The sequence below is a fragment of the Mesorhizobium sp. P2_H9 genome (assembly GCF_056403215.1).
In genome coordinates this window covers 1-109,668 of sequence record NZ_JBFUFX010000020.1, presented here as the reverse complement: position 1 = coordinate 109,668, position 109,668 = coordinate 1, and the positions used below count along the sequence as shown (strand labels likewise).

Genomic DNA, 109,668 nt, shown 5'->3' with positions numbered 1-109,668 from the left:
AGGCCGTGCGCCGCGCCATCCGCTCGGCCGGCGCCAGGCTGTTCTTGCTGCCCAAATACTCGCCTGACCTGAACCCCATCGAGAAGCTCTTTGCAAAGCTAAAGCATTGGCTCCGTAAGGCTGCCAAGCGTACCGTCGAAACCGTCTGTGACGCCATCGGCCAAATCCTCGGCACCGTCTCTTCAACCGAATGCAGAAATTACKTCACAGAGGCAGGCTATGCGCCAACCTAGATTCATCCCGCTCTAGCGCCACAAGAATGCGTGTGAAGGCCTGAACAGCAACGCCTGCCTCGACTCAACTACCCGAGAGTTTGACTGGCAAGCGCATAGGTCACCGGTCCAGCTGAGCCGCCGACGGCAAAATCGTTGAGGGGCTTACCCATCGACATGGTGAGCACCGTGTCGAAAACCGGCATTCCGCTGTGCGACAGAAAGGCGGCGAACTCGCCATTGTCCATGTGAGTGTCGATGCGCAGGAAAGACCCCGAATGGTCGGCTACGTGCGGCCGCACGATCGCAACGGCGTCGGCGTCGCTTTCCGCCACGACCGGCCCCACGACATGGCCCCGCCCGAAGGGCCGACAGAGCGCGAACGCGTTCAGCTTGTCATCCTTGAAAAGACCATATCCGGCCGAGTGCGCGAAAAGCCTTTCGATGAGCGCCGCCCGCCTCACGCCAAACCCTGCCGCGTCGAGCGCGATTGCCGCGGGAATATCTCTTGCGTCCAAAGTCCGGACATCGCCTCGAATATCGGCGGGCCTGGCCATCGTCGGCATCCGGGCGATGCCCTGGCATTGATAGACGGTCTTCTCGGGCTGGAAGTCGAGCGAGAGATAGAGCCGCCTTGCCGCGCGCGTTGCATTAAGGCGCAAGTCGCGGCCGACGACCTTGTCGAAGACCCGCTTCATCAGCCATTGCCCCGCTCCCAGCGTCTGGAGTCGTGGCGATGTGATGACCATCCCCACGGTGGCGAAATCGGTGCCATGCACGAACCACATGGCGGAACCCAGAACCCGGCCGATATCGTCGAGCGCTACGAACCCCTCTCCCGATTCACGCAGGAATTGCCAATCCTCGGCGCGATGCGGCCATCCCACGGAGAGCGAGAGTGCGTGCAGCCGGTCCAGCTCGACGCCTTCGATGTCGCCTATACGCATCGAGAAGGCGTCGATTTTCAAGTTTCCTGGCGGCTTCAAGTCCATGCCTTTGAAATATCCCCGCAAATTGACCGGCGACACGCCGCAGCCGCCCTTTGTCCACCAACGCTAAACAAACAGGCCCGTACGATTTGCTCGAAAGCCCCCTGCCAACGCAAGATTCAACTGAAACATTTCCGCTTTCGGCACGCAATCGCGGGAGAACGCAGACATTCTCGGCGGAAATGTAGCAGCACACAATCGTCGGCATCGATACTGGCGATCCCGATATGCCTTGAGGGCTGGAATGGACGTCTTCGATATCCTCGACCGTCTCGTCGCCTTCCCGTCGGTGGCCGGCAAGCCGAATGGTGATATCACCGGCTGGATCGAGGCCTATCTCGCGGGGTACGGCGCGCAGGTCACGGTGCTGCCGGGGCCGGAAGGCGACCGTTCCAATCTTTTCGCGACGATCGGCCCCGCCGATGTCCCGGGCTACATCCTGTCCGGCCACATGGACGTCGTCCCCGCCGGCGAACCGCAGTGGAGCTCGGCCCCTTTTGCGCTGCGCCAGGAGGGCGAGCGGCTCTATGGACGCGGCACCACGGACATGAAGGGGTTTCTGGCCGCGGTGCTCGCGGCCGTGCCCACTCTGGCGAAGCTGCGCCTTGCCAGGCCAATCCACTTCGCCTTCTCCTATGACGAGGAGGTGGGATGCCGTGGCGTGCCGCATTTGATCGCCCGCCTTGCCGAACTTTGCGCCAAGCCGCTCGGCGTGATCGTCGGCGAGCCAAGCGGCATGCGCGCCGTACGCGGCCACAAGGGCAAGGCGGCTGCCCGCGTGACGATCAGCGGGCGCTCCGGCCATTCCTCGCGACCCGACCTCGGCCTCAACGCCGTCCACGCCATGGCCGAAACGCTGGTTGCGGTCGTGAGCGAAGCCGAGCGGCTGACGCATGGCCCGTTCGACCCAGCCTTCGAGCCGCCCTATTCCTCACTGCAGGCTGGCGTGATCAAGGGCGGACAGTCGGTCAACATCATTCCCGACAGCTGCACGCTGGAGCTGGAGGCGCGCGCCATTCCGGGCGTCGACCCGGCCAGCCTGCTTGCACCGGTAAGGGCGAAGGCAGAGGCCTGTGAGGCCGACGGCTTTCGGGTCGAATGGATGCCGCTCAGCGCCTATCCGGCGCTGTCGCTGCCACAGGACGCGCCGGTGGCGGCGCTGCTACAAGAGCTGACCGGCGAAACGCCGATCGCCGCCGTCAGCTACGGTACCGAGGCCGGACTCTATCAGGCCGCCGGCTTCGACGCGATCATCTGCGGCCCCGGCGACATCGGCCGCGCCCACAAGCCGGATGAGTACATTCTCACCGACGAACTCATCGCCTGCCAGCGATTGACCGAGGCGCTGGGCGCCCGCTGCGCGGCTTAGGGGGAACCGGAATGACATTCCTGTTCAATTCCGATGCGCGGCGCGGGGCGATCTTCGCCGAAGCCTTCGCTAGAGAATTGCCGGACGTCCCCTTCACGATGGATGCCGCAACGGTCGATCCCGACGCCGTACGCTACCTCATCACCTGGACCGCGCCAGAAGACCTCGCGCGCTACCGGAACCTGGAGATCCTGTTCTCCCTTGGCGCGGGTGTGGACCAGTTCCGCCTCGCCACCGTACCGGAACAGGTGAAGATCGTGCGTACTGTCGAGGAAGGCATCATGCGCATGATGCAGGAGTATGTGACGCTTGCCGTGCTCGCCTTGCATCGCAACCTGCCGGAATATCTGGCACAGCAACGCGCCGGCGATTGGCACGATATCGCGCAGCTCCAGGCCGGGTCGCGCCGGATCGGCATGCTTGGTCTTGGACAGCTCGGCCAGGCCGCTCTCGATCGCCTGAAGCCTTTCGGCTTTAAGCTCGCCGGATGGAGCCGCACGCCGCGGCAGATCGAAGGTGTGACCTGTCATCATGGCGAGCTTGGGCTGAAGGAAATGCTCGCCGACAGCGACATACTGGTGTGCCTGCTGCCGCTGACCGAGGATACGCGCGGTTTCCTGAATGCCGACCTGTTTGCGAAGCTGCCCAAGGGCGCTGCGCTCGTCCATACGGGCCGGGGGCCGCAGCTCGACCATGAAGCCCTTCTCGCCGCACTCGACCGCGGCCACCTTTCGGCGGCGATGATCGACGTCACCGATCCCGAACCGCTGCCCGCGGGCCATCCGTTCTGGTCGCATCCGAAGATCATGCTGACCCCGCATATCGCCAGCGTCACCCAGCCGGCGACCGCTGCGCGGGCCGTCATCGAAAATATCAGGCGCTACCACGCCGGGCTCGACCCCATCGGGCTCGTCGACCGTTCGCGCGGCTATTGAAACCCAACCTGAAAGGCCATCCCTTGTCCCTGCTCAAGACCGTCGACACCAGCCCTGCCTTCCCGCCGCGCGAATCCCGGGCGCTGCCCGAACGGCTGATTGCCGGTAACCCCGCTTTCAAGACCTGGGCGCAGGACGCCGCCAAGGGCGATCTCGTCCACACCGGCATCTGGGAAGCGACGCCCGGCGAGACGCGCTCGATCAAGGGGGAGACTTTCGAGTTCTGCCATATCCTCACGGGCGTGATCGAGATCACGCCCGATGGCAGCGAGGCGGTGACCTACCGCGCCGGCGACAGTTTCGTGATGAAGCCTGGCTTCACCGGTGTCTGGAAGACCATTGAAACGGTGCGCAAGATCTACGTCACGGTAGGGTAATGGCGCCCGAGCGAGGTGCTGGCCCCGCAACAGATTTTGCCGTCCCTCATCGCCAGCACGCAACAATCATCCGCGACTGATCGTCGAACGGTGCATGCTGCGCTCCTGCCCGCGCTAGGCTCCCACAGAATGCTGCAAGGTGGTCGCCTATGACGTTGAGCTTCGATCCGGATACTGTCTCCCTTCCCGTCGGCCATTTCATTGGCGGAGAGCTGATCGCGGCCCAGAGTGCGATCGAGATGCGCCGACCGTCGGATGGCAAGGCATACACCGCCAGCCCCGTAGCCGACGTCGATATGGTCGACCGTGCGGTGGCGAACGCCAAGGCGGCGTTGAAGGCCAGCAACTGGGGCGGCGTCCGTCCACGCGAGCGCACCAGGACACTCCAGGCCTGGGCCGACCTGATCGAGGCGGAAGCCGAAACGCTGGCAAAAATCGAGGCGCTGTGCTCGACGCGGCCCGTCGGCCAGCTCATCGCTGGCGACATTGCCATAACCGCCGAGCAGATCCGCTTCTTTGCCGAATTCGCCGACAAGGAAGGCAGCGAACTGGTGCCGACCGACGACGCCAGTCTCGGCATGATCATGAGCGAGCCCTATGGCGTGGTCGGCGCGATCACGCCCTGGAATTTTCCTATCTCGATGGCCGGATGGAAGCTCGGTCCGGCGCTGGCCGCGGGCAATGCGGTGGTGCTGAAGCCGTCGGAAATGACACCCTTCTCGGCCGTCTATATGGCAGGGCTCGCGATCAGGGCGGGCCTGCCGGCCGGGCTAATCAACGTGGTGCTCGGCGACGGTCCGACGACCGGCACGGCGCTGACCGGTCATCCCGAGATCGCCAAGGTCAGCTTCACCGGCTCGACCCGCGCCGGCTCGGCCATCATGGAGAACGTCGCCCGCACCGGCGTCAAACCGATGACGCTGGAACTCGGCGGCAAGAGCCCGCAGATCGTCTTTGCCGATGCCGATCTCGACAAGGCAGCGATGGCGATCGCCGGCAGCGTCACCTTCAACGCCGGTCAGGCCTGTGTGGCCGGTACACGCCTGATCGTCGAGAAGAGTGTCGCCGACAGGCTGACGGCCGCCATCCTGGAGAAGATGAAGGCGGCCCGACCCGGCCCGACCTGGGACGAGGCAACGCAGTATTCGCCCATCATCTCGGAACGGCAGCGGGCGCGTGTCGATAGCATCGTGCGGACCGCAATCCAGGCCGGCGGCGAATGCCTGACCGGCGGCGCCGCCATGGACAGCCCCGGCTATTTCTACGAGCCGACACTGATCGCCAATGTCGACCAGGCCAACCCGGCGATCGTCGAGGAAATCTTCGGCCCGGTCCTGACCATCCAGACCTTCAAGACCGAGGAAGAGGCGCTGGCGCTGTCCAGCCATCCGACCTATGGGCTGGCTTCCGGCCTGTTCACCTCCGATCTGTCCCGTACCATCCGCCTGGCACGCAGGCTCGAAGCGGGCACCGTCTGGGTCAACCGCTACAGCCGCTCGCGCGACCATATCCTGCCGACCGGTGGCTACAAGCGCTCCGGCATCGGCAAGGATCTCGGCCGCGAAGCCTATCTCGCCAACCGCAGGACCAAGAGCGTCCTGATCAGCCTCTAGAGAGATGCCGATGAAGTCCTATTCGATCGCTTTGATCCCCGGTGACGGCATCGGCCGCGATGTGACCGCCGCCGCCTGGACGGTGCTGGAAACCACGGCCAAGACCTTCGGCTTTGCCCTGACGGGGACCGAGCTCCCCTGGTCCTGCCGCTTCTTCAAGGAGACCGGCCGCATGATGCCGGAGGACGGCATCGACACCTTGCGCAGCTTCGACGCCATCCTTCTCGGCGCCGTCGGCTGGCCGGCGGAGGTGCCGGATTCGGTCTCGCTGCACGGCCTGCTGCTGCCGATCCGCAAGGCGTTCGTGCAATATGCCAACATAAGACCGCACCGCCTGCTGCCGGGGGTCACCGGCCCGTTGCGTGCGGAAAACTTCGACATCCTCTGCATCCGCGAGAACACCGAAGGCGAATATTCGGGCGCCGGCGGGCGCGTGCATCAAGGCACACTGGACGAGGTCGCAGTGGAGACCTCGATCTTCACCCGTGCCGGCGTCGAGCGCATCCTGCGCTTCGGCTTCGAGCAGGCGCGGTCGCGTCGACGCAAGCTGGCCTCGGTCACCAAGTCAAACGCGCAGAAATATTCGATGGTGTTCTGGGACGACATCACGCGAAAGCTGGCCGCGGAGTATCCGGACGTCGAAGTGACGAGCTATCATGTTGATGCGCTCGCCGCGCGCATGATCATGGCACCGGAGAGCCTCGACGTGGTCGTCGCCTCCAACCTGTTCGGCGACATACTGACCGACATCGGCGCGGCGATCCAGGGTGGGCTCGGTTACGCTGCCTCCGCCAATATCAATCCCGACCGCTCGGCGCCGTCCATGTTCGAGCCTGTGCACGGCTCCGCGCCCGACATCGCCCATCTCGGCATCGCCAATCCGATCGCCACCATATGGTCCGGCGCCATGATGCTCGACCATCTCGGCGAAGCGGCCGCCGCCGGCCGGGTCATGCAAGCGGTCGAAGCGACAACCGCGCGCGGCATTGGAACCACTCCGGGCAAAGACAGAACGGAGGCCATCACGGCCGCCGTCGTCGCAGCCCTCTCCTGATTGCAAGGTCGTTTTCGATGAAAAACCTGAAAGACAAAAACCTCTTCCGCGAAGCCGGCCTGATCGGCGGCAAATGGGTCGCGGCCGCTTCCGGAAAGACGGTCGATGTCGTCGATCCGGCGACCCAGACGACGATCGGCACGGTGCCCGATATGGCCGGTCCGGAGACCCAGGCGGCCATCGAGGCAGCGGCGTCCGCTTATGCTGGCTGGAAGAAGAAGACCAACGCCGAGCGCGCTGGCCTGCTGGAGGCCTGGCATGGTCTGATGCTCGCGCATCTGGACGATCTCGCCCTGATCCTGACGACCGAACAGGGCAAGCCGCTGGACGAGGCCAAAGGCGAAATCCGCTACGGCGCGTCCTTCGTCAAATGGTTCGCCGAGGAAGCGCGCCGGATCAATGGCCACACAATCCCCTCGCCGACGCCGGACCGACGCATCATCGTGCTGAAGGAGCCGGTCGGGGTGTGCGGCATCATCACGCCGTGGAACTTTCCCAACGCGATGATCACCCGCAAGGTCGCGCCGGCGCTGGCCGCCGGCTGCACGGTGGTGATCAAGCCATCCGAGTTCACGCCCTATTCGGCGCTGGCACTCGGCGTGCTTGCCGAACGGGCGGGCATCCCCGCCGGCGTCATCAACATCGTCACCGGCATGCCGGCCGAGATCGGCAACGAGATCATGGCGAACGAGACCGTTCGCAAGATCTCCTTCACCGGCTCGACGCGGGTCGGTTCGCTGCTGATGCGCGGCGCGGCCGACAGCGTGAAGCGGCTCAGCCTCGAACTCGGCGGCAACGCGCCCCTCATCGTCTTCGACGACGCCGATCTCGATCTCGCCGTCGAGGGCGCGCTTGTCTCGAAATTCCGTAACGGCGGCCAGACCTGCGTCTGCGCCAACCGAATTCTTGTCCAGGCTGGGGTCTATGACGCATTCGCTGCGAAGCTCAATGCTCGAGTCAACGCCATGACGGTGGGGCCAGGCACCCAGCCCGGCGTCGCCATCGGGCCGATGATCAACATGGCGGCGGTCGAAAAGATCAACCGCCACGTCGAGGACGCGCTCGCCAAGGGTGCTTCGATCATCACAACCAGGCCGGCATTGCCCGACGGTCCTCAGTATGTCGCGCCGCTGGTGCTGACCGGCGCCACAAAGGACATGCAGCTCGCCGCCGAGGAAACCTTCGGCCCGGTCGCGCCGCTTTTCCGGTTCGAGACGGAAGAGGAGGCGATCACGCTCGCCAACTGTACGCCCTACGGGCTTGCTTCCTACTTCTACACCGAGAACCTGAAACGCGCCTGGCGCGTCGGCGAGGCGCTGGAGTTCGGCATGGTGGGGCTCAACACCGGCTCGGTCTCGATGGAAGTGGCCCCCTTCGGCGGCGTCAAGCAGTCCGGCCTCGGCCGTGAGGGCGCGCAGGCAGGCATAGAGGAATATCTCGAGATGAAGAGCTTCCACATGGGCGGGCTTAGCTGAGGCAATTTGGCTGACAGCCCGAGCGGGCCGGATCGAAGCTCACTGGATCCGGTCGAGCGCCTTGTAATAGAGGCCGACCACCGGCAGGAACCAGGGCTTGCCGGAATAGCCGGGAATGGAAGGCCACTCGAGCCCCTTCATTGGATTGCGGTCTTCGCGGCCGAGCATCGCATCGGCCAGGATCATGCCGAGATGGGTGGAAAGCTGCGCGCCGTGGCCGGAATAGCCCATCGCGTACCAGACACCGTCTTGGTAGCCGGCCCGCGGAAAACGGTCCTTGGTCATGTCGACCAACCCACCCCAGCAATAGTCGATCTCGACCTTGGCGAGCTGCGGGAAGATAGCCGCGAGGCCCGCCTGCAATATCTGTCCGCTCCTGGCATCGGAGCGCTGGTCCGATGTCGCCGAGAAGCGTGCGCGGCCGCCGAAGATCAGGCGCCTGTCCGGCGAAAGCCGGAAGTAGTTGCCGATATTCATCGAGGTCACGCATGTCCGGTTGCCAGGCATGGTCGCCGCGATCTCGGCGTCACTCAACGGCCGCGTGGCAATGATGAAGCTGCCGACGGAAATGATCCTGCGACGGAAGTAACTGAAATTCGGCGTGGTGTAGGCGCCGGTCGCCACCAGCACATTGTCGGCGCTGATGCGGCCGCGAGAGGTGGTCAGCTCATGCCTGCCGCCGGCCTGCTTGCGGTCCGTCACCGCCGTGTTCTCGTGGATCACCGCACCGTGGCGAGCGGCGGCCGTGGCCAGGCCTGCCACATAGCGGCCCATATGCATCATGGCGCTCTTCTTCGACAGCATCGCGCCGTGGAAGGGCGAACCGATCTCGGATTTGAGGTCGGCCGCCGACAGCAGCGCTGTATCCGGATCCACTTCCGCATGGAGGGCTTCGAAGTTGCGGGCGATCGCTTCGAAATGCTGCGGCTTGGAGGCGAGCTTCAGCTTGCCGGCGCGGCGGAAATTGCAGTCGATGCCCTCTTCGGCAACCAGCGCCTCGATGGTGTCGACGGAGTCGTCGAGCGCCCGATAGAGCGCGATCGCGCGTTCCTTGCCGAGCTCCGCCTTGGCCGAGAGGTAGCTGTGGGCGAGGCCGTTGTTCAGGTGCCCGCCATTGCGACCGGATGCGCCCCAGCCCACCCGCTCCGCCTCCAGCACCGCCACCTTCGCGCCGGCCTTCGCCAGTTGGCGCGCCGCGGCGAGACCGGTGAAGCCGCCACCGACGATGACGGCGTCATAGTGCCCCTCGACCGGGCCTTGCGCTCCGCCGGAAAAGACAGGGGCGGTATCGTGCCAGTAGGAGATCAGTTTCATCGACGATCCGCCTGTTTCAAAGCCCGACCACTCCCGGAAGACCGGAAATGTCTGATATCTCGACATAGCCATAGTAAGGGTTTGCCGGTTCGTGGCCGCGATTGACCCAGACCTTGTTCTTAATGCCGAGATCATGTGCCGACATCAGGTCGTAGCGGAACGAGGACGAGCAGTGAAGAATATCTTCCGGCCCGCAACCCAGCATGTCGAGCATGTACTCGAACCCCTTGAACCGGGGCTTGTAGGCCTGCGCCTGCTCGGCCGTATAAACGGCATGGAACGGCGCGCCGAGCTTCTCGACATTGGACATGATCTGCGCGTTCATGGCGTTGGACAGGATGACCAGCGGAATTTCCTTGGCCACCTTCGCCAGGCCGGCCGGAACATCTGCATGCGGGCCCCAAGTCGGGACACGTTCATAAACCAACCTGGCGTCGTCAGGGCTGAAGGCAACACCATTGCGCTTGCAGGCCCGTTCGAGCGCGTTGTGGACAACGTCGGCATAAGGCTTCCAGTCACCCATGATCTCGTCGAGCCGATAGGCGGCGAAGTTCTTGATGAACTCCTTCATACGCGGTTCGTCGAGCCGGCTGCCGTAAAGGTCTCGCGCCGCTTCCGCCATCTGGAAATTGGTCAACGTGCCATAGCAGTCGAAGGTGATGTATTTGGGCCTGAAAGAAGCCATGTCCGTCGATCTCCAGTGGAACCACATTCGCGTTGGGATGTATTTCATCATAGGACGGGTGACGGCGACCCACCTGACCGAAATCGCCCTCCCGAAAGCAGAAAGTTCCGTATCCACCATCCGGTTTGGCACGCTGTAGCATCTGGTGTGTCGAACGCGACGCCGCGCGTGACGTGACGCGCGTCCGTCGTGGCGGGCGCCAGCACAAGATGCGGCGTACCCCTCGCGCTACGGCGAAAGATACCGCCGAAGCCGAAGCCTTCAGACGATTTGCGACGCGCCAATCGTCGAGACTTGAGGGCAGACGGAAGGATGCCTCATGCACCAGGGCGAGATCGAGATTCAGGACTTCGGGCCGGACCATATCGAGGGAGCAGTGGCGCTTTCTCGCCAGGAGAATTGGCCGCATCGCGCGCAGGACTGGCAGATGGCGCTGCGGCTCTCAAGGGGCGTGGTCGCGCTCGACGACCAGGGTCGTGTCACCGGAACCATCCTGGTGACGCCCTACGGCACGGATTGCGCCATGATCAACATGGTGATCGTCGACAGGAACGTGCGTGGCAAGGGGCTCGGGCGCCGGCTCATGGATCAGGCCCTCGCCCTTGCCGGCGACCGTCCGCTGCGGCTCGTCGCGACGACTGACGGCATGCCTCTCTATGAGAAGCTCGGGTTTGTGTCCTCCGGCACGATCCGGCAGCATCAAGGTACGGTTGCAGCGCTCGGCGCACCCGATGGCGTGGAAGCAGCAGGCGCCGGCGATCTGCCTGACATCAAGACGCTGGACCGCGACGCCTATGGCGCCGACCGGGAAGCCCTGATCGATGCGCTGGCCGAACGCGGCCAATTCGCCGTTATCCGCCGCAACGGCACCATCGAGGCCTATGCCGCGATCCGCCCGTTTGGACGCGGTGAGGTGATCGGACCGGTCATCGCGGAAAGCGCTGACAGCGCGAAGGCCCTGATTGGCTTCTTCGCCGCGAGCCGCCCCGGCGCCTTTCTGCGCGTGGATACCGACAGCAGGACCGGCCTTGCCGGCTGGCTCGAAGACATCGGCCTTGCCCATGTCGGCGGCGGCGTGGCCATGGACCGTCCACCCAAGAACGGCGCGGAACAGGCCAGGCCAAAAGTTTACGCCCTCGCCAACCAGGCGCTCGGCTAGGAGGACAACAATGCTCGCCAATTCCCTGATCGAACTCGACCGCGCCCATCTCATCCATCCTGTCTCATCATACCGCGGCCATGAGGCGCTCGGCGTGCGCGTCTTGAAATCGGCGAAGGGCGCGACCGTGACCGATGCGTCCGGCAAGCAACTCGTTGACGGTTTTGCGGGGCTGTGGTGCGTCAATGCCGGCTACGGCCATGACAGCATCGTCGAGGCTGCGGCCCGGCAGATGCGCGAGCTCCCCTACGCCACTGCCTATTTCGACCTCGGCTCGGAGCCGGCCATCCGCCTCGCCTCGGAATTGGCTGAGCGCGCGCCCGGGAATCTCAATCACGTCTATTTCACGCTCGGCGGGTCGGACGCGGTCGACAGCACGATCCGTTTCGTCCGCTACTACTGGAATGCCAGGGGCGAGTCGAAGCGCGACCAGTTCATTTCCATCGAGCTGGGTTATCACGGGTCATCGGTGGTCGGCGCTGGCCTGACCGCATTGCCCGCCTTTCACGCCGGTTTCGGCATTCCTTTCGAATGGCAGCACAAGATCCCCTCCCCCTATCCCTATCGCAACCCGGTGGGCGAGGACGCCAACGCGATCATCGCCGCATCGCTCGCCGCGCTGAAGGCCAAGATCGAGGAGATTGGACCGGAGCGGGTCGCTGCCTTCTATGCCGAGCCGATCCAGGGCTCGGGCGGCGTCATTGTCCCGCCGAAGGGCTGGGTCAAGGCGATACGCGAACTCTGCCGGAAGTACGGCATCCTGTTCATCGCCGACGAGGTGATCACCGGCTTCGGCCGCACGGGACCTCTGTTCGCCTGCACGGAGGAGGACATCGTTCCCGACTTCATGACGACCGCGAAGGGGCTGACCTCGGGCTATGTTCCTATGGGCGCCGTATTCATGTCTGATCATGTCTACAACGTCATCGCCGATGGCGCTGGCGCTTCGGCGGTCGGCCACGGCTACACCTATTCCGCCCATCCCGTCAGCGCCGCCGTCGCGCTCGAGGTGTTGAAGCTCTATGAAGGCGGCCTGCTGGAGAATGGTATCAAGGCCGGAGCGCGCCTTATGGCAGGATTGGCAGGCCTGAGCGATCACCCGCTCGTCGGCGATGTTCGCGGTCGCGGGATGCTTGCCGCGATCGAACTGGTGGTCGACAAAAAGAAGAAGACACCGCTTCCCGCATCGGCCATGCCGGCGCGGCGCGTCTTCGACAGGGCGTGGGACAATGGCCTGATCATTCGAGCCTTTGCCAACGGGGTTATCGGTTACGCTCCCCCGCTCTGCTGCACCGACGACGACATCGATGCGATCATCGAGCGCACGCGCCGGACGCTCGACCAGACGCTGGACGATGCCGACGTCCGCCAGGCCCTGGCATGACGGGCGACAAATACCACGCGTTTCGAAATAGCGCCCGGGCAGACGATTTCGCAATTTTGTGCCGCAGCCCAGCGCCTTTTCGGCGAATCCAGCGCGGGGGAAGTGCCAGACTGCTCATAAGACAAGGCCAGAAGCCCCGAACTTCCGGGTGAAAAGGCCGATGCCCCGGACAGCACGGAATTTTGTTCTGTTCAGCACCATGCAATTCGGCCGCGCGCAGAGGAGAGCCAGTCTTGGCCAGGGGCTTTAGCGAATTCAAATACATGACCTTCGACGTCGTCGGCACGCTGATTGACTTCGAAGGTGGCATCACGACCTGCCTGGCCGGGATTGCCGCCAACGCTGGCGTTTCCGTCGATGGCGAAGCCGCGCTGGCCCTGTATCGGCAGGCCCGCTACATGCCCGATGCGGGCCTGTTCCCCGACGATCTCGTACGTGTCTACATGGTCATCGCGCCGCAACTCGGCCTGCCGGTCGAGGAGAAATATGGCGTGCGCCTACGCGACTCCGCCAACGCCTGGCAAGGTTTCGCCGACAGCGCTGCGGCATTGGCCGAGCTTGCGAAATCGCACAAGCTGATTGCCATGACCAATGCCCGGCGTTGGGCGCTCGACCATTTCGAGAAGCGGCTCGGATCGCCCTTCTTCGCCACCTTCACCGCCGACGATACCGGAACGGAGAAACCGGATCCGGCGTTCTTCCAGAAGGTCTTCGATTTCGTCGTCTCCCGTGGTGACAGCAAGGACGACATCCTGCACGTCGCGCAGAGCCAGTATCACGATATCGGCATATCGCGGGCGCTTGGCTTGACCAACTGCTGGATCGAACGCCGGCACGCCCAGAAGGGCTATGGCGGCACGATCGAGCCCGAGCGCTTCACCGCGCCGGACTACCACTTCACCTCAATGGCCGCATTGGCGGCGGCCGTGCGGGAAAGCCTGAAGGAACGAATCTGAGCCCAAGCCCGGAAAGCCGCGACAAGACGAGCATCCCGACCAAACAACCAGAAAGGGGAATACCATGACCGACAAGATCACGAACTGGACCAGCGCAGACGATGCCATGGTCGAAAACGCCATCCGCCGGGGCGCAAGCCGCCGCGAACTTCTCAAGATGCTGTTGGCCGGCGGCGCCGCGGTTGCCGCGGGCAGCCTGGTGCTCGGCCGCGCCACCAATGCCGTCGCCGCCGAGCCGGTTTCCGGCGGAACGTTCAAGGCCGCCGGCTGGTCGTCATCGACCGCCGACACGCTCGATCCGGCAAAGGCGTCGCTCTCCACCGACTATGTCCGCTGCTGCTCGCTCTACAACCGCCTGACTTTCCTCGACAAGGGTGGCGTCACGCAGATGGAGCTCGCCGAGAGTTTCGACAGCAAGGACGCCAAGACCTGGACCGTGAAGCTGCGCAAGGGCGTCACCTTCCACGACGGCAAGGATCTCACCGCCGACGACGTCGTCTTCTCGCTGAAGCGTCATCTTGATCCGGCGGTCGGCTCCAAGGTCGCCAAGATCGCCGCACAGATGACCGGCTTCAAGGCGGTCGACAAGTCGACCGTGGAAATCACGCTCGCCGACCCGAATGCCGACCTGCCGACCATCCTTGCGCTGCACCATTTCATGATCGTCCAGGACGGCACCACGGACTTCTCCAAGGGCAAAGGCACCGGCGCCTTTGTGCTGCAAACCTTCGAACCGGGCGTACGTTCGGTGGTCACCAAGAACAAGAACTACTGGAAGTCGGGCAAGCCCTATCTCGACTCCTTCGAGTTCATCGCCATCAGCGACGACAGCGCCCGCGTCAACGCCCTGCTTTCCGGCGACATCAATTTTGCGGCCTCGATCAATCCGCGTGCGATGAAGCTCATCGGCGGCCAGCAGGGTTTCGAATTGTCGAAGACGACTTCGGGCAACTACACCGACCTCAACATCCGGCTCGACATGGATCCGGGCAGCAAGGCCGACTTCGTGGCGGGCATGAAGTATCTCGTCAACCGCGAGCAGATCGTCAAATCGGCCTTGCGCGGCCTCGGCGAAATCGGCAACGACCAGCCTGTCTCGCCGGCAAATATCTTCCACAATCCCGACGTCAAGCCGAAGGCTTTCGACCCGGACAAGGCGAAGTTCCACTTCCAGAAGGCCGGCCTGCTCGGCCAGTCCATCCCGGTGATCGCCTCCGACGCCGCCACCTCGTCGATCGACATGGCGGTGATCATCCAGGCCGCCGGCGCGGATATCGGCATGAAGCTCGACGTCCAGCGCGTCCCGGCCGACGGCTACTGGGACAATTACTGGCTCAAGGCGCCGATCCATTTCGGCAACATCAATCCGCGCCCGACGCCGGACATCCTGTTCTCGCTCCTCTACGCTTCCAACGCGCCGTGGAACGAAAGCCAGTACAAGTCCGAGAAGTTCGACAAGATGCTCATCGAGGCGCGCGGCTCGCTCGACCAGGCCAAGCGCAAGGAGATCTACGGCCAGATGCAGGCTATGGTCTCCGAGGAGGCCGGCACCATCATCCCGGCCTACATTTCCAACGTCGACGCCCTCTCCAGCAAGGTGAAGGGTTTGGAAGCGAACCCGCTCGGTGGCATGATGGGCTATGCAATGGCGGAATATCTCTGGCTCGAAGCCTGAGAGAAGCCAGCCGGGGGCCGGTCAGCCGGCCCCCGGCACTTCATTGCGCAAGATTGCTTGGCCGAACAACCGCAGGGAGCGCTTCCATGACGTCTGGGGTTCTCAACCTCGTGCTGATGCGGCTGGGGATCGCGGCCGTCACGCTTTTAATCGTGCTGTTCGCTGTGTTCTTCGCCACCAGCATGCTGCCAGGCGACACCGCATCGATCCTGCTCGGCCAGGCGGCTACTCCGGAAGCGGTCGCCGGCCTGCGCGAGGCCATGCATCTCAACGATCCGGCGATCCTGCGCTTTCTGCTCTGGCTTGTGGGACTGCTCCACGGCGACCTCGGCACGTCCTATGCCAATGAGATGCCGGTCGCGACACTGATCGGCGGACGCCTGGTCCACACCATGAAACTCGCGGGCATCACTACGCTGCTCTCGGTGCCCTTGGCGCTGACGCTCGGCATCACCGCCGCCATGCTACGAGGCTCCGTCTATGACCGCACCGTCACCATCCTGTCGATCGGCATCATCTCGGTGCCGGAATTCATGGTCGCGACACTCGCGGTCCTGCTCTTCGCCGTTTATCTCAAATGGCTGCCGGCGCTGTCCTCGGTCAACGAGGCGCATTCGCTGACCGACCTCGTGCGCATCTATGCAATGCCCGTGATCACGCTGACCTTCGTCATCTCCGCCCAGATGATCCGCATGACGCGCGCCGCGGTGATCGAAACGCTTTCCACGCCTTATGTGGAGATGGCGCTTCTGAAAGGTGCTTCGCGCGGCCGCATGGTGCTGAGGCACGCGCTTCCGAACGCTCTCGGCCCGATAGTCAACGCGGTCGCGCTCTCGCTGTCCTATCTGGTCGGCGGCGTCATCATCGTCGAGACGATCTTCAACTATCCCGGCGTCGCCAAGCTGATGGTCGATGCCGTCGCCACCCGCGACCTGCCGCTTATCCAGAGCTGCGCGATGATCTTCTGCCTCGGCTACCTCTTCCTCATCACCGCTGCCGACATCGTCGCCATCATGTCCAACCCGAGGCTCAGATGACGATGGCGCGCGCGACAACCCTCCGACGGTCCTTCCTGGGTCACAGCTACAGCCTCGTTGGCGTCGTGGCCGCGCTGGTCATCCTGGCCTGGACGCTCATCGCGATCCTGGCGCCTTACCTCATTCCCCATTCGATCGGCGACATTGTCGACGACGACTATTTCGGCCCGATGCGCCAGGGACTGTGGCTCGGCTCGGACTATCTTGGGCGCGATATGCTCTCGCGGGTTCTGATGGGCGCCCGCTACACGGTCGGCATATCGCTCGCCGCCGTCTCCATAGCGTGTTTCTCAGGTGTCGTGCTGGGGATGATGGCGGCCGTCACCGGTGGCTGGCTCGACACCTGCCTCAGCCGCTTCCTGGACGCCATGAACTCCATCCCCAGCAAGCTGTTCGGCCTTGTGGTCGTCGCCGCGGTCGGCTCGTCGATCCCGGTGCTGATCCTGACGCTCGCCGTCATCTACATCCCCGGCGCCTACCGCTTCGCGCGCGCGCTCGCCGTCAACATCAATACCATGGACTTCATCACCGTCGCCCGCGTCCGTGGCGAAAGCACCGCCTACCTCATCGGCTCCGAGATCCTGCCCAACATCATCCGCCCGGTGCTTGCCGACTTCGGCCTGCGCTTCGTCTTCATCGTGCTGTTGCTCTCCGGCCTGTCTTTCCTCGGGCTCGGCCTCCAGCCGCCGCTCGCCGACTGGGGCGCGCTGGTGCGCGAGAACATCGGCGCCCTGCCCTTCGCGGCCCCCGCCGTCATCGTGCCGTCGCTGGCAATCGCCAGCCTCACCATCAGCGTCAACCTGCTGATCGACAACCTGCCGCAGAAGATCAGGGACCGGGACGCATGAGCAATCTCGTCGAGGTCAGAAACCTGAGGATCGAGGCGAAGACCGACTCCGGACGGCTTGTCGAAATCATCAAGGGCGTCAGCTTCGACATCGCCGACGGCGAGATCGTTGCCCTGATCGGCGAGAGCGGCTCCGGCAAGACGACGGTAGCGCTCTCGCTCATGGGCTATGCACGGCCCGGCTGCCGGATCGTCGGCGGCGAGATCAATGTCAACGGCAAGAACATGGTTGCCCTTTCCGAAAAGGAACGCGCCAGGCTGCGGGGCACCGACATTGCCTATGTTCCGCAAAGTGCCGCCGCCTCTTTCAACCCCTCCTCCACGATCATGGAGCAGGTCATCGAGGTCACGCGCATCCACAAGCTGATGCCACCCGAGCAGGCGCGCCAGCGCGCGGTCGAGCTGTTCCGGGCCTTGTCGTTACCAGATCCCGAAGGGATCGGCGCGCGTTATCCGCACCAGGTTTCGGGCGGGCAATTGCAGCGGCTTGCCGCGGCCATGGCGCTCATCGGCGACCCCAAGCTGATGATCTTCGACGAGCCGACGACAGCACTCGACGTGACGACGCAGATCGACGTGCTGAAGGCATTCAAGTCGGTCATGCGGGCGGGCGGGATAGCGGGTGTCTATGTTTCCCACGACCTCGCGGTCGTCGCCCAGATCGCCGACCGCATCGTCGTGCTGAAAGGCGGCGAAGTGCAGGAGACCGGCACCACGGCGGCAATCCTTTCGGCCGCCCAGCACCCCTACACGCGCGAACTGCTGGCCGCCTTCGAACCGAAGCCGCGACAAGCACATGCAGACGCGGATGCCGGGACGAAACAGCTGCTGCGTATCGACAATGTGACGGCCGGCTATGGCGCGGTGCGGGATGACGGACTGCCGCTAATCCGCGCGGTCGATTCTGTCAGCCTCGTTGTCGAGAAAGGGCGCAATCTCGGCATCATCGGCGAATCCGGCTGCGGAAAGTCGACGCTGGCGCGCGTCATCGCCGGCATCCATCCGGCGGCCGCCGGTGATATCGTCTTCAACGGTGAGGAACTGCAGCGTGCCGCCAGGAAGCGCAGCCAGAACCAACTGCGCGAGATGCAGATTGTTTTCCAATATGCCGATACCGCGCTCAATCCGGCCAAGCCGGTAGAGGACATCATCTCCCGCCCGCTGGCCTTCTATCACCGGCTCGACAGGCAGGCGCGCTCGAAGCGCGTCGACGAACTGCTCGACATGGTGCGCCTGCCCAAGACGCTGCGCTACCGTCACCCATCGGAGCTCTCGGGCGGCCAGAAGCAGCGCGTGAACTTCGCGCGTGCGCTGGCGGCCGACCCCAAGCTCATCATCTGCGACGAAATCACCTCGGCGCTCGACACGGTGGTGGCAGCGGCCGTGATCGAGCTGCTCAAGGAGCTGCAGCGCGAGTTGGGACTCTCCTATATCTTTATCAGCCACGACCTCTCCGTCGTCGAGGCCATCTGCGACGAGATCATGGTCATGTACAATGGCGAGCGGGTGGAGCAGATCACGCCAGACAAGCTGACGGCGCCCACCCACCCCTATTCCAAGCTTCTGTTCTCTTCGGTGCCGAAGCTTGACCCGACCTGGCTCGACGGCCTCGTCCGCGACCCCGAACTCGTCAGCCAGTACGGCCACCGATAGAGCGGTTCGCCATTTCACGGAAACCGCGAAACGCTCTATCTGTTTCCTTTCTGGCGCAATTCCAAAGGGAAAGCGATGCGCGCTTTTCCCAGGAAAACCGCTTCACACTTTTCCTGGAATTGCTCTGATTTCCTGGAATTGCTCTGACTACATCGGAAACAGGCTGGGTAGCGGCATGTGCGCCTTGACGATGGGGGATTTCAGCACCACGAAGCTGAAATACTTGTCGATGCCGATATCCATGTCGGTCAGCCGCTCCATGATCGTCTGATACTCACTAATGCCGGAGGTCACGAATTTCATCAGATAGTCGTAGCCGCCCGACACAAGATGGCATTCGATGACCTGCTCGATCTTCTCCACGACAGCGAGAAAGCGGGCGAAGTCAATCTGACGATGGTTCTTCAAGGTGATTTCGGTGAACACGGTCAGCGTCTGGCCAAGCTTGCCGATATTGATCTGCGCGGAATAGCCTTCGATGTAGCCTTCCGACTGCAGTTTCTTGACCCGCATCAGGCACGGGCTCGGCGACAGATGCACCAGATCGGCCAGTTCCACATTGGTGATGCGGCCGTTCTTCTGCAACTCGTGAAGAATTCTGATGTCGATCCGATCCAGTTTCACGGCCGTCTCCGAAGAACGCATGCCGCAGCACAAAATGCTGCCCTGCCAACAACCATTGACACTACCACAGCCCGCTGCCCTGTCCATCCGAGCGGATACCCGCTGAATGGCAGGGACTCCCGATTCCGATGGCGCTTCCAGAATAAAATACTGCTTCGGCCTCAACTGCAGCAGCGGCTGCCTGCGCAAAGCACTAGATTGTAGCGTCAATGTAGAGAAGACCATGCCCGCGCCACTGCAGCAAATCGAGACATCCGGCGAACTGCCACGGTCCGCTGACGCGGTGGTGATCGGCGGTGGCATCGTGGGGGCCTTCGCAGCTTACTATCTGGCGAGGCGCGGCATGCAGGTTGCGCTTGTCGAAAAGGGACGCATCGGCGCCGAGCAATCCAGCAGGAACTGGGGATGGTGCCGCCAGCAGAACCGCGATGCCCGCGAGCTGCCGATGGCGACGCGAAGCCTCGATCTTTGGGAGCGTTTTGCCGCGGACGCCGGCGAGGATACCGGCTTCCGACGCTGCGGCTTGCTCTATCTTAGCAATGACGAGGCGGAACTGGCCGGCTGGGCGCGCTGGCGTGACTTCGCCCGCACGGCCGGTGTCACCACACATATGCTCGACAGCGCCGCGGCCAGTGAGCGAGGCCACGCCACGGGCCGGACCTGGAAGGGCGGCGTCTTCTCTCCAGCCGACGGCATCGCCGATCCATCGCAGGCTGCGCCCGCCGTCGCCCGCGCTATCCTCAAGCTCGGGAGCAGCGTGCACCAGAATTGCGCCGCGCGCGGCATTGAGACCGAGGGCGGGCGCGTGAGCGCCGTGGTTACGGAGAGCGGAACGATCCGAACCAAGGCGGTCGTGCTGGCTGGCGGCGCCTGGGCCTCCTCGTTTTGCCATCAGTTCGGTTTCCGCTTTCCGCAGGTGTCGGTCCGCTCCTCCATCCTGTCGGTTTCGCCGGGCGCAGAGGGCCTGCCGGATGCGCTTCACACGGCAACGATCTCGGCCACGCGTCGCAGCGGCGGCGGCTACACGCTCGCCATAAGCGGACGCGGCCGCGTGGACTTGACGCCGCAGCAGCTGCGTTTCTCGTCGCAATTCCTGCCGATGTTCCTGAAGCGGTGGCGAAGCATCGCACCCGGCGGGCTGGAAGGCATGCGTTCGGGCCACGAAACGCTACGGCGCTGGCGGCTCGACCGGCCGACGCCGATGGAGCGGATGCGCATCCTCGACCCGGCTCCGGACCAGGCGACGATCCGCTTGACCCACGCCCGCGCGCTTGAGCTGCTGCCGGCACTGCGCCAGACCAGGATCAGCGCGGCCTGGGCCGGCTACGTCGACAGCACACCGGACGGCGTGCCTGCCATTGGCGAAATCCAGACCATTCCGGGTTTCTTCCTGGCTGCCGGATTTTCGGGACACGGCTTCGGCATCGGGCCCGGCGCCGGGCATCTCGTCGCCGATCTGGTGACGGGAGCGGAGCCGATCGTCGATCCGACATCCTATGATCCCAGGCGCTTCGACGCTTCGGCCTGGGGCAAGGTCGCCGATTTCTAGGACGTGATCCATGCCATCCGTGCACGGCCTCCGGAACTGCATCAGCCGTTCCGGAGAAAAGCGCCGATAGGCGACGGCCGGACAGGCGCCTGCCCGCGAAACCGGCCGACGGCGTCGGGCATGCAGCCGGCTTGCGCCGCAACGAGCTCGACGGCAGCCAACTGGCAATAGCGCCCCTGGCAGCGCCCCATGCCGACTCGCGACAGCGACTTCACCCTGTTGGCTTCGCCGCCACCGAAAATCACGCTCTCTCGTATGTCTCCGGCACTCACGTTCTCGCAGCGGCAGACGATCGTGTCGTCGGGGAGTGCCCGCGCCATCGCTGCCGGCCAGGGAAAGGCCCGAGCCAGGCCGCGGGCAAAGCGCTCGAGCCGCGCGAGCTTGCGCAGATCGGCGCCGGCGGAGGGCGACGGATGTCCGAGATCGGCAAGGCATGCCGCCGCAGCGAGACGCCCAGCGATCTCAGCGCCGTCCGCGCCAAGAAGACGTACCCCATCGCCCGCAAGATGGACGCCGTTGCCGGCACGACCCATCTGGTCGGTCTTTGGCAGCCATTGCCGCCACTGTTCGTCATAGGTGAAGGCGCATCCCGCGAGGTCGGCCAGATGCGTCTCCGCCCGCAGGTGCCAGCCCATGCCAATCATGTCGCACAGGGTGAGACGCTGCCTTCCGCCCGCGTCGCGCCAGCGCATCGCGGTGACACCTTGTTCGTCGGCCTCGATCCGTTCGAGCGTCACGCCCGCGTGGTAGCGGCTGCCGAGCCTCGCCCGCAGGGCCAGACCACGCAGTGCGACGAACGGGCGGGCGGCAAGCTGCCAGAGCCCCCGCATCTGCTGATCCCAGGGAGAAGTGTCCAGCACCGCCGCCACATCCGCTCCAGCCTTGACGAGTTGGGCGCCGACCAGCGTCAGCAAAGGCCCCGATCCGAACAGCACGATGCGCCGCCCAAGCGCCACGCCCTGCGCCTTCAGCGCGATCTGCGCTGCGCCAAGGCTGTAGACGCCGGCGCTCTGCCAGCCCGGCACCGGAGCGACGCGGTCGGACGCGCCGGTGGCAAGGATCAGGCGGTCATAGAAGATCATCTGCACGCCGTCCTCCCCCAGCACGTGCAGCCGCCCCTCCTGCATTGCGATGACCGAGCTCGCCGCGCAATGGGTGAGGCGACCCTCTGCCGCCAGCCGGTCGAAGAGCGCATGCAGCGCATCCGCCTTCGCCGCCTCCGACCCGTAGAGCTGCTTCGCGGTGCGGCTGAACCCGGTGGGCGGGCGGCGATAGATCTGTCCGCCTGCGCGCTGCCCTTCGTCGATCACCACCGGGTGGAGCCCGGCCTCCACCAGCGTCGCGGCGGCCCTAATGCCAGCCGGGCCGGCGCCCACGATCACGATCCGCGGCGGCATGGTCCCGCTCACGGCCAGCTCTCCGGTGGCATCGTGCGCAACCGCATGCCTTCGCTGACAAGTGTCGAGCACGCCCGCAGGCGCGGTCCCTCGTCCTGCCATACCCAGCAATCCTGGCAGGCTCCCATCAGGCAGAAGCCGGCGCGCGGCTCGGGTCCGAACTCGGACTTTCGCAACGCGTGCCCAGACGCCAGCATCGCGGTCAGCACGGTGTCGCCCGCCAGTGCACTACGCATCTGCCCGTCGAGAAAGAAATGCAACTGCGCCCGGTCGCGCTCGGCCAGCCGGACGATGCGGCCGGCCGTGATCATTCCGCTGCCTCTCGCACGGTGCGAGGACGGGGCAATTCGGGGAACCGTTCGCAGACCGCATCGAACGCCGCCTGGACGCCTTCCGGTCCCGAGCGCCCCTTCATGCGACGGAAGATCTCCGTCTTGGCGAAAAACCGCCAGTGGATCGGCAAGTCCCGCAGTATGGCGGTCAGCAGGTCATAGGCGGCCGGCGTCCACTGCGCTTCGTAGCCATCGCGCTCCGGACCGAAATGAAAATGGCCGGCGGCTGGCCCCTGCCGCGCGCGCAGTCTCTCCGTCGCCTGCACGTCGACCTCGCCGTCGCGGATGACGACCCCATAGTCGCGCTCGGCAGCCGTTGGCGAGGCATAGCCACGCCGCACGTCCTGCGCGACGCGCCAGGGCTCGCGCTTATGCGGATCGCCGCGCCCGCCGCCTCCGGCGGAGCGGATATCGAGCACGTCCCCAGGCTGCAGCACCGCCGTGTCGATGTTGCCCAGCCGCCGCTCGTGCTCGGTTCCTGGATTGACGACCATGTCCGATAGGCCGGCCGCCTTGCCGCCCAGCACGCCCCACGGACGAAAGAAGCTGCGATCGCGGTTGCGCGCCGTGATCCTGGAGTCGGGGGCGAAGACACGGAAGGCCATCTCGGTCGCCAGGCCGCCGCGCCAGCGCCCTGCACCGCCGCTGTCCCTGGCGAGCCCGTATTTCACGAACTCGACCGGGGTCTCGGTCTCGGTGATCTCGATCGGCGTGTTCTTGAGATAGGCGGCATCGGCGCCCGACCCGTTGGTTCCGTCGCGATGCGGCATCGCGCCACCGCCGCCCACCACGGGATTCACCGCCGTGATGACAGTTTTGCTGGTTCGCTCGTCCGTGGTCATGACGTTGACGATGCAGTTGTTGCCGGCAGGTGCTGCGGGCAGGCGCTCCGGCACGGCTTGCGAGAAGGCCCCGAAGATGACCGACCGCAGCCGGGCGCAGGTGAGCGAGCGCATGCCCACCGCGGCGGGATGGACCGGATTGAGCACCGAACCTTCGGGCGTAATGCAGGTGAACGGCCTGGTGAGGCCCGTATTGAGCAGGAGCTTCGGGTTGAGTGTGTAAAGCACGTAATAGACGCCCACCAGCAGCATGGTGTGTCGCGGGTCGCCGCCTGAAGGTACGTTGAGCGAGGAGCCGAGCTGCGGATCGGAGCCGGTGAAGTCGAGCACCGCCTCGTCGCCTTTGATCGTCAGCGTCAGCTTCAGCCTGCAGGGATTGGCCTCGACCGAATCCTCGTCGGCATAATCGGCGAACTGCCATGTGCCGTCGGGCATGGCGCGCAGCACGTCGCGCGCCTGCGCCTCGGCATGGTCGAGAAGCGCGGAAACGCCCTCGATGAAGCCGGCCTTGCCGAACTTCCGCACCATCGCCTGGATCTTACGTTCACCGGTGTTGAGCGCGCCGACCAGCGCCTTGATGTCGCCGATGTTGAGGTCGGGCTTGCGCACATTGGTGCTCATGATCCGCAGGATCGTTTCATCGAAGACGCCCTCGTTCACCAGCTTCATGGGCGGAAAGCGGATGCCTTCCTGATGGATTTCGGTCAGCGCCCGGCTGAGCGAAGCTGGCACCGCGCCACCCATGTCGGTGTTATGGATGTGCCCTCCGGTCCAGGCGACGGTCTCGCCGTCGACGAAGACCGGCTTCCACAGATGCGTGTCGGGCGCGTGCGTGGCGACGTGGCCGGAATAGGGATCGTTGGTGAACGCAACGTCCCCCGGCCTGTAGTCGTCGACCATCGCGATCGCGCGGTGATATGAAAGCCCCGGATACCAGGTGGCGCCGAGTTCCATCGGCACGGCGAAGGTCGCGCCTGAACGGTCCATCAGCATCACCGTAAAATCCTGCGTCTCCTTGACGAAGGCGGAGTGCGCGGTGCGGTGCAGCGTATGGGCCATGTTCTCGGCGGCCGCGCGGGCGTGGTTCGCCAGAACCTGAAGGTTTGTCCGGTCAAACATGGCTTTACTCCGGGAAGGTCAGCAAAAGGTTGAGGTGACGGTCGACCCTTGCCTGTGCTCCCGCGGGAATGGCGAAGGTGGTGTCTTCCTGCACGACCACGGCAGGACCGTGGAACGTGCTGCCGGACACGAGGGCCTGCCGCTCGTAGAGGTCGACGGTCTGGACGCTCAGGCCGGTGTAGACCGGGAGCCGACGCGCCGGGATGGCCGAGCCGCCGATCTCGTCGATCTCCGGGAAGGAGAGCTTCGGCCCCGCGCCTACGGCGGATAGCCGGACATTCACAAGTTCTATCTCGCCGTTCGGATCGTGGAAATCGTAGAGCTGCTGATGGGTGAGGTGGAAGGCCTGTGCGATGGCGGCCGCATTCCCGTCGGTCAGCCATTCCGGCTGAAGGGCGACCTCGATTTCATAACTTTGTCCGACATAGCGCATGTCGCAGGAGAGGTTGAGCTCCGCCTCCCCGTCATGACCTTGCTCCGCAAGCCAGTCGCGCCCCTCTTGCGCGAGAGCCTCGAAAGTCTCGCGAATTCCGGGGAGCGACGTGCCCGACAGGGGGCTGAAGATGGTGCGAATGAAGTCTCCGCGCAGATCAGCCACCAGCCCGCCCAGCGCTGACACCACGCCAGGGCGGCGGGGCGCAATGACGCGCCTCATCCCGAGTTCGCGGGCAAGGAAGGCGCCGAGCATGGGGCCGCCGCCGCCGAAGGGCATCAGCGTGAAATCGCGCAAGTCGACGCCGGTGCGCGAGGCGAGTTTCTCGACCTCGACGAACATTTCCGACACCGCGATGTCGAGGATCGCCTGCGCGGTCTGCTCGATCGGGCGGCCGAGCCGGGCGGCAAGATCGCCGACCGCGCGATGCGCCAGTCCGGTATCGATCCTGAGCTGGCCGTAGGCCATCTCGCTGTGGCCAAGCCATCCGCATGCCACCATGGCGTCCGTCACCGTCGCCCGCTCGCCACCCCGGCCGTAGCATGCCGGTCCTGGCGTCGAACCTGCCGACTCCGGTCCGACGCGCAGCACCCCTTGCGCGTCGACACTGGCGATCGAGCCGCCGCCGACGCCGATCGAGCTCACCGACACGGAAGGGATATGCAGTGGAAATTCGCCGATCAGTTCACCGGTTCCGAATTGCGCCTCGCCGCCGATGATGAGCGCGAAGTCGGCCGAGGTGCCGCCAATGTCGAGAGTAAGAATCTTGTCTTCGCCTGCCTGACGCGCCAGCCACGAGGCGCCGATGACGCCGGAGGCCGTTCCCGACAAGAGCATGTTCACGCAGGCACGCTTGCCTTCGGCAGCGTTCATCAGCCCACCGTTCGACTTCGTCAGCATCGGGCGGGCCGGCACGCCGCGGTCCTTCAGCCGCTCTTCCAGCGCCGTCAGGTAGCCCGAGACGCGCGGATGGACATAGCCGTTGAGAATGGCGGTCGAGCTGCGCTCGTATTCGCGGATGACCGGCCACACCTCAGCCGAGGAGAAGACGAAGAGGTCTGGCGCGAGACGCGCGATCGTCGCCTTGACGGCGGCCTCCTGCGCGGCATTGCGCCATGAATGGAGGAAGGAGACGATGATCCCCAGCGCCCCATTCGCTTTCGCTGCCGCCACCGCCCTGGCCACCGCCGCCATGTCCGGTGCCTTGGATTCGCTTCCATCGGCACGCATGCGAACCGGAATGCCGAACACCATGTCGCGAGAGATCAGCGGGTCCGGGCGCGAGCAGAACAGCGAATACATGTCCGGCATGCGCAGCCGTGCGAGTTCGATCACGTCCTCGAAGCCCGCATTGGTGAACAGCGCCAGCGGCGCGCCCTTGCGCTGGATGATCGTGTTGATGCCGACGGTGGTGCCGTGCACGAAGCGCGTCATGAGCGTAGGATCAAAACCTTCGCGTTCGGCCAGAAGGGTGAGGCCGGTCATCAGTTCGGCACCCGGATCTTCCGGCGTCGTCAGCACTTTCAGCGAGGCGACCCGTCCGGAACGGGCTTCAAGCGCGCAGAAATCGATGAATGTCCCGCCAATATCGACGCCGACCTTCCAGTCGGCCCCGCTTTTCGCCGCATCCGCCGCGATGGCACTGTCCATGATGCGTCCCTTCCTGTCTGCCAAAGGCAAAACTGGCATGACTGGATGGTGCGGGTCCAAGACGTATGATGAGCAAGGATATAAGTCTTGCTTATGCGTTCGCGCGATGCTCATCCAGGACGGCGGAACAGGCGGCGCGGATTTCGTCGCGCATCATCTCATCGGCCCGCGAAAGAGGCCGTGTGCGCGAGGTCAGCAGCGCGATCGGAAATTCCGGCCCCGCGGCGAGCGGCCTGACGGCAAGCCCGGCAAACTGGTGCCACGGCAACAGCGCATCGACCAGCGCGATGCCCAAGCCAGCCTGGACGAAGCCGACGGCGGAGATGGATACGTCGATCTCGAGCGACGGCGAAAGCACCACGCCCTGTGCGCGGGCCGCATGGGCCAGTTCGTCGGCGGGACGGGTGTTGCCACGATAGGATATCAACTCCTCGCCGGCGAGATCGGCGAGCGTCAGCGCGGTTTTCCCGACCAAAGCATGCCCTGCGGGCAGCAGGCATGAGAAGCCGACGCTGCCGATCACTTCCGCCTCGACATCGGGAGGCAGGCGGTCGTCCATGGCCACGCCGAGGCTGGCATCACCGGCGCGCAGCATGTCGATGATGGCGGAGATCGGCGCGCTATGAGCACGCAACATTATGTTGGGATGCTGGACCCGGAATTCGGTGAACGCACGCGGCAAGATAGCCATGGCCGGCGGCGGTGAAGCCGCGACCCGCACCAGCCCGGTCCGGCCCAGACGCAGGTCGGTGGTCTTGCGGCGCAGGCCCTCCAGCCCCGCCGACAACCTCTCGGCATCAGGGAAGATCTCGAGCGCCTCCGGGGTCGGTCGTAACCGACCCTTCACCCGCTCGAACAGGGTGAAGCCGAGTTCGTCCTCGGCGTGGAGCAGTATCTGGCTCAAAGCGGGCTGGGAGATGTTCAGCATCCGCGCCGCAGCGGTCACGGTGCCCGCGCGCATGACGGCGATGAACACTTCGAGCTGCCGGGCCCGCATGGCCACTCCATAGGTAAAGCTTATGGCTTCTGTCCAAACCCATCTTTGACGCAATGCCGGGGCACCGACAAGATGGATACATCCAAGGATCAGCTGCTCTACGCTAAGGAACGACTATGGATGTGATCGTGCTGGGCGGCGGCCTGATGGGGACGGCTTCGGCCTATTTCCTCGCCAGGCGCGGCGCGCGCGTGACGCTTATCGAGCGCAACCGGATCGGCACCGGAGCAACCGTCGCTTCCTTTGGCAACATCCGGCGCACCGGACGCCATCTCTCCCAGCTTCCGCTGGCCCACCGCTCGCTCAGGCTGTGGGGCGAGGCCGAGAAGATGCTTGGCCGCGACGTGGAATTCCGCGCTACCGGCCATATCCGGCTGATCTTCGATGAAGATAGCCTCGCCGACATGCGGGCCTACGCCAAGGCGGCGCGCCCCGAGGGGCTTGAACTGGAGGAACTCGGTCCACGCGAGATTCGTGCCCGCTTTCCCGGCCTCGGCCCCGAAGCGATCGCGGCGTCGTTCTCTCCGCAAGATGGCAGCGGCAATCCGCGGCTGATCGCGCCTGCCTTTGCCGAGGCAGCCCGCAAGCTGGGCGCGGAGATCATCGAAAGAGCGGAGGTCGAGACGATCACTCACACGGGCTCCGGTTTCCTTGTCGCCAGCTCGAAAGGTAAATTCGCCGCCGGCTGTCTGCTCAACACCGCCGGAGCCTGGGGCGCGCGCATCGCAGCGCAGTTCGGCGAAGAGGTCCCGCTCGACGCCTATGGCCCGCAGATGGGCGTGACCGAGCCGCTGCCGCATCGGATCCTGCCAGTGGTCGGCATCTGGACGCGCGACAAGGACTATGGCGCCTATCTGCGCCAGGTCGAGCGCGGCAACATCGTCTTCGGCGGCGCGGCCGAAAGGGTGCCGGTGGACCTCGATCCAGGCCACGCGGCCGCCGACCCAATGCGCCTGCCGACGCAGCTGCGCGCCGTAGCGCGACTGCTGCCGGCGATCGCCCAGGCTACGGTCATCCGCACCTGGTCCGGTTGCGAGGGATATGTCAGGGACATGCTGCCGGTCATGGGGCGCTCGGCGACGACGCCTGGCCTGTTCTACGCCTTCGGCTTCAGCGGACACGGCTTCCAGCTTGGTCCGGGCGTGGGCGACGCCATGGCCGAACTCATCACGACCGACCGTTGCGAAACGCCGCTCGACGACTTCAGGGTCGATCGCTTCGCCAGCGCAGCCTGAACGAGCAGAAAAAACGGAGGCGTAGCGAGATTTGGGCGTGGCGTCGGAGCTCGGTCCTAGCCACTCTCACACACTCGCTGCGAGTGCCTTCCAACGGGAGGCAGGAACTCTTCCCGACTGAGCCGCCTCATCGTGACAAAGAGAGTACTGTCAGGTGCACACGGTTGGCCATCAAGGCGTCAAATACCGCCGCCCGCAACGCGGAAGTGCTCTCGCCGTAGTTCGCGTCTCCCGTTCGGTCCTTTCTGACCCGCCGATTTGCACCATTGGCGCGACGTTCCAACTGCGCATATTTCAAGCCACGCCATCGACCTTGTTCAGGAACACGCGAAGCTGCTGCGGGTCCATATGCACGACGTGCCTGTCTTCGGGATAGGCGAGGCTGTTGACGTCTGCGACATATTCGGAGAACGCGGCGATGCGCTCCGCCTGCAAGCGATCATATTCGGCGGCGAAATTGCGATAGACCTTGGAGTGACGAGGCATGTGACCACGGTTCTGGCCAAGAATGTCGTCGGCGAACAGATATTGCGCGTCGCAGCCGCTGCCCGCCCCCATCGACAGCATGATCAGCGACGTCCGCTCCGAGATCGCTTTCGCCACCTCGACCGGAACCACCTCGATCTCGGCGCCGATGGCGCCGGCGGCCTCATACTGCTTCACCGCCTCGAAGATCTGCATAGCGGTATCGGCGGTCTTGCCGACCGCCTTGAAGCCGCCCGTCCAGGTCGCGCGCGAAGGAATGAGGCCGACATGGCCGATTACCGGTATGGCGTCATCGGCCAGCCGCTTGACGGTGGCAAAGCCGGCGCTGCAATAGACCGCGTCGGCACTCGCCTTGTAGACCCGGAACGCCCAGCGGATGAAATCGTCAGCGGTGCCGATCTCATAGAAATTTTCGCCCGGCATGGTGAACAGGCTGGGCGCCGCATCGCGATACTGCGGATTAAGCACCAGTTCCGGCGGCACCGAAACGATGTCGACCCCTGCCCGCTCGGCGGCCTCGGCCTCGTCCATCGTCATCACGCGCAGCATGGTCAACTGGCGCTTGCCCTTCATGGCGCGCAAATCCGCCACAGTCGGTCTTTTCCGGCTCATCGATTTTGCTTCCTCGTGTTGCGGCTACGGCAGGCCGGTCAGCTGATGTCGATCATCACTTTGCCAGCCTCGACCTTGACTGCATAGGTCCTGAGATTGACGCAGACAGGCGCGCCCTTGGCGGCGCCTGTCTTGTAGTTGAAGCGGCCGTTGTGCTTGGGGCATTCGATGATGTCGTCCATGACCAGCCCGTCGGCAAGATGCGTGTTCTCATGCGTGCAAAATCCGTCGGTGGCAAAGAATTCGTCATCGGGCGAGCGATAGATCGCGAAGCTGCGCCCGCCATGGTCGAAGCGGATGACATCCTCTTCGTCGACAGCGTCGACGGCGCACGCTTCAACCCAGTCAGCCATTTTTGTCTCCTGCTGAGGCCGCAAGCCTATTCCGCCGCTGCCGACATATTCAACTCGTGGAATTCGCCCCGATAGGGTCGCGCCGTCGCCGGCAATTCGCGCTTGAGGAAATAGTCCTCGTATTTGAGCTGCTTGAGCATCACCGGCCAGACCTCGCGATAGGCATGCCACATCGACGGGTTGGGCTCCGGCAGATCGTGCTTGATCAACTCATGCAGCCGGGGCAGCGCATGATAGGGCACCATCGGGAACATGTGATGCTCCACATGGTAGTTCATGTTCCAGTAGATGAAGCGGCTGATCGGGTTCATGTAGACGGTGCGGGTGTTGAGCCGATGGTCGACGACATTGTCGGCGAGGCCGATATGCTGCAGCAGGCCGGTCAGCACCATGTGCCAGCTGCCGTAGAGGCGCGGCAGGCCGATGATCATCAGCGGCAGGAACGACCACATATAGAGCGCCAGCGCGATGGTCGCGACGTAGATGGCAACATGCCAGCGTGCGGCGGTGATGACCTTGGGCTGCTCCATCTCGGGGATGTAGCTCTTCTCGTCGGGCGAGATGTTGCCGAGGGCGTTTCGCACCAGGGTCGGCAGCGAATAGCGGAAATCGAGAATGCCGGTGAAGGCAAGGGCGGCGCGCAGCAGGTCCGGCGGCCGCATCACCGCGATCTCGGCATCGCGGCCGACGATGATCGTGTCGGTGTGGTGGCGGGCATGGCTCCAGCGCCAGGTCACCGGATTGCGCACCACCATGAAGCTGGCGATCTGATAGATCGCATCGTTCATCCAGCGCGTCCTGAACGCGGTGCCATGACCGCATTCGTGCCAGCGCGAGTCGCTGGAGGAGCCGTAGAGCAGGCCATAGACGAAGAAGAAGGGTACGCACCACCAGCTGCCCCAGAACCAGATGCCACCGGCGGCGGAACCCAAGATGGCAACGATCCAGATGATGGTGTCGCGGATCGCCGGGCCGTCCGAGCGCTGCATCAGCTCCTTCATCGCCTTGCGCGAGACATCGGTGTGATACCATTCGGCCGAAGCCAGCCCGGTCTCGATCGCCCGCCGTGTGCTTTCGCCGACCAGGCTGTAATCGCGCTTGTTCTCCGTCACATCGACCTCCGATTTCCGGCCCGCCAGCCGACGTTTTGCAACCCGGTCATGCCCGGCCCGCCAATTTTGGGAAATTGCCCGACGGCCTCGGGTATTCCTCGCGCGGCTGCTGCGCGATGCCAGCGATCCGGCGCTCGGCAGCGATGATCTCATCAGTGCCGTCGAGCACGCGAAACACCGCATCGTAGGAGCGGCTTTCGCCATGCTCCAGCCAGATCATCTCGCCGCGTTCGCGCGCCGCCAGATTGCCGAGCACATGATGCGTCGAGGGTTCGATGCCCAGTGCATACTGGCCGGCCTGGAAATTCTGCCATTGATAGACGCACGGCAACTGGTCCTTGCGCGTCACCACTTCGAAGCCGAGGCCGAGCCGGTCGTTGACCACCGCCACCGGCACCTCCCCGGCGGCATTGGCCGCCATTTCATGCTGCCAGACCTGCTCGCTGAACCCCAGCTGCGGCGCCGGCATCGTGCGGTAGCCGACTTTCTGCGCCTCATAGCGCTCGCCGGCATGTCCGGCCCAGACGACATCCTTGATCGGCGCCAGATAGCGCGACCCCTCGTCGAGCAAGGGATGGCTGACATTGATGTGATAGAAATACATATGCGGCGTGCGGTTGAAGCCGTGATTGACGACGCGGTCTGAAAGCCGGATCTCGTTGCCGCCGACATCGGCCTCGATGCGGCGCAACAGGTGCAGATCCTCGCCGAACACCGTCGACTGCTGGACCATCGCCTCGGCCCACAGCACGCAACGGTCGCCGTCCCAGGCCTCGCCATAGCCGGTCAGCCGCGCCGGGATGGTGCCGATGCGGCCATGCAGCGAATGGATCACGCTCTTCTTGCCGGGGTAGTTGTAGGTGTCGGCCGGCACTTCATCGCGGCCGAGAATATGGTCGAGACCGCAGGTCAAAAGCAGACCGGAAAACGAACGCGCCCAGGCAAGGCCTTGCTCGCCTTCATAGTCGTGCAGGCCGGGATGGCGGAAGCCGCTCGGCGAATGCCAGCCGATCGCCTGGCCCCTGAAGTCGCAGTCGGCGATATCGAGCGCCCGGTCGACCAGCGCGGTGAAGCGCAGGCCGGAGCCGGTGCGGAATTCGAGCATGCGGATGCCGCGCTCGACGCCGTCGCCGAGCGTCATCAGCCGCACGCCGGCAAATTGCGAAAGCATGCCCGAACGTTCGCTGACTTGTCGGCGCGAAAGTGTCTTGCCGTAAAGCTCTACCATCTGCCGGCCGCTTCTCTCACTTCCCTGTGGCGATGCGCCGCCGCAAAGCGGCGACGCAAGGAGTTGGTGTCAAAGGCCGTTGGCGCGGAACTTGTCGTCGAGGAATTTCTTGGCGCGCGGCACATCGTCTTCCGAGAGATGCTCGATGATGACAGGAATGTTCGGGTTCTTCTGCGCCAGGCGCTGSAGRTAGAGATCGTAGTTGAGCGAACCGGTGCCCGGTGCGTTCAGCACCATCTCGCCGACCCCGCGGAACGTATGCGAGGCGAGCGCGTCATCATCGCCGATATCGGCGTGCTTCTCGCTTTTGTCGTCGCCGGCGCGCGCGACATCCTTGGCGTGCGCAATCTTGACCTTGTCGGCCAGCGTGTCGAACACCTGGTTCAGCACCTTGTCCATCTGGTCGATGTTGTGGCTTTCGAAATAGTTGGTCGGGTCCATCAGCAGGCCGAGACCGGGATGGTCGACCTGCGCGAACATGCGCACCGTTTCCTCGACCGAGCCGACGACATTGTTGACGTAGGTTTCGAGCAGGAACATCGAGCCGTGATCGTAGGCCTCCTGCGCCAGCTCGGCGATCACCTTGCGGCACATCTCGAAGCCCTCTTCGGACTTGTTCTTGGGATCGCTCATCCACTCGCTCTCGGTGTTGTAGGTGCCGGTCTCCGAGATCACGTAAGCACTGCCGAGCTGGCGGGCGTTGCGGATGATTTCCTTCAGCCGATCCACATTCGCCTTGCGGTGCGCGAGGTCGGGATGAATGACATTGGTGTAGCCCGAGATGCAGCAGATCGGCAGGTCGTAGCCACGAAACGTATCGCGCACCTTCTTGGCCTTGTCCTTGGTGATCTGGCCGGCCGACAGGTCGATATCCTTGAAATGCAGGTCGAGCTGTACGGTGTTGAAGCCGTGGCCGCGAATTTTCTTCGCCGTCTCTTCGAGCCCGTAGGGGAAATACCCTGTGAAAATTCCAGATTGCATCATGGCGTGAAGTCCTCCCTGTAAGCGATTCAGTTGATTCAGTTTGTCGAGATTTCCGAAAGCTTGACCGTGCGACCCTTGTCGATCGAGCGGTAGCCGGCTTCGACCAGCGCCATGGTCTTGACGTTGTCGGCGACCGAGAGCGCCGGCGGCGTGCCGGTCTTCACCGCGTGCTGCAGCTGTTCCATGACGCCGATAAAGGCGTGCGGGAACCACATCGTGTCCCAGCTCGGCGTCACCCATTTGCCGTCGGTGGTCTCGGTCGAGGCGTAGGTCAGCGTCGAGGCCGAGCCCGTCGGCCAGCCAATCGTGCCCTTGGCGACACCCTTGGTGCCGTCGACGCGCCAGTTGATGTGCTGGTCGTCCTTGTAGCCGTCCTGGCGAGGGCCGGACCAGACATCCTCCAGCGACACGGCGAGCACGCCGGACGGGAAGCGCAGCGTCGACACGGTGATGCCGTCGGAATGGTCGAATTTCGTGCGCGGGTCCTTGCGCGTCAGCGTCGTGATCTCGTCGGGATCGCCGAACAGAAAACGCAAAACGTCGAGATGGTGCACGCTCATATTGGCGAGCGTCAGCCGGTCATAATCCTCGAGAAAAGTCTGCCAGTGCGGGATGGCGTGCATGTCCATCTGCGCGAAGACGATGTCGCCCAGCGCGCCGCTGTCCATGATCTGCTTCAGCACACGCATCGACTGGTCGTAGCGCATGTTCTGGTTGACCGAGAGGATTTTGCCGGCCTTGGCGGCCGCGTCGCGCAGCTCGATCGCATCCTCGAGCGAAAGCGCCAGTGGTTTCTGCGCCAGGATCGCCTTGATGTGCTTCTGCTTCAGCGCATGGCGGATCAGTGCCGGCTGCTGGTCCGGCGGAAAGGCAAGGTCGATGATCTCGACGTTTTGATCCTCGATCAGCTGTTCAGGCGTGTCGTGGACGGTCGGGATGCTCCATCGCTTTGCGACCTTTTCGGCACTGGCTTTGGTGCGCGAGGCAATCGCCACCACGGGAAAACCCGCTTCGTGATAGGCAGCCAGATGGCATTCGGCCATGATCATGCCGGCGCCGACGCAGCCGATCCTGTATTCCTTCGTGCGGACCTTCACGTCCGGCTCAAAGCCCTTGTTTGCCATCTGGTCCTCCCGAAATCCTTCTCTGAGCGTCGCCGTCATCGTGCCAGCGCTCCCCCGCTCTGTCCGAAATAATGCACGCGGGCCGGCTCGCAGGATATCGCCACCATCGCGTCCGGCCTGATGTCGGGCTGGCCGCGCAGCAATGCCCGCAGCCGCGCCTGCCCGGCGGCCAGCGTCACCACCGTATAGCCGCCGAGCGGCTCGACCTCGAACACCCGCGCCGGACGGCTTGACGTCCCATCCACCCATGGCCCGACCTTGATGTCTTCCGGCCTGAGCCCGATCTCGACGGCATCGCTGGGAGCCTTTGCATCCGCAACGCGGATCGTGCCTTCCGCCGCCTCGACGCCGCCGGCGCCGCGCACCGATTTCAGGATATTCATCATCGGCGAACCGAGCAGCCGCGCCACATAGGTGCTGGCCGGCCGGTCGTAGATCTCGGACGGCGCGCCGATCTGCCGGATCTTTCCATTCTCCAGGATGGCGATGCGGTCGGCGACCGACATCGCCTCTTCCTGGTCGTGCGTGACATAGATCAGCGTCTTGCCGAGTTCGCGCTGGATGCGCTTCAACTCGACGCGCGTCTCCTCGCGCAGCCGGGCGTCGAGCGCCGAGATCGGATCATCCATCAGATAGGCATTTGGGTCGCGCACGAGCGCACGCGCGATTGCCACCCGCTGCCGCTCGCCACCCGAAAGCTGCGCCGGCGGCTTGTGCAGGATATGGCCGATATGCAGTTTCGCGGCGACATCGGCGACCCGCTTTTTGATCTGCAACTCGGCAACCCCGCGTTCGACCAGCGGGAAGCGCACATTGTCGAGCGCGCTCATATGCGGAAACAGCGCCAGGTTCTGGAACACCATGGCGACGTTGCGCTCAGCCGGCGACACCGCATTGACCGGCTTGCCGCCGATCAGGATCTCGCCCGTATCAGGCGCTTCGAGGCCGAGCACCAGCCGCAGGATCGTCGACTTGCCGGATAGCGGCGGACCAAAAAAACAAAAAAACTCGTTGTCGTTGACCGTGAACGAGGCGTCGTCGACGGCGAGTGTCTTGCCGTAGCGCTTGGTCACATTGCGGAAGACGATGTCGGCCATGGTTTCAGTCCGCTTTCATGGCGACGCCAGTGGCAGCGTCGAAGATGCGCACCGAATGAGCGGCCGGCGCGAGGGTGGCGGTCTGCCCGATCGCCAGGCCGACATCATTGTCGAACACCGCCTTCACCGCGCTCTCACCCTCGCCGAGATGAACGATGGTGCGCGCGCCGATCCGCTCGACGAACGTCACCGGCATCGACAGGCCCGGGCCGTGCTGCACCAGTGTCACCTGCTCCGGGCGAAAGCCGTAAAAAACTTCGCCGCGCGCACGGCGCACGGAAGCGGCGATATCGTCGGGCAGCGGTGGTGTCGCGCCAAGCGGGCCGAGGTCGACGACCAGGCCGCGATCGCTTTCCGCCAGCCAGCCCTTGAGCAGGTTCATGCCGGGCGCGCCGATGAAGCGGGCGACGAACAGGTTGACCGGATTGTTGTAGACCTCGAGCGGCGTGCCGACTTGCTGCAGCACGCCATGGTCCATGACAGCGATGCGGTCGGCCATGGTCATGGCTTCGAGCTGGTCGTGGGTGACATAGACCATGGTCTGCTTGAACTGGCGCTGCAACTGCTTCAGCTCGGTGCGCATGACGGCCCGGAAGGCGGCGTCGACATTGGACAACGGCTCGTCGAGCAGGAAAATCGCCGGCTCCATGATCGCCGAGCGGCCGATGGCCACCCGCTGCAGGATGTTGACCGACAGCCGGTCGGCCTTGCGGTCGAGCAGCGGCGTCAGCTGCAACATCTCGGCAATGGCGCCGACGCGGCGGTCGATCTCGGCCCGCGCCGCGCCGCGCATCTTCGGCCCGTAGGCAAGGTTCTGGCGCACCGTCATATGGGTGAAGATGGCGTAGTTCTGGAAGACGAAGCCGACGCCGCGCCGCCCCATCGACACGCCAGCCATGTCGCGCTCGCCAAACAGGATCTTGCCGCCGGTCGGCTCTTCCATGCCGGCGATCATGTTCATCGTCGTCGACTTGCCGCAGCCGGAGGGGCCGAGCAGCGCCATGAATTCGCCGTCCGATATCTCGAGGTCCATCGTCTTCAACGCGGTGAAGTCGCCGAATTTCTTGACCAGGTTCTGCAAATGGATGGCGCTCATGCCGGCACCGCCCGCGCCATGCGCTTCATGGCAAACACCGCAGCGATCGACAGCACGATCAGTATGGCCAGCGCGATCGCCGCGACATAGCCCCAGATCAGGTCCTGCGTGGTGAGCTTGTAGATGTAGACGGAGATGGTTTCGGTGGCGACGCCGGGACCGCCGCCGGTCATGATGTAGAGCGTGTCGAAGATCTTGAAATTCTCGATCACCCGGATCGCCAGCGCGATGATGATGATCGTCTTCATCTTCGGCAGCACGATGGTGACGAAGCGCTGCCACGGATTGGCGCCGAGCAGCGTCGCCGCCTTGATCTGGTCCTCGGGCACGCCGACCAGGCCGGCCAACAGGATGAGGAACATCAGCGGCGTCCACTGCCAGATGTCGGCGACCATGACGGCAAACAGCGCCAGTGTCGGATCCGACAGCCAGGCGATGGTCACAGGCGAACCGGTGAGCGACGACAGGATGTCGTTCACCGGGCCGCCCGACTGGAACAGCATGAAGAACATGTAGCCGGCCACCGCCGGCACCACCATCATCGGCATCAGCAGGATCGAATAGAAGATGCGCTTGCCCGGAAACTCGTCGGCAAACAACGTCGCCAGTGCCAAGCCGAGCAGGAATTCGACCGGCACGCAGACGATCATGACGATGGCCGTGCGCTTCAGCGCGCTCCAGAAGCGCGCATCGGCGGCAAGGTCGGTGTAGTTGGCAAAACTGTTCCACATCGACCAGGCGTTCCACCAGCCGAGGCCGGACAGCGGCGACCAGTCGGTCAGGCTGATGTAGAACTGCATCAGCAGCGGGAAGACGGCGATGAACAGCACCAGGATCTGCGCCGGCAGCGTCAGCCGGAAGCCGAGTTTTGCGCCGTCGTCCCGCGGGGCCGGCTTTGCCTGGACGGCGTTCATGTCGTCCTCCGAAATCGTCGCAGTCACCGCGCTCATTGTTTGAGCGCTCCGAAGGTCAGGCCGCGCACCAGATGGCGCTGGATGGCGATGCCCATGATCACGGGCGGCACCGCGGCGATCAGGCCAAGTGCTGCCTTGGCGCCGTAGAGCTGACCGGTCATCGAGGACGACAGCGAGGCCATATAGACGGGGATCGTCACCCATTCGCGCGTCGTCAAAAGCAGCGCGATCAGATAGTCGGACCAGTTGAGAATGAAGACGAAGAGTGCGGCACTCGCCAGCGGCGCGCGCATCATCGGCAGCGTGATGCGGGTAAAGACGCGCCACCGCGAACAGCCCTCGACCAGCGCCGCCTCCTCGATCTCGCGCGGCATGTCGTCAAAGAAGGTCTTCATCAGCCAGAAGGCGAAAGGCAGCGTGACGATGCCGTAGATCAGCGACAGGCCCCACCAGCTGTCGGTGAAGTTGAGAAAGGCCCACATGATCATGACAGGTGTCATCACCGCCATCGGCGGAAACAGCCTGAGCTGGATCAGCGCCAGCGGCAGGTTCTGCCCCGAGCCGAAGCGCGACAGCCCGTAGGCGGCGGCGGTGCCGGCGGACATGGCGATCATTGTTCCGAACGTGGCCGACAGCAGCGACGACAGGATCGGCTTCAGCGCATTGCGGTCGAGCGCGACGATAAGATTGTTGGTGGACTCGCCGAAGACGAAGCGGAAATTGCTCAGCGTCGGGTTTTTCGGCCACCATGTCAGCTCGGCGCCGGTCGCCGACCATTCGGCGATCGGCTTGAACGCCATCGACACCATCCACAGGATCGGGATCAACGTCACCGCCATCGCCGCGGCAATCGCGGCATAGCGGAATATCTCGAAGGGAACGGAACGCTTCATCTGGCTGCCTTGCTGGTGGCGTCGTTTGCGGAGGGAGGAGCGACAAGCCCCTCCCCTCCCTTTTGATCCCGGATCAGCTGATCGGATCGAGAACGGTCGGCCAGGCCTCCTTGTTGGTCTTGATGGCTTCGAGAAGCTTGTCCTCGCCGATGCGGCGGGCGATCTTCTTCCACTCGCTCTCGGTGTCGGCCATTGCCTGCTCTGCAGTCTTGGCCTTGGTCAGCGATGCCATCAGGTTTTCGTCCAGCGCATTGTGGAAGGCGGTGGCACCGGGATAGTTGATGGTCGGCACGGTCCGGGCGACCGTCTCGCGCACCACATCCATGTGGTAGGCGTGATAGGTCTGGCGGACCAGCGGATCGGAGAAGTCCGACAGCCGGAACGGATCGAAATAGCCGCCCGGATTGGCCGTCATCCAGGCGTAGATGCGCGCGGAGCCCAACCATTGCATCAGGAGATAGGCGACCTCCTGGTTCTTCGACTGCGATGAGACCATGCCGGTCAGCGAGAACCAGAGCACGGAACGGCTGATCAGCTTGCCGCCGATCTCGCGACCGGGCGGCAGCATGGAGCCGATCTTGCCGGTAACCTGGGAATCCTTGTTGCCGGCATTGTCGAGGAATTTCGGCAGGTTGGAGAAGGCGCAGGTCATGGCCGCACCGCCCTTGGCGAAATTGCCGTACTGCTCCGGCCAGCCCCACGAGATCGCATCTGGCGAATGATGCGCCAGCGAGGCGATGTATTCGTTGGTGGCGGCAATGCCCTGTTCCGAGTTGATCAGCGGCTTGCCGTCTTCGCCGAACAGGAACTGGTTGGGCGACGCCATCGAGACATAGCGCTGGTACCAGTTGGTGTAGCCCCAGCCCTGGTTGCGCAGGTCTGTCGAGCCGAACAAGCCCTTGTCCGGACGCTGGAAGAACGCCGCGATGTCGCCATGCTGCTTCCAGGTTTTCGGCGGCGCCAGGTCGTAACCGTATTTGTCCTTGAACGCCTTCTTCTCGGCTTCGTCGCCGAGCAGGTCGGTGCGATAGACCCAGGTCTGGAAGTCGCCGTCCAGCGACACGCCATAGGTCGAGCCGCGATATTTGTTGAGCAGCGACACGCCCTTGGCGCCGTCGACATAGCCGGTCTTGGGGTCGTCCCACTCCGGCTTGTACTGGGCGACGAAGTCGTCGAGCTTGGCGATGCCGCCGGTCTCGGCGAGATCACCGAGGCGGTTCCATTCCGTAGAGTAGATGTCGTAGGCCCCACCCTTGGTGGAGATGTCCTGCATCGTCTTGGTGAATTCCTGGCCGTTCGGCAGGCCGACGATTTCGATCGGAATTCCGGTTTCCTTTTCCCACAGATCCTTGATCGATGGCGCGCCGGCCGGGAACGGCTGCGTCAGCTGGCCGATCGAGCCATCCGACAGGCCGAGCACGATCTTGGCCGGCGCCTTGCCGGCGCCCTTGAGCGCCTTGGCCGCCTCGATGGCGCGGCCTTCAGGGGTGTCGGCGCCATATTGATAGCGCTCGGCGCCATCGAAGCCGGTCGGGCCACCGATCATGCCCGGCGCCAGCGCGTCGGCCGCAAAGGCGCGGCCGGGACGAATGAACTGCGGTGCGATACCTGCCGCGGCCACGAAGACGGCCGCCTTTCCACCGGACGCCAGCAAACGGCGCCGCGACATGCGGATCAAATCAGACATTGAAAACTCCTCCCTCAAGGCCTTGTTCCTCCATGGCCTCGATGATTGATATTGACGGCACTATGCAAAGGCTGTCAACATCATAAATAATCAAAAAACATCATAACATCGCAGAAGGGGAGAGAATATGCCTTACACCGACCGCCATCCACCGCTCCCGATGCCTATATTTGATGGGAAAATGCAGTGCGCCCCAAATTTGCGGCGGGGCCGCTTGATTTGGTTTAGCGCGATGGCTTGCGCATCGGCCAAGGCCGGTTACATCATTTCCCATCAGAATCGCCGACGGGGATGAACCGTCAATGCTATCCGGTTGCGTGATTTTGATGCTCTAGATGAGGTGATCGACAGTGCGGTCCACGCTGACAGACATAGCCCGGGAAGCCGGTGTTTCCCCGGCCACGGTCGACCGTGTGCTCAACAACCGTGCCGGTGTTCGGGCGCGCACCCGCGAAGTCGTGCTCGAAACCGCACAGCGGCTTGGCTACATCGCGGAGAATTCGAACAGCCCGGTGCCGCGTAGCGTCTTTTCCGGCGACGTCATCCGGCTCGACTTCGCGCTGCCCGCCGGCACCAACTCCTTCATCAAGATGCTGCATCGCCACATCGAGGCGCAGGCGCAGGCGCGGCCCGATCTCGACGTCCATGTCTCCACCATCGAAGGCTTCAATCCGGACCGGCTCGCCCGCCTGCTGCAGGACTTGCGCGGCCAGACGCAAGGTGTCGGCGTCATCGCGCTCGACCATCCGACGGTGCGCGAGGCGATCCGCTCTTTGTCGGCCAACGACATCAAGGTCGTCACCATCGCCTCAGACATCCAGCATGTGCCCAGGGTCGCCTATATAGGCATCGACAACCGCGCCGCCGGCCGGCTGGCCGGCTATCTGCTCAACCGCTTCATGGGATCAGGGCGTCCGGGCAAGGTGGCGTTGTTCGCCGGCTCGCTGTCCTATCGCGGCCATGAGGAACGCGAGATGGGTTTCCGCCACATACTGACGGAAGAATCGCCGAACCTGCAGATCGTCGAAATGCGCGAAATGCTCGACGACCGCGAGAAAGCCTATTCGGAGGCGTCGGCCCTTTTGGAGCGGCACCCGGATCTCGCCGCGATCTACAATGTCGGCGCCGGCAACACCGGCATTGCCCGCGCGCTGAAGGAGCGCGGGCGCGAACATTCGACCGTCTTTCTCGGCCACGAGGTAACGGACGGCACCAAGGACCTGCTGCTCGACGGCACGCTCGACGCGGTCATCGACCAGAACCCGCGCGTCGAGGCGCGCGAGGCGCTCAATACGCTGACCCATGCGGTGAAAGGCCTGCCCTATGAACTGCACCAGCCCAGGCTGCAGGTAATCTTCCGGGAAAACATCCCGGAGATTTGAGTTTTGGGCGGCTCGACCGATCCCACCTGCGGAGATCTAACCCTTGAACGTGTGGCGTTGGCAGTATGCGGGATCCCCGCATCGGTGATTTTTTTCGGCCTCCGATGGGTGCCGGCGCTTGCCAGGTGACAGGCGGTGACGCCGCGAGCGCCGGGTCGATCCGACAGTCAGTGATAACAGTCCCGCTATGCAATCAGGCGACCGGAAGGCATGAAACGGCGGCGAAGGGGCTCTGGTCAAACCATCGCAATGTGGTAGAGTGATCATACCAGTTAATCACTTGACGATCGGCGCGGCCATCGTTGGAAGATCAGGAGCAAGATTAGATGACAACGATTGCGCTGTTCGGTGCCGGCGGGAAAATGGGCTACCGCCTATCGACCAATTTTCGCGGATCGCCCTACACTATACGCCATGTCGAGGTCAGCGAGGCCGGCCGCGAGCGGCTGAAGTCGGGGCTGGGCTTCGATGCCCTCAGCGCCGATGAAGCGCTCGACGGGGCCGATGTGGTGATCCTGGCGGTTCCCGATACGCATATCGGCAAGGTGGCGGCCAGCATCGAGAGCAAGCTTGCATCAGGCACGATGGTGGTGGTGCTCGACGCAGCCGCACCGTTCGCCGGCCATTTGCCGAAGCGGCCGGACCTGACCTATTTCGTCACCCATCCCTGCCATCCGCCGATCTTCAACGACGAGACCGACATGGCGGCCAAGAAGGACTATTTCGGCGGTGTCAAGGCCAAGCAGCATATGGTCAGCGCACTGATGCAAGGACCGGAAGAGGATTTTGCCAAGGGCGAGGCGATCGCCAAGATTATCTGGGCGCCGGTGATGCGCTCACACCGTGTCACTGTCGATCAGATGGCGTTGCTGGAGCCCGGCCTTTCGGAAACCGTATGCGCCTCGCTGCTCGTCGTCATGAAGGAAGCCGTCGACGAGGTCGTCGCGCGCGGCGTCGACAAGCAAGCCGCGCTCGACTTCCTGCTCGGCCATATGAATGTGCTCGGCGCCGTCATCTTCGGCGAAACCAAAGGGGTGTTCTCCGACGCCTGCAACAAGGCGATCGAGTTCGGCAAGCCGGTGCTGATGCGCGACGACTGGAAGCGGGTGTTCGAGCCGGAAGAGATCGCCGCGAGCATTCAGCGCATCACCTGAGTAGCGGGCGATGTTCGGCCGCTCATCAGGTACATGTCATCTGAATTTGTGGTTGACTCATCATACCAGTTGGCTTAGCTGTTGATGGCTCGGATCGACAAGGTTTCGCAGGGCCTGGACGAGTGGAGGGACGGCGGGGGAGCAACGATCGTCAGGGGAAGCCGGCAAACGGCTTTCGAGCCTGAACCGATCAGCGGCCCGCGCCGCGCGACGAATTCGAATGCAGACAGTGGCCTTGGTTGACCAAGGCATTTTTCAAACGGGAGGACATCATGAGACTCACACGCAGAATGACACTTGCGGCTTTCGCCGGCATGCTGGCGCTTGGTACGGCGGCGCCCGCCTATGCGGCGGACCTCATCGCCATCATCACGCCGTCGCATGACAATCCGTTCTTCAAGGCGGAAGCCGTCGGCGCCGAAGCCAAGGCCAAGGAGCTCGGCTACGAAGCGCTGGTGCTCGTGCATGACGACGATGCCAACAAGCAGTCCGAGCTGATCGACACGGCAATCGGTCGCGGCGCCAAGGCGATCATCCTCGACAATGCCGGCGCCGACGCCACCGTCGCCGCCGTGCAGAAGGCCAAGGACGCGGGCGTGCCTTCGTTCCTGATCGATCGCGAGATCAATGCCACCGGCGTTGCCGTGGCGCAGATCGTTTCGAACAACTACCAGGGCGCCCAGCTCGGCGCGCAGGAATTCGTTAAGCTGATGGGCGAGAAGGGCAATTTCGTCGAGCTGGTCGGCAAGGAATCCGACACCAATGCCGGCATCCGCTCGAAGGGTTATCACGATGTCATCGACGACTATCCGGACCTGAAGATGGTCGCCCAGCAGTCGGCCAACTGGAGCCAGACCGAGGCCTACGCCAAGATGGAATCGATCCTGCAGGCCAACCCCGACATCAAGGGCGTCATCTCCGGCAACGACACGATGGCGATGGGCGCCTATGCGGCGCTGGTAGCGGCGAACCGCAAGCACGTCATCGTCGTCGGCTTCGACGGATCGAACGACGTGCGTGACTCGATCACCGCGGGCGGCATCAAGGCAACCGTCCTGCAGCCGGCTTACGCGCAGGCGCAGATGGCGGTCGAACAGGCCAACGACTTCATCAAGAACAAGAAGTCGCCCGAGAAGGAGAAGCAGCTGATGGACTGCCTTCTGGTCAATGGCGACAATGCTGCCAAGCTGGAAACGTTTGCGCTGACCAACTGAGCCGGCGTGACATGACTAGCGAGGGGCGACTCAAGGGTCGTCCCTCGCCGCCATTTTCCGTGGGTGCCGACAACCATGCTGAACAACAGGCCGCCATGCTGAACAACAAGCCGACCTGGCCGATCCTTGCCGTGACGATCGGCATCAGCCTGACCGCCTGCAAGATTCTGCCGACTCCCTCGGGGGATAGCGGCAATGCCGCAGCGTTCAATCCGGACAAGATGGTCGAGGAGATCTGGGCCGCCAAGGTCGTACCCTACCTCCAGCGGAAGGCCGGACCGTTTGCCGAGGTTCACGCGCTGGCGAAAACCAATCCCGCTTCCGCCGGCGCCAAATATGGCAATCCGAACAAGCAGGCGAACTCGCCCTGGACCTTCGCGGTTCGCGTAGAGGGCAAGATCATCGCCGCCAACACGGCGTCGCGCGCGGCGACCATGGATATCGATGTCGATGGTGACGGCAAGGCCGATGCGCGGGTGCAGATCGGACCGGCAATGCGGGGAACCGCGCTGCGCGACAGCCTCGATTTCATCCAGTTCAACGATTTTACCAACCAGATCGATTTTGCCCAATTCGGCAAGGCGTTCAATGCCTATGCCGACAAGACAGTGCTTTCCAAACTGCCGCGCGACGCGCTGGATGGCCGGACCGCCAGGGTTCTCGGCGCCTACACGCTCGAAAGCGGCCAGGACTTGCCGCTGGTGACGCCGGCGGAGGCAGAAATCGGGCCGAAGCCATGAGTGCTGGCGTCGCTCACGATGTCATCCTGAAGCTGGAGGACGTCTCGAAAGTCTATTCCGGCACCGTTGCGGTCAAGCGCGCGAATTTCGAGGTGCGCAAGGGCGCGGTCAATGTGCTGGTCGGCGAAAACGGGGCCGGCAAATCGACGCTGATGAAGATCATCGCCGGCGTCGAACAGCCGACTCTCGGCCGGATTCTTCTGGAAGGGGAGGAGGTCTCCTTCTCTTCGTCCGGCGACGCGGTGAACCGCGGCATCGGCATGGTGTTCCAGGAACTGAACCTGTTCGGCAATATGACCGTGGCCGAGAACATTTTCGCTACGCGCGAAATCACCAACCGGTTCCGCAAGATCGACCGCAAGGAGCAGGAGCGCCGCGCGGCGCAATTTCTCGAACGCCTGCAGGCCGGGATCCGTCCGGACATGCTGGTTGAGGATCTGCGCATCGGCCAGCAGCAGCTGGTCGAGATCGCCAAGGCGGTTTCGCTGGATGCGCGCATCCTGATCATGGACGAGCCGACCTCGGCGCTGAGTGCGGCGGAGGTCGAGATCCTGTTCAAGGTGATTGCCGATCTCAAGGCGCGCGGCGTCGCCATCGTCTACATCTCGCACCGGTTGGAAGAGCTGATCCGGATCGGCGATTACATCACCGTGCTGCGCGACGGGCACATCACCGGCCAGGAAGAAATGAAAAACGTCGACACGCGGTGGATCGTGCGACAGATGATCGGCTCCGACGCCAAGGATTTTGCCAAGGCTGACGGCCATGTTCCCGGCGAAGAAATATTCCGCGCCGAGGACATCTGCCTGCCGCGCGCGACCGGCGGGCTGGCGGTCGACCATGTGTCGCTGTCGCTGCGCGCCGGCGAGATTCTGGGCATCTACGGCCTGATGGGCGCCGGGCGTAGCGAGCTGTTCGACTGCATCATGGGCCGCCATGGCCAGGCCACCGGAACGATCTTCATCGCCGGCAAAAAGGTCAAGGAGCGCGACACGACGCGGCGCATCCGGCGCGGACTGGCGCTGATCCCCGAAGACCGCCAGCGCGAAGGGCTGGTGTCGATCCTGTCGGTCGCCAGCAATCTGACGCTGGCCAGCCTGTCGCGGTTTGTCCGCCTGTTCCACATCCGTGGCGGCCCCGAAAAGCAGGCGGTGACGCAGATGGTGCGGGAACTGGCGATCAAGGTCGCCGACCCGGCGCAGGAGGTGTCGTCGTTGTCCGGCGGCAACCAGCAGAAGGTGGTGATCGGCAAGGCGCTGCTCACCGGACCGAAGGTACTGCTGATGGATGAGCCGAGCCGCGGCATCGATGTCGGCGCCAAGGCCGACGTCTTCCGCACCATGCGCAAACTGTCGCGCGATGGGCTGGGCATTCTCTTCGCCACCTCCGATCTCGACGAGGTGATGGCGCTGTCCGACCGCATCGCGGTGATGAGCAATGGAAAACTGACCGGCATGTTCGATCGCACCGAGGCGACGGAGGCAGCCCTGGTCGCCGCTTCCGCACTTGGCCACGGACCGGCCCCGCACACGGAGAACCCATGACTGACATCCCGGCCAAGGCGGCTGTCTCCTCCGTCCCGAGTGGCTCCCTGCTGCTGACGCTGATGAAGGCGAGGACGTTCATCGCGCTGATCGCCGTCTTGATCTTCTTCTCGATCGCGGCGCCGAATTTCCTGTCGACCGCCAATCTGATCCTGATGTCGAAACACGTGGCGCTGAATGCATTCCTGGCCATGGGCATGACCTTCGTCATCATCACCGGCGGCATCGACCTTTCGGTCGGCTCGATCGTCGGCCTGTGCGGCATGGTCGCCGGCTACCTCGTGCTCAACGGCATCGATCTGCAGATTGGCTACACCATCTATTTCAACGTCGTCGAGATCGCGCTGATCACGCTGGCGGTAGGCATCCTGATCGGCGCCGTCAACGGGTTGCTGATCACCAGGCTGAATGTCGCTCCGTTCATCGCCACGCTTGGCGTGCTCTATGTCGCGCGCGGCCTGGCGCTGCTGTCGTCGGATGGCCGCACCTTCCCCAACCTGGCCGGCAAACCGGAGCTCGGCACCACCGGGTTTGGCTTCCTCGGCGCCGGCCGGCTGCTCGGCCTGCCGGTGGCGATCTGGATCCTGATCGTCGTTGCGCTGGCGGCGGCCTATCTCGCCAAATACACGCCGCTCGGCCGCCATATCTTCGCCGTTGGCGGCAATGAACGGGCGTCGCGAATTTCCGGCGTCCGTGTCAACATGGTGAAAATGTTCGTCTACATGTTCTCCGGTTTCTGCGCAGCGATCGTCGGCCTGATCATCTCGTCCGAGCTGATGGCCTCGCATCCGGCAACAGGTGAAAGTTTTGAGCTCAACGCCATTGCGGCGGCGGTGCTCGGCGGCACCTCGATGTCGGGCGGGCGCGGCACGATCGGCGGCACCATTGTCGGCGCCTTCGTTATCGGCATTCTTTCGGACGGGTTGGTGATGATGGGGGTGAGTTCGTTCTGGCAGATGGTGATCAAGGGCCTCGTCATCATCGTCGCGGTCGTCGTCGACCAGGCGCAGCGCCGGCTGCAGAGCCGGGTGACGCTGATGCAGATGGCAAAGGCAGGCTGAGCATGGCGGAGTTGCGGGGAGCGCTGATCGGTTGCGGCTTCTTTGCCGTCAACCAGATGCATGCCTGGCGCGACATTGAAGGCGCCTCGATTGTCGCCATCTGCGACCGCGATCCGGACCGGCTGCGGATCGTAGGCGACCAGTTCGGCGTTGCCAAGCGCTACACCGACGCGGCTGCTTTGTTCGAAAGCGAAAGCTTGGATTTCGTCGATATCGCCACCACGGCGCCGAGCCATCGTCCGCTGGTCGAGATGGCGGCACAGCACCGCGTTCCGACAATCTGCCAAAAACCGTTCGCGCCGACGCTTGCCGACGCCAAGGCAATGGTGAAGGCCTGCGTCGATGCCGCCGTACCGCTGATGGTGCATGAGAACTTTCGCTGGCAGTCGCCGATCCAGGCGGTGCGCGCGGTGCTCGACAGCGGTGAGATCGGCACGCCCTTCTTTGGACGCATCTCCTTCCGCTCCGCCTATGACGTGTTTTCCGGCCAGCCCTATCTCGCCAAGGGCAAGCGTTTCATCATCGAGGACCTCGGCATCCATAGTCTCGACATCGCCCGCTTCCTGCTCGGCGACGTCTCGACGATCACGACGCGAACGGCGCGCATCAACCCTGCCATCGCCGGCGAGGACGTCGCGACGATGCTGATGGATCACAAGAGCGGCGCGATGTCTGTCGTTGATTGCAGCTACGCGACGAAGCTTGCCATGGAGCCGTTTCCGGAAACGCTGATCGAGATCGACGGCAGCGACGGCACCATCCGGCTGGCGCAAGGATACCGGCTCACGGTCACTGGCAGAAGCGGCACGAAGATCACCGACATCTCGCCGCCGTTGCTGCCCTGGGCATCGCGGCCCTGGCACAACATCCAGGAGAGCGTCGTTGCCATCCAACAGCACTGGGTCGACTGCCTCGCAAAGGCAACCGAGCCGGCGACTTCGGGGGCGGACAATCTCAAGACCTTCGCGCTGGTCGAGGCCGCCTATCTGGGCGCGGCGAGCCACGAACCTGTCCACCTCGATGCCTTGCTGAAATGACAGCCGACGCCTTCCTCCTCTACGGTACCCATACCGTCGAAGCCGAGCCAGTCAGGCTGAGTGCGGGCCTGCTCAGCGCCGACTTCGTCAACGGCAATCTGCGCACCATCCGCCATAGCGGCACCGAGGTGCTGCGCGCCATCGCCTATATCGTGCGCGACCGCGACTGGGGCACTTACGAGCCTGAACTGACCGACCTTGTCATCAACCAGGGCGCCGACACTTTCTCGGTCGGCTACACGGCGAGCTGCGTCGGGCCGGATGCAAGCCGGCTCAGCTTCCGCGCCACCATCAAGGGCTCCGCCAGCGGCGAACTGTTGTTCGATGTCAGCGCTCTAACTGATAGGGACTTCGAGACCAATCGCTGCGGCTTCTGCATCCTGCATCCGATCGCTGGCCTGGCCGGCAGCCCGGTCACTGTCGAGCATACCGACGGCAGTGTGGTGGCGACGAAACTGCCGCTTTTGATCGATCCCTGGCAGCCTTTCAGGGATTTGCGCGCCATCACCCATGAGGTGAGGCCCGGTGTCAGTGCCGAGTGCCGGATGGAAGGCGATACCTTTGAGATGGAGGACCAGCGCAACTGGTCGGACGCCTCCTACAAGACCTATGTGCGGCCGTTGGCGCTGCCATGGCCCTATTTGCTGCCGGCCGGGCAAACCGTCAGACAAACGGTCAGCCTGCGCATCACCGGCGACGGGACGCTGCCGGTTGTCGCGGCAAGCAGCGAACCGGTCCGTGTCGAGCTTGGTGAGGCCGGGCAGAGGCTGCCGGATATCGGCGTGATTATCTACCCGGATGAGGTCGAAGCAGCACTTGTGAACCTGCCGGTGCTCTCTACGCTTGGCCCGCAACAGCTGATCTTCCACTACGATCCCACGCGCGGCCATGGGCTCGACGCTCTGCACTCCTTTGCCCGGCTCGCAGCAGCCTATCCAGCCGACACGACGCTGGAATGCGTCGTCGCCTGTGCCGGCGATCTCGATGCTGAACTTTCAGCCGTCGCCGACATGGTGCGCCAGGCTGGGCTAAAACTCTCGGCCATCGCCGTCTCGCCTTCGGTCGACCGGCAGTCGACGCCGCCGGGCAGTGCGTGGCCGGATTGTCCGCCGCTCGAAGACGTCTATGCCGCGGCACGGCACGCCTTTCCCGATATCCGCCTTGGCGGCGGAATGTTCAGCTATTTCACCGAACTCAACCGCAAGCGCGTGCCGGCAGACCAGCTCGATTTCGTCACCCACTGCACCTGCCCGATCGTGCACGCCGCCGACGATCTCAGCGTCATGCAATCGCTGGAGGCGCTGCCCTTGATCACCGCATCAGTGCGGGCGATCTTCGGGGCAAAGCCCTACCGGATCGGCCCGTCGACGATTGCCATGCGCCAGAACCCCTATGGTGGCGCGACCAAGGCCAATCCCGGGGGACAGCGCATCGCCATGGCCGATCGCGACCCTCGTCATGCCGGCCTGTTCTCCGCCGCGTGGACGATCGGCTATGCCGCGCGCGTCGCGCCGGCAGGGCTGGAGGTGCTCACGCTCTCCGGCTTCACCGGACCATTCGGCGTGCTGGCCGCCTCCGGGGAACCCGTCGCGGAAGGATCTCCCCGGCCGATCTTCCAAGCCATCAGGGGGCTTTGTGAAATGGCCGGCCTTGCGCATGTGGCGGCAGGGACAAGCGACGAGACCAGGGTGCTGGCGCTGGCCGGCCGCTCCGCTTCGGGCAAGACCGTCACGTGGCTGGCGAACCTGACGGCGGACGATGTACCGGTCGACATCTCAGCGCTTGGCCGAGGCCAGTTCGTGATGGCGCCCTACGCGATTGCCCGGTTCGGCTGAGCTATTTTTCGGAATTCATCACATAGAGCGCGCGCGAGCGCTCGAGATGCTTGATCATCGCCTTCTCGGCGCCGTCGGCATCTTTCTTCTCGATGCGGCCGATGATCTCTTCATGCTCGGTCAACGTGAACTTTTCCTTGCCGGTCCAGATCAGCATTTCGGTGTGATATTCCTTCAGCCAACCCAGCATCGCCTCGCTGACGGCGACATAGATCGGGTTGCCTGAAATGGCCGCGATCTGGGTGTGAAACTTCATGTCGGCGGAAATGAAGGCTTCGGAAACGCCGCGAAAGCCGCGCTGTTCGGCAACGGTGGCCCGCAGGCGCTCGACGTCCTCGGCGGTGGCGTTTTCGGCCGCTTCCCTGACCATGCCGCGCTCGAAGAAGATGCGCGCGGTTTTAAGGTGCTCCAGCGTGTCCTTCGACGACGACAGGATGATCTTGGCGGCGCCGTCGACCTGTTTGATGATCGACTTGGCAGTCAGCTGCAGCACCTTGGCGCGCTCGCCATGCGAGATGGCGACGAGGCCCATATTGCTCAGTGCCTGCATCGCCTCGCGGATGGCGGGCCGGCCGACCTCGAAGCGCTCCATCAGCTCGCGCTCCGACGGCATGTCGTCGCCCGGCGTCAATTCTCCGCTGGTGATCAGGCGCTTCAGCCGCAAAAATACTTCGTCGGAAAGTTTGCGCCGGACGATCGGCTCCGAACGGTTCATCGTCGCGAATCACTCCCTTGACCGGTGTCTATCTAGCACTGCCGCCACGATTTCCAGAATGCCTGCCGGCCAATCTGCTCATATCGTGCGAGCAGGATATTGCTTGCAAAGCTTATGTACTCATTATACCAGATTTCGACGATCAAGGAACTCTTTTCGAACCTCCTTAGGCCTCAGACGACGAACCATGATCACGCTCACCTACCGCATCGAAACATCAGGCAGCATCGAGGCGCTGGCAGCCAAGATCGCCAGCGACCAGTCGACCGGAACCTTCGTTGCGCTGCCCGGCGAAACCGAGGAACTGAAGGCCCGGGTGGCGGCGCATGTTCTGGCGATACGGCATTTGCCTGACGCCCTTCGGCCCTCCATTCCCGAAGCCGGTGATGGGCCCTTCAAGCGCGCGGATGTTGACATCGCCTTTCCGTTCGATGCCATCGGCACCGACCTCTCGGCGCTGATGACCATTGCCATCGGCGGCGCCTATTCGATCAAGGGCCTATCCGGCATTCGCGTCGTCGACATGAAACTGCCGGAGGACTATCGCGGCGCGCATCCAGGTCCTCAGTTTGGCGTCGCCGGCAGCCGCCGGCTGACCGGAGTCGAGGGCCGCCCGATCATCGGCACTATAGTCAAGCCGGCGCTGGGGCTCAGGCCGCACGAGACGGCCGCAATGGTGGGCGAGCTGATCGCCGCCGGCGTCGATTTCATCAAGGACGACGAGAAGCTGATGAGCCCGGCCTATTCGCCCTTGGCGGAACGGGTGAAGGCAATCATGCCGCTGATCCTCGACCATGAGCAGAGGACCGGCAAGAAGGTGATGTACGCCTTCGGCATCTCGCATGCCGACCCCGACGAGATGATGCGCAACCACGACCTTGTCGCCAAGGCCGGCGGCAATTGCGCGGTGGTCAACATCAATTCCATCGGCTTTGGCGGCATGGCTTTCCTCAGGAAGCGCTCCAGCCTGGTGCTGCACGCCCACCGCAACGGCTGGGACATTCTCACCCGCCATCCCGGCCTCGGCATGGACTTCAAGGTCTGGCAAAAATTCTGGCGGTTGCTCGGCGTCGACCAGTTCCAGATCAATGGCATTCAATCGAAATACTGGGAGCCGGACGCGTCCTTCGTCGAGTCCTTCAAGGCGGTGACGACGCCGATCTTTGCGCCTGAGGATTGTGCCTTGCCGGTGGCGGGCTCCGGCCAATGGGGCGGGCAAGCGCCCGAGACGTACGAGCGAACCGGCCGTACGGTCGATCTGCTCTATCTCTGCGGCGGCGGCATCGTCAGCCACCCGGACGGGCCGGGCGCCGGCGTGCGTGCCGTGCAGCAGGCCTGGCAAGCGGCGGTCGACGGCATTCCGCTGGCGGAGTTCGCCTTGAGCCATCCTGAGCTGGTGCGGTCGATCGAAAAATTCGGCAACGGCAAGGCAGCCTGAAGCGATGCAAGACCTGCTGCTCAGCTATTATGGCGATGACCTCACCGGTTCGACCGACGTGATGGAGGCGCTTGAACTCGGCGGCGTGCCGACGGTGCTGTTCATGCGCCAGCCGGACGCGGCGCAGCTGGCGCAGTTCAACCATTGCCGCGCGATCGGATTAGCCGGCACCAGCCGCAGCGAGACGCCGCACTGGATGGACACGAACCTGCGCGATGCGTTCGCCTGGCTGAAGACGCTGAACGCAGCGATCTGCCACTACAAGGTCTGCTCGACCTTCGATTCCAGTCCGACGATCGGCAGCATCGGCCGGGCGATCGAGATCGGCCGCTCGGTCTTTACGCAGGACAGCGTGCCGCTGCTGGTCGGCGCGCCGCAGCTCAAGCGCTACACCGCCTTTGGCCACCTGTTCGCCGCCTATCGGGAAAAGTATTTCCGCATCGACCGCCATCCGGTGATGAGCCGCCACCCGACCACGCCGATGGATGAGTCCGATCTGCTGATCCATCTGTCACGACAAACGGAGCTGACGTCAGGGCTGGTCGATCTCGCGACGCTGCAGTCGGCGGGCCGGTCGGAAGCCTTCGACCGTGTGGTCGCCGAGGGCACCGCTATCGTGCTTGTCGATGTTGACAGCCTGGAAACGCAGGCGCTTGCTGGCAAGGAGATTTGGCGTAGCCGCAAGCCCGGTGGCACCTTCGTCGTCGGCTCGTCCGGCGTCGAGTACGCGTTGCTCGCCGAATGGGCGGAGACTGCCGTCGTTCGGGCCGCGTCCCGCTTTTCTCCGCCAGGTGCCGCCAACCGGATCGCCGTCGTGTCGGGCAGTTGCTCGCCGACCACGGAAAGGCAGATCCGGCACGCTTTGACCGACGGCTTCGACGGCATCGAGGTCGATCCCGTCGAACTGGTCTCGGAGACGTCCGAACAGGCGATAGCGCGCGCGGCGGCAAGCGGCCGCGCCAGCCTGGAAGCCGGGCGCAGCGTCATCCTCTACACCGCGCTCGGACCTGCGGCCGATCGCGGCGCCGAGATCGACCGCCAGGAAGGCGCCCGCCACAAGCTTGGCCGCGGCCTTGGTGCGCTGCTGCGGCAACTGACCGAAGATCAGGACCTAAAGCGCGTCATCCTCGCCGGCGGCGACACGTCGAGCCATGCGCTGGGGCAGATGGGCGTCGATGCGCTGACGGTCAGGATGCCGCTGCCGGCGTCACCAGGCTCGCCGCTCTGCGTCGCCCATTCGCGCGTCAAGGCGATCGACGGGCTGGAGGTTGCGTTGAAGGGCGGGCAGGTAGGAACCGACCGCTATTTCTCGTCCATCCGTGACGGCCTTCGCGGTTGATGTGGCGTTAGGCTGGTAAACCGCCAGACCTGGTGAGGAACAGGCGCTGTCCAATAGCGCTTCAACTTGCGCCGCCGAAGCACTAAGCAAAAACATGTATGCTCGAAATTAACCAGCAGAGCCCCTCCCGACCAGGCCTTTGGGGCAAGTTGAGCGATGACCGCTTCCGGGAAGGCTGCGCTTCGCCCGGAATGATGAACATGCGGCGCGAAGCAGACCCGCCTTTGTGCACGTCCTGCGCGACGTCGGCGCCAGCCGCATCCTGGACAAAACGACTGAGGCTGATCTTGAGGCGACTGGCGTCGCCGTCGGCGACGGAGTTGACCTCGAAACCAAGATTGCCAAGAAGCTGGGCTACAGCGCGCGCATCATTGGCCGGATTGCTCAAACCTGGCAGTTCCAGATAGTGCGACTCGCCGATGACCAGAGCCACACCGTGCAGCGGCTTCGCTGACTGCGCTTGCCCGTATTCAGGCCAAGCCAGACAACTAACAAGTTGCAGCAGGAATAGCGTTACAAGAGCGGCTAGCCGATCCGAACCGATCAAATGTCACCCCAGCGACCTCTGATGCCCACCTCATATTAGACGTTACCAGATTAGACGTTGCCAGATGGCTGCTCAATGGTCGGTAGATTGAATAGATCTCAAGGTCGGCGGCTTTTACGCGTAACTCGCAATCTTTAGAGCGGGTCGAGCATTTCTCTCGAAATTGAAGCTTGAGTGGAGAACGTTGGATTTCGGTTACTCTCCCTCCAGGGCAGCGTCCTTAAAAGTGCGCCCTATAGAATTGAACTGTTGGATATCGTCTCAATGTGAAAATCGTATTTCAGATGTCTGCCTCGACAACGGCGGCACTGGCGGACGTTCGACCAATAAGTGCTTGGGTAGAAATAGGGGGTTCGAGTCCACGTCGAGGGCCCCTTCAGAAAATGGCATAAAAATCAGTAACTTACGCGGTCGTTTTGGTGGGCCCGGAGGCGTATTAAAATCGTTGATTTTGTTGAGTTTTTCGTGGGCCAAAATCAGAAATCTTCCCGTATCGTTCCGCATGGTCCCGTGACGCCATACAGCCGACTTTAGCTAACCTCATTTGCGAACGGTCGGAGCCATGCTCCAGAATGGCCGCAGTGGGCCGAGAGCGGACGATCCGGTTTCAACCGACGTCTGCGGTAAGCTGTCGTTCCGAAACCAACCCACAATCGGTCGTCGCACTTGTCAAAGCCGCCTCCCGTACGAGGGTCGACCTCATCGTTGGCGAATAGCTCAGTGTTAGATCTTCAAAAATCGATAGACGAAGCGATCGGTCTGGCCCTTAATCGAGGGATCGAACACCTTGATCGAGTGCGGATCGTCCTTGTTCGCGAGCATGGTGCTTTCCGCGTCCAGTACGAAGCCAGCCGCCTCCACCTCCTCCCGAACGGATGCAGGCTCAATCCGATGCAGCGACTCGGCGGCAGCGAGTTGGCTGCGAAAGCGCCGCGCAATGAGACGGAACTCCGTATATTCCGGGTCGGCGAGTACGCCGATTAGGATCGCCGATCCACTCACCGCAAAGTTGAGGGACTATGGAATGCCTAAAAGGTTCATCGCCGAGAAGGCGGCGGAGATGATCCTGTTGGACACGCGCCAATGATGTTCCGGCGACGTGCGGCATCTTGCGGATGCCGGAGGCCGCCTGATGGTGAGCCCGAATTTCGATTTGTCGGGGTTCACTGCAGCCTTGAAGGCTGGAATGGTCCTGCATGGACAAAGGAGATTGCTCGCTCCACCCCATGAATGTTTCCAGCCGTGGGGTGGAGCGGAGCATTCGCCTCCGCGGTCAAATGTTGGCGAGCAATTCGTTGACGCGGCTTTCCATGTCGGCAAGCGCGGCATCGACGTCTTTCTGGCCGGTGATTGCAGCGCTCATCTCTTCGCCGACAATGTCCTGGATCGCAAACTGACGTTGTACCGCTGACGGCAGTGGCCTGCCGAGATCGGCGACGGCGGAGATCGTGTTGCGATGTGGCAGCGCCTTGAAGGCATCGGAGGTGATGATGGCCTTGTAAGCCGGCAGATGGCCGGTGCGCGACCATTCGAAGTCGTTGTCGGCGAAGAACTTCAGGAACTTGCCGATGGCCGCGGTCTGCTCAGGCGTGCGGTCCTTTTGCGACACGGCCCAGGTGTGGCCGTCGGCATATTGCGCATGGGCACCACCAAACAGCTGCGGATATGGGTAGACCGCATAGCCACCCTTGTTGAGCGCAGTGCCCTTGGTTTCGGACTGGGCGTTGTTGTCACCGACAACCCACGTGCCGTTGAGCTGGACGCCACCTTCGCCAGCGAGGAAAGCGTTGATCGCGCCGCCATAGTCGAGGTCCTTGGTGGTGTAGCCCTTGTCGAAGATCGCCTTGTACATCTCCACGACCTTCTTGGCTTCCGGCGTGTTCAATTTCACATGCTTCGGGTCGGCAAAGAAGTCGGAATCCTGCTGGAAGAGATAGGTGTAGAGATTGCGGGTGTAGAGCGCCGTCTCATTCGCCAGGTTCTGGACGAAATAGGGCTTGCCTGTCTTCTGCTTGAATTGTTCGGCCTGGGCGAGCAATTCCTCTGGTGACTTCGGAAGCATCGGCGTGCCGTCGGCGTTGACGAGGCCGGCTTGCTTAAAGAGATCCATGTTGATGTGATAGAGCATCGTCCAGCTGTCGATCGGCAGGCCGTAGATCTTGCCGTCCTTGGTGGCGCCGTTGCGCGCCGCATCGGTAAAGGCGTCAGGCGTCACGCCAACGGACTTCAAGAGATCGTCGAGCGGCATCAACAGGCCCTTGGACTGGTAGTCGGAAAGCGCCGATTCATGGATCGTGACGATGTCGGGAGCATCGCCCGAAGCGAACTGCGCCGTCAGTTGGTCATAGCCCGGCCATTCCACGGTGGAGACCGTGACGTGCACATCGGGATTGTCGGCATTGAACTTGTTGATCAGCGAAGTGATGATGCCACATTCGCCGACGGCCTTGGTGACATCGGTGTTGGTGCCGAAATCGGCATCGCAAGCACCGAAAAAGCGCTGCACGGTCAGCTCGGTTGCCGCAAGGCTCGGGCTGGCCAGCATCATTACCCCCGCGGAGACCGCGGCAAGCAGCATTCTCTTCATTTTCATGTCAGTTCCTCCTCCTGAGTTTTCCGCCACTCCACCCTGGATTGGCGTCATGCGTTCCATCACCGCGGCGCGCTCCTGCGCCGTCAGGCAATCTCGTCATCGCACCGCAGCGCCGGATACGGCCGTGACGATGTATTTCTGGAAAAACAGATAGACGACGAGGATCGGCGCGCCGGCGAACACCGCCTGCGCCATCAGGAAGCCGATGCCTTCGGATTGGGCGAAATTGGTCTGCGTCGAGGCCATGCCGACGGTCAGCGTGTACATGTCCTGCTTGGTCGCCGAGATCAGCGGCCACAGATAGTCGTTCCATGCGCCGAGGAAGGTGAAGATGCCGAGGGTTGCCTGCGCGGGCACCGTGAGCGGCAGAAGCACCTTCCAGAAAATCCTGAACTGGCTGGCATTGTCGAGCATGGCGGCTTCGTCCAGCTCCTTCGGGATGGCCTTGAAATATTGGGTCATCAGGAAGACGCCGAACGAAGCCGACAGGCCCGGGAGGATGAGCCCGTGATAGGTGTTGTGGAACTTCAATACGCTGAAGATCTGGTGGCGGGCGACAAGCACGGCCTGTTCGGGAACCGCCAGGCCGAAGAGCACGACGACGAACAGGATGTTTCGGCCAGGGAAGTTCAGCCGTGCAAAACCGTAGCCGGCGAGCGACGACAGGATCAGCGTGCCAAGCGTCAATCCGCCCGAGACGATGATGCTGTTGAACACCCAGACGAACACCGACGAGGTGCCGATGGTGTTGATGTAGTTCTTGAGCGTGTAGGGCCCGTGGAAGACCGAATTCGGATCGGCCATCAGCTCGACATTGTCCTTCAGCGACAGGCCGATGACCCACAGCACCGGCGCGATCATGACCATCGAAAGCAGGATGACGAGAGCCAGCAACACGCGGTCGCCAAATGCGCGTCCGCTGATGGAAATGGCTGGCGCTCTCATGGCTGATCCGCCTTGTTGCGCGTGACGAGATATTGGGCCATGGCCGCGATCAGGATGAGGATGAACAGGATCTCCGATGCCGCGGCACCCAGGCCCAGATCCCAGCGACGGAATGCGGTGTCGTAGATGTAGAGAACGATCGGCTTGGTCAGGTTGTTCGGGCCGCCACGCGTCATCAGCCAGGCCTGGCCGAACAGCTGAAATTGCAGCACGATCTGGACAATGATCACCAGGATGAAGGTGCGCTTGATCGACGGCAGGGTGATCGAGCGCAGCGTCTGCCAGCGGTTGGCATTGTCGAGCGCTGCTGCCTCGTAAATATCCTGCGGGATCTGCTGCAGGGCCGAGAGAAAGAGCATCATCGGCAGGCCGATGCACCACCAGATAGTGGCAATGGCGATGCCGATCATCGCAAGGCCGGGATCGGAAATGAACGCCGGCGCAGTGGCGCCGAACCATCCGTAGATCGTCGACAGCAGACCGACATTCGGAATGAAGACGATGCGCCAGATCAGTGTGACGATGGTGACCGACAGCACCGAGGAAGAAAAGAACAAGGTCCGCAGCACGGCGGCGGTGCGGGTGCGGCGGTTGAGGCAAAGCGCGAGAAAGAGGCCGATCAGCGCCAGTGTCGGCACCGTCAGAAGCACGAAGTAGAAGGTGTTCCAGACCGATTGCAAAAACACCTTGTCGTGGAACAGCCTGACATAGTTGCCGAAACCGACAAAATTTCCGGACGAGAAGGTGTCGGCCTTGTGGAAGCTCAGCCACATTCCCCACAGCAGCGGGAAGACGAGCAGCGTCGTGAAGAAGAACAGGAATGGCGCGACGAACATGAAGTTTCGCCATTGCGGCGCGTAGATGTCGACGCTTGGGGCCCTGACGCTCGCGGCCGGCGTCGCGGTCTGCGGCATCGTCAGCCGGTCAGCCATATCAGGCCTCCCTCGCGTGCCAGGCGCGGCCGGTCTCGTTGAACAGATGTGATTTCTGGCCGTCGAAGGCGAGCCCGACCTTGTGGCCGACCGCGACGCGGCTGTTGCCGGCATCGGAGGCGACGATCTGCTGGCCGTCGCCCAGCCGCGCGTAGACCAAGGTGCGTTCGCCGAGCCGCTCGAGCACATCGACCACGCCGTCGGCATTGCCCTGTCCCGCGGCAACGATGCGGACATCTTCCGAACGGATGCCGAAGCTGTACCTGCCGTCGCTCAACTGGCTGGAGGCGATCCCGGTCTGGACCGATATGCCGTCCGCAAAGCTGGCGGCGGCATTGTCTCCCGATCTGTCGAGCGTCGCCTCGACAAAATTCATCGCCGGGGCGCCGACGAAGCCGGCGACAAATCTGGTCGCCGGGCGTTCGTAGATTTCCATCGGCGAGCCGATCTGCTCGATCCTGCGATTGTTCATGACGACGATGCGGTTGGCGAGCGTCATCGCCTCGACCTGATCATGAGTGACGAAGATCATCGTCGATTGCAGGCGCTGGTGAAGCTGGGCAAGTTCGAGGCGGGTGCGGGTGCGCAACGCCGCATCGAGATTGGAGAGCGGCTCGTCGAACAGGAAGGCCTTGGGCTCCTTGACGATCGCCCGGCCGATGGCGACACGTTGGCGCTGGCCGCCGGAGAGCTGGCCCGGCTTGCGCTCGAGCAGATGCGGCATTTCGAGGATGCGGGCGGCCTCGTTGATCCGCGCATCGATGACCTCGCGCGACATGCCGATGTTCTCAAGCCCGAAGGCCATGTTGTCGCGCACGCTCATATGCGGATAGAGCGCATAGGACTGGAACACCATGGCAATGCCGCGCTTGCCCGGCGGCAGGTGGTCGATGCGTTCGTTGTTGATGGCGATCTCGCCGCTGTCGACGGTTTCGAGGCCGGCGATCATGCGCAGCAGCGTCGATTTTCCGCAGCCGGACGGTCCAAGGAACACGATGAATTCACGTGCCTTGATGGAAAGCGACAGGTCCTCAAGCACCGACATGGTACCGTACCGCTTGCTCACATTCCTGATCTCGATATCGGCCGTCACGTCGACGCTCCTCCTCAGCGCATGCACTTTCCGACAATCCGCCTGAAGTCAGAGCTTCAGGCGGATCATCTGGTAGGAATAGGCCGGCAACGACAGGCGAAGCGTGCCGCCAGCCAGCGAGGCGCCCTCCCCCTTCCTGGGGCCGACATTGCCGGGGTTCCCGGCCGAGTTGACGGCTTTCAGATCCGCGTGCGTGATCGCCTGGTGATCGACGATGTCGCCCGTGCCGAAACCGCTAATGTCGATGACGGTTTCGATTGCCTCGTCCGGATGGCGGTTGACGGCGAAGAAGGTGACATGCCCGGCTTGCGTATCGTGCACGCCGGCGACGTCGACATAGGCAACGTCGCCGGCGACGCTGGACTTGTAGGTCGGGCTTTCGACCTTGAGATCCAGCGCGTTGCCGCGGCCGTAGATCGAGGCATAGAGATAGGGATAGAAGATCGTCTGGCGCCATGCCGGGCCATTGGGAACGGTCATGATCGGTGCGATGACGTTGACCAGTTGCGCCATGCACGCGATCTTGACCACGTCGGAACGGCGGATGAAGGTGTTAATGATCAGTCCGACCTGCAGCACGTCCTCGAAATTGTAGATGTCTTCGAGCAGCGGCGGGGCAAAGGGCCAGCCGTCATTGCCGCCGAGGATTTTCTTGTCCTGCTCCTTGGAATGGTACCAGACGTTCCATTCGTCGAACGAGATGTAGACCTGCTTGCTGGAGCGCTTCTTGGCCTTGATGTAGTCGATGACGCCTGAGACCGAGACGATGTAGTCGTCGAGCTTCTCGCTCATGGCGAGGTAGTTCGGCGCATCATTGGCTTCGTTGTCGAAATACATATGCAGCGAGATGTAGTCGACCTCGTTGTAGGTGTGGTCAAGAACGACCGCTTCCCATTCGGGATAGGTCGGCATCCTGGCATTCGAAGAACCGCAGACCACGAGTTCGAGAGACTTGGAGAAGGCGCGCATCGCCTTGGCGGTCTCGTGGGCCAGGCGGCCATACTCGTCGGCGGTCTTGTGGCCGATCTGCCAGGGGCCGTCCATTTCGTTGCCGAGACACCAGAGCTTGACGTCGAAGGGCTGCTTGCGGCCATTGGCGATGCGCTTGTCGCTCCATTCGCTGCCGCCGGGATGATTGGCGTATTCCAGAAGGTTGCGGGCTTCATCAAGGCCACGCGAGCCGAGATTGACGGCCAGCATCATCTCGGTGTTGGCGGAGGCGCACCAGTCGGCAAATTCATGCAGGCCGACTTCGTTGCTTTCCGACGTATGCCAGGCAAGGTCGAGGCGCACCGGCCGCTCTTCCCTGGGGCCGACGCCGTCTTCCCAATTGTAGGCGGAGACAAAATTGCCGCCGGGATAGCGCACGATCGGAACATTGAGTTCCCTGACCAGATCGATGACGTCCTGACGCATGCCATTGGCATCTGCCGTCGGATGGCCCGGCTCATAGATGCCGGTGTAAACCGCACGCCCGAGATGCTCGATAAAGGACCCATAGAGCCTCGGATCGATTTTCGAGACGACATAGTGCGGATGCGCCGTGACGGCTGCCTTCATGCGTTTTCCTCCCACAATATCACAAATGATGATTTAAATCACCTTGTCCGATATCAAAGGGAAGCAGCACCCATCCGTCAAGTCAAAAACAGCCAAATGTCTGACAATTTAACTGCAGCCTCGGTCATCAATGTGAGCAAAAGACTGAAATTGCTGCGTTATCTTTGAAACCCGATTTGATGATATCAACCGGTTTTGATCCTGAGCAGAATGTCCTGGTCGTAGTTTCCAAATCCCTTGCCGAAAATATTGATCCCGCCAGGGCGCTTGGCGTCGTCCTTGACGCCGATGCGGATGCGGATTGAATGATGGCCCTTGAGGTCGAGCGCCGCGAGGCTGGTTTCGGAAATCCTGACCCCGTCGACGTAAGTGCCGTCAGCGGAAATTCGCCAGTTCTTCAGCTTGCCATATTGCGAGCCCTTGAGCTTCCACCAGGCGGGCGTGAAGACGCCGCGCTTGTCGCCGAAATCGCCGGGCGACGTCCAGGTGCCGACATCGACGCCATTGATCGTCAGCGTGATGTCGGAGGGCCAGTCGGCGCTGGTGCCCGGCACCTCCGAGGACAGTTCAATCACCACTTCGAGCTCGGTAATCTCGGCATTGGCGAGCTTGGCATTGTTGGGAAACTGATACTCGACAAAGCCGCGCGTGAACCATAGCAGCCCAGCCTTCATACGGTCCGGATCGAGGAAAGTATTCGGTACGTCGAGCAGACCGATAATGCCATCTGGAGAGCACAGGCCGCAGGGCGCCGTCACCTCGAAACCAGTGTAGAGCCCGATCGGCATCGACACTTCGATGGCGTTGTTCTTGACCGCGCGATACTCGCTCTTGAACACCACGAGCACTTCCTCGGCGGTCGGGTAACAAATCTTCTGGCTGCCTTTCTTCGCCTTCTGGTTCTCGGTCCGGATCAGGCCCGCATCCTCGAGCACCTGGATATTGGTCGAGACCGTCGATTGCGGCAGCGACAGCACGGCAGCTATGTCGTTGACATTCATCGGCCCTTTTTCATGCAGCAGTTTCAGCATGGAAATGCGCGCCAAGGAGGCCAGCCCCTTGAGGACGGCGATGCCTTCCTCAGGTTCGATCACCAGAAAATTGCTGCTCATGGAATTCCCAGCCCACGCCAAAATCTGTACCCGAAACCGTCTTGTATATCGGGATATCTGATTTAATCAATGCGTTGGCAGAACCTCAGGTCACTTTGGTTGATCCGCGGCTGCGTGCGCAACTATTGCCTGACGAACGTGCCCGTGTAGGTCTGGCCCGCAAGCGCAACGGTTGCGGCTAGGGTTCCGTCGGGCAGCATCGCAAAGCTGAGGTCGGCGCCATTCGGGAGGCGTCCAAGCTTCAACGTGGTGCCTGTAATTCTACCTGCGCCGGCTGCCTCTCCCGGATAGTTGTCGGCCAGATTTCCCCACGCATAGGTGGCCGTCACCTTTCCATTGGAAGCAATCGTCTGGACAGCAAGTTTGGCTTCGTAGGTCCCTTCCAATCGTCCGGCCCACAGGCCCGAAAAAGCAGCGTATTTTGCTGGAATGCCCTTGCCAGGAGGCGTGATCGCCACGGATTGATCCATGCTTGCCGAACTGGAAGAAACGACGGCGGGACCCAAGGCAGGTTGGGATGGAGTAGGACCAGATTCTGTCCCAGGTTCGAGAGCGGCGGGTTGCCGCGTTTCAGGGGCGGCTTGGCACGCGACCAGGGCAAGGGCCGAGAAGCCAAGCATTGCGGTGCCCATTCGGTGTGCCATTTTCCGTACTCCCGGCCCATCTTTGACTCTGGGCGCAGGCCGACCTTATCACTCGTTTTCGCAGTCCGTCTCCAGGCAAAGCAAGGGCGTAGGACAGCTGCTTGCAGGAACAGGCAACGGCACGAGCGAACGCGGCCAGCTCGCCCAGGCTGGCACAATCAGTCGAAGAAGCCCGCGTCTTCTTCGCCAAGATACTTTTTCGCGCCTACGGCGTCGATGTCGACGCCCAATCCTGGAGCCTCGAGCACGTCGATCATCGAATCCGTCACCACCTGCTTCGGCAGCCCAATGACGATGTCCTCCCACCAGGGGTCGGAGGCGCTCGGATATTCGAAAGCGATGTAGTTGGCGGGCAAGGTGGCGCAGACATTGATCAGCGCGCCAAGGCCGAGCAGGCCGTTGGCAGTACCGTGCGGCGCCATCAGGATCGAGTGCATGTAGGCGTGTTCGGCGATCCATTTCAGCTCGGCAATGCCGCCGACATCGGCGGGATCGGGGCCGATGATGCGCACCGCCTGCGTCTCGATCAGTTCCTTGAAATTGTGCCTGAGGTAGATTTGCTCGCCGGTATGGATTGGCGTCGAGGTGGAGGTGGTCAGCTCCCGATAGGCCTGCGGATTGACCCACGGCACATAATCGCCGGTCAGCATGTCCTCGAGCCACATCAAATTGTACTTCTCGACCGCGCGAGCGAACTTGATCGCATCGGGCAGCATCCAACCCGGGCCGCAGTCGAGCGCCAGGCTGACATTGTCGCCCAGCACTTCCTTCATCGCGATCACGCAGTCGAGCATGTGGTTGAAACCGCGCTCGCTGATCATGCCCTGATCCATGGCGCCGTGATAGCCGGCCTTCTTCTGCGTCACGCCGTAGTGAAAGCCCTCGATGCTGTCCTTCATGTTGGAATGGAATGAGATACCTTGCTTGACCATGAAGAAGTTCTGCGGCTGCTCCACCATCCATTTGACGTCAGCGGCGTAATCCTCCGGCCGGTCGCCGGTGCGCTTCCGGCGGATCGAGCCGTTATAGACCCGCACCTGGTCGCGGACCTTCCCGCCGAGCAGTTTGTAGACCGGAACGGCGGCCGCCTTGCCGGCGATGTCCCACAGAGCATGCTCTATGGCACTGACGGCGGCGCCATAGGGCTTGAACGAACCCCTCTGGCGGATCTTCAGCATGACGCGCTCGACGTCGGTCGGGTCCTCGCCGATCAGTGCCTCGCGGAAATGCAGCACAAAGGGTTTGAGATAAGGCTTGGTGTACTCGACCTCGCCAAGGCCGTAGAGACCTTCGTCGGTGACGACGCGGACGATCGGATGCTTGCCGATGACGGCACAGCGCAGGTCGGTGATCTTCATGGCGCAGTCCTATTTCACAGACGAGAACGCTGTCGGCGTGAGCAGCTGGCTGCTGATATTGGCAACGATCTGCCCGTCGCGCTCAGACTCGTCCCGGGCCTTGTGCCATGCCGGATCGGTGACGAAAGCCGCCCATTTCGCCTCACGCTCGGCCAGCGATTCCCAGGCGAGGAAATAGGTGAGGCGATTGCTGTTTTCGCCGATCGCCGTGGTGAAAAACCCGGCTTGGCGGATGCCATGCCGCTCCCAGATGGCCAGCGTTTGGTCGGAAAAGCGCTTGAGCAAACCCGGCAGCCTGCCCGGCAGGCAGTCATAGATACGCAGTTCGTAGATCATGGTTTCGTCCGTTTCTTTCTTTGCACCCTTGGGAGAGGTCGACACGAATGGTCGGTCGTTGGCCCTGTGAGCCTGGGGAATGATGGCAGGAGGTCTGGGCTAACTCCAAGTCCGGTCCCAGCTATATTCATTGTCCCAATGCTCGGTGGATTGCCATATCCCCGTGACACCGGGCTGCAGATGCCGGCTGATCACCTCGTCGACCACGTCGTCGATGCCCAGTCCCGGCTTGTCCGGCACTGTGATGAACCCGTCCTTGACCAGCGGCTTGGGCAAGCCGGTGACGATGTCGTCCCACCACTCCACTTCGACGCTGTGATATTCGAGCGCCATGAAGTTTTCCGTGGCCACCGCGACATGCGCGGCCGCCATCGCGGCGATCGGGCTTTCCGCCATGTGAATGGCCATGGCAACGCCATGGTCCTGCGCCGCGTCGCCGATCTTCTTGGTCTCGAGAATGCCGCCTGACGTAAGCAAGTCCGGGTGGATGACCGAGATGCCTGCGTTGAGCAGCGGCTCGAATGCTTCCTTGAGGTAGATGTCTTCCCCAGTGCAGATCGGCACGGAGGTGGCCTGCTGCAGCTGCCGATACTGCTCGGTGTATTGCCAGGGAATCACGTCCTCGAGCCAGGCTGGTGCGTATTTCTCGATGCGCCGGGCGAGGCGAATGCCGTCCTGCAGCGAGATGTGGCCGACATGGTCGATGGCGAGCGGGATCTCGTAGCCGATCACTTCGCGGACTTCGTGGATATATTGGTCGAGCAGGTCGATGCCCTTTTCGGTGAAGTGGAGGCCGGTAAAGGGATGCGGGACGTTCTGCGCGTCATAGGCGGCGTTGCGCGCGCGGCGCTCGTCCAGCGTGCGTGCCGGGCCGCGAGCGGCATGCGCGCGGAAACCGTCGAGCACGCCGGCCGGCGCCACCACCGCGCCCGGGATGTGCGAGACCTGCGCCAGGCCGAGGTCCATCTTGAGGAAGGTGAAGCCGAGATCCATCCGCGCCTTGAGCCGCTTGCCGGTCTCGGTGCCGCTGGGCTTGTCCGCGTCGGTGTCGCAATAGACGCGCACCTTGTCGCGGAACCGTCCGCCGAGCATCTGGTAGATGGGCACGCCATAGGCCTTGCCGGCGAGATCCCACAGCGCGATCTCGACTGCCGACACGCCGCCGCCCTGCCGGCCGTGCGCACCGAATTGCTTGATGCGGCGGAACAGCCGGTCGATGTCGCAAGGGTTCTCGCCAAGCAGCCGGCTTTTGAGCATCAGCGCATAGGTGGCGCTGGCGCCGTCGCGCACCTCGCCAAGCCCGACGATCCCCTGGTTGGTATAGATCTTGAGCAACGCCGAGGTGAATGGCGCGCCGACGATTTCAGCCACCCTTATGTCGGTGATGCGAAGGTCGGACGGCCGGGAGTTCGTGTTCACCCGATTGAGAGCATCGCCGGCTACACTCGTCTTTGGCATGCTTGTCCTCGTACTGGTCGGCGGGGCTTGTAGTCCGCACGCTGCGCCGGCTTGGAGCGTTGCTAGCCCAGCTCTATCTCGTGCGCCTGCAGGTAGTCGCGGTCCATCTCGACACCGAGACCAGGCTTCGACGTCAGCTTGAGGCTGCCGTTCGAAACGTCGAGCGGTGTGTCGATGAGGTGATCGTATTTGCCCAGGTTCCACTCCGACGTCTCGAGCTTGTAGAAGTTGGGAACGGTCATCATCACCTGCGCGCCGGCAACCACATTGATCGGCCCCGCGGCATCATGCGGCGAGACCGGGATGTAGTAGGCTTCGCAGAGGGCGGAAATCTTCTTGAGCTCGGTAATGCCGCCGGTCCAGGTGACGTCCGGCATGATGTAGTCGGCGAGCTTGTTCTCCAGCACCGGGACGAAATCCCACTTGGTGTGGCCGCGCTCGCCCCATGAGATAGCGGCACTGACCTTCTCGCGCACCTGCTTGAGGGCGTTGAGGCTCTCGGGCGGACAGGGCTCCTCGAACCAGTCGATCTGGCCGGCCTCCTCGAGGCTGCGACAGAGGCGAATGGCAGTGGGAACGTCGAAGCGGCCATGCGCATCGATGAGGATGTCGACATCGGGGCCTGCCGTTTCGCGGATCAGCGCGGTCAGTTCGGCCGCCTCGCGCTCGTCCTTGCGCGTCATGCCGCCATCGAGGTAGCCGTCCCGCTGTTCGCGCGACTGCCCGTCGGCGCTGCGGCCCTGGTGCGGGAAAGGGTCGAACTTGAGCGCCGTGTGCCCGGACTCGACGATGTCAAGAATCTCGCGGACCACAGCGTCCTTGCTGGTAAATTTGGCTTGGTTGGGATGGGTGTAGAGCGAAATTTCATCGCGCACCGGTCCGCCCAGCAGCTCGTAGATCGGCTTGCCAAGGACTTTGCCCCGGATGTCCCAGAGGGCGATGTCGATGGCGCTCACGCATTCGACGGCGGCGCCGCGGCTGCCCATGTAGGTGAAGCTACGGAAAACCTTGTGCCAGAGGTGCTCGATGCGCGCTGGATCCTCGCCAGTCAGGGCGATGCCGATCTGCTGCAGGATCGTGCAGAGAGCGCGGTTGGCGAGCCTGGTCGTGGTGGTGATCTCTCCCCAACCGCTCACCCCCTCGTCGGTCGTCACTTCGACGAACAGATACTCTCCCCAGTAGGAAGCATCGGACTTGATCAGCCACGGCCGGATGCTCGTGATCTTCATCTCAATTACCTCTTCTGGAATGGGTCAGGCTGGCGCTGTCCAGACCGGATCTTCTATCCTGCCCGGGCAGCGTTGCGTGCTCGCATGTGTTCGAGGACATGCCGGCCAGAGCCTTCGACATGGCGTGCTATCAGTTCGGCTGCCTCGTCGGCATTTCCCGCTTTTACATGCGCGATGAGTTCGCGATGCTCGCGAATGATCGCGGCACGCCGGGCAAGCGTGAAATTGAAACGCCGGCTCACGGCTCGCAGCACTTCGCGATGCTTCCACCAAAGCTCGGCGGCATGGCGATTGTAGTGCCGCTGGTACATCACGGTGTGGAAGGCGGTATCTAGCTCACTGTGCTGGAACGTGTCGGCAAAGTTGTTCTCTTCAATCAGGCCCTGGATGCGTTCGAGTTCGGCAATGTCCTCTCCAGTCGCCATATTCACAAACCATCGCGTCAGAGCCGGCTCGATCAGGACCCCGATCTCGTAGATATCCCGGACAAAATCCTGATCTATCGGCCGGACGCGCGCGCCGCGATTGGGGAGGAAGGTGACAAACCCCTCCCCGCGCAAGAGCTGCAGGGCCTCGCGCACGGGGTTGGTCGACGTGCCGTGACGGCGGGCAAGATCGGTCACCACAAGCCGCTCGTTGGCGGCGAGCCGCCCCTCAATAATGTCTTCCCTGATCAGCTGATAGAGCGAGGCTCCCTCGCTGGAGGCCCCGATGGGGTCAATCCCCTCGGGCGGTTCTGCTTTGAAATCGCTTGTTTCGGCCAAGGCCGGCTCCCCAAATTAATACACGCCTTGCTCGATATCACGCACGGTTTCCACAAACAATGTACGATTTAGCGCGTTGACACGCAATCCACTATCTGAAAACGTACGAAGTGACCGAAGGGATACATAAAACAGCAAGACGTCCCGCGATCGAACGAATGAGACCGCCTGCCTCGACGCAGAGCGGCATGGGAGAGAACCTGGAGGATACCTATGACGAGGATTTCACTCGGCGGTGCCGTCCTGCGCGGCACTGTCTCCACTGCATTAATGGTGTCGTTGATGTCCGCGTCGGCGCTGGGCGCGCCGCCGGTCGATTTGAGCAAATGGTCGCCGGAGTATGTGCGCTCGATTGCCGGCACACAGGAGTTTGATACGGCGGCCGATTGCGGCAAAGTCACCCCGCTCGACTACAAGGGGCGACTGACCTTCTGGTACCAGGGTGTGTTCGAGGGCGACCCCGACCTCCTGCGCCAGTACTACAAGGAGTTCTTCGAGACCTTCCGCAAGACCTATCCAAACATCCAGCTCGAGGAACAGGCCCTCACCTATAACGACCTGCTCGACAAGTTCCGTACCGCGCTGCTGGGCAATGCCGCGCCGATGGCGGTCCGCCTGCAAATCCTGGGTGGCACCGAGTTCGCTTCAAAGGGCTATCTGGAGCCGCTCAAGCCCGAGGATGTGGGGTATTCGACCGAGGATTTCTGGCCCGGCGCCATGAAGGCCGTGACCTGGGATGGCGTGACCTACGGCATCCCGACCAACAACGAGACGATGGCGTTCATCTGGAACGCCGATATCTTCAAGCGAGCAGGCCTCGATCCGGACAAGGCTCCGGCAACCTGGGACGACGTCGTCAAGTATTCCAAGCAGATTCACGACAAGCTCGGCATTGCCGGTTACGGTCTCGTGGCCCGCAAGAACGCCGGCAACACGCCGTACCGTTTCATGCCGCAGCTGTGGGGCTATGGCGGCGGCGTCTTCGACGAAGCCTCGGCCAGCCCGACCTACAAGGAGGTCGAACTCAATACCCCGCAAAGCAAGGCAGCGCTGCAAGCCTCGTACGACATGTATGTTCGCGACAAGTCGGTTCCGGTCTCGGCACTCACCAACCAGCAGGCCGATAACCAGCCCCTGTTCGTCGCCGGCCAGCTCGGCATGATGATCTCGCACCCGTCCGACTACAACGTCATGCTCGACCTGCAGAAGAAGGCGACGGGCACCGACAAGGACAAGGCGCAGACCGTCATCGACAACATGCGCTACGGTCTTATCCCCACCGGTCCCGACGGCAAGCGCGCCGTCGTGTTCGGCGGCTCGAACATCCACATCCTGAAGCCCGAATATGTCGAGGGCGGCAAGGTGGACGAGCCGGCTGCAAAGGCGATCATCTGCATGTGGACCAGCCCCGAATGGTCGCTGAAGATGGCCTATGCCGGCTCGAACCCGGGCAACCTCAACGGCTTCAAGACCAAATGGATGAAGGAACGCCTGGAGAAGATCAAGTTCCTCGATGTCACCACCTCGATGCTGCCATACGGCATCCCGTTTCCAGCACTGCCGCAGGCCCCGGAGATCATGAACATCATCGTTCCGGATATGCTGCAGAATGCCCTGACCGGAGCGATGACCGTCGACCAGGCAGCGGACGACGCGGCCGAGAAGGTAAAGAACCTGATGGAAGGCAAACTCTAGCCTGAGCCTGACACACGATCTGGCCGGCTGCGCCGACGGTGCAGCCGGCTAGCTCCGAGAAAACAAGGGCGCGCCACAGTGACGATCATGACCGGCAAGGCCGAGGCTCGCCGAACATTGCAAACCGGCTGGTCCGGCGTGCTGCGGAATGTGTGGGGGCACCGCGCCGACTACGCATACGTGCTGCCGGCGATCGCCGTGATGCTCATCGTCATCGCCTATCCGATCTATTACACGATCGAGCTGTCGTTTTTTAAGACGCCGCCTGGCCTGCAGCTCCGCGACAAGACCTTCATCGGCTTCGACAACTACACGGCCATCCTCACCAGCCGGGTGTTCTGGAAAGTCACCTGGAACACTTTGATCTGGACGTTGGCGTCGACGTTCATCTCCTTCGTCCTGGGGTTTGGCGCAGCGCTGGCGCTCCACCGCGACTTTGTCGGCCGTGGTGTCATGCGCGCCATCCTGATCATTCCATGGGTCATCAGCGCGGTCGCCGCCTCCTACATCTGGAAGTGGATCTATCATTCGGACTTCGGGATCATCGGCGCGGTGCTGGTCGGCCTCGGATTGGCCGACCGTCCGCCGAATTTCATCGACAACGTCAGCACGGTGCTGCCCTCCCTGATTGTCGTCAATATCTGGCGCGAGTTTCCGTTTGCCATGATCATGATGATGGCCGGCCTGCAGACAGTTCCCGAACAGCTGCTGAGCGCCGCAAAAGTCGACGGGGCCAGTGCCTGGCAGCGCTTCTGGCACGTAACGTTCCCGCATCTGAGCAGCGTCTCGACGGTGACGATCCTGCTGCTCGCAGTTGCCAATTTCAATTCCTTCATCATCCCGTGGATCATGACCGGCGGCGGGCCGTCCAATGCATCGCATATCTGGATCACACACATTTACGAGCTTGCCTTCGGACGGCAGCTTTGGGGGGTGGCTTCGGCCTATTCGGTGCTGCTGTTCCTCATGCTGATGACGCTTGGCTACTTCTACGTCCGGGCGCTCAGCGGCAACGATCGCAAGGAGGGGGGCGCATGAGCACGATCACCGAGACAGTCCCTCGAGGTCAGACAGGTCGGCGCATGCGCGTCGACGGATGGCGGTGGGCGGGGCGCATCTTCCTCGTGTTCATGCTGCTCTACACCGCGCTGCCGATGGTCTGGATGCTGCTTACGTCGATCAAGTCCGGGTTCGCGGCGATGCAATTCCCGCCGCAATGGTGGCCGGACGAGCCGACCCTCGCCAGCTATCAGAAGCTGCTCGATCCGCAGAACAGTGTCGGCCAGGACTTCCTCCGCTTCTTCTGGAACAGCCTTTTCGTGTCGACCGCCACGACGATCCTTTCCGTGATCGTGGCTGTCCCTGCGGCCTACGCGTTTTCGCGCTTCCGTTTCCCCGGCCGGAACTTCCTGTTCTTCGCCGTGCTGCTGCGCAACATGTTCCCGGCGGTGATCTTTCTCGTGCCGCTTTTCATCCTGATGCGCATGCTCGGGCTGGTGAACACGCATGGCTCGCTGATCCTCACCTATCTCACTTTCGGCCTGCCGCTGGCGATCTGGCTGCTCAAGGGTTTCTACGACAACATCCCGGTGCAGCTCGAGCAGGCGGCGCGCATCGATGGGGCAACGCGGTTCCAGGCCTTCATCCTGATCGTGATGCCGCTCTCGACGCCGGGCATCATCGCCACCGCGATCTATTCCTTCATCGGCGCGTGGAACGAATACATCTACGCCTACACCTTTCTCTCCAAGAACGAGCAGCTGACGCTGCCGGTCGGCATCCAGCGTTTCTTCTCGGAAAATACAACGGACTTTCCGGGCCTGATGGCGGCCAGCTTCATGATGAGCGTGCCCGTCGTGGTGCTGTTCCTCGTCCTGCAACGATACTTCGTACGCGCCCTTACAGAAGGCGCGGTCAAGCACTAGAGCCGGATGATTTCAGGTCGAATCGACCTGAAATCTGAATCCGCCTCTAAATCAAAGAGATAGAGCATGATGTCGTCCGAAAACCGCTTCACACTTTTCGGCATCATGCTCTAGGGAGTTTTGCCGATGGCCCACGTGGTCCTGAGAGATCTCGTCAAGACCTATGGCGGCTTCAAAGCCGTCAACGAGGTTTCGCTGACCGTCAATGACGGCGAGTTCGTTGCACTGGTCGGCCCTTCAGGCTGCGGCAAGACAACGACGCTCAATCTCGTCGCGGGGCTGATCCCGATCACATCGGGCGACATCGTCATCGGCGACCGGGTGGTCAACGACCTCGACCCCAAGGACCGGGACATCGCAATGGTGTTCCAGAACTACGCGCTCTACCCGCAGAAATCGGTCTACAAGAACCTGGCGTTCCCGCTGCAGATGCGCAAACTGCCCAGGGACGAGATCGACAAAAAGGTCAGGGAAGCGGCGCGGGTGCTCGATATGACGCACCTGCTCGAGCGCAAGCCGCGCGAACTTTCGGGCGGGCAGCAGCAGCGTGTGGCGCTCGGCCGTGCCCTCGTGCGCGACCCCGCAGTGTTCCTGATGGACGAGCCGCTCTCCAACCTCGATGCCAAACTGCGCGTGCAGATGCGCTCGGAAATCAAGCGCTTCCACCAGGACCTCAAGGCGACGATCATCTATGTGACGCACGACCAGCTCGAAGCCGTGACCATGGCCGACAAGATGGCGGTGATGAATGGCGGCTTCCTACAGCAATATGATTCACCGGCGCAGGTCTTTGCCCATCCGGTGAACATGTTCGTCGCCAGCTTCATCGGCAGCCCGGCAATGAGCCTTATCGCGCTGGAGGCATCGACGGCAAACGGCAACACCGTGTTGACCGGCGCGGAGGGCTGGCGTCTCGAGCTCTCGCAGCCCAACGCCCGGAAGGTTGCCAAGGCAACGACCCGGAAAGTCGTGCTCGGCGCACGTCACTCGACGATCAAGCTCCACAAGAGCGCGGTGCCGGGCAGCGTCCCGGCCAAGGCCTACACGGTGGAGCCGACCGGAGACGTCACCTTCGTGCAGGCGTTCCTGTCTGGCGCCATCGTCAACGTCAGCGTGCCGCCAACCATTGCAGTCGCGCCCGACGAGCAGATCTGGCTCGAGTTCGACCAGGAGCGGATGCACCTGTTCGACGGCGAAACCGAAATGGCCCTCAAGGCCGATTGAGACAGGGACGGATGCATGTCGAGCGTGGGCGTGAATGACTGCGAAGCTTAAGATCACCGCGATCAAGCCCTATCCGGTGTGGGTGGGAACGCGCAACCAGATGCTCGTCAAGGTCGAGACAGACCAGGGCATCTTCGGCTGGGGCGAAAGCGGCCTGAGCGGTCGCGAGAAGGCCGTGGCCGGCGCGGTCGAGCACTATCGCGAGTTTCTCGTCGGCCGCGACCCGATGCAGATTGGCCGGATCTGGCAGGAGGTTTATCGCAGCCAGTACTTCGAAGGCGGGCGCGTTCTGCAGGCGGCGATTTCCGCCATCGACATCGCCCTGCACGACATCAAGGGCAAGGCGCTGGAGGTGCCGGTCTACGAGCTGCTCGGCGGCAAGCAGCGCGACCGCGTCCCCACCTTCGCCTCGACCGGAGACGAGGCCGAGGGCGATGTTGCCATCGAGCGCGCCCGCGAACTGCGCGCGCAGGGGTGGCAGGCGATCCGCTTCTTCCCCGTCGGACAAAGCAGCAGGGATATCTTCGAGCCGCGCGAGTCGATCGGCGCTACCGCAAGGATGCTGAACAAGGCACGCGAGGCGCTGGGCGACGAGGTCGTCCTCGGCATCGACTATCATCACCGGCTATCGGTGGCCGAGGCGGCAAGCTTCTGCAACAAGCTCGGCCGCGGCGTGCTTGATTTCCTCGAGGAGCCGATACGCGACGAGACGCCGGAGGCCTACGAATCGCTGCGCACGATGACCGACATCCCGTTTGCCATCGGCGAGGAATTTGCCAGCAAATGGCAGTTCCTGCCCTATATCGAGCGCGGCATCCATCAGTTCAACCGGCTCGATATCTGCAATGTCGGCGGGTTCACCGAGGCGATGAAAGTCGCTGGCTGGAGCGAGGCGCACTATGTCGACCTGATGCCGCATAATCCCCTGGGTCCAGTGTGCACGGCGGCGACCGTGCATCTTGCCGCCGCGGTACCCAACTTCGCGTGGCTCGAGACCAGGGAGCCCGAAAAAAAGCTGGGCTTCGACAGTTCAGACTTCTTCCCCGTGCAACCGCGGCTCGACGGCGCCTGCTATCCGGTCAGCGATCTGCCGGGGCTCGGCGTCGAGGTCAACGAAGCGGCGGTGCAGTCGCAGAGTCTGCGTTTCTGGGAAGCGCCACACCTCAGGCGCCGCGACGGTTCCGTTACCAACTGGTAGTTCCAATTCAACCGGAGTCCACGATGACACACACTCCCGACATCACGCGGCCGCCCAAAGAGCTGATCGACGCGCTGAGGGAGATCGGCGCCGCGACGGTTGCCGGCACGCTTGGCCACATGGGCTTTCGCAATCCACACATGGTCGGTCCGGTGGCGCAGAACCACGGCAAGTCGATCGTCGGGCCGGCGCTGACGCTGCAGTTCCTGCCGCAGCGCCCGGACCTGTTCAACGAGGGCGAATATGCCGATCCGGAGACGCAACTGCACCGGCACGTGCTCTATCACGCGCAGGCGGGCGATGTGGTCGTCGTCGACGCGCGCGGCGACATGAGCTCGGGCGTCTTCGGCGATATGATGTCGACGTATTTCAAGGGGCGAGGTGGCGCGGGCATCGTCATCGACGGGTGCATGCGTGACCGGCCCAATGTCGAAAAGCTCGATCTGCCCCTGTGGCTGCGCGGCTGGACGCCCAACTACCATGTGCAGACCAGCATCTATCCCAACGCCGTCAACGTTCCGATTGCCTGCGGCGGTGTCACGGTGATCCCCGGCGACATCATCATCGCCGACGACGACGGGGTGGTGGTGCTTCCCGTCGCAATGGCCGCAAGCGTAATCGAAGAAGCCAGGAAGCATCACGATTGGGAAGAGTTCTCGCGCGAGAAGCTCATGCAGGGCGGGTCGTTGCAACGCTATTATCCGCTGCACCCAGATGCCAGCGATGAATATGAGGCATGGCGGAAAGCCAATCCCAAACCCTGATAGACGGGACGAGATCGAGAGGCCGACAGCTCGCCGATCGCAATGCTGCTAATACCTATTTCACTGGCTCTGGCATCACGGCACGACCTTCGGCGGCAGCAAGCCTGCTCCGCATCACTTCGCGGCGCTTTCGGAATTCTGTGTATTCCTGGTCGGCCAGTACCCCGATCAGGATTACCGATCCACTCACGGCAAAGTTGAGCGAGGAGGGAATTCCCAGAAGATTGACAAGGTTCTGCAGCACCTGCAGCAGGATCGTTCCGAGCACCACACCAATGATTGAGCCCTCCCCGCCGCGCAGCGAGAACCCGCCAAGGACGGCGGCAGCGATCGCGTAGAGTTCATAGAAATTGCCGTGCGAGCTCGGCAGGATCGAGCGTGTGTACATGGCAAGAAAGATGGAAGACAGCGCAGTCAGCCCGGCGCAGATCACGTAAGCTGAGATGATGACCCGGCCGGTGCGGATTCCGGAGAACCGCGCGGCCTCTTCGTTTTTGCCGACAGCGTAGAGATACCGTCCGAAGGCGGTGCGATGCAGAACCACCCACATCACCGCGGCCAGCGCGAGTAGGAAGACGAAGGAATGTGGAATGGGAATGGACGTGTAGGCGTTGTTGGTAAGAACCGCGACCAGGTCGGTGCGCCCGGTGGTTAGATATTCCAGTTCCTCGAACCGGGTTTCGTAGGGAAACCCGGCCGTCGCATCCTGGGTATAGAAGCGGGCGATCCCACGATAGATCAGAAGCCCGCACAGCGTCACGATAAAGGGCTGCAGGTGCTTCTTGGTGATGAGCAAACCGTTGATCAGACCCAACAGGAGGCCAATGCACACCACGATGAGCACGGCCAGCGGCCAAGGCACACCGCGATTGGCTATGAGGTCGACGAAAATGACGCCAAGCAGCGCAATGACCGAGCCTGCGGACAAATCGATGCCGCCGGTAATGATCACCAACCCCTCGGCAATCGAGAACACGCCAAAGAGGCCGACAAGATTGGCTGTGTTGGCGATGTTGATGGGCGAAAGAAAGCGTGGGTTTATGACGGCCACGACTGTACCCACCACCATGATGAGGACAAATAGCCCTGCGTCTTTTTTGAGATTCAGCATTGATCGTCCCCCACGGATTGTCCCGGATGCGCTGTTCGAGAGCGCCCATGTTTCTGGCTGTTGGCGAGATCTTCCGTTGAAGGCTGCAACGAAAGCCAGATTGGCTTGCTGTCAGCCTTGCCGGTCTCCAACCGCGAGCCTGAGGATGTTTTCCTCGCTGCACTGGTCCCGAGCGAGAATGCCCGTGATGCCGCCCTGGTGCATGACCGCCACGCGATCGGAAACCCCGATCACTTCCTCCATGTCCGAGGAGATCATCACGACAGCAACGCCGGCATCGGCAAGCGAACGCATCAGCCGATAGATTTCGGATTTGGCGCCGATGTCGATGCCGCGGGTCGGCTCGTCGAATATGATGACCCGTGGCTTCATCCCCAGCCATTTGGCAAGGACGACTTTTTGCTGGTTCCCGCCCGAGAGCGAGCCGGTGAGTACCCCGACATTCGGCGCGCGAATGTCGAGTTCGCCGCGGCTTCGCTCGGCCTGTTCCCGCTCTGCAGCGCTTGATACAGTTATGCCTCGCACATAGGCGCCAAGGTTCGGCAGCGTGATATTCTGGGTGATTGCCAGATCGAGCAGCAGTCCCGTCCGCTTGCGATCCTCTGGAACCAGATAGACGCCGGCCTTCACCGCTTCGGCCGAAGATGCAAAGCGTACGGGCGCGCCGTCGAGGAGGATGGTGCCGCCTTCGTTGCGGTCGATACCGAACAGCGCGTGCGCAAGTTCGGTTCTGCCCGCGCCGACCAGTCCGGCAAGGCCGAGGATTTCGCCGCGGTGGAAATCGACGCTCAGCTGCGCGTAGGGGAATGTGCAGGTGCTGAGATTGCGGACGGAGAGCGCCACCTCGCCTGGTACGTTCGCCGGCGCCTCATACCCAACTTTCAGGTCGCGGCCCACCATCAGCTTCACCATCGCATCATGTGTAATCGCCTCGCCTTCGAGGTGGCCCACGAGTTGGCCATCGCGCAGCACGATCACACGGTCGCTGGCCTGCACCACCTCGTTGAGCCGGTGCGAGACGAACATCACCGCGATGCCATTGGCCTTCAGCCCGGCAATCACATTGAGCAGCTTCTCGGTCTCGGCGATGGGCAGGCTCGATGTCGGCTCGTCAAGGATCACCAGCCTGGCGTTCAGGCTCAACGCCTTGGCGATTTCGACCAGTTGTCGCTGGGCAAGGGAAAGGCTGGAGACCGGAGCGGATGAGGGGAAATTGGCGCCCAGCCGGTCAAGGTAGGGCTGCACCATCGCATGCAGCTTTGCGCTGTCGATAATGTTGAGGAATCCGTGGGTTCGAGGTTCTCGACCGACAAATACATTGGCGGCGACGTCCAGATTGTCGAACAGGTTCAGCTCCTGGTGGACGAAGGCGATGCCGGCGTCCATGGACGCCGAGATGGCCAGCGCCTCGTGGGTCACCCCGTCGATTTCGATGGAGCCACGATCGGGCGCGACAATGCCGCCCAGGATCTTCATCAAGGTGGATTTGCCAGCGCCGTTTTCACCAACGAGGCCGATGACCTCGCCGGGCCGCACCTCCATCGAAAAGTCGGACAGCGCCAGTACGCCGGGATACGACTTGGAAATCCCGGCGAGTCTCAGGAACGGTTCGTCCAATCGCGTGGCCTCAGGCGAAACGGGTGTCGGGACCGCGCCGTTCAAGATGGCGTGCCCGCAGTCCCGGGAGGTCCTGATACTGCTGAAGCGCAAAGACGTATCAGAGCGTTGTTGGACTGCGGGCCCCAGATCAGCTGGCATTTCAGCTTCACTGGGAACTCAACTTTGCCTTGAGATCGGCCTTGAACTCATCGACATTGTCCTTGGTGATGACCTTTCCAGGAATGATGTCGACACCGTTGGCCGGGACACCCGACTTGTCCCCGTTGAGGTAGGCCGCAAACAGCTTGCTGCCTTGGTATGCCCACTCGAATGGCTGCTGCACGACCGTGCCGGCGAAGGAGCCATCCTTGACTGCGCCGAGCGTAATCGGATCTTCGTCGAATGCGATGACGGTAATCTGACCCAGCTTGCCGTTGTCGCGCAGCGACTCGTAGATCTTCGGCGGGTTGTAGGAGTAGAAGCCAACCATGCAGTCGATTTCCCCGTGCGCGACCAGGGTGTCGTCGACATTGGCGCGAGCCCGCGTCTGGTCGTGGTCGTCGGTTCGAACGTCGACGAGCTCGATATTGTGTGGACCGGCGGCCGCCTTGAAACCCTCGATGCGCTCACGCGCATTGTCGGCGCCCGTGTTGCCGACGAAGCCCATACACTTGCCGCCCTTGGGCATTGCCTTTACCGCGAGTTCACCGGCGTTCTTGCCAAGATCGGTGTTGGACGAACCGATGTAGAAAACGCGTTTGGAGTCTGCTGCGTCGCTGTCGAATGTGAATAGCGGCAGTTGCGAGCCGATCTTGTTGAACGCATCGGTCTGTGTTTTCGGGTTGAGTGGGGACACCGCGATCGCGTCGGCGCCCGCCGCAGCCAGATCTTCGATCAAGCGCTGCTGGATGGCAGCATCGGCGCGTTCGGGATATTTCCATTCAAGATCGAAATCGGGCAGTTCCGTTTGCGCCTTGCGCATGCCGGCTTCCGCAAGCTTCCAGAAATCCGATGCCCCGTTGGGCACCCAGACGATCATCTTCTTGTCCGCAGCCCACGCTGCACTCGACAGCAACATGCCAACCGCTACGCCCGCAGCGACGAGACCCGTATATTTCATGTCGTACTTCTCCCCTTTTATAGAACCGGCGTAAGTACCGGCGCTTCCTCCAAATCGATCAGAAACATGCGCTCCGTCGGTCGGCGGCTCACGTCACGTGAGCGCCTCGGCCATCGTGCGCATCTGCACCTGAATGATGCGCGAGCCCGCCGGTTGGGTGCAGGCGAAAAGGACGGCCGCCGCGACGTCGTCCGCTTCCAGCATTTGCGATTCCCGGACGCTTGCATCCGTACGCCCCTTGCCGATCGCAAATTCGGTTTTCACGCCGCCGGGACAGATCGTGCCCACCTTGATCCCGTGGGGGCGCAGCTCCTTGTCCAGTCCCTGCGCGAAGCCAACCTGGGCGAATTTCGTTGCGCAATAGACGGCCTCACCGGGGAAACCGTAGACGCCCGCCATCGATGAAATCATCAGAACGAGACCTCCGCCTTGCGCGATCATCACAGGCACGACATGGCGGGTGAAAAGGAAGGTGGAGCGGACATTCACGTCCATCATCTCGACGTAGTCCTCGAGACTGGTGTCGATCAGCGGCTTGTAGTTGCCGACGCCAACATTGTTGATGAGGATATCGATGCGGCCGAACGCCTTTTTGGCTGCCGCTACCGTGTTGAGCGCCGTCGCCTCGTCGCTCGCGTCGCCGATGACTGCGATGGCGTCACTGCCGAGCGCACGGATTTCCTCGATCAGGGCATCGAGCCGCTCGCGCCGGCGAGCAGAAAGAACGAGGCGAGCCCCTTCGCGTGCCAAGTCACGCGCGCTTGCCTGCCCGATGCCAGAACTGGCACCAGATATGATGGCGACCTTGCCTGCAAGTTTCCCCGGCACAACAGCTCCTTTTCTTCATCTCAATTCGCGGCGCGCGAAATCGGTCGGCTGGAGATTTATCTCCAGCTGTAAAGAAGCATGAGCTACAGTTGTTTATGCGTCCAACAGATAGTACAGATCGTCTCAATCTATTCCGTAGATAAATGGAGGCCAGGATGGAGTTGCGGCAGCTTCAGCATTTCATCGCCGTCGCCGAGGAGCGGAGTTTCACGCGCGCGGCAGAGCGGATCCACATCGTCCAGTCGGCGCTGTCGACCTCCATTCGAACACTCGAGGAAGATCTCCAGGCGCGGCTTTTCGTGCGCAGCACGCGGCAGGTTCAGTTGACGCCTGCGGGCCAAGTTTTCCTGGAAAAGGCGCGCGAGGTCATAAGAGTGATCGATGTCGGCCGCGTATCCGTCGCTGATATCGAAGGCCTGCGATGCGGCTCGCTTTCCATCGGGACCGTCCACAGCCTGCCGGCTTTTCTCGATCTGCCATCCCTCATCTCGCGATTTCACGGGACGAACTCCGGAATCGAGGTCCGTCTGAGGCAAGGCGATTCTGCCGGGCTCATGGGACAGCTTCGGGCCGGACAATTGGACCTTGCCTTCCTGCCGCTGCTTGACCCACCCGACGACATTGTCACCAGGATCGTCGCCTGCGAGGACATGGTTGTCGCCACACCTCCGAACCATCCGCTTGCCGGACGGCGTGAGGTCACCCTCGACGAACTGGTAGGTTACCCTTTCGTGGATTTCGAGATTGGCTGGGGCACTCGACCTCTGATCGATCGTGCGTTCGGCCTGGCAGGCTTCCAAAGGCGAACCGTTTTCGACGTCACGGATGTCGAGACGATCATCGACCTGGTCAGCAAGGGGCTTGGCATCGCGCTCTTGCCCGAAACGATTGCCGAGATGCGCACACCCAGGATCGCCATTTCGGAGATGGCCGAGCCCGTCATCTGCTGGGAATTGGTGGTGGCCCACTTGCGCGGTGAAGGGTCGGCCCCCGTCAACGGCGCTGCAACGGCCTTTCTCGAACTTCTGACTTTCTTTGAGACGTGACGCCAGGCAAGCGGATTAAGGCCGCCCCCCAGACCTGTTGCCGGCAAGCAGAGGCTTTTTAGGCGCTAAAAGGCGATCACCGCCTTGATAAGTCCCGATTTCTGATGTGCCCAACGAGAAAGATCGTGCGGACTGCCCTGAAGGGTCGTGTGGTGCGCGGCCTCGGCGGCCGGCGACGTCCTTTCGACCTTGACCGTGCTTCGCTTCTGCTACCAGCAGACGAAACCGCCATCGACGATGAGATCGATGCCCGTAACGAAAGACGCAGCGCGGCTGGCCAGGAACACTGCAGGCCCTACCATCTCCTCGGGCATCGCGAGGCGCCCCATCGGCGTATCGCGCTCGAAGTTCTTCACTTGGTCGGCCACTTCGGGCCTCCGGTTCATCGGGGTCAGCGTGTAGCCGGGGCTGAGTACGTTGAGCCGCAATCCCCGGTCCGACCACTCCATCGCCAGGCTCTTCGTCATGTGAATGACCGCTGCCTTCGATGAGTTGTAGTGCGTCTGGAGGAGGCCGCGGTTGACGATCGAGCCTGACATGGAGGCCACGTTGATGATCGATCCCTTGCGGCGCGGCAGCATCACGCGAGCCTCGGCCTGGCAGGACAGGAACACACCGCCAACGTTGATACCGTAAACCTCTTCCCACGTTGCCAACGGCAAAGTCTCGGCCGCATGCGCGCCGCCAATACCAGCATTGTTGACAGCAACCGTGAGCGCACCGAGCTCTTTTTCGATACGCTCGAGGGCGGCGGCGAGATCGGCTTCCGACGTCACCGAGCCGGTTATCGCCAGCGCCTTGCGACCAAGCGCGGTGATCCTTCCCGCCGTCTCCTCGAGTCCACCCTTCGACGGGTGACCGAAGCAGGCGACATTGGCACCGGCCTCAGCAAGCCCGACCGCTATGGCCTGACCGATGCCACTGCCGGCGCCGGTGACCAATGCGACATCGCCATCCAGTTTGAACAGGTCCATTCGGTTGTTCCTTCCGATTCCCTTGATCGCACAAGCAGGTGAGCCAATACGACAGCAACGATGCAACTACTGAACGACGTTGTGGCGTTCCGCCTTCTGATCAACCGCCGAGAGAATCTTTGCGAGAGACGGCGACTGTCCACGACGCTCCTCCGGCACCCAGCGGAGAAAGCCGTCGATACGCCGTTGGACCTTGACCAGATGACCGGCGGCGATGTCGCTCAGACGATGGTCAAGAAAGGGGTTGTCGAACCGTTCAAGCGTGGTCGCCACGTATGCCGTCGCTTCCTGCCCCAATCCCCGTGCCTTGAAGCCGGGAACGACCTCGGAACCATAAATCTCTGTCAGCAAGCTTCGATATCCGTCGAGTTCCAGGATTTCGCGCACCGTCAGGTCCGGTCTCAGCCGATCGGCCATCCAGCATTGTGCAAGCACTGTGTGGCCAAGGTTCAGGATGTGGAGTTTCAGTCGCTCGATGCGTTCAAGGTCCTCGACAACCGTGATAGCAGGATGACGGCAGGGCGATCTCAGCCCCGACTGCTTTTCAATCGCCCACAATGCGTAGGGCTCCGCGATTGCCCCGACAGGCTCGATGGCCGACGAGACAATGCGGTCGACAAGCGAGTTGGCAAGTACGCAGTCGTCAGCGATGAAAGACAAAAGTGCGTCGGAGGCACCGCTGCGCTTGGCCAACGCGATCAACGCTTGCCTCAGTGTGTCGCCGTTGCGCTGAACCAGTTCGGTCGGAAGCACCACAACTGGCCTTGCGGAAACTGCAAATCGGTGTGCAAGCAGAACGAGCAACTTTGCCGGATATCCCGCCGGCGCTGGGCCGGGACCACCTGTGAGGTCGACGAACAGATCGGGCGGGACGGTGAGGCCCGCTTCCGTCGTATTCGAGACGACGAATTCCGCTTGCTCCGCGAACAGGGTAGCCAACCGTTGCCAATCAGCCTCGGCATCGAGCGCGCGCCGTATGCTCTTCACGCCGATTTCATACTCGACGCGCTGGCCCTTCTCCAGCCCGCGGATGACAACCGGGTAGCCCTCATCGCGTGCAAGCGCCTGCAGCCGGGCTCGGCCAGCGGCCGATCCGCTGATCGCGACCACCGTGATCGGGCCGACCGCGTCGCCTGCCGACAGCGCCTCGTGCACGAAGAGAGCTGCGTGCGCCTGCAGAAAGCGGCTCGTGCCGAACTGGAAAATGGGTGTGACGATTTCCGTGGTCAATGATCGTTCTCTATCAGCTCGTGAAGGTTGAGGCGCCGCGTATTCGCCCGCCAGCCCAAATATCCGCCTGCTGCGAGGTCTGATGATTGTGGTTGCTGAAGTCAGCCAGACCCCGCCACATCGATGACGGCCTTGATCAAACCGGACTTTTGCTGAGCCCAGTTCGCTATGTCGCGTGAGCTGTCACTCAGGGTCGTGCGGTGGGTGACGAGTTGGTCAATTGGTATCTTTCCATCGCGGATCGAGGCGATGACGTGCTGGAAGTCGGCGTGCGTCGCGTTGCGACTGCCGATCAGAATCATTTCCCGCTTGTGAAACTCGGGGTCGGAGAAGCTGATCTCGTCTTTGATGACGCTGACTAATATCATTGCGCCGCCATGGGCCACGTAGCTGAACGCGGCTTGGATCGAGACCTTGCTGCCGGTCGCGTCGAAGACGAGGTCAAAACCGTCGCTATCGGTTCGCTCCCGCACCATGTCGACAGCTGAGGCCGAAGCATTGTCGATGACAGGAAACCCGAGTTGACCTTCGGCGAAGTCGAGCCGTTCCCTGCTCATGTCCATGACCGTCACCGCCTGGCCTGCAAGACGGGCAAACAATGCCGTACCCAATCCGATAGGCCCGGCGCCGATGACCAGCGTACGGACGCCAGCAGCTAGCCTGGAGCGCCTCACCGCGTGGGCGCCGATCGCCAGAAATTCGACAGCTGCCGCGTCAACGAGTGACAGTCCTGCGGCCGGGTAAAGGTTGCTGGCAGGCACCATCAATTCTTCACACATGCCGCCGTCGCGATGAACGCCCAACACCTCTATCGATACGCAGCAATTCGGCTTGTCGTGACGGCACGCAATGCATTTGCCGCAGGAAAAATAGGGATTTACGACAACCCGCTCTCCGACCGCGATGGCGACGCCTTCGCCTACGACGGTCACGGTCCCCGAGAGTTCATGCCCCATGATACGTGGATAGACCAGGTACGGATGCTTGCCTTCAAAAATGTGGTAGTCGGTGCCACAGATGCCGACATGGCTGATGCTGACCAGCGCCCATCCGGGGCCCGGTAGGTCGGGCGCCGGGCGATCTTCGAAGATCAATTCGCCGGGCTTGCGGCACACGAGCGCTTTCATTCAGACCATCTTCCTGAAATGTTCCAAAAAGAACCCGGCGGCTGGATGACCGCCGGGCCAAGGTGTGGGAGCCTATTCGAAGTCTTTGACGTTCTGCAGCGTCACGAGGCCGGCGCCGGTATCCACATTGGCCTCGACGGCCTCCCCGCGGATCGCCTTGACGACGGTGTCGATGCCAAGCTCGCCCATTTTTGCCGGAAATTGTGCAACGCTGGCATCTTCCGCGCCCGACTTGATCGCTTCGATCTCACCGCAGCAGGCGTCGAAGCCGACCAGGATGATCTTGTCGTTGGCAATGCCGGCATTGCTGATCGATTTGACGGCGCCCGGGATTGGCGGGCCGCAGGCCGCGTAGATCGCCTTGAGATCGGGATTGGCGGTCAGGATGTCTTCGGTCACTGACGTGCCAAGTTCGAGCGTGCAGTTGGTTGCACCCTTGCCGACGACCTCGACCTTGACGTCGCCGAGACCCTCCATCATGCCGGTGACCCGGTCGTCCAGCGCCGGGACCCCGGGAACCCCTTGCAGGATGCCGATCTTGTCGCCGCTCTTGAGCACGGTCTTCAGGTACTCTCCGGCGATCTTGCCGCCGTTGAGATTGTTGGTGGAGACCAGTGCTGTCTGACCTTTCCAGTCAGGAATGCTGTTGTCGACGAGAACCACCTTGATGCCGGCAGCCACCGCCTTGTCGAGCGACGGCGCAACGGTCGGATCGACCGGCGTGATCGCCAGACCCTTGACGCCTTGCGTGATCATGGATTCGATCAGCGCGATCTGGCCCTCGATGTCGGTAGCCGCCTGGCCCTGGCCGGTGACCAGTTCGATCTCGGGATGAGCGGCCGCGTATTTCTTGGCGGCATCCTCCATGGTCGAGTAGAACGGCACCGGGAATTTCGTAATCAGGCCGATCTTGATCTTGTCGGCGGCCGAAGCCGGCATCGCAAACGCAACAGCGATCGCCAGCCCAGCGAACAGTTTTCGGTTCATTGACATTCCATTCCTCCCTTGGAATTGAGGCGTCTTCCGGCGGAAGTCGCTTCAGGCATTTGCGGACCGGAACGGCCCCCAAATTTCGAACGGATCAGGCTCCAACGATCATGGAAACCAGCTCCTGCTTGTTGTCCTTGGTTGGCACAAGTTCACCAACCTTGCGGCCCTGGCGAAGCACCACGGCGCGATCGGCAAGCTCGACGACATGTTCCATATTGTGGGTGATCAGGATGACGGCGTTGCCCTGGTCGCGGAGCGCTGCGACCAGGTTGAGCACCTGCCGCGATTCACGCAGGCCAAGTGCGGCGGTCGGCTCGTCCAGGATCACAACCTTGCGGGCAAACACAGTCGACCGGGCCACGGCGATGGCTTGCCTTTGACCGCCCGACATCATGGCGACGACGGCGTCCAGCCGCGGCAGTGTGACTTTGAGATTTATCAATAATGTGCGAGTCTCGGCGTCCATCTTGCGCTGCTGGAGAAAGCGCAAACCACGCGGGAGCCATTGCGGCCAGGCCAGCTCGCGACCTGCAAAGAAGTTCTGTCCCGGCGTCAGATTGTCGAACAGCGCCAGGTCCTGATAGACGGTCTCGATGCCGGCGAAGCGCGCATCCGCAGGGGAGCGTATCTGCGTTGGCGCACCGTCCAAAAGGATTGCGCCGGCATCGAGTTGGTGCACGCCGCTGATGCATTTGGTCAGTGTCGATTTGCCGGCGCCGTTGTCGCCGAGCAGCCCGACGATCTCGCCTCGGCGCACCTCGATGCTGACATCGTCGAGCGCCACAACCGAGCCGAAACGTTTGGTCGCGCCACGCACCGCAAGCACGGGATGGTCGGCGAGGGCCGCAAGATCGACGCTGGTTGCAACGGCGCTCATGACTGCCTCCCAGCTTGGATGACACGCACGCGCCCTTCGAGATAGTTGCGCAGCACGTCGGACTCGACCGCTATGACGATGACCACGCCGATGACGATGAGCTGGAAGAAGACGTTGACGTTGAGCAGGTTGAGCGCGTTGCGGATGACGCCGATCATGATGGCGCCGATCAAAGCATGGCCGAGATGGCCGCGGCCGCCGAGAAAGCTGGCGCCACCGATGATCACCGCCGCGATCGTATCCAGTTCCAGCAGATTGCCGAACAAAGGCGAACCGGCGTCGGTACGGCCGGCAAGGATGACCGCGCCGATGCCGGCGCACAGCCCTGAGATCACATAGACCGAAACCAGGACCCAGGACACGGGAATGCCCATGCGCACGGCGGCGTCGGGCCGGCCGCCTACGGCATAGATCCAACGGCCCCAGACCATCGTTTTGGCCATGACGAAAAGAACCGCGGCAACGCCCGCAACCACAAAGACCGATCCAGGCAGACCCCAGACCGCCTCGCGGCCAAGCGCATCGATGGCAGGCGGCATTCCCGGGATGGCCCGTCCGTCGGCCAGTTGCAACGCCAGCCCCTTGGCGATGCTCAATGTCGCCAGGGTGATGATGAACGGATGCGGCAACCGGCCGAAGACGTAGAAGAGCCCATTGATGGCGCCGACCGCCGCGCCGCAGCCAACCATCACCACGATCACCACGAAGGCGGGCGCGCCAGCATGAAAGCTGAGTGCGCCAACGACGGAAGCCAGTGCGACGTTCGAGCCGACGGAGAGATCGATCCCGCGCGTCAGAATGACCAGATGCTGGCCCATCGCCACAACCGAAATGACGGCGGTCTGGGCGAGGATGTTGCTGAGGTTTCGCCCCGTCAGGAAATAGGGCGACAGAAAACTGAGAACGACGATCAGCAACACCAGGATGACGACGGGACCAGCGCTCAGCAGGGCCAGGCCAAGCGCAAGGCCGGGAACAGCTTCCTGCTTCCTGGACGCTGGCAACGCGGCCTCGCCGGCAGTGGTGCCGGTGTTTCCCGTTTCAGGCAAAATTCCCCTCCCCGCCGAAGCTCGTGCGAGCCGCGTCGTCAAAAACTCAAATCGTGCTTAGATCCTCTTCTTATCGATAAAAAACAACTGGCATGATTGGGTCAAGTTGTTTTTTATGGATAAAGTTCATGCTAAAAAGGACAAGCTATTGTTTGGAGGAAGGTGCGATGCGAACCGACACCGTCTACAAGAAGGCCTTCAATCGAACTGCAACTATGCTGCGCGATAGACAACTGGTCGGGGAACTTCCCTCCGAAAATGAGCTCAGGCGGCTCATCGGCGTCAGCCGCACCACCGTCCGAAAGGTTCTGCAAGAACTAGTTCGCCGCGAGCTTGTCACTGTACGCAACGGCGTCAGGACGGCGGGACGGGCGATCGATGAAAATGACTGTTATCCCGACGCCGAAACCACGCCGCGGGCCAAGCATGTCGAACAGCAATTCATGGAGTGGATGCTGCGCGGTGACACCAGACCCGGCACCAGCATCAACGAGCTTGAGCTTGCGCGCCAGTTCGGGGTTGCGACCAACGGAATTCGCGAATTCCTGATCCGCTTCAGCCGCTTCGGCCTGATCGAGAAAAGGCCGAATACGGGCTGGCTTTTCAAGGGCTTCACCGAGGATTTCGCGCTTGAACTGTTCGAGATTCGGGTGATGTTCGAGCTGCGCTCGGCGCACCTGTTTTCACGCCAGCCCGACACGTCTCCGCTGTGGGACAAACTCGCCGCGCTCAGGATTGCGCATGCCGAACTGCTGAAGGGAATTGAAATCCGCTTCCACGACTTTTCCGGGCTCGACAACCGCTTTCATCGGCTCATAAACGAGGCTTCACCTAACCGCTTCATCGATGATTTCTACGACATCATCAGCTTCATTTTCCACTATCACTACCAGTGGAACAAGCAGGATGAAAAGCAGCGCAACCAGGCGGCAATCCTTGAGCACGTCGCCTATATCGATGCCCTCGAGAGCCGCGATTCCGAACGCATCAAAGGGGCCTGCCAGGCGCATCTCGCTTCGGCAAGGGCAACACTGATGCGTTCGCTGATCTGGACTTGACGAAGGGAGGAAATCAGGACGCCATCATGGGCGCCGACGCATCCCCCAGGAATGCGTCGGGACAAAGAGGCTCTCAAGCGTGGCGGATTTCCGTTCCCAGCACCTTCAGGCATTCGCGGATGAACGCCGCAAGCGCCGTCCAGCCCTTGGCTGAAACCATCGTTCCATCGACATAGGCATCGGTGGGAGACAGATCGATGTAAGTGCCGCCGGCAAGTGTCACCTCCGGCTCGCAAGCCGCGAGCGCCGCCACCTTCTTGCCGCGGACGACGCCGTCGACCGCAATCAGAATCTGGACGCCATGGCAGATCGTGAAGATGGGCTTTTTGGCTTCGTGAAAATGACGAACCATCGCCTGCACGCGCTTGTCCGTGCGGATGTATTCAGGGCCACGACCGCCGGCGCAGTAGACAGCGTCGTACTGGCTGAGCTGCTTTTCGGCGTCGGAAAAGGTCTTGTTGATCAGCGCATTGTGACCGGGCTTTTCGGTGTAGGTCTGGTCACCCTCAAAATCGTGCAGCGACGTCTTGATCGTGTCACCGGCGTTCTTGTCGGGGCACACGACATGAACGGTGTGTCCCACCGCCTCCATCGCCTGCTGATAGACGAAGATTTCATATTCCTCCGTGAATTCGCCGGTCAACATCAGGATCTTCTTGCTTGGCATGGCGCTTCCTCTTGGCTTGTTTCAGGGCGAGGTGCACGTCGCGCCTCGCCGGTTGGAATAGCATCGGATCAGAACCGGGCGGCGGGGGAACAATCCTCGGCATTGGCCTCGGTAGTCAGCGGCGCGCCGAGCTTGAGGGTCTCCAGAACAGCCGACATCGCAACGGCTACTCGAACGCAGGCAGGAGCCGGTCCCGCGAATTCTCGATGTGCACCCGCATGGCTTTCTCGGCAGCGTCCGGATCGCCCGCGGAGAAGGCGGCGAGAATGGCCTCGTGCTCGTCGAGCGCCTCTTCGGTCACCCGCGAGTGATACATCAGGCGGAAGATGTGGAAGTGGGTATGCTGGTGGTTCAGCGTCTCGCGAATGAGCTCGTTCTTGGCGAACTCGACGATCTTGTCGTGAAAGATCGCGTCCTGCCGGGCGAAGTTCGAATAGCGCAGGCGTTCGTCCTTGCCCACCCGCCGGGTCATGACGCCAGCCGCCTCCCGCAGCACGGCAAGACGCTCGGCGTCCATTGTGGCGGTGGCTTTGGCGGCCGCGGCAGGTTCAAGCAGGAGGCGCAGCTCGTAAAGTTCATCAAAGCGCCGGCGGGTGATTTGCGGGGCGGCGCGATAGCCGATCAGGTGGGTCTTCTCCACCAGGCCCTCCCCCTCCAGCCGGCCGAGCGCTTCGCGAATGGGCGTATGCGAGACGTTGAATTCCTTGACGAGATTGTCGACGGTGATGCGCGATCCCGGAGCAATTCTCAAAGACATGAGTTGCGCGAAGATTGCCTCGTAAACGTCGCCGGCCAGGCTGTTGGCGCGCTGGATACGGCCGGTCGCGCGGGCTTCATTGTCAACCGTCAGGTCGGTGTTCTGCATCGTTTGCCCCTTGACAGAAGCACCCACTAACACGATGCTTCGGCCAATTCAATCCTATATCCTATACGATTTTATAGAGGATACCGCATGAGAATGACCCGGAGCGTCGCGGCCGGTCTCCGGAACGAAGCCAATTGTCTAGGCTGCCGATCCGTCTTCGAAGGATCCCGTGCATGACCTTGTTTGCAGCGGCGCGCCTGCCGCGCGAGATCCTGTTCGGCAAAGGCCAGCGCCATGCGCTGCCGGCCATTGCCGCCAAATATGGGCGGCGCGCGTTCGTGTGCACCGATGAGCGTTTCGCGTCGACATCGCAGTTCGCCGAAATTCTTGCCGGCTTGCACAAGGCCGCGATAGACACGCTGGTCTACGACCGAACGCTGCCGGATGTGCCGCGTGACAGCGTCGCCGCCGGCATCGCGGAAGCGAAGGATTTCAAGCCGGACATGGTGATCGGAATCGGCGGCGGCAGTTGCCTCGACATGGCCAAATGCGCAGCGCTGCTGCTCAGCCATGGCGGCAGGCTCGAGGACTACTATGGCGAGTTCAAGGTACCAGGCCCTACCCTTCCCGTGATCGCCGTGCCGACAACGGCCGGAACCGGCTCCGAGGTGACTCCCGTCGCCGTCATCTCCGATCCGGATCGGACGCTGAAGGTGGGTATTTCGAGCCCTCACCTCATCGCCGCGGTGGCGCTTTGCGACCCGGACCTGACGGCGACATGTCCTCCCTCGCTGACGGCGATCGCCGGCGCCGATGCGCTGACGCACGCAATCGAGGCCTTCACCGCGGCCAGACGCGGCGCCGATCCGCATCTGCCGCAGCAGCATGTCTTCGTCGGCAAGAGCGCTCTGACCGATCATTTCGCGCTTCTGGCCATCAGGCTGCTCGGGCGCAGTCTCGAAAAGGCATTTCGCGACGGATCTGACGAGGATGCGCGCGCCGACGTGATGATGGGAGCCCTGGCCGCCGGTTGCGCCTTCGGCACGGCCGGAACGGCCGCTGCGCATGCGGTGCAGTATCCTGTCGGTGCGCTTACCCACACCGCGCATGGTCTGGGCGTCGCCACCATGCTGCCCTATGTGATGACCTACAACCTTGCCGCCGCGGCCGCTGAGATTGCCGAAGTCGGCACGGCTCTCGGCCTTCCCGCTCATAGCGGCGACGCCGATGCATCGGCGCGCGCCACCATCGGGGAGGTGAGCCGGCTGTTTGGCGCCATCGGCATCCCATCGACCCTGGCCAAACTTGGCCTTGCCGAGGACAAGATCGACTGGACGGCAGAGCAGGCGCTCGGCATCGACCGGCTGATCAAGAACAATCCACGTCCGTTTGACCTCGCCGCGATGCGATGGCTGGTCAGGGCTGCCTATGACGGCGACATGTCCGCCACCAAGATGTGATCGATCAGGAGTTCATTCCATGAATATCGCCGCAGGCATATCCGACGAGGATCAAGATATGTTCGACTACGCCACGGTCTCGCACGGTCTCTACATCGGCGGACGCTGGCGAACCGCGTCGGAGGGCCGTGTGATCGAAGTGGTCGATCCATCGACCGAAGCCGTGATCGCGGCGGTTCCAGATGCCACGCTTGCCGATGCCGCCGCCGCTGTCGACGCGGCCGCGAAGGCGGCAGCCGGCTGGCGCGAGACCTCGCCACGCAAGCGTTCGGAAATCCTGCGGCGCTGCTTCGAACTGATGATAGAACGGGCGGAGATCCTGGCGGCGCTGATCTCGCTGGAGAATGGCAAGGCGTTGCGCGACGCGCGCGGTGAAGTTGCGTACGCGGCGGAGTTCTTTCGCTGGAACGCCGAGGAAGCGGTCCGCATCAGCGGCGAGTTCGGCCTTGCGCCCTCAGGCGCGAACCGGATCATTGTCGACTACCAGCCCATCGGCATTTGCGTGCTCATCACGCCATGGAATTTCCCGGCCGCGATGGCGACCCGCAAAATCGCGCCGGCGCTGGCGGCCGGCTGCACGGTGATCCTGAAGCCCGCCAGCGAGACGCCGCTAACGGCCTATGCGCTTGCAGCACTCTATGAGGAAGCCGGCGTGCCGCCGGGCGTCGTCAACGTGCTGACGACCTCGACTCCCGGACCTGTGACGGCAGCCATGCTGGCCGATCCACGCGTGCGAAAGCTGTCTTTCACCGGCTCGACCGGCGTCGGCCGCATGCTCCTGGCCGAAGCCGCAAAACACGTCATCTCCTGTTCCATGGAGCTTGGCGGCAACGCACCGTTCATCGTCTTCGACGACGCCGACCTCGAAGCAGCGCTCGACGGTGCGATGGTGGCCAAGATGCGCAACGCCGGCGAAGCCTGCACCGCCGCAAACAGGCTTTACGTGCAGGCCGGCATCCATGATGCCTTCACGGATGGTTTGAGCAAACGCATGGCCGCCCTCACCATGGGCCCCGGCACCCATTCGCAGACCCAGTGCGGTCCGATGATCACCCGGAAGGCCGTGCATAACATTGATCGCCTCGTCCAGGACGCGGTCGCCCGTGGCGCCAGGGTTCTGTGCGGAGGAGCGATTGGCGAAGGCAAAGGTTACTTCTACCCGCCGACGGTGCTTCGCGATGTGCCCTCTGACGCCGCTATGCTCCATGAGGAGATATTCGGTCCGGTGGCGCCGATCATACGCTTCGACAGCGAGGCGGATGTCATCGCCAAGGCCAATGACACCGAATACGGTCTCGCGGCCTACATCTACACGCGTGACCTGACCCGGGGGATGCGCGTGGCATCGAAGATCGAGTCCGGCATGATCGCGCTCAACCGCGGCCTGATGTCGGATCCGGCGGCGCCTTTCGGCGGGGTCAAGCAGAGCGGGCTGGGCCGCGAAGGCGGTCAGAAGCATGGCGTTGCCGAGTTCATGGAGGCGAAGTACATCGCCGTGACCCTGTGAGCGGACACGCCAAAGATCCGTTTCGCATTCGCGACCACGTGGTCGAGTTCGACGACATCGTCGCCGACATCGTGCGCAGAAGCGAGGCTACCAGGGCGAATGTTCCAATGGTCGCCGATGTCGCCTACGGGCCCGACGCCACGGAGACCATGGATCTGTTCTTTCCCCGGGGCAAACGAGACCGCCTGCCGGTGCACATGTTCATTCACGGCGGCTACTGGCGCATGTTCTCCAAGCGCGATTATTCCTATGTCGCCGAGACCGTGACGAAGGCAGGCGCGATCGCGGTCATTGTCGACTACGCGCTGATGCCTGCCGTCAGGATGGCCACGATCGTCGACCAGGTGCGCCGCGCCAGGCGATGGGTACTCGACCATATAGCAGACCATGGCGGCAATCCCGACCTGCTGACCGTCAGCGGTCATTCCGCCGGCGCGCATCTGGCAACGATGCTTTTCGACGGCGACAGCCGGCCTTCCCGCATCAAGGCCGCACTGCTGCTCGGCGGCCTTTACGACCTGAAGCCATTGCAGACCTCGTTCCTTGCCGCCGAGATCGCGATCACCGATGAAGACGTCCGCCGGTTCTCGCCGATCAACCACAGCTTCGATCCATCCGTGGCCGTCGAGATCGCGGTCGGCGCCGATGAAACACCGCCCTTCCACGACCAGGCCGCAATCTTCGCGAACCAGTTGGAAAAGCAAGGACTGGCTGTTTCACGGACAACGCTTGCGGCGGTCAATCACATGAGCAGCGTCCGCGACCTTGGCCTGGCGGGCACAGATACCGCGTCACTGTTGGCCCGCCTCGTGGCCGTGTGAAAAACCTTCGTCGGCGGGCACAGCTTCTGGGGATGTCCATGCCATCATGCATGAAGAGGGGACGGATGCGCTGACGCGTGGAGCGCTTGCCGAACGAGCCCGGATCGGCAAACCTGTCGCCTACAGTCATTTCGATACGGGGGCTCATGATCGCACCCTACAAGGAAATCAACGACCGACAGGTGGCCGCCCTTGCGACAGCCGTCGAACGGACGCCATCGCGCATGGAAGACATCGCGCGCGCAGTCTCGGAAGCCTACATCGGCACGCTGAGGCGCCGTCGGCCCGCGCCAACTCCCAGATACGCGTCGGAGGCATCATGAGCGGACCACTGTTCCACAAGATCGATTGCGTGATGCTCAAGGTGGCTGACATGGATGCCGCTCTTGGGTTCCTACTGCGAAGCCCTTGGGCATCCGCTTCTCTGGCGATCGCCAGATGCAGCCGGGCTGGGAATGCCGGGAACAGACACGGAGCTGGTCCTGCATACCGATCTGGGTCCCGAGGTGGACCTGCTTGTGGACGATGTCGACGCCGCGGCGGAACGTTTCGTCGAAGCGGGTGGCGCTATCATCAAGAAGCCGTTCGACATCCCGATCGGCCGTTGCGCCGTTGTCCGCGATCCGTTTGGCAATGCCCTGGTGATGCTTGACCAAAGCAAGGGCGCCTTCGTCACCGATGCGACCGGGCGCGTGCTGCGCGTCGAGTAGTCCTGCCCGCAGTTTCGGGCCGACCCCGTCATCCAGTTCAGCACCCTAGTAGCCGTAGTAGAGGCCCAGACCGCGCTGCAGCGCCGACGCCAGATGCGCCTGCATCGCCACGGCGGCTGCCTCGGTGTCGCGCGCCTTGCATGCCAGGATGACCTGCATGTGCTCGCGCAGCGACTGCAGCACGAGAGGCACGGTGACTTTTCTGTCCAGCCGGATCAGCCGAACGTAATTGTGCAGCCGCTTGTAGGAACTGTCGATCAATGGATTGTTCAGGCTGGCAATGATGGAGTGATGCAGCAAGGTCTCGAGTTGTTCGAGGTCGGCCCTGCCGCGGTCAGTGAGGCCGCTGCGCTCGATCTCTTCGATGGCCGCCAGGTGTCGTCGTTCCAGTTCCGCCAATTCCGCCTCTTCGGCTGTTTGCGCGTAAACGCCTGTCGCCGCGCGCTCCAGAATGCTGCGAAACTGATAGGTCGATCTGGTGAGTTCGAACCCGGGCTTGACGAACTGGATGCCCGAGCGCGAATGGATGATGACGATCCCCTCCGCCTCGAGCAACTTGAGTGCATCGCGCAGCGGCGCAACCGGGATCTGCAGCATCTTGACGAGATCGCCTTGCGACAGAAAGGCCCCGGCAGGAATTTTCCGCTCAAACAGCGTTTCGAGAATTCGCGTGTAGGCCCGATCGCCAAGACGTTGGCCCGATGCTCCAGTGGGCTCGTCGGGCTGGTCTTCGTGCTGAGCCACCTTTGTCTCCCTGCATCTGAAATATCTAAATACGATTCTGAAACATTACCGATCGTGCGCATCGTAGAATATCGCATGATCATTTATCAATTCACTTGTGCCGGATATGGCTGACCGTGGGCATCGCGCAGCGCGCGGCCGGCATCCTGGGCTGTTTGGGGATCGCCTCGCGACGAGGGAGCGCTTTCCCTTGCGCCCCAGACACCTGGAGAATTCACGCATAAGTCCGGTCGACAAGGCGTTGTCCACAGCGCTGCCGTGCCTGTCGTCCGGCTGTTTTGCGCCTGGCCACTTGCCTCTTATCCAAATCTGAAATATCTAACGCGCGTTCTGACATATCAGAGACCGCGTATGCGCATCGCAGAGTATCGTATTACCCGCTATCAATTCGCCCGGGACCGGACCATTGGCGACAGCCAGGTTCGCATCGATACAGCTCACGTCGCCGCGCTTGAGCTCGTTGCCGAGAATGGCCTGGTCGGGCTGGGCTTTATCCAGAGCTTGTTTCACCCTTTGCCGAGCCAGGCGGAGATCGTTCGGGTCTTTGACGAGGAGGCCTGGCCCGACCTTGTCGGGCAATCGCCTTTGGCGCTTGTGCATCGGGTCCAGCGACCCCGCGGCGGGAACAGGCGCGCCTTCGGCTTGCCTTTCGAGGAAGCCCTGCAGGTTGCGTTGTGGGATCTAAGCGCAAAGCTGGTCGGCCTGCCGCTGCACGAGCTCCTGGGAAGCCGGCGCAAGCGCGTGAAAACCTATGCATCCGGTCTCGATTTCCACCTTGGCGACGATGAGTTCCAGGCATTCTTTGCCCATGCCGAGGCGATCGGCTACCGCGCGTTCAAGATCAAGGTGGGCCATCCTGATTTCGACCGGGATTTGTCCCGGCTGGAGCTGCTGAGGAAGACGGTGCGGCCCGGCTCGTCGATCATGATTGACGCCAACGAGGCTTGGGGGGCCAAGGAGGCATCGGTAAAACTGCAGAAAATTCATAGCCTTGGTTATGATCTGCTGTGGGTCGAGGACCCCATCCTGCGCCATGACTTCGATGGCCTTCGCAACCTGAAGGCGGCAACGCCCTGGACCATGATCAATTCAGGCGAATACCTCGACGCCGCCGGCAAGCGCCTTTTGATGCAGGCCGGGGCGACCGACATGCTGAACGTTCATGGGCAGGTGACCGACGTGATGAGGATCGGCTGGCTGGCAGCTGAACTCGGCGTTCCGGTGACGCTTGGCAACACGTTTCTTGAAATCGGCGTGCACATGGCCTGTGCGCTGCCCGAAGTCGAGTGGCTCGAATACTCGTTCCAGAACTTCGACCACCTGGTCGAGCAGACAATCGAAATTCAAGACGGCTGGATTTATGCGCCCGACCGACCGGGCCATGGGCTGGTCTTGTCGGAGACTGCGCGTCTGGCCTGGGCGCGCCCTGAAATCCTGTCGCGCGAAGACCTTGGCGATGCGCCCGTCAACCCGCGGGTTGATGGGCGTCCCAAACGCGCAGCGAGCGCTGGATGAAGCGAAAGTTTGTTAGATAAAAAGGGAGGAATGACGTGCAGAAACTGAAGATATTGACTGCCATTGCGACCATGATGGTCGCCTCGCCCGTGCTGGCACAGGAAATCACCGTATGGGACGTTAACGTGGACGATGCCGCCCACGCGACATACTACGATCATGCGAAGGCCGCATTCGAGGCCGCGCACCCGGGAGCAACGCTCAACCTCCTGTCCCAGCCGGATGCCGAGTACTACACGCTGCTGGGTACGGCGCTCGCTTCGAAAGCCGGCCCTGACGTCATCTGGGCCAATGGTGGCGCCCAGGCCAAGGCCCTGGTCGGCGGGCTGATCCCGCTCGACGACAAGCTGCCCGACCTGATCTCAAAGCTCGTTGGCAGGTCTGCGTTCACCGGACCTGACGGCAAGCTGTACTTCATCCCGACGACGCTGCAGGGTCACGTCGTCTACTACAACAAGGCGCTCTACAAGGCCGCAGGGCTCGATCCGGAGAAGCCGCCGACAAGTTGGGCCGAGTTGACCAAGGTCTGCGACACCTTCAAGGCGCAGGGTAAACCCGCTTGCTTCATGATGGCCAACAAGGAAGGCTACAACGCTGAATTCTTCTTGTCGGAGGCAGCGAACCAGTCGCTGACCGCCCAACAGCAGGCCTATTGGCTGGCCGGCAAGCTCCATTGGTCGGATGCGCCGATCAAGGCGATCCTGCAGGCCTGGGTCGATACCGCCAAGAACGGCTGGTATCAGGAGGGCGGAAACTCGCAGACCATGTTCATGGACGAGTTCGCTCTCTTCGAGCAAGGCGTCGGGGCCAACGTGATGGGCCTGCTCTCCAACGTCGCGCACTGGAAGCAGTTCGAAAAGAACATGGGTGTCGACAAGGTCGGCGTCTATCCGATGCCCTCGCCGACCGTCGCCGCCGATCAGCATGAAGGCGCTCCCGGGGTACCGCTTGATGGCGGCGTCGGCTACGGCGTCAACAAGGACTCTCCCAACATCGATCTCGCCGTTGACGCGGTGCGGATCCTCGCTTCGCCGGAGGTCCTGTCATATCTGGTCAACGACACCGGATCGGTGCCCGCAAACACTGAAGTCAACACCTCCGGTATCGACAGCCCCGGCCTCAAGCAGATCATGGGCTGGCTTGCAACCAGAGCGGTTCCGACCACGCACGCCAATTCCTCGGCAGCAGAGCTCGACGAATGGCACCGCCAGAGCCAGCTTCTGTACAATGGTGAAACCACGGTGGACGAGGCCGCGGTTGCTCTGGACAAGGTCCAGGCTGAGGCCAAGCCGCAAAAGTAATCTTCTCAGCGGGGGGCGCGACCATGCGCCCCCATCCCCAAGCTCAGCGACCAGTGCATGACCGTCAATTCGTTACACCAGACTGGCCAGGCCGTGCGGCCCCGTTCCCGCCGGAGTCGGGGCCGCCGAGCAGAAGCGCGCGTTGCATTGCTGTTCCTGCTTCCGGCAATCCTGCTTGTTCTGGTGTTCCGCATCTTTCCGCTGTTCTGGGGGTTTGGCATCTCCCTGACCAGCGCGACTTCCACCGACCCTGGCCAGTTCATCGGCGCCGGCAACTATCTGCGGGCGCTGGACGACCCGAATTTCCGCTCCGCCATGGCCAACGCCGTCGTGGTGCTGCTTTCGGTGCCGATCTTTGTGACCATTCCGATGCTGCTGGCCATCCTGATCCACCAGGGCGTGCCGGGACGCACGTTTTTTCGCTCCGTCTATTTCTTTCCCGCCATTCTCTCGAGCGTCATCATCGGCTCGATCTTCAGCGTGGTGCTGAGCTTCAATGGCAACCTCAACGCGCTGCTGGACCTCGCGGGCATCAAGGGTGTGGACTGGCTGGGGCACTCGGCGACTGCGCTTCCGGTGACGCTCGCGATCCAATGCTGGTCGACCTTCGGCATGGGTGTGCTGATCTTCCTTGCCGGTCTGTCGACCGTTTCAAAGGAGATGGTCGAGGCGGCCCGTCTCGACGGCGCCAAGATGTGGCAAATCTGGTGGCATGTCATCATTCCCGAGCTTCGCCCGATCATCGAGTTCTCGACGGTGATTACCACCATCGGCCTGCTGACTTCGATGTTCGGGCTGATCTACGTGCTGACCGGCGGCGGCCCCGGAACGGCAACGACGGTGCCCGAATATCTTATCTGGGCCGCCCAGGGCAGGCTCAACCGCCCCGCCTACGCGGCCGCCATCTCGATGGTCCTGTTCGTCATGACGAGCATTCTCGCGTGGCTGCAGATCCGCATCCTGTCACGCAACGCGAATATCTGAAGGGGGCGTTGTGTCAGGAGCAGGAAAACGACAGAGGCTGGCCCTCAGGATTGCGGCGGTCCCGATGGGGCTGCTGGCCTTGAGCTGCCTCTACCCGATCTTTTTCGCGATCAACAATGCGTTCAAGACCCGTGACGACTACATGCGCGACCGCTTCGGGCTGGCCCTGAAGCCCACGTTCGACAATTTCGTCCAGGCCTGGACCCGCGCGCACCTCAATGAGTACTTCCTCAATTCCGTGATTGCGACGCTCGGCGCGGTCATCCTGTTGATGGTCGTGTCTTCCATGGCCGGCTTTGCTCTGGCGTCGTTGCGCTTTCCCTATCGGCGCTTCCTGTTTGCGGTAATCCTGTCGTCGCTGATGATCCCCGTGCAGGTCGTTCTCGTGCCCTTCATGCGCACGATGCTTGCCCTCGACCTCGTCAACACGCATATCGGGCTCATCCTGTCATACACCGCATTTTTCCTGCCTTTCTCGGTCTACATGATGACGGCGTTCTACTCCGGACTGCCGCGCGAGCTGATCGAAGCAGCGCGGATCGACGGGGCCACGCTGCTGCAGGTCTGGTGGCATGTGATGCTGCCCCTGGGAATGCCGGCTTTGGTGACGCTGGCTATCCTCAACACCCTCAGCTGCTGGAACGACATTCTGATTTCCCTGCTGGTCATGCAGAAGCACCGCACCCTTATGGTGGGGATTTCCGCGCTCAAGGGCCAGTACTCGGACCAGATACCCCTGTTTACCGCTGGCATCGTCATCGCGGCGGCGCCGATCGTTGTTCTTTACATCCTGTTCCAGCGGCGAATTGTTTCGGGGATCGCCGTGGGCGCAGTGAAAGGTTAGTCGATGGCGCGTGTCGAACTGAAACATGTCAGCAAGAGCTTTGGATCGACGGAGGTCATCCGCGATGTCTCGCTTTCGATCGAAGAGGGCGAGTTCGCCGTATTCGTGGGTCCATCGGGCTGCGGAAAATCCACCCTGCTGCGCATGATTGCCGGGCTCGAAGAGACCAGCGGAGGGGAGATCTTCATCGCCGGTGACGATGTGACAGACGCGGAGCCTGCCGACCGGGGAGTGGCGATGGTGTTCCAGTCCTATGCGCTGTATCCGCATATGACGGTGGCGGACAATATGAGCTTCGGCCTGCGGATGGCGCACCGCCCGAAACAGGAAATAACCGACAAGGTCGGGCGCGCGGCCAAGATCCTGCAGCTCGAAGATTATTTGCAGCGCAAGCCGGCTCATCTCTCCGGAGGACAGCGCCAGCGGGTTGCAATAGGACGCGCGATCGTGCGCGACCCGAAGGTGTTTCTCTTCGATGAGCCGCTCAGCAATCTGGATGCCGAACTCCGGGTGCAGATGCGCGTGGAACTGGCCAAGCTGCACCGGGTCCTTGGCAACACCATGATCTATGTGACGCACGATCAGACGGAAGCGCTGACCATGGCCGATCGGATCATCGTGTTGCGCAGTGGGCGCATCGAGCAGATCGGCACGCCCCAAAATCTCTATCAAGATCCCGACAACGCGTTCGTCGCGGGTTTTATCGGCTCTCCCCGGATGAATTTTCTGACGGCCACTGTGCAGGCGGGGGGCCGCCTCGCATTTGGCGGCCGGGAGATGGACACCCCGGCACGGACCACGCTTGAGCCCGGACGGAAACTGCAGCTGGGTTTGAGGCCCGAGCATCTCGACCAGGACAAGGGTATCGACCTCGAGGCGAACGTGGAATTCGTCGAGGCGATGGGCTCCACGTCCTATGTTCACGCCACGCTGGCGAGCGGCGACACCATCATCGCGGAGCGCCGGTCGTCACAACCAAGGACCGGCGACAAGATCACCCTGCATTTCGCGCCCACCTCGGCGCGACTGTTCAGCGACGACGGAGAGCGCATCCGGTGAGCCTTCATACACCTCACAGATTGTGAGGTCATCGGATGCATAGCCCGCATCTGGAGGCTCGATCAGCCCCGGAGCACGGCGGATATGTTTGCAGAGCCTTGTTGCGATCAAGACCTGCCTCCTTGGCGTGGTCCCTCTGGGCGAGACCAATGCAGATGCATTTGGAAATGTCGGTCCATGGCACCCCCATGCATTTCAGGGTAACTACTGCCAGCCGATGCGAGGCCGATGCGGAAACGAACCACGTTGTGATCGCCATTAATCGCCTTACGCCGACGATCAGAACCCGCCCATTTGCACGCCGCTGCCGCGGATTGCAGCAGGCAACGCTGAAGGGTCTTTCGAAGCCGGGAAGCGTGAGCTACGTGTGACGGGTGCCATCAACGAGACGGAGAAAATTGACGAACAGGCCCAAACCATTTCGCTCAAAGTCGGGGGCTCACCTGACAACGGTCAATTCAAACTCAAAGAATTAAGTATAAGGCACTGATTTATAACAAAATTGTGGACCCAGAGGGACAGCGTTTTCTACAGGAAATCAATACGTTGGCGGATGGTTCGCCAAGCCGTTTCCTTCGTATTCTCTCGTATGGTCTGGCGAACCTAAGGACGATGAACGCGACTAATTACAGGCTTCGAGATATCGCCGATGTAGCCGCAGGTCGTCAGGAACTCCCTGGTAGTGAATGACCGAAATGGGGCCGTTGACGGCCTGGCAGCTTTCAGGATGACTGGCAAGAAAGCCGACCGTTGCGTCCAGCGTAGTGCGGACCGCTTTGCGCCAAAAGCGGTCATTTGATGTTGGTTCCGCGCCAAAGGCGGACGAGCTCGTAACCGATTGAAGCAACCGGCGTCAGTTATTTGCACGAGTATGCGCATTGACTCCGGAGGGCTTGGGCGCCCGCCACGGATCGCCTTAATCATCGAACGGGCTACCGCGGTAGCTTTCACTGCGGAGCGACAACTGACGTTCGGCGTCATCAGAAAAAGGCGGACTCTGGCACGGTTCTGGTCTATGCCGACGCTCGTTGCCGGTCCGCCGGCCTTTTGCAACTGGTCCATGAATGAAGCGCCAGCCCACGACGTCGAGCCTGTTACGCCGACTCAATCGTTCGGCCGTGGTGGATTTGATCCGCACCGAAGGAGTGGCATCACCTTCGAGCCTCGCCGAGCGACTGAACATCAGCATCCCGACGGTGATGCGGGTGATCGAGGATCTGATTGCCGAGGATTTGGTGGCGTATGACGGGTTTGACGAGGCCAATGTCCGGGGCCGTCCCCGGGCACGCATCAAGTTCCGCGGCGCGGCGCATGCGATCATCGGCATCGAGGCCGGCAAGGGCGAGTTCTATGGCGCCGTGGCCAATCTCGAGGGCGTCGTGCAGACCGAAATGCACGAGACGGCCGACGATGATGGCGAGCGCAATTTCGAGAAGCTGGTCGGCCTGATCCGCCGGCTGATGGCGGCCCCCCGCCCGCGCGGCCAGACCATTCGCGGCATCGGCATTGGCCTGCCCTCGATCGTCAGGCAGCCGGAGGGCGAAGTGGTGCTGACGCTCGGGCTCGGCTGGCGCGACATGCCGTTGCGGGCGCGGCTCAGCGAGCATTTTCAGATGCCCATCGTCGTCGAGAACGGGCGCAACCTCGCCGCCGTGGGCGAATGGGGATTCGGGGCCGGGCGTGGCGCCGACAGCGTCGTGAGCCTCTCGATCGGGCCCGGCGCCGGCGCGGGCGTCGTGATCGACGGCAAGCTCTATGGCGGGCACTCGCATGCGGCGGGCGAGCTCGGCTGGTATCTCGACGACCCCCTCCTCACCGGGCGGCCGTTCGAACATCTGGGCGACAAGCAATCGCTGCGCTTTTTCGGCATCCCCGAACAGGCGACCAAGATGCTCGAAGAGGCCAACACCCAGTATGCGGCGGGAAAGCTCACCCTGGCCGCCGTCACCGACCGGCAGGCGGACAAAATCGCGCCTGTTGTCACCGAGTTGCTCGACTATGCGACGATGGCGGTGGCCAGTGTTGCTGCCTTCATGAACCCGGAAATCATCGTACTGGCGGGCCGAATCGTCGGCGGCGGTGATCTGGTGCTCGATGTGCTGCGGCATCGCCTCAGGGGCAATGTGTATGACCCGCCGCGCCTCGTGATGGGCGCGCTGGGCCACCGCGATATCGTCCTGGGCGCGGTGCGTCTGGTGCTCGATGCGACGACCCTCAACCCTGGCGACAGCCTCGTGATGGGCGAATAAAGATCAATCGACCGTAATTGACAGCGACTGTATGTCGGCATTAAGTTTCTGACTGAAAGAAAAACCGCGTCCTGCGTCGTGTGGGAGCGTATCTTTCGTGGGAGGACTTCAATGACGAAGATTTTCAATCCGCTTGGGCGGACGATGCAGCGTCGTGACTTCTTGAAAGTTGCGGGTGCGAGCGTTGCGGTAGGGGCTCTGCCTGCGGCAGTTCGCGGTGCCGAGCCCGTCAAGGTGCTTGTGTGGTCGTGGGTGCCGAATCTCCAGCTTGAGGTAGACATGTTCAACGCCGCGCATCCGGGCATCCGGATTGAACTCGTGAATGCCGGCCAGGGCGAGCCGGAGTATCAGGCGGTCCGTGCTGGCCTGCAGGCGGGCAGCGGCCTGCCCGACGTCGTCCAAATCGAATACCAGCACCTCGAGAGCTTCCGCCAGGTCGACGCCTTCGCCGACATCGGCCAGTACGCCAATGCCCATAAGGGCGAGTTCCCCGAAGCCACGTGGAAACAGGTCGCCAAGGGCGATGTGGTCAACGCCATGCCGCAGGATACCGGTCCGATGGCGATGCTCTATCGCAAGGACATCTTCGACAAGCAGGGGATCACGCCGCCCACCACCTGGACCGAGTTTGCCGATGCGGCCAAGAAGATCCATGCGGCCGATCCGAATGTGTTCATCACCGACGCGCTGTTCAGCTCAGGCGACTGGGTCACTGCTTTGCTGTGGCCGATGGGCTGGAAGCCGGTCAGCCGCGATGGCGACAAGCTCGTGATTAGAATCAACGACAAGATTTCCAAGGACTTCGCCGCCTATTGGCAGGACCTTATTACCGCGGGTGTCATCGAGACCAAGCCGGGGTTCAACAATGAGTGGTACACCGGCCTCGACACGGGCCGCTATGCCAGCTGGCTCACTGCGGGCTGGGGCCCGGTGTTCCTGACCTCGTTCGCCAAGACCAGCGCGGGCCAGTGGCGTGCCGCCGATCTGCCGCAGTGGGACGCGAACAAGTTCGCGACCGGCAGTTGGGGTGGCTCATCACTGGCCGTGATGAAAGCGACCCAACATCTCCCCGAGGCCGCCGAAGTCGCGATTTGGCTGACAACGAATCCCGAAGCCACAATGCTCTACACCACCAAGCAATTCTTCTTCCCCTGTACCTCCGCGCTGCTGTCGAGCCCGGAATGGGCGGGCAACAAGATGGATTTCTACGGCGGCCAGGCGGTGAACGAAGTGTTCGCCAAATCGGCGAACGCTGTGACGCCATTTGAGTGGAGCCCGTTTCAGGGCTTCTTGTACCAGTCGATGACCGATGAATTCGGCGCCTCGATCGGCGGCAAGGGCACGCTGTCGGACGCGTTCGACCGCATCCAGGACGCCGTGGTCACATACGCGAAAGAACAAGGCTTCACCGTAGCCTGACTCCTCCCGGGCAACGGCCGGGCGCGCTTGACCGGCGCGCCCGATCTCTTCATCTTGCCGGACGGGGGACCATGGCATTGTCGAATTCGCCAGCCGCAGCGACGCGCCCAGCGCGATCGGGCGGTTTCACGTCACGAAAGCTCACGCCCTATCTGTTCCTGGCGCCCTTCGTGCTGCTGTTTATCGCCTTCATCGTCGCGCCGCTGGTTTATGCGTTCTACATGAGCCTCTACCGCGACACGCTGGTGGGCGGACGGCAATTCGCGGGTGCAGCAAGCTACATCAAGGTCATGGGAGACGCCAAATTCTGGGGCGGCGTGTGGAACCTCGTTTTGTTCGGCATCGTGCAGGTGCCGATCATGCTGGGCCTGGCGCTGTTGTTCGCCATCGTGCTCGATCGTGGCCAGGTCTATGCCAAGGGCCTCTTCCGGCTCGGCTTCTTCCTCCCCTACGCCGTGCCGAGCGTGATCGCGACGATCATCTGGGGTTATCTCTACGGCCCCACCTTCGGCCCGTTCACGCAGATGGCCAAGGCGTTCAACCTGCCGCCGCCGGACTTCCTGTCGCCGGGCGTGATGATCTTCTCATTGGCCAATATCGTGACGTGGGAATATGTCGGCTACAATATGGTGATCTACTACGCCGCGCTGAAGGCGATCCCTTCGGACCTCGCCGAGGCCGCGCGGGTCGATGGCGCCTCGCCTTGGCAATTTGCGCGGATGATCCAGCTGCCGCTGCTGTGGCCGGCGATCCTGCTTACCATCATCTTTTCAATCAACGGCACACTGCAGCTGTTCAATGAGCCGTATTTGATGCGCGCGCTCGCCAGAAACACCATCAATTCGAGCTACACGCCGAACCTCTATGCCTATTCGCTGGCGACTTCGAACCAGCAGTATGGCTATGCGGCCGCCGTCTCGTTCGTGCTTGGCATCGTGATCGCCGGGGCCTCCTACATCTTCACCCTGATCGCCAACCGCCGTCGGCCGGAGCAATGATGACTGCGACCACCGACATAGCTACTTTCGAAGCTGCCAAGCGCCGACCCGGCGAGCAGCGGCGCTCGCGGATCATGCTCACGCTGCTGCTGTCACTGTTCCTCCTCTACAGCTTCATGCCGCTGGTCTATCTGGTCCTATCGGCAACGAAGACGAATGGCGACCTGTTCACCACGTTCGGCTTCGGCTTCGGCACCGAGTTCAACTTCTGGCAGAATCTGAGCGATCTTCTGGCGCGCGACAACGGCGTCTTCATGCGCTGGATGTTCAACAGCCTGCTCTATTCGACCGTCGCCGGGCTTGGCGCCGCGATCTTGGCTACTGCGGCAGGGTATGCGTTAGCCAAATTCAAATTCGTCGGCCGCAATCTGCTGTTTGCACTGGTCTTGGGCGCTGTGATGATCCCGCAGACGGCCCTCGTCGTGCCGACCTTCCTGCTGCTGGCGCTTTCGGGACTCAGCGATAATCCGCTGGGCGTGATCCTGCCCTCGATGATCTCGCCGATCGGCGTCTATCTGATGCGCGTCTATATCGAGCAGGGCGTCGACGACGAACTGCTCGACGCAGCGCGTCTGGATGGCGCCGGCGAGTTCGTGATCTTCCGCGCGATCGTGCTGCGGCTGGTGGCGCCGGGCATGGTGACCGTGGCGCTGCTCTCGTTCGTCGGGACCTGGAACAATTACTTCCTGCCGCTGATTGTGCTGCGCACGCCGGAGTATCAGCCGATCACGGTCGGCCTTGCGACCTGGTATCAGCTCGCGCAGCAGGGCGGTGGCGGCGGACAGGTGCTCTTCTCGATTATCATCACCGGCGCGCTGGTCAGCATCATCCCGGTCATCGTGGTGTTCCTGCTGCTGCAGCGGTTCTGGCAGGGCGGCCTCACCGCCGGCGCCATCAAATAGACTATCGCCTGGAGTTTTCCGACTATGACGACTGCCTCGAAATCCGCGCCGCTCTCTGTCTGGCGGCCGATCGCAACCGACACTTTCCTCGTCGGTACCCCGCATTACCCGGAGCATGTCGATGAGAGCTATTGGCAGCGCGACGCCGACCGCATGGCAGCCGCGGGCTTCAACGCGGTGCGACTTGCGGAATTCGCCTGGCATATTATCGAGCCGCATGAGGGGACGTTCGACTTCGATTTGTTCGACCGCGCCATAGATGTGTTGGGCAAGGCTGGCATCAAGACCATCATGTGCACGCCGACGGCGACGCCGCCGCGTTGGCTGACGCTGCGTTATCCCGAAGTGTTGCGCGTCGATGCCAATGGCCGCGCCATGAGCCATGGCTCGCGCCAGCACGCCAATCTTGCGAGCGGAGTGTTCCGCGAGCATTCGAAGCGCATCACTAAAGCGATGGCCGAGCATTATCGCGGCAATTCGCACATCATCGGCTGGCAGACGGACAATGAGCTCAATACCTCTGGATCGCTGTCCTACGGTCCGGTGACTCTGGCCGAGTTCCAGGCCTTTCTCAAGTACAAGTACAAGACCATCGCCGCGCTCAACGATGCGTGGGGCGGAAATTTCTGGGCCACCGCCTACGACGATTTCGATCAAGTGGTGCTGCCCCTCGACTACGCCCCGGCCCCGGTCGGGCCGACCCATGTGGTCGACTATCACCGCTTCCTCGCCTTCGTCACGGCGCGGTTCCAGCACGATCAGGTGCTAATTATGCGCGCCGCCAATCCAGACTGGTTCCTCTTCCACAATCTGGGGCGGATCGACGACATCGACTTCCGCGGCGAGTTCTCGACCGATCTCGATTTTCTCGGCTTCGACATCTATCCGCACCTCTATGACGAGATGCAGCGCCTTGGGGGCGTCGGCGAGGCGCAGGCGCTGCATCTCGACATCTGCCGTGGCTTCACCGGCAACTTCATCGTGCCCGAGCAGCAATCGGGCTTCGGTGCGCAGCCGAACTTCTCGACGCTGACGCCCGAACCCGGAGAGATGCGCCGCATGGCCTATACCTCGGTGGCGCGCGGCGCCGATGGCGTGATGTTCTTCCGCTGGCGGCCGGCGCATTTCGGCGCCGAGATCTATTGGATGGGCATCATCGATCACGACGACATCCCGCGGCGTCGCTATGACGAGGCCAAGCAGTTTGCGGGTGAGGTCACGGCGCTCAAGGACAAGATCCTCGGCACGCATGTGCGCATGGATTTGGGCATCGCCGGATCAGATTTCGACAATCAGGAGATGCACCGCTCCTGCCCCATCGGCATGCCGAGCCCGCAGGACGATGCGACGCTGCTGCACCGCTATTGCTACCGCCACAACATCGCCTGCGGCTTCATCCATCCCGAGGATGATCTCAGCAAGCTCAAGGCGCTCTATGTGCCGCATTGGCTGAAATGGACCGATGCATGGACGGCGCGGATCGAGGCCTTCGCCAAGGCGGGTGGAACGGTAATCCTGGGAGGCCGCACCGGATCACGCGACGTTAACAACCACGTCATCCGCGACACCTCGCCGGGCAAGAGGCTCTCGGCGCTGGCCGGGATCACGGTCGAGGAGTTCGGGTTGCTGACGCCGATCGGCGGCGACGGGATGTTCGAGCATGGCGGCCGCTTCGGCGCCAACACGGTGCGCAAGAAGCTGCCGGCGACGTCGGCGAGCCGCCAATACGAGCTCAAGATCGGGAATGCGCAGGTGACGGCGGCGCATCTTTATGAGTTGCTTAACGTCGCGCCCGGCACGGACGTTATCGGCAGCTGGGCTAGCCGCTTCGCCGAGGGCCAAGCCGCGATGACTTCGCGCAAAGTCGGCAAGGGCAATGTGATCTACCTCGGCACGTACCTCAGCGATGCTCTGGTCGAGGTGCTGGCCGATCAGGTGCTGGCGCCCGCCGGTATCGTGCCGCTCATCGCCGACATGCCGGCCGGCGTGGAAGCGACCATCCGCGAGAGCAAGGACCGCCGCCTGCTGTTCATCCTCAACACGCTGAGCGAGCTGGCAAGCATCGGCAATGTCCCCGCGGGCAAGGATCTGCTCGGCGATGGCAAAGTACGCGGCGGCAAGCTGTCGCTCCCGGCCTATGGCTGCAGCATCATCGAACTCGACTAGGGATGTTGTCGCGAGGCCTTGGGAAACGCTCAATATCTTCTGTCCCAGTGATCTTAGATTGGGCAGCAATCTCCACTCTAGGGCCTGGATTGAAATCCGCAAGCGCTCCCGCAAGGTCCCTATTAACCTGCAGCAGGCCATCGAAGCAGGCGAACGGCTCGCACTGGACTATCTTGGCGAAGTCGGCCGCGAGATCGGTCATCGGCTCAGCGGCCTGATCGATCTCATCGACCCGGAAGTCGTCATCTTCGGCGGAGAAGCGGTCCGGTTTGGCCCGGCGCTTATCGAGCCCCTCGTTGCCACTGTCCGCGAAACCTCGTTCGCAACCCCCCCGCCGATCGAAATTGACTGGGACAACAACGTCTGGTCCCGCGGCGCCTCGGCACTCGCGATTCAGCAGTTCTTCGACTTCGAAAGCACTGCGGGGTTTGAGCGCGAGGGCGGAACCCGCCCATCTCGCGGGTTTCCCGCTGGTCGACGTGGCGCTGGATAATTCTTCATTTGGGAGGTGACCCGCGGGCATCACTTTCTCTCTCATCAGATCGGAAAGTAGGCGCCTGCTCGAAACGCGGGACAAGCGCGAGTGCTGGGTTTCGCCTGTCGCGGCCAACTGGTGTCGAGCGCCGGACGTGAAATTGCTACCTGCTGGTAGCGCAGGTGATCGCTCAGCAGCTTGTTGCGTAATGTAGCCTTCATTGACGCCTCTGAATCGAGCGTCGTTAGCAACACCGCCTGCTTGGCCGGTGGCGGGGACACTCTGCGGAGGATACCGAGATTTGCTGCGGAGATACTCCAGATGCCACGGGATTGTCGCATGCTCACCCTGGCGGAGCCTGCGGACTTAAACGGCCAGGCCCGGTCGTGTCTGCAACTCGTCGTTTCGGGATAGATACAGGTCGCGCGGAACGGCCGGCTTCTTTCGGAGTCAGCCCTTGCGCTCCTGAAGGCTGTTGCCGCCGTCGACCACCAGCAGGGCGCCGTTGACGTAGCTCGCACCTTCCGATGCCAGGAACACCACCGCTGCGGCAACCTCGTCCGGTCGCCCAGCCCGCGCCGGTGGCGTGTGCAGGGCAGCTTGCCGCTCCATTGCGCTCGACGAGCCCGTTTCGATCCAGCCGGGGGCCACGGCATTGACTGTCACGCCACTCTTTGCCACTTCGAGCGCCAGCGTGCG

General features: G+C 62.5%; 99 protein-coding genes. 50 read left to right on the top strand and 49 right to left on the bottom strand.

The features are described from left to right. Window positions 1-233 (top strand): transposase (locus tag AC1DXN_RS29050; protein WP_477421768.1); only part of this gene is annotated, 233 nt, incomplete at its 5' end. A 68-nt stretch (window positions 234-301) separates the two neighbouring features. On the opposite strand, the gene AC1DXN_RS29045 is transcribed toward AC1DXN_RS29050, so the two are convergent. Beyond that, window positions 302-1,204 (bottom strand): GNAT family N-acetyltransferase, encoded by a 903-nt coding sequence (locus tag AC1DXN_RS29045; RefSeq protein WP_477277973.1) that lies wholly within the window; start codon window positions 1,202-1,204, stop codon window positions 302-304. 241 nt (window positions 1,205-1,445) lie between these two features. On the opposite strand from AC1DXN_RS29045, the gene argE reads away from it, so the two are divergent. The 6 genes from argE to AC1DXN_RS29015 all read left to right on the top strand — a co-directional run bounded on the left by argE (window position 1,446) and on the right by AC1DXN_RS29015 (window position 8,024). Then, window positions 1,446-2,570, top strand: coding sequence for an acetylornithine deacetylase (gene argE, locus AC1DXN_RS29040; RefSeq protein WP_477277961.1), 1,125 nt, complete (start codon window positions 1,446-1,448; stop codon window positions 2,568-2,570). Between the two features lie 11 nt (window positions 2,571-2,581). Further along, window positions 2,582-3,505, top strand: coding sequence for a 2-hydroxyacid dehydrogenase (locus tag AC1DXN_RS29035; protein WP_477277959.1), 924 nt, complete (start codon window positions 2,582-2,584; stop codon window positions 3,503-3,505). 23 nt (window positions 3,506-3,528) lie between these two features. Further along, complete coding sequence (locus tag AC1DXN_RS29030; protein WP_477244123.1) at window positions 3,529-3,882, top strand: cupin domain-containing protein; 354 nt, start codon at window positions 3,529-3,531, stop codon at window positions 3,880-3,882. Between the two features lie 149 nt (window positions 3,883-4,031). Beyond that, window positions 4,032-5,495 (top strand): aldehyde dehydrogenase family protein, encoded by a 1,464-nt coding sequence (locus tag AC1DXN_RS29025; protein ID WP_477277957.1) that lies wholly within the window; start codon window positions 4,032-4,034, stop codon window positions 5,493-5,495. A gap of 10 nt (window positions 5,496-5,505) precedes the next feature. Then, the gene (locus tag AC1DXN_RS29020) at window positions 5,506-6,549 is read left to right on the top strand and encodes a tartrate dehydrogenase (RefSeq protein WP_477277955.1); all 1,044 of its coding nucleotides are present in this window, start codon (window positions 5,506-5,508) and stop codon (window positions 6,547-6,549) included. 17 nt (window positions 6,550-6,566) lie between these two features. Next, window positions 6,567-8,024 (top strand): NAD-dependent succinate-semialdehyde dehydrogenase, encoded by a 1,458-nt coding sequence (locus tag AC1DXN_RS29015; protein WP_477277953.1) that lies wholly within the window; start codon window positions 6,567-6,569, stop codon window positions 8,022-8,024. 39 nt (window positions 8,025-8,063) lie between these two features. Here the strand turns inward: AC1DXN_RS29015 and AC1DXN_RS29010 are convergent, their stop codons facing one another. Together AC1DXN_RS29010 and AC1DXN_RS29005 are read right to left on the bottom strand one after the other, a co-directional pair. Then, window positions 8,064-9,338, bottom strand: a complete 1,275-nt coding sequence (locus AC1DXN_RS29010) for an NAD(P)/FAD-dependent oxidoreductase (RefSeq protein ID WP_477277951.1) — start codon at window positions 9,336-9,338, stop codon at window positions 8,064-8,066. Window positions 9,339-9,354: 16 nt separating this feature from the next. Then, window positions 9,355-10,023 carry a haloacid dehalogenase type II gene (locus tag AC1DXN_RS29005; RefSeq protein WP_477277949.1) on the bottom strand — a complete coding sequence of 223 codons (669 nt, stop codon included), beginning with the start codon at window positions 10,021-10,023 and terminating at the stop codon, window positions 9,355-9,357. Here AC1DXN_RS29005 and AC1DXN_RS29000 point away from each other — a divergent pair. The 8 genes from AC1DXN_RS29000 (at window position 10,022) to AC1DXN_RS28965 (ending at window position 18,734) form a co-directional block, all read left to right on the top strand. Continuing rightward, window positions 10,022-10,162 (top strand): hypothetical protein, encoded by a 141-nt coding sequence (locus AC1DXN_RS29000; protein WP_477277947.1) that lies wholly within the window; start codon window positions 10,022-10,024, stop codon window positions 10,160-10,162. The two genes, AC1DXN_RS29005 and AC1DXN_RS29000, sit on opposite strands and share 2 nt — an antisense overlap. Before the next feature lie 180 nt (window positions 10,163-10,342). After that, window positions 10,343-11,182, top strand: coding sequence for a GNAT family N-acetyltransferase (locus AC1DXN_RS28995; RefSeq protein ID WP_477277945.1), 840 nt, complete (start codon window positions 10,343-10,345; stop codon window positions 11,180-11,182). A 10-nt stretch (window positions 11,183-11,192) separates the two neighbouring features. Beyond that, window positions 11,193-12,566, top strand: a complete 1,374-nt coding sequence (locus tag AC1DXN_RS28990) for an aminotransferase class III-fold pyridoxal phosphate-dependent enzyme (protein WP_477277943.1) — start codon at window positions 11,193-11,195, stop codon at window positions 12,564-12,566. Window positions 12,567-12,829: 263 nt separating this feature from the next. Continuing rightward, a complete protein-coding gene (locus AC1DXN_RS28985; protein WP_477277971.1) occupies window positions 12,830-13,522 on the top strand; it encodes an HAD-IA family hydrolase in 693 nt (230 codons plus the stop codon). 64 nt (window positions 13,523-13,586) lie between these two features. Then, window positions 13,587-15,197, top strand: coding sequence for an ABC transporter substrate-binding protein (locus AC1DXN_RS28980; protein WP_477244108.1), 1,611 nt, complete (start codon window positions 13,587-13,589; stop codon window positions 15,195-15,197). Between the two features lie 86 nt (window positions 15,198-15,283). Then, window positions 15,284-16,234: an ABC transporter permease gene (locus AC1DXN_RS28975; protein ID WP_477277941.1), complete on the top strand. Its 951-nt coding sequence runs from the start codon at window positions 15,284-15,286 to the stop codon at window positions 16,232-16,234. Continuing rightward, entirely contained in the window at window positions 16,231-17,082 is an 852-nt protein-coding gene (locus tag AC1DXN_RS28970; protein WP_477277939.1) for an ABC transporter permease, read from the top strand. Before AC1DXN_RS28975 ends, AC1DXN_RS28970 begins: the two co-directional genes overlap by 4 nt. Beyond that, window positions 17,079-18,734, top strand: coding sequence for an ABC transporter ATP-binding protein (locus AC1DXN_RS28965; RefSeq protein ID WP_477277937.1), 1,656 nt, complete (start codon window positions 17,079-17,081; stop codon window positions 18,732-18,734). The genes AC1DXN_RS28970 and AC1DXN_RS28965 overlap by 4 nt, the downstream gene beginning before the upstream one ends. Before the next feature lie 147 nt (window positions 18,735-18,881). Here AC1DXN_RS28965 and AC1DXN_RS28960 read toward each other — a convergent pair whose 3' ends face one another. Then, window positions 18,882-19,358 carry an Lrp/AsnC family transcriptional regulator gene (locus tag AC1DXN_RS28960; RefSeq protein WP_107648477.1) on the bottom strand — a complete coding sequence of 159 codons (477 nt, stop codon included), beginning with the start codon at window positions 19,356-19,358 and terminating at the stop codon, window positions 18,882-18,884. Between the two features lie 223 nt (window positions 19,359-19,581). On the opposite strand from AC1DXN_RS28960, the gene AC1DXN_RS28955 reads away from it, so the two are divergent. After that, window positions 19,582-20,907, top strand: a complete 1,326-nt coding sequence (locus AC1DXN_RS28955; RefSeq protein ID WP_477277935.1) for an NAD(P)/FAD-dependent oxidoreductase — start codon at window positions 19,582-19,584, stop codon at window positions 20,905-20,907. Between the two features lie 41 nt (window positions 20,908-20,948). Here AC1DXN_RS28955 and AC1DXN_RS28950 read toward each other — a convergent pair whose 3' ends face one another. The 5 genes from AC1DXN_RS28950 to AC1DXN_RS28930 all read right to left on the bottom strand — a co-directional run bounded on the left by AC1DXN_RS28950 (window position 20,949) and on the right by AC1DXN_RS28930 (window position 27,677). Continuing rightward, entirely contained in the window at window positions 20,949-22,304 is a 1,356-nt protein-coding gene (locus tag AC1DXN_RS28950; RefSeq protein ID WP_477277969.1) for an FAD/NAD(P)-dependent oxidoreductase, read from the bottom strand. 8 nt (window positions 22,305-22,312) lie between these two features. Next, window positions 22,313-22,615 carry a (2Fe-2S)-binding protein gene (locus AC1DXN_RS28945; RefSeq protein WP_477277933.1) on the bottom strand — a complete coding sequence of 101 codons (303 nt, stop codon included), beginning with the start codon at window positions 22,613-22,615 and terminating at the stop codon, window positions 22,313-22,315. Further along, complete coding sequence (locus AC1DXN_RS28940) at window positions 22,612-24,597, bottom strand: hydantoinase B/oxoprolinase family protein (protein ID WP_477277931.1); 1,986 nt, start codon at window positions 24,595-24,597, stop codon at window positions 22,612-22,614. Before AC1DXN_RS28940 ends, AC1DXN_RS28945 begins: the two co-directional genes overlap by 4 nt. 4 nt (window positions 24,598-24,601) lie before the next feature. Beyond that, a complete protein-coding gene (locus AC1DXN_RS28935; RefSeq protein WP_477277929.1) occupies window positions 24,602-26,680 on the bottom strand; it encodes a hydantoinase/oxoprolinase family protein in 2,079 nt (692 codons plus the stop codon). 91 nt (window positions 26,681-26,771) lie between these two features. Beyond that, a complete protein-coding gene (locus tag AC1DXN_RS28930) occupies window positions 26,772-27,677 on the bottom strand; it encodes a LysR substrate-binding domain-containing protein (protein WP_477277927.1) in 906 nt (301 codons plus the stop codon). Window positions 27,678-27,793: 116 nt separating this feature from the next. Between AC1DXN_RS28930 and AC1DXN_RS28925 the strand changes: the two genes are divergently transcribed. Then, the gene (locus AC1DXN_RS28925; protein ID WP_477277925.1) at window positions 27,794-28,912 is read left to right on the top strand and encodes an NAD(P)/FAD-dependent oxidoreductase; all 1,119 of its coding nucleotides are present in this window, start codon (window positions 27,794-27,796) and stop codon (window positions 28,910-28,912) included. 294 nt (window positions 28,913-29,206) lie between these two features. Here AC1DXN_RS28925 and AC1DXN_RS28920 read toward each other — a convergent pair whose 3' ends face one another. The 11 genes from AC1DXN_RS28920 to AC1DXN_RS28870 all read right to left on the bottom strand — a co-directional run bounded on the left by AC1DXN_RS28920 (window position 29,207) and on the right by AC1DXN_RS28870 (window position 40,498). Next, on the bottom strand, window positions 29,207-30,010 hold the full coding sequence (locus tag AC1DXN_RS28920) for a 3-methyl-2-oxobutanoate hydroxymethyltransferase (RefSeq protein WP_477277923.1): 804 nt from the start codon (window positions 30,008-30,010) through the stop codon (window positions 29,207-29,209). Window positions 30,011-30,048: 38 nt separating this feature from the next. After that, window positions 30,049-30,363, bottom strand: coding sequence for a MocE family 2Fe-2S type ferredoxin (locus tag AC1DXN_RS28915; protein ID WP_477277921.1), 315 nt, complete (start codon window positions 30,361-30,363; stop codon window positions 30,049-30,051). Window positions 30,364-30,389: 26 nt separating this feature from the next. Beyond that, window positions 30,390-31,475, bottom strand: a complete 1,086-nt coding sequence (locus tag AC1DXN_RS28910) for a fatty acid desaturase family protein (RefSeq protein WP_477277919.1) — start codon at window positions 31,473-31,475, stop codon at window positions 30,390-30,392. A gap of 46 nt (window positions 31,476-31,521) precedes the next feature. Beyond that, the gene (locus AC1DXN_RS28905) at window positions 31,522-32,703 is read right to left on the bottom strand and encodes an aldose 1-epimerase family protein (protein ID WP_477277917.1); all 1,182 of its coding nucleotides are present in this window, start codon (window positions 32,701-32,703) and stop codon (window positions 31,522-31,524) included. Between the two features lie 69 nt (window positions 32,704-32,772). Next, window positions 32,773-33,687: a sugar phosphate isomerase/epimerase family protein gene (locus AC1DXN_RS28900; RefSeq protein WP_477244080.1), complete on the bottom strand. Its 915-nt coding sequence runs from the start codon at window positions 33,685-33,687 to the stop codon at window positions 32,773-32,775. A 35-nt stretch (window positions 33,688-33,722) separates the two neighbouring features. Continuing rightward, window positions 33,723-34,811, bottom strand: coding sequence for a Gfo/Idh/MocA family protein (locus AC1DXN_RS28895; protein WP_477277915.1), 1,089 nt, complete (start codon window positions 34,809-34,811; stop codon window positions 33,723-33,725). 35 nt (window positions 34,812-34,846) lie between these two features. Continuing rightward, a complete protein-coding gene (locus AC1DXN_RS28890; protein WP_477277914.1) occupies window positions 34,847-35,908 on the bottom strand; it encodes an ABC transporter ATP-binding protein in 1,062 nt (353 codons plus the stop codon). 4 nt (window positions 35,909-35,912) lie between these two features. Then, on the bottom strand, window positions 35,913-37,004 hold the full coding sequence (locus tag AC1DXN_RS28885) for an ABC transporter ATP-binding protein (RefSeq protein WP_477277912.1): 1,092 nt from the start codon (window positions 37,002-37,004) through the stop codon (window positions 35,913-35,915). After that, complete coding sequence (locus AC1DXN_RS28880; protein WP_477277910.1) at window positions 37,001-37,954, bottom strand: carbohydrate ABC transporter permease; 954 nt, start codon at window positions 37,952-37,954, stop codon at window positions 37,001-37,003. The genes AC1DXN_RS28885 and AC1DXN_RS28880 overlap by 4 nt, the downstream gene beginning before the upstream one ends. Further along, complete coding sequence (locus AC1DXN_RS28875) at window positions 37,951-38,811, bottom strand: carbohydrate ABC transporter permease (protein WP_477244070.1); 861 nt, start codon at window positions 38,809-38,811, stop codon at window positions 37,951-37,953. The genes AC1DXN_RS28880 and AC1DXN_RS28875 overlap by 4 nt, the downstream gene beginning before the upstream one ends. Before the next feature lie 73 nt (window positions 38,812-38,884). After that, the gene (locus AC1DXN_RS28870) at window positions 38,885-40,498 is read right to left on the bottom strand and encodes an extracellular solute-binding protein (protein WP_477277908.1); all 1,614 of its coding nucleotides are present in this window, start codon (window positions 40,496-40,498) and stop codon (window positions 38,885-38,887) included. A gap of 350 nt (window positions 40,499-40,848) precedes the next feature. Between AC1DXN_RS28870 and AC1DXN_RS28865 the strand changes: the two genes are divergently transcribed. From AC1DXN_RS28865 to apnL, 8 genes are all read left to right on the top strand, one after another. Then, window positions 40,849-41,880, top strand: a complete 1,032-nt coding sequence (locus AC1DXN_RS28865) for a LacI family DNA-binding transcriptional regulator (protein ID WP_477244066.1) — start codon at window positions 40,849-40,851, stop codon at window positions 41,878-41,880. A 326-nt stretch (window positions 41,881-42,206) separates the two neighbouring features. Continuing rightward, window positions 42,207-43,034: a phosphogluconate dehydrogenase C-terminal domain-containing protein gene (locus tag AC1DXN_RS28860; RefSeq protein ID WP_477277906.1), complete on the top strand. Its 828-nt coding sequence runs from the start codon at window positions 42,207-42,209 to the stop codon at window positions 43,032-43,034. Between the two features lie 272 nt (window positions 43,035-43,306). Then, on the top strand, window positions 43,307-44,248 hold the full coding sequence (locus AC1DXN_RS28855) for a substrate-binding domain-containing protein (RefSeq protein WP_477277904.1): 942 nt from the start codon (window positions 43,307-43,309) through the stop codon (window positions 44,246-44,248). A 95-nt stretch (window positions 44,249-44,343) separates the two neighbouring features. Then, entirely contained in the window at window positions 44,344-44,988 is a 645-nt protein-coding gene (locus AC1DXN_RS28850; protein ID WP_477277902.1) for a DUF2291 family protein, read from the top strand. Then, window positions 44,985-46,532 (top strand): sugar ABC transporter ATP-binding protein, encoded by a 1,548-nt coding sequence (locus AC1DXN_RS28845; protein WP_477277900.1) that lies wholly within the window; start codon window positions 44,985-44,987, stop codon window positions 46,530-46,532. The genes AC1DXN_RS28850 and AC1DXN_RS28845 overlap by 4 nt, the downstream gene beginning before the upstream one ends. Next, entirely contained in the window at window positions 46,529-47,593 is a 1,065-nt protein-coding gene (locus AC1DXN_RS28840) for an ABC transporter permease (protein ID WP_477277898.1), read from the top strand. Before AC1DXN_RS28845 ends, AC1DXN_RS28840 begins: the two co-directional genes overlap by 4 nt. 2 nt (window positions 47,594-47,595) lie before the next feature. Next, window positions 47,596-48,630, top strand: a complete 1,035-nt coding sequence (locus tag AC1DXN_RS28835; RefSeq protein ID WP_477277896.1) for a Gfo/Idh/MocA family protein — start codon at window positions 47,596-47,598, stop codon at window positions 48,628-48,630. Next, on the top strand, window positions 48,627-50,465 hold the full coding sequence (apnL, locus tag AC1DXN_RS28830) for a D-apionate lactonase (RefSeq protein ID WP_477277894.1): 1,839 nt from the start codon (window positions 48,627-48,629) through the stop codon (window positions 50,463-50,465). The genes AC1DXN_RS28835 and apnL overlap by 4 nt, the downstream gene beginning before the upstream one ends. Before the next feature lies 1 nt (window position 50,466). Here the strand turns inward: apnL and AC1DXN_RS28825 are convergent, their stop codons facing one another. Continuing rightward, window positions 50,467-51,180 carry a transcriptional regulator NanR gene (locus AC1DXN_RS28825; protein WP_477277892.1) on the bottom strand — a complete coding sequence of 238 codons (714 nt, stop codon included), beginning with the start codon at window positions 51,178-51,180 and terminating at the stop codon, window positions 50,467-50,469. 187 nt (window positions 51,181-51,367) lie between these two features. Here AC1DXN_RS28825 and oiaX point away from each other — a divergent pair, with 187 nt between their 5' ends. Together oiaX and AC1DXN_RS28815 are read left to right on the top strand one after the other, a co-directional pair. Further along, a complete protein-coding gene (gene oiaX / locus AC1DXN_RS28820; protein WP_477277890.1) occupies window positions 51,368-52,618 on the top strand; it encodes a 3-oxo-isoapionate-4-phosphate decarboxylase OiaX in 1,251 nt (416 codons plus the stop codon). A gap of 4 nt (window positions 52,619-52,622) precedes the next feature. Beyond that, window positions 52,623-53,957 (top strand): four-carbon acid sugar kinase family protein, encoded by a 1,335-nt coding sequence (locus AC1DXN_RS28815; protein WP_477277888.1) that lies wholly within the window; start codon window positions 52,623-52,625, stop codon window positions 53,955-53,957. A gap of 82 nt (window positions 53,958-54,039) precedes the next feature. On the opposite strand, the gene AC1DXN_RS28810 is transcribed toward AC1DXN_RS28815, so the two are convergent. The 14 genes from AC1DXN_RS28810 to AC1DXN_RS28745 form a co-directional block, all read right to left on the bottom strand. After that, entirely contained in the window at window positions 54,040-54,504 is a 465-nt protein-coding gene (locus tag AC1DXN_RS28810) for a caspase family protein (protein WP_477277886.1), read from the bottom strand. A 723-nt stretch (window positions 54,505-55,227) separates the two neighbouring features. Then, window positions 55,228-55,506: a hypothetical protein gene (locus tag AC1DXN_RS28805; protein ID WP_477277884.1), complete on the bottom strand. Its 279-nt coding sequence runs from the start codon at window positions 55,504-55,506 to the stop codon at window positions 55,228-55,230. 271 nt (window positions 55,507-55,777) lie between these two features. Further along, entirely contained in the window at window positions 55,778-57,091 is a 1,314-nt protein-coding gene (locus AC1DXN_RS28800; protein ID WP_477245889.1) for an ABC transporter substrate-binding protein, read from the bottom strand. A 102-nt stretch (window positions 57,092-57,193) separates the two neighbouring features. Beyond that, window positions 57,194-58,042, bottom strand: a complete 849-nt coding sequence (locus tag AC1DXN_RS28795) for a carbohydrate ABC transporter permease (protein ID WP_477277882.1) — start codon at window positions 58,040-58,042, stop codon at window positions 57,194-57,196. Further along, window positions 58,039-58,956, bottom strand: a complete 918-nt coding sequence (locus tag AC1DXN_RS28790; protein ID WP_477277967.1) for a carbohydrate ABC transporter permease — start codon at window positions 58,954-58,956, stop codon at window positions 58,039-58,041. The genes AC1DXN_RS28795 and AC1DXN_RS28790 overlap by 4 nt, the downstream gene beginning before the upstream one ends. Window positions 58,957-58,975: 19 nt before the next feature. Next, on the bottom strand, window positions 58,976-60,067 hold the full coding sequence (locus AC1DXN_RS28785; RefSeq protein ID WP_477277880.1) for an ABC transporter ATP-binding protein: 1,092 nt from the start codon (window positions 60,065-60,067) through the stop codon (window positions 58,976-58,978). Between the two features lie 48 nt (window positions 60,068-60,115). Further along, the gene (arfA, locus tag AC1DXN_RS28780) at window positions 60,116-61,627 is read right to left on the bottom strand and encodes an arabinosylfuranosidase ArfA (protein WP_477277878.1); all 1,512 of its coding nucleotides are present in this window, start codon (window positions 61,625-61,627) and stop codon (window positions 60,116-60,118) included. A 185-nt stretch (window positions 61,628-61,812) separates the two neighbouring features. Further along, window positions 61,813-62,739, bottom strand: coding sequence for an ArsR/SmtB family transcription factor (locus tag AC1DXN_RS28775; protein ID WP_477277876.1), 927 nt, complete (start codon window positions 62,737-62,739; stop codon window positions 61,813-61,815). Window positions 62,740-62,861: 122 nt separating this feature from the next. Continuing rightward, window positions 62,862-63,209, bottom strand: a complete 348-nt coding sequence (locus AC1DXN_RS28770) for a hypothetical protein (RefSeq protein ID WP_477421766.1) — start codon at window positions 63,207-63,209, stop codon at window positions 62,862-62,864. 332 nt (window positions 63,210-63,541) lie between these two features. Continuing rightward, complete coding sequence (locus tag AC1DXN_RS28765; protein WP_477277875.1) at window positions 63,542-64,741, bottom strand: mandelate racemase/muconate lactonizing enzyme family protein; 1,200 nt, start codon at window positions 64,739-64,741, stop codon at window positions 63,542-63,544. 9 nt (window positions 64,742-64,750) lie between these two features. After that, a complete protein-coding gene (locus tag AC1DXN_RS28760; RefSeq protein ID WP_477245043.1) occupies window positions 64,751-65,077 on the bottom strand; it encodes an NIPSNAP family protein in 327 nt (108 codons plus the stop codon). Window positions 65,078-65,176: 99 nt separating this feature from the next. After that, window positions 65,177-66,535: a mandelate racemase/muconate lactonizing enzyme family protein gene (locus tag AC1DXN_RS28755; RefSeq protein ID WP_477245045.1), complete on the bottom strand. Its 1,359-nt coding sequence runs from the start codon at window positions 66,533-66,535 to the stop codon at window positions 65,177-65,179. A 62-nt stretch (window positions 66,536-66,597) separates the two neighbouring features. After that, the gene (locus tag AC1DXN_RS28750) at window positions 66,598-67,764 is read right to left on the bottom strand and encodes a mandelate racemase/muconate lactonizing enzyme family protein (RefSeq protein ID WP_477277873.1); all 1,167 of its coding nucleotides are present in this window, start codon (window positions 67,762-67,764) and stop codon (window positions 66,598-66,600) included. A 53-nt stretch (window positions 67,765-67,817) separates the two neighbouring features. After that, on the bottom strand, window positions 67,818-68,528 hold the full coding sequence (locus tag AC1DXN_RS28745; RefSeq protein WP_477245049.1) for a GntR family transcriptional regulator: 711 nt from the start codon (window positions 68,526-68,528) through the stop codon (window positions 67,818-67,820). A 213-nt stretch (window positions 68,529-68,741) separates the two neighbouring features. On the opposite strand from AC1DXN_RS28745, the gene AC1DXN_RS28740 reads away from it, so the two are divergent. From AC1DXN_RS28740 to AC1DXN_RS28715, 6 genes are all read left to right on the top strand, one after another. Next, window positions 68,742-70,223 carry an ABC transporter substrate-binding protein gene (locus tag AC1DXN_RS28740; protein WP_477277871.1) on the top strand — a complete coding sequence of 494 codons (1,482 nt, stop codon included), beginning with the start codon at window positions 68,742-68,744 and terminating at the stop codon, window positions 70,221-70,223. Between the two features lie 78 nt (window positions 70,224-70,301). Beyond that, window positions 70,302-71,261 carry a carbohydrate ABC transporter permease gene (locus AC1DXN_RS28735; RefSeq protein WP_477245053.1) on the top strand — a complete coding sequence of 320 codons (960 nt, stop codon included), beginning with the start codon at window positions 70,302-70,304 and terminating at the stop codon, window positions 71,259-71,261. Continuing rightward, the gene (locus tag AC1DXN_RS28730) at window positions 71,258-72,148 is read left to right on the top strand and encodes a carbohydrate ABC transporter permease (protein ID WP_477245055.1); all 891 of its coding nucleotides are present in this window, start codon (window positions 71,258-71,260) and stop codon (window positions 72,146-72,148) included. Before AC1DXN_RS28735 ends, AC1DXN_RS28730 begins: the two co-directional genes overlap by 4 nt. A 126-nt stretch (window positions 72,149-72,274) precedes the next feature. Continuing rightward, window positions 72,275-73,372: an ABC transporter ATP-binding protein gene (locus tag AC1DXN_RS28725; protein ID WP_477245057.1), complete on the top strand. Its 1,098-nt coding sequence runs from the start codon at window positions 72,275-72,277 to the stop codon at window positions 73,370-73,372. Window positions 73,373-73,406: 34 nt separating this feature from the next. Next, complete coding sequence (locus AC1DXN_RS28720) at window positions 73,407-74,570, top strand: mandelate racemase/muconate lactonizing enzyme family protein (RefSeq protein ID WP_477277869.1); 1,164 nt, start codon at window positions 73,407-73,409, stop codon at window positions 74,568-74,570. A gap of 23 nt (window positions 74,571-74,593) precedes the next feature. Continuing rightward, window positions 74,594-75,334, top strand: a complete 741-nt coding sequence (locus AC1DXN_RS28715; RefSeq protein WP_477277867.1) for a ribonuclease activity regulator RraA — start codon at window positions 74,594-74,596, stop codon at window positions 75,332-75,334. A gap of 55 nt (window positions 75,335-75,389) precedes the next feature. On the opposite strand, the gene AC1DXN_RS28710 is transcribed toward AC1DXN_RS28715, so the two are convergent. The 4 genes from AC1DXN_RS28710 to AC1DXN_RS28695 all read right to left on the bottom strand — a co-directional run bounded on the left by AC1DXN_RS28710 (window position 75,390) and on the right by AC1DXN_RS28695 (window position 79,992). Next, window positions 75,390-76,445, bottom strand: a complete 1,056-nt coding sequence (locus AC1DXN_RS28710) for an ABC transporter permease (RefSeq protein WP_477277865.1) — start codon at window positions 76,443-76,445, stop codon at window positions 75,390-75,392. A 111-nt stretch (window positions 76,446-76,556) separates the two neighbouring features. Further along, window positions 76,557-78,062, bottom strand: coding sequence for a sugar ABC transporter ATP-binding protein (locus AC1DXN_RS28705; RefSeq protein ID WP_477277863.1), 1,506 nt, complete (start codon window positions 78,060-78,062; stop codon window positions 76,557-76,559). 148 nt (window positions 78,063-78,210) lie between these two features. Continuing rightward, window positions 78,211-79,164 carry a sugar-binding protein gene (locus AC1DXN_RS28700; RefSeq protein ID WP_477245066.1) on the bottom strand — a complete coding sequence of 318 codons (954 nt, stop codon included), beginning with the start codon at window positions 79,162-79,164 and terminating at the stop codon, window positions 78,211-78,213. 93 nt (window positions 79,165-79,257) lie between these two features. Continuing rightward, window positions 79,258-79,992, bottom strand: a complete 735-nt coding sequence (locus AC1DXN_RS28695; protein WP_477245068.1) for an SDR family oxidoreductase — start codon at window positions 79,990-79,992, stop codon at window positions 79,258-79,260. Window positions 79,993-80,147: 155 nt separating this feature from the next. Between AC1DXN_RS28695 and AC1DXN_RS28690 the strand changes: the two genes are divergently transcribed. After that, window positions 80,148-81,038, top strand: a complete 891-nt coding sequence (locus AC1DXN_RS28690) for a LysR family transcriptional regulator (RefSeq protein ID WP_477277861.1) — start codon at window positions 80,148-80,150, stop codon at window positions 81,036-81,038. 209 nt (window positions 81,039-81,247) lie between these two features. Here AC1DXN_RS28690 and AC1DXN_RS28685 read toward each other — a convergent pair whose 3' ends face one another. The 6 genes from AC1DXN_RS28685 to AC1DXN_RS28660 form a co-directional block, all read right to left on the bottom strand. Further along, entirely contained in the window at window positions 81,248-82,012 is a 765-nt protein-coding gene (locus AC1DXN_RS28685; RefSeq protein WP_477277859.1) for an SDR family oxidoreductase, read from the bottom strand. Window positions 82,013-82,078: 66 nt separating this feature from the next. Then, window positions 82,079-83,242, bottom strand: a complete 1,164-nt coding sequence (locus tag AC1DXN_RS28680) for a mannitol dehydrogenase family protein (RefSeq protein ID WP_477277857.1) — start codon at window positions 83,240-83,242, stop codon at window positions 82,079-82,081. A 101-nt stretch (window positions 83,243-83,343) separates the two neighbouring features. Beyond that, entirely contained in the window at window positions 83,344-84,369 is a 1,026-nt protein-coding gene (locus AC1DXN_RS28675; protein WP_477277855.1) for a zinc-binding alcohol dehydrogenase family protein, read from the bottom strand. Window positions 84,370-84,441: 72 nt separating this feature from the next. After that, window positions 84,442-85,308, bottom strand: coding sequence for a sugar ABC transporter substrate-binding protein (locus AC1DXN_RS28670; RefSeq protein ID WP_477245893.1), 867 nt, complete (start codon window positions 85,306-85,308; stop codon window positions 84,442-84,444). Between the two features lie 142 nt (window positions 85,309-85,450). Continuing rightward, complete coding sequence (locus AC1DXN_RS28665) at window positions 85,451-86,236, bottom strand: ATP-binding cassette domain-containing protein (RefSeq protein ID WP_477245078.1); 786 nt, start codon at window positions 86,234-86,236, stop codon at window positions 85,451-85,453. After that, on the bottom strand, window positions 86,233-87,183 hold the full coding sequence (locus AC1DXN_RS28660) for an ABC transporter permease (RefSeq protein ID WP_477245895.1): 951 nt from the start codon (window positions 87,181-87,183) through the stop codon (window positions 86,233-86,235). Before AC1DXN_RS28660 ends, AC1DXN_RS28665 begins: the two co-directional genes overlap by 4 nt. 269 nt (window positions 87,184-87,452) lie before the next feature. Here AC1DXN_RS28660 and AC1DXN_RS28655 point away from each other — a divergent pair, with 269 nt between their 5' ends. After that, window positions 87,453-88,343, top strand: coding sequence for a GntR family transcriptional regulator (locus AC1DXN_RS28655; protein ID WP_477277853.1), 891 nt, complete (start codon window positions 87,453-87,455; stop codon window positions 88,341-88,343). A gap of 73 nt (window positions 88,344-88,416) precedes the next feature. Here the strand turns inward: AC1DXN_RS28655 and AC1DXN_RS28650 are convergent, their stop codons facing one another. After that, window positions 88,417-89,010 (bottom strand): DJ-1/PfpI family protein, encoded by a 594-nt coding sequence (locus tag AC1DXN_RS28650; protein WP_477245082.1) that lies wholly within the window; start codon window positions 89,008-89,010, stop codon window positions 88,417-88,419. Window positions 89,011-89,176: 166 nt separating this feature from the next. Continuing rightward, a complete protein-coding gene (locus AC1DXN_RS28645; protein ID WP_477245084.1) occupies window positions 89,177-89,875 on the bottom strand; it encodes a GntR family transcriptional regulator in 699 nt (232 codons plus the stop codon). Between the two features lie 173 nt (window positions 89,876-90,048). On the opposite strand from AC1DXN_RS28645, the gene AC1DXN_RS28640 reads away from it, so the two are divergent. The 4 genes from AC1DXN_RS28640 to AC1DXN_RS28625 all read left to right on the top strand — a co-directional run bounded on the left by AC1DXN_RS28640 (window position 90,049) and on the right by AC1DXN_RS28625 (window position 94,313). After that, window positions 90,049-91,275 carry an iron-containing alcohol dehydrogenase gene (locus tag AC1DXN_RS28640; RefSeq protein WP_477277851.1) on the top strand — a complete coding sequence of 409 codons (1,227 nt, stop codon included), beginning with the start codon at window positions 90,049-90,051 and terminating at the stop codon, window positions 91,273-91,275. Window positions 91,276-91,333: 58 nt separating this feature from the next. After that, complete coding sequence (locus AC1DXN_RS28635; RefSeq protein ID WP_477277965.1) at window positions 91,334-92,782, top strand: NAD-dependent succinate-semialdehyde dehydrogenase; 1,449 nt, start codon at window positions 91,334-91,336, stop codon at window positions 92,780-92,782. Then, the gene (locus AC1DXN_RS28630; protein ID WP_477277850.1) at window positions 92,779-93,603 is read left to right on the top strand and encodes an alpha/beta hydrolase; all 825 of its coding nucleotides are present in this window, start codon (window positions 92,779-92,781) and stop codon (window positions 93,601-93,603) included. The genes AC1DXN_RS28635 and AC1DXN_RS28630 overlap by 4 nt, the downstream gene beginning before the upstream one ends. Window positions 93,604-94,058: 455 nt before the next feature. Further along, entirely contained in the window at window positions 94,059-94,313 is a 255-nt protein-coding gene (locus AC1DXN_RS28625) for a VOC family protein (protein ID WP_477277848.1), read from the top strand. 45 nt (window positions 94,314-94,358) lie between these two features. On the opposite strand, the gene AC1DXN_RS28620 is transcribed toward AC1DXN_RS28625, so the two are convergent. Next, complete coding sequence (locus AC1DXN_RS28620; protein ID WP_477277846.1) at window positions 94,359-95,057, bottom strand: GntR family transcriptional regulator; 699 nt, start codon at window positions 95,055-95,057, stop codon at window positions 94,359-94,361. 351 nt (window positions 95,058-95,408) lie between these two features. Here AC1DXN_RS28620 and AC1DXN_RS28615 point away from each other — a divergent pair, with 351 nt between their 5' ends. The 11 genes from AC1DXN_RS28615 (at window position 95,409) to AC1DXN_RS28565 (ending at window position 108,987) form a co-directional block, all read left to right on the top strand. Further along, window positions 95,409-96,572 (top strand): mandelate racemase/muconate lactonizing enzyme family protein, encoded by a 1,164-nt coding sequence (locus tag AC1DXN_RS28615; RefSeq protein ID WP_477277844.1) that lies wholly within the window; start codon window positions 95,409-95,411, stop codon window positions 96,570-96,572. A 35-nt stretch (window positions 96,573-96,607) separates the two neighbouring features. Beyond that, window positions 96,608-97,873 (top strand): ABC transporter substrate-binding protein, encoded by a 1,266-nt coding sequence (locus AC1DXN_RS28610; protein WP_477277842.1) that lies wholly within the window; start codon window positions 96,608-96,610, stop codon window positions 97,871-97,873. 147 nt (window positions 97,874-98,020) lie between these two features. Beyond that, window positions 98,021-98,857, top strand: coding sequence for a carbohydrate ABC transporter permease (locus AC1DXN_RS28605; protein WP_477277840.1), 837 nt, complete (start codon window positions 98,021-98,023; stop codon window positions 98,855-98,857). A gap of 64 nt (window positions 98,858-98,921) precedes the next feature. Then, window positions 98,922-99,701 carry a carbohydrate ABC transporter permease gene (locus AC1DXN_RS28600; RefSeq protein WP_477277838.1) on the top strand — a complete coding sequence of 260 codons (780 nt, stop codon included), beginning with the start codon at window positions 98,922-98,924 and terminating at the stop codon, window positions 99,699-99,701. Between the two features lie 3 nt (window positions 99,702-99,704). After that, window positions 99,705-100,760 carry an ABC transporter ATP-binding protein gene (locus AC1DXN_RS28595; RefSeq protein ID WP_477277836.1) on the top strand — a complete coding sequence of 352 codons (1,056 nt, stop codon included), beginning with the start codon at window positions 99,705-99,707 and terminating at the stop codon, window positions 100,758-100,760. A 1,064-nt stretch (window positions 100,761-101,824) separates the two neighbouring features. Then, the gene (locus AC1DXN_RS28590) at window positions 101,825-103,009 is read left to right on the top strand and encodes an ROK family protein (protein ID WP_477277834.1); all 1,185 of its coding nucleotides are present in this window, start codon (window positions 101,825-101,827) and stop codon (window positions 103,007-103,009) included. 111 nt (window positions 103,010-103,120) lie between these two features. Continuing rightward, window positions 103,121-104,428, top strand: a complete 1,308-nt coding sequence (locus tag AC1DXN_RS28585) for an ABC transporter substrate-binding protein (RefSeq protein ID WP_477277832.1) — start codon at window positions 103,121-103,123, stop codon at window positions 104,426-104,428. Window positions 104,429-104,499: 71 nt separating this feature from the next. Beyond that, window positions 104,500-105,426, top strand: coding sequence for a carbohydrate ABC transporter permease (locus tag AC1DXN_RS28580; RefSeq protein ID WP_352592096.1), 927 nt, complete (start codon window positions 104,500-104,502; stop codon window positions 105,424-105,426). After that, on the top strand, window positions 105,423-106,328 hold the full coding sequence (locus AC1DXN_RS28575) for a carbohydrate ABC transporter permease (protein ID WP_477421764.1): 906 nt from the start codon (window positions 105,423-105,425) through the stop codon (window positions 106,326-106,328). Before AC1DXN_RS28580 ends, AC1DXN_RS28575 begins: the two co-directional genes overlap by 4 nt. A gap of 24 nt (window positions 106,329-106,352) precedes the next feature. After that, the gene (locus tag AC1DXN_RS28570) at window positions 106,353-108,494 is read left to right on the top strand and encodes a beta-galactosidase (protein ID WP_477277828.1); all 2,142 of its coding nucleotides are present in this window, start codon (window positions 106,353-106,355) and stop codon (window positions 108,492-108,494) included. A 58-nt stretch (window positions 108,495-108,552) separates the two neighbouring features. After that, entirely contained in the window at window positions 108,553-108,987 is a 435-nt protein-coding gene (locus AC1DXN_RS28565; protein ID WP_477277826.1) for an ROK family protein, read from the top strand. A 432-nt stretch (window positions 108,988-109,419) separates the two neighbouring features. On the opposite strand, the gene AC1DXN_RS28560 is transcribed toward AC1DXN_RS28565, so the two are convergent. Further along, window positions 109,420-109,668, bottom strand: a 249-nt coding sequence (locus tag AC1DXN_RS28560) for an SDR family NAD(P)-dependent oxidoreductase (protein WP_477421762.1), incomplete at its 5' end; no start/stop codon positions are given.

What these genes read in the sequence shown, in the direction of transcription:
- AC1DXN_RS28825 (WP_477277892.1), bottom strand. Translation starts at nt 51,180, where the DNA reads ATGAACCGTTCGGAGCCGATCGTCCGGCGCAAACTTTCCGACGAAGTA.
- AC1DXN_RS28905 (WP_477277917.1), bottom strand. Translation starts at nt 32,703, where the DNA reads ATGGTAGAGCTTTACGGCAAGACACTTTCGCGCCGACAAGTCAGCGAA.
- AC1DXN_RS28840 (WP_477277898.1), top strand. Translation starts at nt 46,529, where the DNA reads ATGACTGACATCCCGGCCAAGGCGGCTGTCTCCTCCGTCCCGAGTGGC.
- argE (WP_477277961.1), top strand. Translation starts at nt 1,446, where the DNA reads ATGGACGTCTTCGATATCCTCGACCGTCTCGTCGCCTTCCCGTCGGTG.
- AC1DXN_RS28940 (WP_477277931.1), bottom strand. Translation starts at nt 24,597, where the DNA reads ATGTTTGACCGGACAAACCTTCAGGTTCTGGCGAACCACGCCCGCGCG.
- AC1DXN_RS28625 (WP_477277848.1), top strand. Translation starts at nt 94,059, where the DNA reads ATGCCGGGAACAGACACGGAGCTGGTCCTGCATACCGATCTGGGTCCC.
- AC1DXN_RS28930 (WP_477277927.1), bottom strand. Translation starts at nt 27,677, where the DNA reads ATGCGGGCCCGGCAGCTCGAAGTGTTCATCGCCGTCATGCGCGCGGGC.
- AC1DXN_RS28590 (WP_477277834.1), top strand. Translation starts at nt 101,825, where the DNA reads ATGAAGCGCCAGCCCACGACGTCGAGCCTGTTACGCCGACTCAATCGT.
- AC1DXN_RS28790 (WP_477277967.1), bottom strand. Translation starts at nt 58,956, where the DNA reads ATGCCGCAGACCGCGACGCCGGCCGCGAGCGTCAGGGCCCCAAGCGTC.
- AC1DXN_RS28990 (WP_477277943.1), top strand. Translation starts at nt 11,193, where the DNA reads ATGCTCGCCAATTCCCTGATCGAACTCGACCGCGCCCATCTCATCCAT.
- AC1DXN_RS28885 (WP_477277912.1), bottom strand. Translation starts at nt 37,004, where the DNA reads ATGAGCGCCATCCATTTGCAGAACCTGGTCAAGAAATTCGGCGACTTC.
- AC1DXN_RS28575 (WP_477421764.1), top strand. Translation starts at nt 105,423, where the DNA reads ATGATGACTGCGACCACCGACATAGCTACTTTCGAAGCTGCCAAGCGC.
- AC1DXN_RS28875 (WP_477244070.1), bottom strand. Translation starts at nt 38,811, where the DNA reads ATGAAGCGTTCCGTTCCCTTCGAGATATTCCGCTATGCCGCGATTGCC.
- AC1DXN_RS28860 (WP_477277906.1), top strand. Translation starts at nt 42,207, where the DNA reads ATGACAACGATTGCGCTGTTCGGTGCCGGCGGGAAAATGGGCTACCGC.
- AC1DXN_RS28635 (WP_477277965.1), top strand. Translation starts at nt 91,334, where the DNA reads ATGTTCGACTACGCCACGGTCTCGCACGGTCTCTACATCGGCGGACGC.
- AC1DXN_RS28925 (WP_477277925.1), top strand. Translation starts at nt 27,794, where the DNA reads ATGGATGTGATCGTGCTGGGCGGCGGCCTGATGGGGACGGCTTCGGCC.
- AC1DXN_RS28570 (WP_477277828.1), top strand. Translation starts at nt 106,353, where the DNA reads ATGACGACTGCCTCGAAATCCGCGCCGCTCTCTGTCTGGCGGCCGATC.
- AC1DXN_RS28690 (WP_477277861.1), top strand. Translation starts at nt 80,148, where the DNA reads ATGGAGTTGCGGCAGCTTCAGCATTTCATCGCCGTCGCCGAGGAGCGG.
- AC1DXN_RS29025 (WP_477277957.1), top strand. Translation starts at nt 4,032, where the DNA reads ATGACGTTGAGCTTCGATCCGGATACTGTCTCCCTTCCCGTCGGCCAT.
- AC1DXN_RS28985 (WP_477277971.1), top strand. Translation starts at nt 12,830, where the DNA reads ATGACCTTCGACGTCGTCGGCACGCTGATTGACTTCGAAGGTGGCATC.
- AC1DXN_RS28655 (WP_477277853.1), top strand. Translation starts at nt 87,453, where the DNA reads ATGCGAACCGACACCGTCTACAAGAAGGCCTTCAATCGAACTGCAACT.
- AC1DXN_RS28670 (WP_477245893.1), bottom strand. Translation starts at nt 85,308, where the DNA reads ATGCCGGCTTCGGCCGCCGACAAGATCAAGATCGGCCTGATTACGAAA.
- AC1DXN_RS28795 (WP_477277882.1), bottom strand. Translation starts at nt 58,042, where the DNA reads ATGAGAGCGCCAGCCATTTCCATCAGCGGACGCGCATTTGGCGACCGC.
- oiaX (WP_477277890.1), top strand. Translation starts at nt 51,368, where the DNA reads ATGATCACGCTCACCTACCGCATCGAAACATCAGGCAGCATCGAGGCG.
- AC1DXN_RS28870 (WP_477277908.1), bottom strand. Translation starts at nt 40,498, where the DNA reads ATGTCTGATTTGATCCGCATGTCGCGGCGCCGTTTGCTGGCGTCCGGT.
- AC1DXN_RS29005 (WP_477277949.1), bottom strand. Translation starts at nt 10,023, where the DNA reads ATGGCTTCTTTCAGGCCCAAATACATCACCTTCGACTGCTATGGCACG.
- AC1DXN_RS28935 (WP_477277929.1), bottom strand. Translation starts at nt 26,680, where the DNA reads ATGGACAGTGCCATCGCGGCGGATGCGGCGAAAAGCGGGGCCGACTGG.
- AC1DXN_RS28685 (WP_477277859.1), bottom strand. Translation starts at nt 82,012, where the DNA reads ATGGACCTGTTCAAACTGGATGGCGATGTCGCATTGGTCACCGGCGCC.
- AC1DXN_RS28850 (WP_477277902.1), top strand. Translation starts at nt 44,344, where the DNA reads ATGCTGAACAACAAGCCGACCTGGCCGATCCTTGCCGTGACGATCGGC.
- AC1DXN_RS28760 (WP_477245043.1), bottom strand. Translation starts at nt 65,077, where the DNA reads ATGATCTACGAACTGCGTATCTATGACTGCCTGCCGGGCAGGCTGCCG.
- AC1DXN_RS28650 (WP_477245082.1), bottom strand. Translation starts at nt 89,010, where the DNA reads ATGCCAAGCAAGAAGATCCTGATGTTGACCGGCGAATTCACGGAGGAA.
- AC1DXN_RS28710 (WP_477277865.1), bottom strand. Translation starts at nt 76,445, where the DNA reads ATGCTGAATCTCAAAAAAGACGCAGGGCTATTTGTCCTCATCATGGTG.
- AC1DXN_RS28750 (WP_477277873.1), bottom strand. Translation starts at nt 67,764, where the DNA reads ATGAAGATCACGAGCATCCGGCCGTGGCTGATCAAGTCCGATGCTTCC.
- AC1DXN_RS28880 (WP_477277910.1), bottom strand. Translation starts at nt 37,954, where the DNA reads ATGAGCGCGGTGACTGCGACGATTTCGGAGGACGACATGAACGCCGTC.
- AC1DXN_RS28720 (WP_477277869.1), top strand. Translation starts at nt 73,407, where the DNA reads ATGACTGCGAAGCTTAAGATCACCGCGATCAAGCCCTATCCGGTGTGG.
- AC1DXN_RS29045 (WP_477277973.1), bottom strand. Translation starts at nt 1,204, where the DNA reads ATGGACTTGAAGCCGCCAGGAAACTTGAAAATCGACGCCTTCTCGATG.
- AC1DXN_RS29010 (WP_477277951.1), bottom strand. Translation starts at nt 9,338, where the DNA reads ATGAAACTGATCTCCTACTGGCACGATACCGCCCCTGTCTTTTCCGGC.
- AC1DXN_RS28740 (WP_477277871.1), top strand. Translation starts at nt 68,742, where the DNA reads ATGACGAGGATTTCACTCGGCGGTGCCGTCCTGCGCGGCACTGTCTCC.
- AC1DXN_RS29015 (WP_477277953.1), top strand. Translation starts at nt 6,567, where the DNA reads ATGAAAAACCTGAAAGACAAAAACCTCTTCCGCGAAGCCGGCCTGATC.
- AC1DXN_RS28715 (WP_477277867.1), top strand. Translation starts at nt 74,594, where the DNA reads ATGACACACACTCCCGACATCACGCGGCCGCCCAAAGAGCTGATCGAC.
- AC1DXN_RS28890 (WP_477277914.1), bottom strand. Translation starts at nt 35,908, where the DNA reads ATGGCCGACATCGTCTTCCGCAATGTGACCAAGCGCTACGGCAAGACA.
- AC1DXN_RS28615 (WP_477277844.1), top strand. Translation starts at nt 95,409, where the DNA reads ATGCGCATCGCAGAGTATCGTATTACCCGCTATCAATTCGCCCGGGAC.
- AC1DXN_RS29020 (WP_477277955.1), top strand. Translation starts at nt 5,506, where the DNA reads ATGAAGTCCTATTCGATCGCTTTGATCCCCGGTGACGGCATCGGCCGC.
- AC1DXN_RS28835 (WP_477277896.1), top strand. Translation starts at nt 47,596, where the DNA reads ATGGCGGAGTTGCGGGGAGCGCTGATCGGTTGCGGCTTCTTTGCCGTC.
- AC1DXN_RS28730 (WP_477245055.1), top strand. Translation starts at nt 71,258, where the DNA reads ATGAGCACGATCACCGAGACAGTCCCTCGAGGTCAGACAGGTCGGCGC.
- AC1DXN_RS28580 (WP_352592096.1), top strand. Translation starts at nt 104,500, where the DNA reads ATGGCATTGTCGAATTCGCCAGCCGCAGCGACGCGCCCAGCGCGATCG.
- AC1DXN_RS28645 (WP_477245084.1), bottom strand. Translation starts at nt 89,875, where the DNA reads ATGCAGAACACCGACCTGACGGTTGACAATGAAGCCCGCGCGACCGGC.
- AC1DXN_RS29035 (WP_477277959.1), top strand. Translation starts at nt 2,582, where the DNA reads ATGACATTCCTGTTCAATTCCGATGCGCGGCGCGGGGCGATCTTCGCC.
- AC1DXN_RS28855 (WP_477277904.1), top strand. Translation starts at nt 43,307, where the DNA reads ATGAGACTCACACGCAGAATGACACTTGCGGCTTTCGCCGGCATGCTG.
- AC1DXN_RS28980 (WP_477244108.1), top strand. Translation starts at nt 13,587, where the DNA reads ATGACCGACAAGATCACGAACTGGACCAGCGCAGACGATGCCATGGTC.
- AC1DXN_RS28775 (WP_477277876.1), bottom strand. Translation starts at nt 62,739, where the DNA reads ATGAGCAGCAATTTTCTGGTGATCGAACCTGAGGAAGGCATCGCCGTC.
- AC1DXN_RS28945 (WP_477277933.1), bottom strand. Translation starts at nt 22,615, where the DNA reads ATGATCACGGCCGGCCGCATCGTCCGGCTGGCCGAGCGCGACCGGGCG.
- AC1DXN_RS28600 (WP_477277838.1), top strand. Translation starts at nt 98,922, where the DNA reads ATGGGGCTGCTGGCCTTGAGCTGCCTCTACCCGATCTTTTTCGCGATC.
- AC1DXN_RS28845 (WP_477277900.1), top strand. Translation starts at nt 44,985, where the DNA reads ATGAGTGCTGGCGTCGCTCACGATGTCATCCTGAAGCTGGAGGACGTC.
- AC1DXN_RS28915 (WP_477277921.1), bottom strand. Translation starts at nt 30,363, where the DNA reads ATGGCTGACTGGGTTGAAGCGTGCGCCGTCGACGCTGTCGACGAAGAG.
- AC1DXN_RS29000 (WP_477277947.1), top strand. Translation starts at nt 10,022, where the DNA reads ATGTCCGTCGATCTCCAGTGGAACCACATTCGCGTTGGGATGTATTTC.
- AC1DXN_RS28585 (WP_477277832.1), top strand. Translation starts at nt 103,121, where the DNA reads ATGACGAAGATTTTCAATCCGCTTGGGCGGACGATGCAGCGTCGTGAC.
- AC1DXN_RS28665 (WP_477245078.1), bottom strand. Translation starts at nt 86,236, where the DNA reads ATGAGCGCCGTTGCAACCAGCGTCGATCTTGCGGCCCTCGCCGACCAT.
- AC1DXN_RS28595 (WP_477277836.1), top strand. Translation starts at nt 99,705, where the DNA reads ATGGCGCGTGTCGAACTGAAACATGTCAGCAAGAGCTTTGGATCGACG.
- AC1DXN_RS28640 (WP_477277851.1), top strand. Translation starts at nt 90,049, where the DNA reads ATGACCTTGTTTGCAGCGGCGCGCCTGCCGCGCGAGATCCTGTTCGGC.
- AC1DXN_RS28815 (WP_477277888.1), top strand. Translation starts at nt 52,623, where the DNA reads ATGCAAGACCTGCTGCTCAGCTATTATGGCGATGACCTCACCGGTTCG.
- AC1DXN_RS28975 (WP_477277941.1), top strand. Translation starts at nt 15,284, where the DNA reads ATGACGTCTGGGGTTCTCAACCTCGTGCTGATGCGGCTGGGGATCGCG.
- AC1DXN_RS28800 (WP_477245889.1), bottom strand. Translation starts at nt 57,091, where the DNA reads ATGAAGAGAATGCTGCTTGCCGCGGTCTCCGCGGGGGTAATGATGCTG.
- AC1DXN_RS28675 (WP_477277855.1), bottom strand. Translation starts at nt 84,369, where the DNA reads ATGAAAGCGCTCGTGTGCCGCAAGCCCGGCGAATTGATCTTCGAAGAT.
- AC1DXN_RS28995 (WP_477277945.1), top strand. Translation starts at nt 10,343, where the DNA reads ATGCACCAGGGCGAGATCGAGATTCAGGACTTCGGGCCGGACCATATC.
- AC1DXN_RS28970 (WP_477277939.1), top strand. Translation starts at nt 16,231, where the DNA reads ATGACGATGGCGCGCGCGACAACCCTCCGACGGTCCTTCCTGGGTCAC.
- apnL (WP_477277894.1), top strand. Translation starts at nt 48,627, where the DNA reads ATGACAGCCGACGCCTTCCTCCTCTACGGTACCCATACCGTCGAAGCC.
- AC1DXN_RS28965 (WP_477277937.1), top strand. Translation starts at nt 17,079, where the DNA reads ATGAGCAATCTCGTCGAGGTCAGAAACCTGAGGATCGAGGCGAAGACC.
- AC1DXN_RS28755 (WP_477245045.1), bottom strand. Translation starts at nt 66,535, where the DNA reads ATGCCAAAGACGAGTGTAGCCGGCGATGCTCTCAATCGGGTGAACACG.
- AC1DXN_RS28700 (WP_477245066.1), bottom strand. Translation starts at nt 79,164, where the DNA reads ATGAAATATACGGGTCTCGTCGCTGCGGGCGTAGCGGTTGGCATGTTG.
- AC1DXN_RS28895 (WP_477277915.1), bottom strand. Translation starts at nt 34,811, where the DNA reads ATGGCAAACAAGGGCTTTGAGCCGGACGTGAAGGTCCGCACGAAGGAA.
- arfA (WP_477277878.1), bottom strand. Translation starts at nt 61,627, where the DNA reads ATGAAGGCAGCCGTCACGGCGCATCCGCACTATGTCGTCTCGAAAATC.
- AC1DXN_RS28770 (WP_477421766.1), bottom strand. Translation starts at nt 63,209, where the DNA reads ATGGATCAATCCGTGGCGATCACGCCTCCTGGCAAGGGCATTCCAGCA.
- AC1DXN_RS28725 (WP_477245057.1), top strand. Translation starts at nt 72,275, where the DNA reads ATGGCCCACGTGGTCCTGAGAGATCTCGTCAAGACCTATGGCGGCTTC.
- AC1DXN_RS28920 (WP_477277923.1), bottom strand. Translation starts at nt 30,010, where the DNA reads ATGAGCCGGAAAAGACCGACTGTGGCGGATTTGCGCGCCATGAAGGGC.
- AC1DXN_RS28955 (WP_477277935.1), top strand. Translation starts at nt 19,582, where the DNA reads ATGCCCGCGCCACTGCAGCAAATCGAGACATCCGGCGAACTGCCACGG.
- AC1DXN_RS28765 (WP_477277875.1), bottom strand. Translation starts at nt 64,741, where the DNA reads ATGAAGATCACCGACCTGCGCTGTGCCGTCATCGGCAAGCATCCGATC.
- AC1DXN_RS28950 (WP_477277969.1), bottom strand. Translation starts at nt 22,304, where the DNA reads ATGCCGCCGCGGATCGTGATCGTGGGCGCCGGCCCGGCTGGCATTAGG.